This is a genomic window from Actinoplanes sp. NPDC051537, assembly GCF_055586105.1.
The window spans coordinates 1-111,314 of sequence record NZ_JBVJIU010000003.1; the positions used below are offsets into that span (position 1 = coordinate 1).

At 72.2% G+C, this 111,314-nt stretch carries 108 protein-coding genes and 1 riboswitch (1 of these 109 running past the window's edge); of the genes, 61 read left to right on the plus strand and 47 right to left on the minus strand.

Annotation, left to right across the window (positions count from 1 at the left end; translation table 11 throughout):
- Positions 1 to 76: 76 nt before the first annotated feature.
- Entirely contained in the window at positions 77 to 1,321 is a 1,245-nt protein-coding gene (locus ACZ6TB_RS06900; protein ID WP_465551458.1) for a cupin domain-containing protein, read from the plus strand.
- A gap of 6 nt (positions 1,322 to 1,327) precedes the next feature.
- Here ACZ6TB_RS06900 and ACZ6TB_RS06905 read toward each other — a convergent pair whose 3' ends face one another.
- The 7 genes from ACZ6TB_RS06905 to ACZ6TB_RS06935 form a co-directional block, all read right to left on the minus strand.
- Positions 1,328 to 2,026: a hypothetical protein gene (locus ACZ6TB_RS06905; RefSeq protein WP_465551460.1), complete on the minus strand. Its 699-nt coding sequence runs from the start codon at positions 2,024 to 2,026 to the stop codon at positions 1,328 to 1,330.
- A gap of 31 nt (positions 2,027 to 2,057) precedes the next feature.
- Positions 2,058 to 4,748 carry an FtsK/SpoIIIE domain-containing protein gene (locus ACZ6TB_RS06910; RefSeq protein ID WP_465551462.1) on the minus strand — a complete coding sequence of 897 codons (2,691 nt, stop codon included), beginning with the start codon at positions 4,746 to 4,748 and terminating at the stop codon, positions 2,058 to 2,060.
- A 57-nt stretch (positions 4,749 to 4,805) separates the two neighbouring features.
- Positions 4,806 to 5,690 (minus strand): hypothetical protein, encoded by an 885-nt coding sequence (locus tag ACZ6TB_RS06915; protein ID WP_465551464.1) that lies wholly within the window; start codon positions 5,688 to 5,690, stop codon positions 4,806 to 4,808.
- Positions 5,691 to 5,694: 4 nt separating this feature from the next.
- Complete coding sequence (locus ACZ6TB_RS06920; protein WP_465551466.1) at positions 5,695 to 5,955, minus strand: hypothetical protein; 261 nt, start codon at positions 5,953 to 5,955, stop codon at positions 5,695 to 5,697.
- A gap of 244 nt (positions 5,956 to 6,199) precedes the next feature.
- Positions 6,200 to 6,403 (minus strand): hypothetical protein, encoded by a 204-nt coding sequence (locus ACZ6TB_RS06925; RefSeq protein ID WP_465551468.1) that lies wholly within the window; start codon positions 6,401 to 6,403, stop codon positions 6,200 to 6,202.
- A gap of 553 nt (positions 6,404 to 6,956) precedes the next feature.
- A complete protein-coding gene (locus tag ACZ6TB_RS06930; protein WP_465551470.1) occupies positions 6,957 to 8,111 on the minus strand; it encodes an MFS transporter in 1,155 nt (384 codons plus the stop codon).
- 111 nt (positions 8,112 to 8,222) lie between these two features.
- On the minus strand, positions 8,223 to 8,606 hold the full coding sequence (locus ACZ6TB_RS06935) for a hypothetical protein (RefSeq protein WP_465551472.1): 384 nt from the start codon (positions 8,604 to 8,606) through the stop codon (positions 8,223 to 8,225).
- A gap of 134 nt (positions 8,607 to 8,740) precedes the next feature.
- Here ACZ6TB_RS06935 and ACZ6TB_RS06940 point away from each other — a divergent pair, with 134 nt between their 5' ends.
- A complete protein-coding gene (locus tag ACZ6TB_RS06940; RefSeq protein WP_465551474.1) occupies positions 8,741 to 11,254 on the plus strand; it encodes an ATP-dependent Clp protease ATP-binding subunit in 2,514 nt (837 codons plus the stop codon).
- A gap of 22 nt (positions 11,255 to 11,276) precedes the next feature.
- Here the strand turns inward: ACZ6TB_RS06940 and ACZ6TB_RS06945 are convergent, their stop codons facing one another.
- The gene (locus ACZ6TB_RS06945) at positions 11,277 to 12,269 is read right to left on the minus strand and encodes a LysR family transcriptional regulator (RefSeq protein WP_465551476.1); all 993 of its coding nucleotides are present in this window, start codon (positions 12,267 to 12,269) and stop codon (positions 11,277 to 11,279) included.
- Positions 12,270 to 12,369: 100 nt separating this feature from the next.
- Positions 12,370 to 12,969, minus strand: coding sequence for a hemerythrin domain-containing protein (locus ACZ6TB_RS06950; RefSeq protein ID WP_465551478.1), 600 nt, complete (start codon positions 12,967 to 12,969; stop codon positions 12,370 to 12,372).
- Between the two features lie 54 nt (positions 12,970 to 13,023).
- On the opposite strand from ACZ6TB_RS06950, the gene ACZ6TB_RS06955 reads away from it, so the two are divergent.
- On the plus strand, positions 13,024 to 14,331 hold the full coding sequence (locus ACZ6TB_RS06955) for a M20/M25/M40 family metallo-hydrolase (RefSeq protein WP_465551480.1): 1,308 nt from the start codon (positions 13,024 to 13,026) through the stop codon (positions 14,329 to 14,331).
- A 22-nt stretch (positions 14,332 to 14,353) separates the two neighbouring features.
- A complete protein-coding gene (locus ACZ6TB_RS06960; RefSeq protein WP_465551482.1) occupies positions 14,354 to 15,025 on the plus strand; it encodes a hypothetical protein in 672 nt (223 codons plus the stop codon).
- 25 nt (positions 15,026 to 15,050) lie between these two features.
- Here the strand turns inward: ACZ6TB_RS06960 and ACZ6TB_RS06965 are convergent, their stop codons facing one another.
- Genes ACZ6TB_RS06965 through ACZ6TB_RS06975 form a run of 3 tightly spaced genes read right to left on the minus strand, consistent with a single transcriptional unit; the run spans position 15,051 to position 18,964 of the window.
- Positions 15,051 to 15,242: a DUF5703 family protein gene (locus ACZ6TB_RS06965; RefSeq protein ID WP_378966921.1), complete on the minus strand. Its 192-nt coding sequence runs from the start codon at positions 15,240 to 15,242 to the stop codon at positions 15,051 to 15,053.
- A 5-nt stretch (positions 15,243 to 15,247) separates the two neighbouring features.
- Positions 15,248 to 17,920 (minus strand): penicillin acylase family protein, encoded by a 2,673-nt coding sequence (locus ACZ6TB_RS06970; protein ID WP_465551484.1) that lies wholly within the window; start codon positions 17,918 to 17,920, stop codon positions 15,248 to 15,250.
- A gap of 36 nt (positions 17,921 to 17,956) precedes the next feature.
- Positions 17,957 to 18,964, minus strand: coding sequence for an aldo/keto reductase (locus ACZ6TB_RS06975; protein ID WP_465551486.1), 1,008 nt, complete (start codon positions 18,962 to 18,964; stop codon positions 17,957 to 17,959).
- A 123-nt stretch (positions 18,965 to 19,087) separates the two neighbouring features.
- Here ACZ6TB_RS06975 and ACZ6TB_RS06980 point away from each other — a divergent pair, with 123 nt between their 5' ends.
- The 5 genes from ACZ6TB_RS06980 (at position 19,088) to ACZ6TB_RS07000 (ending at position 25,028) form a co-directional block, all read left to right on the plus strand.
- Positions 19,088 to 20,140: an LLM class F420-dependent oxidoreductase gene (locus tag ACZ6TB_RS06980; protein WP_465551488.1), complete on the plus strand. Its 1,053-nt coding sequence runs from the start codon at positions 19,088 to 19,090 to the stop codon at positions 20,138 to 20,140.
- Entirely contained in the window at positions 20,140 to 20,820 is a 681-nt protein-coding gene (locus ACZ6TB_RS06985; protein WP_465551490.1) for a histidine phosphatase family protein, read from the plus strand. The genes ACZ6TB_RS06980 and ACZ6TB_RS06985 overlap by 1 nt, the downstream gene beginning before the upstream one ends.
- A gap of 106 nt (positions 20,821 to 20,926) precedes the next feature.
- The gene (locus tag ACZ6TB_RS06990) at positions 20,927 to 21,523 is read left to right on the plus strand and encodes a DUF3090 domain-containing protein (RefSeq protein WP_465551492.1); all 597 of its coding nucleotides are present in this window, start codon (positions 20,927 to 20,929) and stop codon (positions 21,521 to 21,523) included.
- Positions 21,520 to 22,335 (plus strand): SCO1664 family protein, encoded by an 816-nt coding sequence (locus ACZ6TB_RS06995; protein WP_465551493.1) that lies wholly within the window; start codon positions 21,520 to 21,522, stop codon positions 22,333 to 22,335. The genes ACZ6TB_RS06990 and ACZ6TB_RS06995 overlap by 4 nt, the downstream gene beginning before the upstream one ends.
- Before the next feature lie 29 nt (positions 22,336 to 22,364).
- Positions 22,365 to 25,028: a helix-turn-helix transcriptional regulator gene (locus ACZ6TB_RS07000; protein WP_465551495.1), complete on the plus strand. Its 2,664-nt coding sequence runs from the start codon at positions 22,365 to 22,367 to the stop codon at positions 25,026 to 25,028.
- 9 nt (positions 25,029 to 25,037) lie between these two features.
- Here the strand turns inward: ACZ6TB_RS07000 and mshC are convergent, their stop codons facing one another.
- Entirely contained in the window at positions 25,038 to 26,276 is a 1,239-nt protein-coding gene (mshC, locus tag ACZ6TB_RS07005) for a cysteine--1-D-myo-inosityl 2-amino-2-deoxy-alpha-D-glucopyranoside ligase (protein WP_465551497.1), read from the minus strand.
- A 217-nt stretch (positions 26,277 to 26,493) separates the two neighbouring features.
- Here mshC and ACZ6TB_RS07010 point away from each other — a divergent pair, with 217 nt between their 5' ends.
- Positions 26,494 to 26,736, plus strand: a complete 243-nt coding sequence (locus tag ACZ6TB_RS07010; RefSeq protein WP_465551499.1) for a hypothetical protein — start codon at positions 26,494 to 26,496, stop codon at positions 26,734 to 26,736.
- A 97-nt stretch (positions 26,737 to 26,833) separates the two neighbouring features.
- Here the strand turns inward: ACZ6TB_RS07010 and ACZ6TB_RS07015 are convergent, their stop codons facing one another.
- The 3 genes from ACZ6TB_RS07015 to ACZ6TB_RS07025 form a co-directional block, all read right to left on the minus strand.
- Positions 26,834 to 27,625 carry a GntR family transcriptional regulator gene (locus tag ACZ6TB_RS07015; protein WP_465551501.1) on the minus strand — a complete coding sequence of 264 codons (792 nt, stop codon included), beginning with the start codon at positions 27,623 to 27,625 and terminating at the stop codon, positions 26,834 to 26,836.
- Positions 27,626 to 27,758: 133 nt separating this feature from the next.
- On the minus strand, positions 27,759 to 28,628 hold the full coding sequence (locus ACZ6TB_RS07020; RefSeq protein ID WP_465551503.1) for a PAC2 family protein: 870 nt from the start codon (positions 28,626 to 28,628) through the stop codon (positions 27,759 to 27,761).
- A gap of 118 nt (positions 28,629 to 28,746) precedes the next feature.
- Positions 28,747 to 29,661: a CDP-alcohol phosphatidyltransferase family protein gene (locus ACZ6TB_RS07025; RefSeq protein ID WP_465551505.1), complete on the minus strand. Its 915-nt coding sequence runs from the start codon at positions 29,659 to 29,661 to the stop codon at positions 28,747 to 28,749.
- A gap of 189 nt (positions 29,662 to 29,850) precedes the next feature.
- Between ACZ6TB_RS07025 and ACZ6TB_RS07030 the strand changes: the two genes are divergently transcribed.
- Positions 29,851 to 30,408 carry a phosphoribosyltransferase gene (locus tag ACZ6TB_RS07030; protein ID WP_465551507.1) on the plus strand — a complete coding sequence of 186 codons (558 nt, stop codon included), beginning with the start codon at positions 29,851 to 29,853 and terminating at the stop codon, positions 30,406 to 30,408.
- Positions 30,409 to 30,424: 16 nt separating this feature from the next.
- Here ACZ6TB_RS07030 and ACZ6TB_RS07035 read toward each other — a convergent pair whose 3' ends face one another.
- Positions 30,425 to 30,883, minus strand: a complete 459-nt coding sequence (locus ACZ6TB_RS07035; RefSeq protein ID WP_465551509.1) for a GNAT family N-acetyltransferase — start codon at positions 30,881 to 30,883, stop codon at positions 30,425 to 30,427.
- A gap of 57 nt (positions 30,884 to 30,940) precedes the next feature.
- Between ACZ6TB_RS07035 and ACZ6TB_RS07040 the strand changes: the two genes are divergently transcribed.
- The 3 genes from ACZ6TB_RS07040 (at position 30,941) to ACZ6TB_RS07050 (ending at position 33,204) form a co-directional block, all read left to right on the plus strand.
- Entirely contained in the window at positions 30,941 to 31,492 is a 552-nt protein-coding gene (locus tag ACZ6TB_RS07040) for a hypothetical protein (protein ID WP_465551511.1), read from the plus strand.
- Positions 31,493 to 31,696: 204 nt separating this feature from the next.
- Complete coding sequence (locus ACZ6TB_RS07045; protein ID WP_465551512.1) at positions 31,697 to 32,506, plus strand: helix-turn-helix transcriptional regulator; 810 nt, start codon at positions 31,697 to 31,699, stop codon at positions 32,504 to 32,506.
- Positions 32,503 to 33,204 (plus strand): SDR family NAD(P)-dependent oxidoreductase, encoded by a 702-nt coding sequence (locus ACZ6TB_RS07050; RefSeq protein WP_465551514.1) that lies wholly within the window; start codon positions 32,503 to 32,505, stop codon positions 33,202 to 33,204. The genes ACZ6TB_RS07045 and ACZ6TB_RS07050 overlap by 4 nt, the downstream gene beginning before the upstream one ends.
- Here the strand turns inward: ACZ6TB_RS07050 and ACZ6TB_RS07055 are convergent.
- Genes ACZ6TB_RS07055 through ACZ6TB_RS07070 form a run of 4 tightly spaced genes read right to left on the minus strand, consistent with a single transcriptional unit; the run spans position 33,201 to position 36,320 of the window.
- Entirely contained in the window at positions 33,201 to 33,782 is a 582-nt protein-coding gene (locus tag ACZ6TB_RS07055) for a DUF4190 domain-containing protein (protein ID WP_465551516.1), read from the minus strand. The two genes, ACZ6TB_RS07050 and ACZ6TB_RS07055, sit on opposite strands and share 4 nt — an antisense overlap.
- A gap of 4 nt (positions 33,783 to 33,786) precedes the next feature.
- Positions 33,787 to 34,524 (minus strand): YqjF family protein, encoded by a 738-nt coding sequence (locus ACZ6TB_RS07060; RefSeq protein ID WP_465551518.1) that lies wholly within the window; start codon positions 34,522 to 34,524, stop codon positions 33,787 to 33,789.
- A gap of 10 nt (positions 34,525 to 34,534) precedes the next feature.
- On the minus strand, positions 34,535 to 35,512 hold the full coding sequence (locus ACZ6TB_RS07065) for an aldo/keto reductase (protein WP_465551520.1): 978 nt from the start codon (positions 35,510 to 35,512) through the stop codon (positions 34,535 to 34,537).
- A gap of 7 nt (positions 35,513 to 35,519) precedes the next feature.
- On the minus strand, positions 35,520 to 36,320 hold the full coding sequence (locus ACZ6TB_RS07070; RefSeq protein WP_465551522.1) for a phosphotransferase: 801 nt from the start codon (positions 36,318 to 36,320) through the stop codon (positions 35,520 to 35,522).
- A gap of 52 nt (positions 36,321 to 36,372) precedes the next feature.
- Here ACZ6TB_RS07070 and ACZ6TB_RS07075 point away from each other — a divergent pair, with 52 nt between their 5' ends.
- Positions 36,373 to 37,059, plus strand: coding sequence for an HAD family hydrolase (locus ACZ6TB_RS07075; RefSeq protein ID WP_465551524.1), 687 nt, complete (start codon positions 36,373 to 36,375; stop codon positions 37,057 to 37,059).
- A gap of 3 nt (positions 37,060 to 37,062) precedes the next feature.
- On the opposite strand, the gene ACZ6TB_RS07080 is transcribed toward ACZ6TB_RS07075, so the two are convergent.
- A complete protein-coding gene (locus ACZ6TB_RS07080; protein ID WP_465551526.1) occupies positions 37,063 to 39,597 on the minus strand; it encodes an ABC transporter permease in 2,535 nt (844 codons plus the stop codon).
- Complete coding sequence (locus ACZ6TB_RS07085; RefSeq protein ID WP_465551528.1) at positions 39,597 to 40,352, minus strand: ABC transporter ATP-binding protein; 756 nt, start codon at positions 40,350 to 40,352, stop codon at positions 39,597 to 39,599. Before ACZ6TB_RS07085 ends, ACZ6TB_RS07080 begins: the two co-directional genes overlap by 1 nt.
- A 271-nt stretch (positions 40,353 to 40,623) precedes the next feature.
- Between ACZ6TB_RS07085 and ACZ6TB_RS07090 the strand changes: the two genes are divergently transcribed.
- Together ACZ6TB_RS07090 and ACZ6TB_RS07095 are read left to right on the plus strand one after the other, a co-directional pair.
- Positions 40,624 to 41,121, plus strand: a complete 498-nt coding sequence (locus ACZ6TB_RS07090) for a hypothetical protein (RefSeq protein ID WP_465551530.1) — start codon at positions 40,624 to 40,626, stop codon at positions 41,119 to 41,121.
- 20 nt (positions 41,122 to 41,141) lie between these two features.
- Positions 41,142 to 41,957, plus strand: a complete 816-nt coding sequence (locus ACZ6TB_RS07095; protein WP_465551532.1) for a DUF4097 family beta strand repeat-containing protein — start codon at positions 41,142 to 41,144, stop codon at positions 41,955 to 41,957.
- Between the two features lie 496 nt (positions 41,958 to 42,453).
- Here ACZ6TB_RS07095 and ACZ6TB_RS07100 read toward each other — a convergent pair whose 3' ends face one another.
- Positions 42,454 to 42,936 carry a hypothetical protein gene (locus ACZ6TB_RS07100; RefSeq protein WP_465551534.1) on the minus strand — a complete coding sequence of 161 codons (483 nt, stop codon included), beginning with the start codon at positions 42,934 to 42,936 and terminating at the stop codon, positions 42,454 to 42,456.
- 503 nt (positions 42,937 to 43,439) lie between these two features.
- Here ACZ6TB_RS07100 and ACZ6TB_RS07105 point away from each other — a divergent pair.
- A complete protein-coding gene (locus ACZ6TB_RS07105; RefSeq protein WP_465551536.1) occupies positions 43,440 to 43,631 on the plus strand; it encodes a hypothetical protein in 192 nt (63 codons plus the stop codon).
- Here the strand turns inward: ACZ6TB_RS07105 and ACZ6TB_RS07110 are convergent.
- Entirely contained in the window at positions 43,615 to 44,313 is a 699-nt protein-coding gene (locus ACZ6TB_RS07110) for a LuxR C-terminal-related transcriptional regulator (protein ID WP_465551538.1), read from the minus strand. The genes ACZ6TB_RS07105 and ACZ6TB_RS07110 overlap by 17 nt on opposite strands.
- 99 nt (positions 44,314 to 44,412) lie before the next feature.
- A complete protein-coding gene (locus ACZ6TB_RS07115; protein WP_465551540.1) occupies positions 44,413 to 45,387 on the minus strand; it encodes a RecB family exonuclease in 975 nt (324 codons plus the stop codon).
- 75 nt (positions 45,388 to 45,462) lie between these two features.
- Here ACZ6TB_RS07115 and ACZ6TB_RS07120 point away from each other — a divergent pair, with 75 nt between their 5' ends.
- The 3 genes from ACZ6TB_RS07120 to ACZ6TB_RS07130 all read left to right on the plus strand — a co-directional run bounded on the left by ACZ6TB_RS07120 (position 45,463) and on the right by ACZ6TB_RS07130 (position 48,305).
- Positions 45,463 to 46,626 carry a site-2 protease family protein gene (locus ACZ6TB_RS07120; protein WP_465551542.1) on the plus strand — a complete coding sequence of 388 codons (1,164 nt, stop codon included), beginning with the start codon at positions 45,463 to 45,465 and terminating at the stop codon, positions 46,624 to 46,626.
- Between the two features lie 33 nt (positions 46,627 to 46,659).
- Complete coding sequence (locus ACZ6TB_RS07125) at positions 46,660 to 47,598, plus strand: tRNA (adenine-N1)-methyltransferase (protein WP_465552517.1); 939 nt, start codon at positions 46,660 to 46,662, stop codon at positions 47,596 to 47,598.
- 116 nt (positions 47,599 to 47,714) lie between these two features.
- Positions 47,715 to 48,305 carry a hypothetical protein gene (locus tag ACZ6TB_RS07130; protein WP_465551544.1) on the plus strand — a complete coding sequence of 197 codons (591 nt, stop codon included), beginning with the start codon at positions 47,715 to 47,717 and terminating at the stop codon, positions 48,303 to 48,305.
- Between the two features lie 102 nt (positions 48,306 to 48,407).
- Here ACZ6TB_RS07130 and ACZ6TB_RS07135 read toward each other — a convergent pair whose 3' ends face one another.
- Positions 48,408 to 48,701: a ferredoxin gene (locus ACZ6TB_RS07135; RefSeq protein WP_465551546.1), complete on the minus strand. Its 294-nt coding sequence runs from the start codon at positions 48,699 to 48,701 to the stop codon at positions 48,408 to 48,410.
- A 174-nt stretch (positions 48,702 to 48,875) separates the two neighbouring features.
- On the opposite strand from ACZ6TB_RS07135, the gene arc reads away from it, so the two are divergent.
- The 7 genes from arc to ACZ6TB_RS07170 all read left to right on the plus strand — a co-directional run bounded on the left by arc (position 48,876) and on the right by ACZ6TB_RS07170 (position 57,079).
- Positions 48,876 to 50,657: a proteasome ATPase gene (arc, locus tag ACZ6TB_RS07140; RefSeq protein ID WP_465551548.1), complete on the plus strand. Its 1,782-nt coding sequence runs from the start codon at positions 48,876 to 48,878 to the stop codon at positions 50,655 to 50,657.
- Positions 50,658 to 50,717: 60 nt separating this feature from the next.
- Positions 50,718 to 52,004: an acyltransferase family protein gene (locus tag ACZ6TB_RS07145; protein ID WP_465551550.1), complete on the plus strand. Its 1,287-nt coding sequence runs from the start codon at positions 50,718 to 50,720 to the stop codon at positions 52,002 to 52,004.
- Positions 52,005 to 52,048: 44 nt separating this feature from the next.
- On the plus strand, positions 52,049 to 53,566 hold the full coding sequence (gene dop, locus ACZ6TB_RS07150; RefSeq protein WP_465551552.1) for a depupylase/deamidase Dop: 1,518 nt from the start codon (positions 52,049 to 52,051) through the stop codon (positions 53,564 to 53,566).
- Between the two features lie 155 nt (positions 53,567 to 53,721).
- Positions 53,722 to 53,937 carry a ubiquitin-like protein Pup gene (locus ACZ6TB_RS07155; RefSeq protein ID WP_465551554.1) on the plus strand — a complete coding sequence of 72 codons (216 nt, stop codon included), beginning with the start codon at positions 53,722 to 53,724 and terminating at the stop codon, positions 53,935 to 53,937.
- Between the two features lie 301 nt (positions 53,938 to 54,238).
- Complete coding sequence (gene prcB / locus ACZ6TB_RS07160) at positions 54,239 to 55,078, plus strand: proteasome subunit beta (protein ID WP_465551556.1); 840 nt, start codon at positions 54,239 to 54,241, stop codon at positions 55,076 to 55,078.
- Between the two features lie 50 nt (positions 55,079 to 55,128).
- On the plus strand, positions 55,129 to 55,989 hold the full coding sequence (gene prcA / locus ACZ6TB_RS07165) for a proteasome subunit alpha (RefSeq protein WP_465551558.1): 861 nt from the start codon (positions 55,129 to 55,131) through the stop codon (positions 55,987 to 55,989).
- Positions 55,990 to 56,311: 322 nt separating this feature from the next.
- Positions 56,312 to 57,079, plus strand: a complete 768-nt coding sequence (locus ACZ6TB_RS07170; protein ID WP_465551560.1) for an MOSC domain-containing protein — start codon at positions 56,312 to 56,314, stop codon at positions 57,077 to 57,079.
- Here the strand turns inward: ACZ6TB_RS07170 and ACZ6TB_RS07175 are convergent.
- On the minus strand, positions 57,068 to 58,009 hold the full coding sequence (locus ACZ6TB_RS07175) for a dTDP-glucose 4,6-dehydratase (protein WP_465551562.1): 942 nt from the start codon (positions 58,007 to 58,009) through the stop codon (positions 57,068 to 57,070). The two genes, ACZ6TB_RS07170 and ACZ6TB_RS07175, sit on opposite strands and share 12 nt — an antisense overlap.
- 127 nt (positions 58,010 to 58,136) lie before the next feature.
- Here ACZ6TB_RS07175 and pafA point away from each other — a divergent pair, with 127 nt between their 5' ends.
- The 3 genes from pafA to ACZ6TB_RS07190 are packed head-to-tail and all read left to right on the plus strand — an operon-like array spanning position 58,137 to position 61,171.
- Positions 58,137 to 59,495: a Pup--protein ligase gene (pafA, locus tag ACZ6TB_RS07180; RefSeq protein ID WP_020518589.1), complete on the plus strand. Its 1,359-nt coding sequence runs from the start codon at positions 58,137 to 58,139 to the stop codon at positions 59,493 to 59,495.
- A 23-nt stretch (positions 59,496 to 59,518) separates the two neighbouring features.
- Complete coding sequence (locus tag ACZ6TB_RS07185) at positions 59,519 to 59,710, plus strand: hypothetical protein (protein WP_465551565.1); 192 nt, start codon at positions 59,519 to 59,521, stop codon at positions 59,708 to 59,710.
- Positions 59,711 to 59,749: 39 nt separating this feature from the next.
- Positions 59,750 to 61,171 carry a GGDEF domain-containing protein gene (locus tag ACZ6TB_RS07190; RefSeq protein ID WP_465551567.1) on the plus strand — a complete coding sequence of 474 codons (1,422 nt, stop codon included), beginning with the start codon at positions 59,750 to 59,752 and terminating at the stop codon, positions 61,169 to 61,171.
- A 3-nt stretch (positions 61,172 to 61,174) separates the two neighbouring features.
- Here the strand turns inward: ACZ6TB_RS07190 and ACZ6TB_RS07195 are convergent, their stop codons facing one another.
- Both ACZ6TB_RS07195 and ACZ6TB_RS07200 read right to left on the minus strand, forming a co-directional pair.
- Positions 61,175 to 62,263: a DUF3866 family protein gene (locus ACZ6TB_RS07195; protein WP_465551569.1), complete on the minus strand. Its 1,089-nt coding sequence runs from the start codon at positions 62,261 to 62,263 to the stop codon at positions 61,175 to 61,177.
- Positions 62,264 to 62,274: 11 nt separating this feature from the next.
- Positions 62,275 to 63,321: a cation diffusion facilitator family transporter gene (locus ACZ6TB_RS07200; protein WP_465551571.1), complete on the minus strand. Its 1,047-nt coding sequence runs from the start codon at positions 63,319 to 63,321 to the stop codon at positions 62,275 to 62,277.
- Between the two features lie 61 nt (positions 63,322 to 63,382).
- On the opposite strand from ACZ6TB_RS07200, the gene ACZ6TB_RS07205 reads away from it, so the two are divergent.
- From ACZ6TB_RS07205 to ACZ6TB_RS07235, 7 genes are all read left to right on the plus strand, one after another.
- On the plus strand, positions 63,383 to 64,357 hold the full coding sequence (locus tag ACZ6TB_RS07205; RefSeq protein WP_465551572.1) for a helix-turn-helix transcriptional regulator: 975 nt from the start codon (positions 63,383 to 63,385) through the stop codon (positions 64,355 to 64,357).
- A complete protein-coding gene (locus ACZ6TB_RS07210; RefSeq protein ID WP_465551574.1) occupies positions 64,354 to 65,322 on the plus strand; it encodes a helix-turn-helix transcriptional regulator in 969 nt (322 codons plus the stop codon). Before ACZ6TB_RS07205 ends, ACZ6TB_RS07210 begins: the two co-directional genes overlap by 4 nt.
- Before the next feature lie 10 nt (positions 65,323 to 65,332).
- A complete protein-coding gene (locus ACZ6TB_RS07215) occupies positions 65,333 to 65,545 on the plus strand; it encodes a hypothetical protein (RefSeq protein ID WP_465551576.1) in 213 nt (70 codons plus the stop codon).
- Positions 65,546 to 65,710: 165 nt separating this feature from the next.
- Positions 65,711 to 66,034: a Sec-independent protein translocase subunit TatA gene (gene tatA, locus ACZ6TB_RS07220; RefSeq protein WP_465551578.1), complete on the plus strand. Its 324-nt coding sequence runs from the start codon at positions 65,711 to 65,713 to the stop codon at positions 66,032 to 66,034.
- A 9-nt stretch (positions 66,035 to 66,043) separates the two neighbouring features.
- On the plus strand, positions 66,044 to 67,009 hold the full coding sequence (gene tatC / locus ACZ6TB_RS07225) for a twin-arginine translocase subunit TatC (RefSeq protein ID WP_465551580.1): 966 nt from the start codon (positions 66,044 to 66,046) through the stop codon (positions 67,007 to 67,009).
- Between the two features lie 14 nt (positions 67,010 to 67,023).
- Positions 67,024 to 67,923: a diacylglycerol kinase family protein gene (locus ACZ6TB_RS07230; RefSeq protein WP_465551582.1), complete on the plus strand. Its 900-nt coding sequence runs from the start codon at positions 67,024 to 67,026 to the stop codon at positions 67,921 to 67,923.
- 102 nt (positions 67,924 to 68,025) lie between these two features.
- On the plus strand, positions 68,026 to 68,304 hold the full coding sequence (locus ACZ6TB_RS07235; RefSeq protein ID WP_465551584.1) for a hypothetical protein: 279 nt from the start codon (positions 68,026 to 68,028) through the stop codon (positions 68,302 to 68,304).
- A gap of 91 nt (positions 68,305 to 68,395) precedes the next feature.
- Here ACZ6TB_RS07235 and ACZ6TB_RS07240 read toward each other — a convergent pair whose 3' ends face one another.
- Complete coding sequence (locus tag ACZ6TB_RS07240; RefSeq protein WP_465551586.1) at positions 68,396 to 69,127, minus strand: HAD family hydrolase; 732 nt, start codon at positions 69,125 to 69,127, stop codon at positions 68,396 to 68,398.
- An 87-nt stretch (positions 69,128 to 69,214) separates the two neighbouring features.
- Here ACZ6TB_RS07240 and ACZ6TB_RS07245 point away from each other — a divergent pair, with 87 nt between their 5' ends.
- A complete protein-coding gene (locus ACZ6TB_RS07245) occupies positions 69,215 to 71,962 on the plus strand; it encodes a DEAD/DEAH box helicase (protein ID WP_465551588.1) in 2,748 nt (915 codons plus the stop codon).
- The gene (locus ACZ6TB_RS07250; RefSeq protein ID WP_465551590.1) at positions 71,959 to 72,651 is read left to right on the plus strand and encodes a Pr6Pr family membrane protein; all 693 of its coding nucleotides are present in this window, start codon (positions 71,959 to 71,961) and stop codon (positions 72,649 to 72,651) included. The genes ACZ6TB_RS07245 and ACZ6TB_RS07250 overlap by 4 nt, the downstream gene beginning before the upstream one ends.
- A gap of 81 nt (positions 72,652 to 72,732) precedes the next feature.
- Here the strand turns inward: ACZ6TB_RS07250 and ACZ6TB_RS07255 are convergent, their stop codons facing one another.
- Both ACZ6TB_RS07255 and ACZ6TB_RS07260 read right to left on the minus strand, forming a co-directional pair.
- The gene (locus ACZ6TB_RS07255; protein ID WP_465551591.1) at positions 72,733 to 73,239 is read right to left on the minus strand and encodes a C40 family peptidase; all 507 of its coding nucleotides are present in this window, start codon (positions 73,237 to 73,239) and stop codon (positions 72,733 to 72,735) included.
- 6 nt (positions 73,240 to 73,245) lie between these two features.
- A riboswitch (cyclic di-AMP (ydaO/yuaA leader) is annotated at positions 73,246 to 73,393 on the minus strand.
- Positions 73,394 to 73,538: 145 nt separating this feature from the next.
- Positions 73,539 to 74,609 (minus strand): XdhC family protein, encoded by a 1,071-nt coding sequence (locus tag ACZ6TB_RS07260; RefSeq protein WP_465551593.1) that lies wholly within the window; start codon positions 74,607 to 74,609, stop codon positions 73,539 to 73,541.
- A 121-nt stretch (positions 74,610 to 74,730) separates the two neighbouring features.
- Here ACZ6TB_RS07260 and ACZ6TB_RS07265 point away from each other — a divergent pair, with 121 nt between their 5' ends.
- Genes ACZ6TB_RS07265 through ACZ6TB_RS07300 form a run of 8 tightly spaced genes read left to right on the plus strand, consistent with a single transcriptional unit; the run spans position 74,731 to position 82,837 of the window.
- The gene (locus tag ACZ6TB_RS07265) at positions 74,731 to 75,606 is read left to right on the plus strand and encodes an FAD binding domain-containing protein (RefSeq protein WP_465551595.1); all 876 of its coding nucleotides are present in this window, start codon (positions 74,731 to 74,733) and stop codon (positions 75,604 to 75,606) included.
- A 4-nt stretch (positions 75,607 to 75,610) separates the two neighbouring features.
- Complete coding sequence (locus tag ACZ6TB_RS07270) at positions 75,611 to 76,084, plus strand: (2Fe-2S)-binding protein (RefSeq protein ID WP_465551597.1); 474 nt, start codon at positions 75,611 to 75,613, stop codon at positions 76,082 to 76,084.
- Positions 76,081 to 78,474, plus strand: coding sequence for an aerobic carbon-monoxide dehydrogenase large subunit (locus ACZ6TB_RS07275; RefSeq protein ID WP_465551599.1), 2,394 nt, complete (start codon positions 76,081 to 76,083; stop codon positions 78,472 to 78,474). Before ACZ6TB_RS07270 ends, ACZ6TB_RS07275 begins: the two co-directional genes overlap by 4 nt.
- 8 nt (positions 78,475 to 78,482) lie before the next feature.
- Positions 78,483 to 79,358: an XdhC family protein gene (locus tag ACZ6TB_RS07280; protein ID WP_465551602.1), complete on the plus strand. Its 876-nt coding sequence runs from the start codon at positions 78,483 to 78,485 to the stop codon at positions 79,356 to 79,358.
- Complete coding sequence (locus ACZ6TB_RS07285; RefSeq protein ID WP_465551604.1) at positions 79,331 to 80,002, plus strand: nucleotidyltransferase family protein; 672 nt, start codon at positions 79,331 to 79,333, stop codon at positions 80,000 to 80,002. The genes ACZ6TB_RS07280 and ACZ6TB_RS07285 overlap by 28 nt, the downstream gene beginning before the upstream one ends.
- Positions 79,999 to 80,877, plus strand: coding sequence for an AAA family ATPase (locus ACZ6TB_RS07290; RefSeq protein ID WP_465551606.1), 879 nt, complete (start codon positions 79,999 to 80,001; stop codon positions 80,875 to 80,877). The genes ACZ6TB_RS07285 and ACZ6TB_RS07290 overlap by 4 nt, the downstream gene beginning before the upstream one ends.
- Positions 80,874 to 81,635: an SRPBCC family protein gene (locus ACZ6TB_RS07295; protein WP_465551608.1), complete on the plus strand. Its 762-nt coding sequence runs from the start codon at positions 80,874 to 80,876 to the stop codon at positions 81,633 to 81,635. The genes ACZ6TB_RS07290 and ACZ6TB_RS07295 overlap by 4 nt, the downstream gene beginning before the upstream one ends.
- 2 nt (positions 81,636 to 81,637) lie before the next feature.
- Positions 81,638 to 82,837 (plus strand): vWA domain-containing protein, encoded by a 1,200-nt coding sequence (locus ACZ6TB_RS07300; RefSeq protein ID WP_465551610.1) that lies wholly within the window; start codon positions 81,638 to 81,640, stop codon positions 82,835 to 82,837.
- A gap of 74 nt (positions 82,838 to 82,911) precedes the next feature.
- Here the strand turns inward: ACZ6TB_RS07300 and ACZ6TB_RS07305 are convergent, their stop codons facing one another.
- Complete coding sequence (locus ACZ6TB_RS07305) at positions 82,912 to 83,136, minus strand: hypothetical protein (protein WP_465551612.1); 225 nt, start codon at positions 83,134 to 83,136, stop codon at positions 82,912 to 82,914.
- Positions 83,137 to 83,358: 222 nt separating this feature from the next.
- Here ACZ6TB_RS07305 and ACZ6TB_RS07310 point away from each other — a divergent pair, with 222 nt between their 5' ends.
- Together ACZ6TB_RS07310 and ACZ6TB_RS07315 are read left to right on the plus strand one after the other, a co-directional pair.
- On the plus strand, positions 83,359 to 83,943 hold the full coding sequence (locus ACZ6TB_RS07310; RefSeq protein ID WP_465551614.1) for a hypothetical protein: 585 nt from the start codon (positions 83,359 to 83,361) through the stop codon (positions 83,941 to 83,943).
- Positions 83,944 to 84,057: 114 nt separating this feature from the next.
- The gene (locus ACZ6TB_RS07315; protein ID WP_465551616.1) at positions 84,058 to 85,473 is read left to right on the plus strand and encodes an MFS transporter; all 1,416 of its coding nucleotides are present in this window, start codon (positions 84,058 to 84,060) and stop codon (positions 85,471 to 85,473) included.
- Positions 85,474 to 85,518: 45 nt separating this feature from the next.
- Here the strand turns inward: ACZ6TB_RS07315 and ACZ6TB_RS07320 are convergent, their stop codons facing one another.
- Positions 85,519 to 85,818 (minus strand): hypothetical protein, encoded by a 300-nt coding sequence (locus ACZ6TB_RS07320; RefSeq protein ID WP_465551618.1) that lies wholly within the window; start codon positions 85,816 to 85,818, stop codon positions 85,519 to 85,521.
- A gap of 424 nt (positions 85,819 to 86,242) precedes the next feature.
- On the minus strand, positions 86,243 to 87,091 hold the full coding sequence (locus tag ACZ6TB_RS07325; protein ID WP_465551620.1) for an intradiol ring-cleavage dioxygenase: 849 nt from the start codon (positions 87,089 to 87,091) through the stop codon (positions 86,243 to 86,245).
- Positions 87,092 to 87,254: 163 nt separating this feature from the next.
- Here ACZ6TB_RS07325 and ACZ6TB_RS07330 point away from each other — a divergent pair, with 163 nt between their 5' ends.
- Positions 87,255 to 88,067, plus strand: coding sequence for an SAM-dependent methyltransferase (locus tag ACZ6TB_RS07330; protein ID WP_465551622.1), 813 nt, complete (start codon positions 87,255 to 87,257; stop codon positions 88,065 to 88,067).
- 18 nt (positions 88,068 to 88,085) lie between these two features.
- Complete coding sequence (locus ACZ6TB_RS07335) at positions 88,086 to 89,039, plus strand: LysR family transcriptional regulator (protein WP_465551624.1); 954 nt, start codon at positions 88,086 to 88,088, stop codon at positions 89,037 to 89,039.
- Here ACZ6TB_RS07335 and ACZ6TB_RS07340 read toward each other — a convergent pair.
- Positions 89,023 to 89,811 (minus strand): helix-turn-helix domain-containing protein, encoded by a 789-nt coding sequence (locus tag ACZ6TB_RS07340; RefSeq protein WP_465551626.1) that lies wholly within the window; start codon positions 89,809 to 89,811, stop codon positions 89,023 to 89,025. The two genes, ACZ6TB_RS07335 and ACZ6TB_RS07340, sit on opposite strands and share 17 nt — an antisense overlap.
- Positions 89,812 to 89,861: 50 nt before the next feature.
- Here ACZ6TB_RS07340 and ACZ6TB_RS07345 point away from each other — a divergent pair, with 50 nt between their 5' ends.
- A complete protein-coding gene (locus ACZ6TB_RS07345) occupies positions 89,862 to 90,272 on the plus strand; it encodes a DUF2000 family protein (RefSeq protein WP_465551628.1) in 411 nt (136 codons plus the stop codon).
- On the opposite strand, the gene ACZ6TB_RS07350 is transcribed toward ACZ6TB_RS07345, so the two are convergent.
- The gene (locus tag ACZ6TB_RS07350; protein WP_465551630.1) at positions 90,259 to 91,095 is read right to left on the minus strand and encodes an NAD-dependent epimerase/dehydratase family protein; all 837 of its coding nucleotides are present in this window, start codon (positions 91,093 to 91,095) and stop codon (positions 90,259 to 90,261) included. The two genes, ACZ6TB_RS07345 and ACZ6TB_RS07350, sit on opposite strands and share 14 nt — an antisense overlap.
- Before the next feature lie 13 nt (positions 91,096 to 91,108).
- Positions 91,109 to 91,576: a MarR family winged helix-turn-helix transcriptional regulator gene (locus ACZ6TB_RS07355; RefSeq protein ID WP_465551632.1), complete on the minus strand. Its 468-nt coding sequence runs from the start codon at positions 91,574 to 91,576 to the stop codon at positions 91,109 to 91,111.
- Between the two features lie 22 nt (positions 91,577 to 91,598).
- On the opposite strand from ACZ6TB_RS07355, the gene ACZ6TB_RS07360 reads away from it, so the two are divergent.
- Positions 91,599 to 92,363, plus strand: a complete 765-nt coding sequence (locus ACZ6TB_RS07360) for a siderophore-interacting protein (RefSeq protein WP_465551634.1) — start codon at positions 91,599 to 91,601, stop codon at positions 92,361 to 92,363.
- Here ACZ6TB_RS07360 and ACZ6TB_RS07365 read toward each other — a convergent pair.
- Positions 92,360 to 92,851, minus strand: a complete 492-nt coding sequence (locus tag ACZ6TB_RS07365) for a MarR family winged helix-turn-helix transcriptional regulator (protein ID WP_465551636.1) — start codon at positions 92,849 to 92,851, stop codon at positions 92,360 to 92,362. The two genes, ACZ6TB_RS07360 and ACZ6TB_RS07365, sit on opposite strands and share 4 nt — an antisense overlap.
- Before the next feature lie 56 nt (positions 92,852 to 92,907).
- Here ACZ6TB_RS07365 and ACZ6TB_RS07370 point away from each other — a divergent pair, with 56 nt between their 5' ends.
- Positions 92,908 to 94,974 carry an MMPL family transporter gene (locus tag ACZ6TB_RS07370; RefSeq protein ID WP_465551638.1) on the plus strand — a complete coding sequence of 689 codons (2,067 nt, stop codon included), beginning with the start codon at positions 92,908 to 92,910 and terminating at the stop codon, positions 94,972 to 94,974.
- Here the strand turns inward: ACZ6TB_RS07370 and ACZ6TB_RS07375 are convergent.
- A complete protein-coding gene (locus ACZ6TB_RS07375; RefSeq protein WP_465551640.1) occupies positions 94,940 to 95,560 on the minus strand; it encodes an isochorismatase family protein in 621 nt (206 codons plus the stop codon). The two genes, ACZ6TB_RS07370 and ACZ6TB_RS07375, sit on opposite strands and share 35 nt — an antisense overlap.
- A gap of 56 nt (positions 95,561 to 95,616) precedes the next feature.
- Here ACZ6TB_RS07375 and ACZ6TB_RS07380 point away from each other — a divergent pair, with 56 nt between their 5' ends.
- Positions 95,617 to 96,513, plus strand: coding sequence for a hydroxymethylglutaryl-CoA lyase (locus ACZ6TB_RS07380; RefSeq protein WP_465551642.1), 897 nt, complete (start codon positions 95,617 to 95,619; stop codon positions 96,511 to 96,513).
- Positions 96,514 to 96,548: 35 nt separating this feature from the next.
- On the opposite strand, the gene ACZ6TB_RS07385 is transcribed toward ACZ6TB_RS07380, so the two are convergent.
- The 4 genes from ACZ6TB_RS07385 to ACZ6TB_RS07400 form a co-directional block, all read right to left on the minus strand.
- Positions 96,549 to 97,910 carry an alpha/beta hydrolase family protein gene (locus ACZ6TB_RS07385; RefSeq protein WP_465551644.1) on the minus strand — a complete coding sequence of 454 codons (1,362 nt, stop codon included), beginning with the start codon at positions 97,908 to 97,910 and terminating at the stop codon, positions 96,549 to 96,551.
- A 16-nt stretch (positions 97,911 to 97,926) separates the two neighbouring features.
- Positions 97,927 to 99,807 (minus strand): S8 family peptidase, encoded by a 1,881-nt coding sequence (locus ACZ6TB_RS07390; RefSeq protein WP_465551646.1) that lies wholly within the window; start codon positions 99,805 to 99,807, stop codon positions 97,927 to 97,929.
- A 154-nt stretch (positions 99,808 to 99,961) separates the two neighbouring features.
- Entirely contained in the window at positions 99,962 to 101,230 is a 1,269-nt protein-coding gene (locus ACZ6TB_RS07395) for an aldehyde dehydrogenase family protein (protein ID WP_465551651.1), read from the minus strand.
- Positions 101,231 to 101,318: 88 nt separating this feature from the next.
- Positions 101,319 to 102,326, minus strand: coding sequence for an isocitrate lyase/PEP mutase family protein (locus tag ACZ6TB_RS07400; RefSeq protein ID WP_465551653.1), 1,008 nt, complete (start codon positions 102,324 to 102,326; stop codon positions 101,319 to 101,321).
- A gap of 98 nt (positions 102,327 to 102,424) precedes the next feature.
- Here ACZ6TB_RS07400 and ACZ6TB_RS07405 point away from each other — a divergent pair, with 98 nt between their 5' ends.
- Positions 102,425 to 103,387 (plus strand): zinc-dependent alcohol dehydrogenase, encoded by a 963-nt coding sequence (locus ACZ6TB_RS07405; protein ID WP_465551655.1) that lies wholly within the window; start codon positions 102,425 to 102,427, stop codon positions 103,385 to 103,387.
- 126 nt (positions 103,388 to 103,513) lie between these two features.
- On the opposite strand, the gene ACZ6TB_RS07410 is transcribed toward ACZ6TB_RS07405, so the two are convergent.
- On the minus strand, positions 103,514 to 103,681 hold the full coding sequence (locus ACZ6TB_RS07410) for a hypothetical protein (protein ID WP_465551657.1): 168 nt from the start codon (positions 103,679 to 103,681) through the stop codon (positions 103,514 to 103,516).
- A gap of 235 nt (positions 103,682 to 103,916) precedes the next feature.
- Between ACZ6TB_RS07410 and ACZ6TB_RS07415 the strand changes: the two genes are divergently transcribed.
- Positions 103,917 to 107,114, plus strand: coding sequence for a penicillin acylase family protein (locus tag ACZ6TB_RS07415; RefSeq protein WP_465551659.1), 3,198 nt, complete (start codon positions 103,917 to 103,919; stop codon positions 107,112 to 107,114).
- Here ACZ6TB_RS07415 and ACZ6TB_RS07420 read toward each other — a convergent pair.
- Entirely contained in the window at positions 107,111 to 107,944 is an 834-nt protein-coding gene (locus ACZ6TB_RS07420; RefSeq protein WP_465551661.1) for a patatin-like phospholipase family protein, read from the minus strand. The two genes, ACZ6TB_RS07415 and ACZ6TB_RS07420, sit on opposite strands and share 4 nt — an antisense overlap.
- Before the next feature lie 14 nt (positions 107,945 to 107,958).
- On the opposite strand from ACZ6TB_RS07420, the gene ACZ6TB_RS07425 reads away from it, so the two are divergent.
- The 3 genes from ACZ6TB_RS07425 to ACZ6TB_RS07435 all read left to right on the plus strand — a co-directional run.
- Complete coding sequence (locus ACZ6TB_RS07425) at positions 107,959 to 108,729, plus strand: SAM-dependent methyltransferase (RefSeq protein ID WP_465551663.1); 771 nt, start codon at positions 107,959 to 107,961, stop codon at positions 108,727 to 108,729.
- A gap of 374 nt (positions 108,730 to 109,103) precedes the next feature.
- Complete coding sequence (locus ACZ6TB_RS07430) at positions 109,104 to 110,366, plus strand: GH1 family beta-glucosidase (protein WP_465551665.1); 1,263 nt, start codon at positions 109,104 to 109,106, stop codon at positions 110,364 to 110,366.
- On the plus strand, positions 110,363 to 111,314 hold the 5' portion of the coding sequence (locus ACZ6TB_RS07435; RefSeq protein ID WP_465551667.1) for an MFS transporter. Its footprint extends 239 nt past the window's final position; the window shows 952 of its 1,191 coding nt (coding positions 1–952); its start codon is at positions 110,363 to 110,365; its stop codon lies off the right edge, out of view. The genes ACZ6TB_RS07430 and ACZ6TB_RS07435 overlap by 4 nt, the downstream gene beginning before the upstream one ends.

Consider the following 111,314-nt stretch of genomic DNA (forward strand, 5'->3'; position numbering starts at 1 on the left):
GGAGGCAGACAGAGGGGGGAGACCTAAAAGGCTCTCTTGGCGGGGGGGGGGAGGGGGGCCCGGGGGGGGGAAGAGGGTGGGGGGGGGGGGGGCCACGGGGACCACCCCCCCCCCCCCGCTATCCCGCTGCATCGCCCTCGACCCCGGCAAGTTCGCGGCGGCGCACTGGGGCAAGGCCCCGCTGCTGTCCCGGGCCGGCGAGCTGGACGGTCCCTTCACCGACCTGCTCTCCCCGGCCGCCGTCGACGAGCTGCTGAGCCGCCGCGGCCTGCGCACCCCCTTCCTGCGCGTGGCCCAGCAGGGCAAGGTGCTGCCGGCGGGACGGTTCACCGGCTCGGGCGGGGCCGGTGCCGCGGTCGGCGACCAGGTCATCGACGACGACGTGATGCGGTTGTACGCGGAGGGCGCCACCCTTGTCCTCCAGGGCCTGCACCGCATCCACCCGCCGCTGATCGACTTCGCCCGGGAGCTGGGCGCCGAGCTGCGCCGTCCCCTGCAGGTCAACGCCTACCTCACGCCCCCGGGCAGCCAGGGCTTCAGCACCCACTACGACACGCACGACGTGTTCGTGCTGCAGATCGACGGGGTCAAGCGCTGGCGGATCCACGAGCCGGTCCTCGCCGACCCGCTGGAGAAGCAGGCCTGGGGCGGGCACGCCGACGAGGTCGCGGCCACCGCCCAGGGCGCCCCGGCGCTGGACGTCGTGCTGCGCCCGGGCGACGCCCTCTACCTGCCGCGCGGCTGGCTGCACTCGGCCGAGTCGCAGGAGGCCCGCTCGCTGCACGTGACGATCGGGGTGCGGGCGCTGACCCGGTACGCCCTGGTCGAGGAGCTGCTGACGCTGGCCGCCGGGGACGCCCGGCTGCGCGCGACGCTGCCGTTCGGGCTGGACGTGTCCGACCCGGCGGCGATCGAGCCGGAGTTGACCGAGACCGTCGAGGCGCTGCGGGACTGGCTCACGCGTACCGGCCCGGCCGAGGTCGCCGACCGGCTCGCCGCCCGCGACTGGCCGGCCGCCCGCCCGGCCCCGATCGCGCCGCTGGCCCAGCTCGACTACGCCGCCGCGCTCACCGCCGCCGACGCGATCGCCGTCCGGCCCGGCCTGCGCTGGCGGCTGGCCGCCGACGGGCCCGGCCACGTGACGCTGCGGCTGACCGGGCGGACGCTGCGCTTCCCGGCCTACTGCGAGCCGGCGCTGCGGATGGCGCTCGGCGGCGACGGCCCGATCCGGGTCGCCGGCCTGCCGCTCGACACCCCCGAGGACCGGCTCGTGCTGGCCCGTCGCCTCTTGCGGGAGGCGCTCGTCGTACCGGCCGCCTGAAAGGCCTCAGAGGCCGACGGCCGCCACGATCAGACCGCCCACCGCCAGGCCGGACAGCAGCACGGTGACCACGGTCGCGGTGTCCAGGCCGACCTGGCGGTGATCGGCCACCCGCTTGGCCGCCACCACCGCCAGCACCGGGCAGGCCAGCAGCACGACCAGCGCGACCACCGGCAGAGCGTCCTTCCACGTGCCGGTCTGCTGCGTACCACCCATCTTGTGCAAGATCTCGAACGCGGTGCCGCCGACCAGGCCGCTCACCACGCCGAACAGCGCGAACAGCGTCTTCACCCCGACGTTCAGCGGCTTCGGCGGCGCGATGTACTTGACCTTGGCCGCCACCTCCTCGAGGTAGTCAGAGGCGTTCCGCTCGTCGCCGCGCTGCCGGGGGATCGACGGCGGCGGCATCGTCCGGCCGTAGCGCTCCGCCACCGGGCCGACCTTGTGCACGTACTCCGCCCACAGGCCCAGCGCCTTCGCGTCCACCTCCTCGAGGTCGCGCTGCGCCTTGCCCGCGGCCTGGGCCGCCTGGCGCAGGGCGTCGTCGGCCTGCCGCACCGCCTGGTCGGCCGCGGCCACCCGCCCGTCGTGCCAGCGTTCCGCCTCGGCCCGCATGTCGGCCGCCTCTTCGTCGAGGGTCGTCAGCCGCCGCAACACGCTGCGATAGTCGGCGGTGCCGAAATCGGCCGGTTGGACATCGCTCATGCCGTGGCCCCGCTTCGCGGCGCGCTCTCACTCATAGTTGTCCATAGGGGATGATCACCTCGGCGCCTCGATGCACCGAGCGGTCGAAATGCAGCGCCCGCCACGGCCGCGGGTACCAGGCCGGCGCGCCGGCGCCGGGGTAGTACGGCGAGAGCTCGCTGCCGTGCACGTCGAGGGCCACCCACGCGCCGATCGGATCGGTGCGCGACCCCTGCCCGCCGAGCGAGTCGCGCAGCAGACCCGCCCCCCGCCACCAGCCGAGCACGTGGATGCGCCGCTCCGGGCCCTGGCGCAGGATCGTCCGCAACTGGTCGCCCGCGCCCTTGCCGCCGGGCAGCGCGTCCGCCGCGTAGATCAGGATGAAATGCGGCCGGTCGGCCGGCCACGACGCCGACGCCTCGGCCGCGGCGTCCTCGAGCAGCCAGTCCGCGTTGTCCGGCTCGTACCAGCCGCACTCGGGCAGCTCGGCGCAGAGGGCGGCGGCCGCCTGCTTGGCGTCCTGGTCGAGGCAGAGCAGCGAGAACCGGGCGCCGTCCGGCGGGAACTGGGCGGCCAGCGAGCGGCCGGCGGTGGCCAGCACCGCGCACGCCTCCTCGGTGCGGGTGCCGAGCACGGCCAGGTTGCGGCCCGGGGCGCGGCGCAGCACCGTGCGCGCCGACCGGGCCGCCACGTCGATGGTCTCGCCGAGCAGCACCAGGGGAGCTGCGCCGCTACCGGCGCCTGGTCCTCCGGACGGCGCGGAGAACCCGGGCCCGTTGGACGAGCCCTCGGTCGCCGGGGCCAGCCGGCGGAAGTCGATGCTGTCGGACAGCCGGGGGTGCGCGTCACCGTCGAACAGCCGCGGCGGGCCGAGCTCGGCCGGGCGGCGGCGCCACAGGCGGTGCTGGAGGGCGTTCCACCGGTCCCGATCGCCGGCGGCCGGCACCCGTACGATCCGGTTGGCCTCGGTCGCCCCCGAGTCGGCGTTGACCACCGCGTGATAGCGCGGCAACGACTCCGCCGCCGTGTTCGTCTCGGCCAGGATCCGCCGGGCCCGCGGCAGCGCGATGCGCAGCGAGAACTGCGCGACCAGCGCCGGCCGCCCCCACAGCGCCTCGATGCCGGACACGTCCTGGCTGGCCAGAATGAGGTGGATGCCCTGCGAGCGGCCCCGGCGGGCGAGGTCCTCGAGCAGGTCGACCGCCTCGGCCGCCATCGAGTCGCGCCCGGCCAGCAGCACCTGGAACTCGTCGACCACCGCCACGATGCGCGGCCACGCGCCCTCGGGGTCCTCGGCGCGCAGCTCGGCCAGGTTCGTCACCTCGTGCCGCTTCGCCGCGTCCGCCCGGCGGCGCAGCTCCTCGCCCAGGAACCGCAGCAGGGCCAGGCCGAACTCACGGTCCGTGTTGACGTTCACGCCGACCAGGCGCACGTGCGGCAGCCAGCTCGGGTCCCGGCGCCCCGGCGCGAACCGGGCGAACGACACGCCCTCCTTGAAGTCGAGCAGGTAGAAGGCCAGCTCGGTGGGGGAGTAGCGGGCGGCGAGCGCGCCCATCCAGGCGTAGATCAGGTTGGTCTTGCCGGTGCCGGACGGCCCGGCGATGAGCGCATGCGGCGGATAGTCGCTCAGCGTCACGGTCACCGGGACGCCCTGCGGGCTGTCCCCGAGCGGCGCGGTCAGACCGGTGGCCGAGCTCTCCGTCCACTCCTGGGGCGGCAGCAGGCTGTCGAGGGCCACCGGGGCGGGACCGGCGGCGACCGCTTCGGCGATCCGGCGACAGGCCGCGGCCACCACCGCTTGCGGAGGACCACCATCCAGCCGTACGGGCAAAGCTCCCGCGCTGCTCAAACGAGCATGATCACCTTCGGCCGCCGTGATGAACTCGATGCCCGGACCGGCCTGGACCGGCAGCCCCTGGATGATCAGGTGCACGCCCGCCGCCGCCCCGGTGCGCAGCAGCCGCTGGAGCTGGGTCTGCTCGGGACGGCTCAGCTCCCCGGCCCCCAGCAGCACCGCCACCCGCCACGGCTCGGGCCGCCGGTGGGTCGCCGCCGCCAGCTCCCGCAGCGAGGTGAACTCGCCGGCCAGCACCGTCTCGTTGATCCGCCGCACCTGGCCGACCAGGTCGTCGAGCACGCCGGCCAGACCGCCCGGCCCCACGAACGTCAGCACGCCGGCCGGCGCCAGCGTCGCGAACCGGGCCAGCCCGCCGCCCAGGTGCTCAGGGTCGTACCCGGTGATGGTCAGCGACCCCGGCGCGGCCGTGCCCAGCGCCCGCAGCAGCAGCCCCGCCACCACCTCGTCGCCGATCGACCGGTCGCCGCGCACCACGACGTGCCCGTGGTCGAGCAGCGGCACCAGCGCCGGCACCTCCTCCGGGTGCGGCAGCAGCAGCCGGCCCACCCGCAGCTCGGCCGCCCGCTCCAGCGGCGTCGCCTGCCAGTCGTCGTCGAACGGATCGCCGGCGGCGCCCGGGGCGGCCCGGTCGGCGGCCCCGGCGGCGGCCCCGGCGAAGGCGGCCAGGTCCCGCTCGTGCTGCTCGTCGATCTCGCGCAGCCGGGCGTCGCGCGCCTCGGCCACCCGGCCGCGCCGGGCGATCGCCGCCGCCACGACGCGCTCCCGCCGCTCGCGCGCCTGGTCGTGCGCGTCGAGGGCGGCGGTCAGCGCGTTCTCGGCCGCGCCGAGGGCGTGCGAGAGTCCCGCGCGGATGTCCATCACTTGCTGTGCGGTCGACTCAGCCATTGTTCTTGTCGCGCTCGTGGTCCGGCAGCTTCGGCGCCATCGGTGGGCTCAGCGTTCTCATCGGGCGTCGGCGGCCTCGCGACGCAACGGCTCGGGGGAGTCGGGGTCGAGCGTGGCCGCGTCGCGTCCGAGCCGGGCGAGGAGCACGCCGGTGAGCACACCGGCCGTGACCGCGCTGTCGGCCGGGTGCCCCGCGGGCCGGCCCTCCTGTTGCTTGGCCGGAACCCGGCAGATGCGGGCCAGCAGCGTGTCGAGCACCGCCGGGGAGGTGCCCGGCAGCAGCGAGCGCACCCGGCCGGCCGAGGCCGTGCGGAGGCGATCGACGTCTTCGGGGCGCGGCTCGTGCCCGAGCAGATCACCGGCGAGCCGGTGCAGCACCGGCGACGTCACCGCCGACAGCGCCAGCCCCGTGGCCGCGTTCGCCGCGTGCAGGTCGCGGCCCACCCGGGCCTTGTCGCCCGCCCGCACCCCACTCGCGACCCGGCGCAGCAGCTCGGTGGCGTTGCCCTCTTGCTGTGTTTTGTCATCCGGCTGCGGCGCCGGCTCGCCGGTCAGCTGCGTGACCCGCTGCTGCCACCAGGGCCCGAGCTTCTCGGCCGGCGGCGTCTCGGCGTCCCCCGGGTCGGTCTTGACCTCGGGCCGCTCGAGCCCCGCCTTCCAGTCCTTGTCCGGCGGCGCCGCGGCATCCCCGGTCAGCCCCAGCCCCGCGAGATAGGCGTTGATCGCGTCCTGCGCCACCCGCAGCGCCGCGGCCGCCCGCTCGGCGTGCTCGGTCGCGCTGCCCAGCTGCGGCACTCCCACCGGATCCACCGACGTCTCCCGAACCCACATAAGGATCTCGGTGGCGCTGCGCAGCTTCTCCAGCGCCACCGTGACGAGCCCCGTGGGCAGTTCGTCGGAGGTGGCGCGAAGCTGGGCGCCGAGGTCCTGGATCAGCGACATCGCGTCAGAGGATCGCCGTGTACTGCTGCGCCTGCTCGACGGCTTGTGCCGTCGCGCCCATGCATTCCTCGAGCGAGTGGTCGGCCTGCGAGAGCGACGCGTGCGCCTGCTCCACCGCGTCGTGCCCGCTGCCGTCGAGCGCCGACGCCAGGCTCAGCTGAGCCTCGCCCAGCTTCTCCCGGGCCGCCTGAATCGCCGCCTGCCCCTCGCTCACTTGCTGGAGCGCGGCATCCACGGCCGCTTTGACCTCGGCGACACTGGCCACCCGTGCAGCCTCCTGCTGTGCGGAACCCGACTACGGCCCTCAGCCTACTGCCCCCTTCCTGCCCCGCCGTCCGCGCACACCCCATTTGCGAGACGGTACGGACCCTTCACGAAACCATCGCCCCATTACCAGCCCGAACACCCAGTCCAAGATCCGACGCAGGAGTGAACATGATTCACGCGGGAGTGATCGCCGTCCCTCCACCTCGGAGCGTCGGCTCTTTCTGGTTGAGTTCTCGCTCTGCTTACCTATACGCACGTGGTTCCGGGTCGTCCTGCTCGGCTTCGTCCCGTTCGGGTTTGTCCTGCTCGGGGTTCGCGCTGTTGCGGTTCGCGGTGCTCGGGTTCGCGCTGTTGCGGTTCGCGGTGGTCAGGTTCGCGGTGCTCAGGTTCGCGGTGCTCAGGTTCGCGGTGCTCAGGTTCGCGGTGCTCAGGTTCGCGCTGCTCAAGTTCGCGCCGTTTCGGGTTCCCCCTTGCGAGGGTTCGCCGCTCGCGGGTTCGCCCCTGCGCGGGTTCATCCCTGCGCGGGTTCATCCCTGCGCGGGTTCGCCAGGGCTGCGGTCGCCGGCGCTGCGCCGGTCGGGTCTTGACCGGCTCATTCAGCGGATGCGAGGTGCTGGCCTGAGAGTCAAACCCCACCCCGTCAACTGGGTGGGGCCAACGTAGCGGCGGGGTACGACATTCTCGGCCTGGCTGTCCACAGCGGTTGGCCTCATCAGCGGGCGTTGCCGGCTGGTGGTGTAACGAATCCCCACCCCGGTCACTGGGTGGGGCGAACATAGCGGCCGGGTACGACATTCTCAGCCTGGCTGTCCACAGGCGCTCCTATCGGCGGCGAGCGCTTCGCAGACCGGGCCACGGGCGCGGCCCGGCGAAAGGGCGCGCGACGCGGTGGCGACGCGATCTGGGCGTGCCGCCGACGCAGGCGACCGGCCAACCCTCGGCGTCACGGTGGGATGGCGCCACGGCACGGCGGCGGGGGCCGCCACGACGGCCGCGACGCTAGCGACCACGCCGGGCCGAGGCGACCACGGCCATCGCCCCGGCGGCCAGCACTCCCGCCACCGGGGCGAGCGCAAACCCGCCCCGCACCCCGCCGTCAGCGAGCGGCCCGGACAGCGCCGCGCCGGTGGCGCTTCCTACGGTGAACGCGGTGAAGATCCAGGCGAACGCCTCCACCGCCGTGCCGGGTGGGGCCAGGCCGTCGGCGGCCAGGAACGCCGCGGTCAGCAGCGGGGGCAGGGCCACGCCGCTCACGGCCAGCAGGACGGCCATCGCGCCGGGGGCGGGTACCAGCAGGAGCGGGACGTAGCCGGCGGCGAACACCAGGGCCAGCAACGGGAGGCGGCGCGGGCCGCCGGGGCCGGCCCGGGTGTAGAGGAGGCCGCCGATCAAGGCCCCGGCGGCCTGGGCGGCCAGCAGCCAACCGGTCAGGCCGCGGTCGCCGGTGGACTCGGCGTAAGCGGTCAGCACCACGGGGATGCTGCCTACCGCGGCGCCGGCGCAGGCTATGCCCAGGACCAGGACCACCAGGCTGGGGACTCGCAGCGGGCCGGCCCAATGGTGGTGCGTCGCGGTGCCTCGCCAGGCCCGGACCACGGGGGCCCGGGCGAAGGCGGTCACCCCGGCCAGCTGCAGCGTGGCGGCGACGATCAGGCCGGCGGCGGGGCCCGCGGCGGCGACGGCGGCCAGGGTGACCAGGGGGCCGACCACGAAGATCACTTCCTGAAGAGCGATATCCAGGGCGTACGCGGCCACGACGTCACCGGGCGGGACCAGCGCGGGCCAGAGGGCGCGCAGGCAGGCTTCCAGCGGTGGGCAGCCTAGGCCGGCCAGGGCGGCGCCGGTCAGGAGCAGCGCGGGGTGGCCGTGGCTGAGGGCGGCCAGCAGGTAGCCGGCCGCCGACACGGTCGCCGAGCCGAACAGGACGGGTGGCTGGCGCCGGCGGTCGACCGAGCGGGCCAGCAGCGGGGCGCTGACGGCCATGCCGGCGGTGAAGACGGCCACGACGATGCCGGCGACGGCGAGGCTGACCGACTGGCGGGCCTGGAGCAGCAGGGCGAGCGGGGCGGCCGCGAGCGGCAGGCGGCCCACCTGGCTGCCGACGAGGACGAGGGGGACCTGCGGCGCGCGCAGGACGGCGGAGGCCGCGGGCATGACATCGCTCCCGGCGAAAGGGAAAAGGGGAGAGGGCAAGAGGAAGGGCGTGATTCCAGCCACACCGGGCCCCACGGCCGGGAGTGAGGCGAGAGCCTGGACAGGCGCAGCCTAGCGCCGGGGAACGGCCGACGGGCCGCGCACCGAGGCGCCCAGGGCCAGGACGCGGTCGCGCAGGCCACGGTCCGCGGTGATCACCACCACCGGGCGGCCGGCGACCTCGGCGCGTACCAGGTCGACGATCTTGTCATCGCCGGAGCCGGGGGCGCGCTCCACGCGTACGCCATTGCCGGTTTGCGGGATGTCCCGAGCCTGACCCTCGACGACCAGCGCAACCTCCACCGGTCCTGAAATATCGGAAATGCCGGTGGGAATGGTCGCGGCCAGGCGGTCCCGGAGGCGGGCCGCGGCGCCGGGACGGTCGCGCCACCAGCCATCGGGCACGGATCCGACGACGTTCGCACCATCCACGATCACGAGCGGCGGTACGGTCATGAGAGTTGAGCCTACCCGAGTCAAGTTTCCATCGAATCCGGGAATCAATCTATGACAAGGAGCGCTGATAGGGGTCGTGCGCCTCGGGTAACGCCGTCCGCACTGAGGCTAGGTAACAGGAGAGAAGAAGACTTATGAGCATCGGACCGATCGGACCGGGCGGACCCGGCAACTGGGACGACCTGTTCTCGCGCTTCTTCGGTGCGGCCGAGCCGCGCCGGCAGCAGCGCATCGACATCACGAAGTACATGAGCGGCGACGCTCGTGAGGTGCTCTCCGCCGCCGCCCGTCGTGCCGCCGAGCTCGCCGACGCCGACCGGATCGTGGCCGACCTGGACACGGACCACCTGCTCTGGGGTGCTCTCCAGCAGGATGCGATGAAGCAGACGGTACGCCGCGCCGGCGCCGACCCGGAGCAGCTGCTCGCCACCCTGGGACGCCCCGCGGGCGTACGCGAGAACCCGCCGGAGCAGGTCGCGCTGACCCCGCAGGCCAAGCGGGCCCTGCTCGACAGCCTGCAGATCTCCCGGGCACTCGGCTCGTCGTACGTCGGCCCCGAGCACATCCTCATGGCCCTCGGCCTGAACCCGGACTCCGCGGCCGGCCGGCTGCTCGCCGGCAAGCTCGACCCGCAGGCGCTTCAGCACCAGGGTGAGCCGCAGCCCAGCGGTCCCGGCCGGTCGTCCGGCAACCAGGGCGGAGGCAAGACCCCGACCCTCGAGCAGTACGGCGTGGACCTCACCGAGCTCGCCCGGCGCGGCGAGATCGACCCGGTGATCGGCCGTGCGAGCGAGATCGAGCAGGCGGTGGAGATCCTCTCCCGGCGCACCAAGAACAACCCGGTGCTCATCGGCGAGGCCGGCGTCGGCAAGACCGCCGTCGTCGAGGGCCTGGCCCAGCGCATCGTGGACGGTGACGTCCCGCTGACCCTGGAGGGCAAGCGGGTCATCCAGCTCGACCTCGCCGGCCTGGTGGCGGGCACCCGCTACCGCGGCGACTTCGAGGAGCGCCTGCGCAAGGTCATCGACGAGATCCAGAACGAGGGCGACGGCCTGATCGTCTTCCTCGACGAGATCCACACCCTGGTCGGCGCCGGTGGTGGCGGCGGCGAGGGCGGCGGCATGGACGCCAGCAACATGCTCAAGCCGGCGCTGGCCCGCGGGCAGCTGCGGGTGGTCGGCGCGACCACGCTCGACGAGTACCGCAAGCACATCGAGAAGGACGCGGCCCTGGCCCGGCGGTTCCAGCCGGTGCTGATCGGCGAGCCGAGCGTCGAGGACACGGTGGCGATCCTGCGCGGTCTGCGGGACAACTACGAGGCGCACCACCAGGTGCGGATCACCGACGAGGCGCTGGACGCCGCGGCCGAGCTGTCCGACCGCTACATCACCGACCGCTTCCTGCCGGACAAGGCGATCGACCTGATCGACCAGGCCGGCGCGCGGGTGCGGCTGCGGGTCAAGACCCCGTCCGCCGACACCCGGGAGGACGAGCGGCGTCTCGAGCAGCTCAACCGGGACCGCGACCAGGCGGTGGCGGCCGAGAACTACGAGAAGGCGTCGCAGCTGCGCGACGAGATGAACGAGATCCGCGCGCGGCTCGAGCAGGCGACGGTCGGCGAGAACAAGGTCCCGCAGGTCACCGACGCGGACATCGCCGAGGTGGTCTCCCGGTCGACCGGCATCCCGGTGTCTCAGCTCACCGAGGAGGAGAAGGACCGCCTGCTGCGGCTGGAGGGTCACCTGCACGACCGGGTGATCGGTCAGGAGGACGCGGTCGAGGCGGTCGCGGAGGCCGTACGCCGTTCGCGTGCCGGCCTGGGCGACCCGGACCGGCCGGTGGGCAGCTTCCTGTTCCTCGGCCCCACCGGTGTCGGCAAGACCGAGCTGGCGCGGTCGCTGGCCGAGGCGCTGTTCGGCGACTCGGACCGGATGATCCGGCTCGACATGAGCGAGTTCCAGGAGCGGCACACGGTGTCGAGGCTGGTCGGCGCGCCTCCCGGGTACGTCGGCTACGACGAGGCCGGGCAGCTGACCGAGGCGGTGCGGCGCCGCCCGTACAGCGTGGTGCTGCTCGACGAGATCGAGAAGGCCCACCCGGACGTGTTCAACATCCTGCTCCAGGTGCTGGACGACGGGCGGCTGACCGACAGCCAGGGCCGGACGGTGTCGTTCAAGAACACCGTGCTGATCATGACGAGCAACATCGGCTCGGACCTGATCAGCGGCACCCGGCGCAGTGTCGGGTTCGGCGCGGCCGACGCCGGCAAGAGCGCCGACGAGGAGCTGAAGGAGCGCCTCGACCGGCGGCTGCGCGAGCAGTTGCGGCCGGAGTTCATCAACCGGATCGACGAGATCATCGTCTTCCGGCAGCTGGAGACCGATCAGTTGCGGCAGATCACCGAGCTGATGCTGAACGAGACCCGGCGCCGGCTGAGCAACCAGAACATCACGCTGGAGGTCACCACGGAGGCTGTGGACTGGCTCTCGGACAAGGGTTACCAGCCCGAGTTCGGCGCCCGGCCGCTGCGCCGCACGATCCAGCGCGAACTCGACAACCGGCTGTCCAAGCTGCTGCTCGGCGGCGACATCAAGCCCGGTCAGACGGTGACCGTGAGCGTTGCCGACGGCAAGCTCGCGATCGCCTGACGCACCTTGAAACCGGCCCCGCTCAGCGCCCGCTGAGCGGGGCCAGCGCGTCTGCGGACCCGCCCAGGTGCGGGTAGTCGGCCATCCATTCCACGTACGCCGTGTTGCGCGCCACGACCTCGCGGTACGCCGCCTCGGCCATCTCGAGAACCTTGGGCGCGCTGCGGGCGGCCGCCGACTCGGGGTGCCAGCCCAGCATCTGCCGCCAGCGCAGCGGAGCGCCGCGCATGGGCCGGTGGGTGAGCCCGCCCGGGGGCCGGAACGTCGGCTGGCACAGCCCGACGGCGAGCCCCGACTCGACGATGTCGACGCAGCCGCGCACGTCGGTCTCGAGCACCCGGCGCGGGGTGAACCCGGCCCGGGCGCAGGCGGCCGCGAAGCACTCGGCCAGGCAGCCGTCGCCGGTGCTACCGACCCACTCCTCGCTCGCCAGCTCGGCCAGGTCGACGTCGACGCCCTTGGCCGCCGGGTGGTCCTCCGGCAGCAGAACGCAGACTGCATCGACGGCGACCGTCTGCCAGACCAGCCCGAAGTCGGCCGACGGCATCGCATCGCCGCAGACGCCGACCAGCGCGTAGTCGAGCTTGCCGCCCTGGAGCATGGTGGCCAGCTCCTCCACCCAGTACGACGCGTAGGTGGTGATCTGGGCGTCGGGCTGGGCGGTCGCCAGCGTGTGCACGAGGTGGCCGAGGATCGGGCCGCCGATCGCGCCGATCCGGTAGCGGGTCATGGTCTCGGCGCCGGTCGTGCCGGCCAGCCGGGCCGCCTCGTCCTGCAGGCCCTTCATGGCCGGCAGCAGCACCCGGGCCCGGGCGAGCACCAGCTCGCCGAGGGCGGTCGGACGGGCGCCCCGGCGGTCGCGCTCGAAGAGCGGACCGCCTAAAGTGCGCTCGATGCGCTGCAGCTGCGCGGTGAGGGCCGGCTGGGCGAGGCCGAGCTGCGATGCCGCCTTGGTCACGCTGCCGGTCTCCGCGATGGCGCAGACCACCTTGAGATGGCGCAGCTCCAGGTTCATAGCGTGACGTTAGGACCTTTACGACATCGAAGGCTAGCCCTGCAGCCTGGTGAAAGATCCTACAGTTGTGACAAATCGGTAAACGGACCCGCCGGTAACGTCACAAATCGCTGACATACGTCGTACGGCCCGTAACCACATCGCGTAATTTGTCGACTACCGCCACGGCGGGATCGACCATTTTGTTCCACGGCGGCGACGACGGGGTGCCGGGGTGGGGTCGGGTCGGCGCGGCCTCCTCGGCGGTCTCGACCCGGTTGCCCAGGCGGATGAGGTCGTCGATCGGCACCATCTCGGCGAGCACCGGGAGCAGTTCCTCGGTGTCGGCGGCGACGTGCCGGCGTACGCCGGCGGCGATCTCGTCGATGACCGAGATGTCTTTTTCGAGGCGCTTGAGCGAAAGAAGCAGATCGCGGTCCTCGGCCAGCTCCCGCGCGGCCAGGTCCTCGCCGCCCGGCACCACCCGGCGGATCGCGGGGTAGAGGTACTGCTCCTCGGCCGAGAGGTGCCGGGACAGCTCGGCGATCAGGACGTCGGCGACGCGCCGGTCGTCCTCCTCGCCCGGGGTCCGCTTCGCGGCCAGGAGCCGGTCGCACAGGCCGAGAAGATCACGGTGCTGCTCGGCGAGGACGTCGATCACGTTGCGGCCGGTGGTCTCGCCGCCGACGGGGGGAAGCGGGGGCAGGTTCAGTGTCGACACGGCAGCGCCGGTACCCGGGCCGTCGATCTGTCAAACACCTGGTAAGAAGGGCGGATGGAGACCACCGCCGCCGAGGAGGTCACCGGCATCTGCCGTGACCTGCTGCGCATCGACACCACCAACACCGGCGATCAGTCGACCACCGTCGGGGAACGGGTCGCCGCCGAGTACGTGGCGGCGAAGCTCGACGAGGCCGGCATCGCGTACGAGTTGCACGAGTCGGCGCCCCGCCGGGCCAACCTGGTCGCCCGCATTCCCGGCGCCGACCGCTCCCGGGGGGCCCTGCTGATCCACGGCCACCTCGACGTCGTGCCCGCCGACAAGCGCGAATGGTCGGTCGACCCGTTCTCCGGCGAGGAGAAGGACGGCTTCCTCTGGGGCCGGGGCGCGATCGACATGAAGGACTTCGACGCCATGATGCTGGCGATGGCCCGCGACTGGAAGCGCACCGGCTACGTGCCGCCGCGCGACGTCGTGCTGGCGTTCACGGCCGACGAGGAGGCGGGCATGGAGTACGGCTCGATGTTCCTCGTCCGGGAGCATCGTGACCTGCTCGAGGGCTGCACCGAGGCGATCGGCGAGGTCGGCGGGTACTCGTACACGGTGAGTGATGATCTTCGTCTCTATCTCGTGCAGACCGCCGAGAAGGGGCTCGACTGGCTGCGCCTGCACGCCACCGGGCGCCCGGGGCACGGCTCCTTCATCCACGACGACAACGCGGTCACCGCGCTGGCCGAGGCCGTCTCCGCGGTCGGCCGGCACCGCTTCCCGGTCGTGGTCACCCCGACGGTGCGCCGGTTCCTCGAGGAGGTCGGCGACGCCCTGCACATCGACATCGACCCGGCAGACCCGGAGCTGGCCATCGCCAAGCTCGGGCCGATCGCCAACCTGATCGGCGCGACGATCCGCAACACGGCCAACCCGACCCGGCTCGAGGCGGGCTACAAGGACAACGTGATCCCGGGCAAGGCGTCGGCGACCATCGACTGCCGCACGCTGCCCGGTTACGAGCAGGAGTTCCTCGAGCAGCTGCGCGACGTGATCGGCCCGGACATCGAGATCGAGCACAACCACCGGCAGCAGGCGGTCGAGACCTCCTTCGACGGCGACCTGGTCGAGGCGATGGGCGCGGCGCTGCGGGCCGAGGACCCGGGCGCCCGCACCATTCCGTACCTGATGTCCGGCGGCACCGACGCCAAGGCGTTCTCGACGCTGGGCATCCGCTGCTTCGGCTTCGCGCCCCTGCGCCTGCCGCCCGACCTGAACTTCGCGGCCCTGTTCCACGGCATCGACGAGCGGGTCCCGGTCGAGGGGCTAAAGTTCGGCGTGCGCGTGCTCGACCGTCTCCTCCGAAACAGCTGAATCGCGGAAGGACCCCATAGAGATGACCGACCAGAACGCGGAGCTCGATGCCGCTCTCGAAGAGGTCGTGGCCGCTGCCCGGGCCCACCTCGCCGCGGTCAAGGCCGCCGCGGGCCGCATCGACGACGACGACGTCTGGCAGGCGTACGTCGCCTTGAACAACGCTTCCTTCGCGTACGACGAGAAGCTGCTCGACGCTTTCGGCGAGGTGACGCCCTGGGACGTGGAGTCGATCGACCCCGACGAGGCCGACCAGCGCTTCGGCCTGGGCGCCGACGGTTTCGACGCGGCCGAGTCGACGGACCCGTACCAGCAGGTGATCTCGGTGCGGCAGCGTCGCGACTACCGGGTGCCCAGCGTCGGCGCGCTGCTGCGGGTGGCCGAGGCGGCCCGGCGCAACTCGGTGCCGGAGGACGAGGACGCCGGCCCGGTCGAGTCGGTCGGCGAGGCCGTGCTGGAACTTCTGCAGGCCGGTGACGGGTCACTGTCGTCGCTGGACGTGCCCGAACTCGAGCCGCTCGACGGGCTGCTGACCGTCAGCGAGATCGTGGAGCCCCTCGACCTCGAGGCGTTCGAGGACTCCGACGGCGACGGCCCGTTCGCCCCCCGCGAGGGCGACCTTCTGGTGGGCAGGCTCGACGAGCACCCGTTCCTGCCCGACGAGGAAGAGGACCACGCCGGTCACAACCACTGACCGATGAGACGGCGACAGCCGGGGTTCAGTAACTGAGCCCCGGCTGCGGCGTCGACTGGATCCTCCGGCGGAGCATCACCTTGCGGGTGCCGTCCCGGAAGAGCTGCACCCGGGCCAGCTCCCACCCGGAGAACTCCGCCTGGATGGCGAGCTGCGCCGCCGCGGTCAACTTGTCGACATTCGAAGGCAACCGCAGCGGCGCGTATTCGTAGTCCATGCGATCTAATATGCGCCGCCGACCGCTCGGACACCACCCCCGGCCAGCGGGTACGTGTCGTTGGTGAGCCAGCTCCGGACCAGGTTCTGTTCGAGCGGCCCGCCCAGCTCCTCGCCGACCCCGCCGGCCAGGGCGTCGACCGTCTGCCAGCCCCCGGCCGTGCCGGCCGCCACGAACCGGCGGATCGGCACCAGCGGCACCGTGAACCGGTCGGGCGCGTCGGCCCGCAGCGGGTGCGCGGCCACGTCCGGCACGTTGACGCCGCCGTCGACCGGGATGCCGGGAAGCCCCGGCAGCGGCGAGGTGAACCGGTTGCCGTCCGACGGGATCGAGTAGGGCGCGCCGAGCGGCGACGCCAGCGTGATCCGGTGCAGCTTGCCCCAGCGGTACGTGTCCTGGTCCGCGGACCGGCCGAACGCCGGCGCGAAGGAGGAGCTCGCGGCCAGGTCGAGGGCGTCACCGAGGCTCTTCAGCACCAGGTAGTCGCGCCGGTCGGAGGCGGACGCGATACCCGGCACGGCGAAGAAGTCGATGCCGGACAGGCCCACCCCGTCCCGGGCGAGCAGCCGCTTGAGGGCCTGCATGGCGAAGAAGTCGCTCGACGACGGCGCCCCCGCCGGCACGTGCCGGTCGAGCACGTTGACCACGAACCGCCCCCGCCACAGCGCATAGATGCTGGCGGCCACGCTGTTGTCGATCTCCGGGCGGGTCGGCGTGCCGAGCCGCCCGTCGACGTCCGCCGCGTCGTAGCCCTCGGGGATGCCGGTCGGATAGGTGTGGTTCCACCGGCCGAGGCGTCCGGCCGCCTCCCGGATGCGCGGGTCGGCGGCGAGCGCGGCCAGCTGCGGAGTCGAGCTGCGCCGGGCCCGGCCGAGCGCCCCGGTGACGAGCGGCGTGAAGAACTGCGCGTCGATCGCCGTCGTGTCGGCCTGCATGGCGACCACGTCGGCCGGGGAGACCGGGCCGCGGGCGATGGCGGCGCGGACCATGTCGGTGATCCGCCCGGCGCGGTAGCCGTTGTGGAAGAACCCCAGGTAGAACAGGCCGCCGCCGGCCCGGGTCCGGTTCAGCACGTCGTTGTCGAAGGTGTTGCCGCTCGAGTCGTTGTTGGCCGACACCACGAACCCCGAGGGCGGGTTCACCTCCTGCGGGAGTTCGGCGAAGGGCATGATCTCGTACGGGACGGACTGGTGCGGCTGCCGGTGGGTGGCCGGGAGCCACTCGTTGCCCCCGGTGCCGTCGCGCAGCAGGTACGGCGGGTTGCCGCGTACCGACCCCGCCTGCAGGTCCTCCCGCACCGGCACCTCGGCGTTGGTGAAGTAGGCGATGGTCCCGGCCCGGTCGGCGTAGACGAAGTGCTGGCCGCCGACGTCGAAGTACTGGAGCGCGTCGCGGAAGTCGCCGGCGTCGCGGGCCAGCGAGATCCGCCGGAACGCCTCGATCTCGGTGGTCGGCGAGAACCCGGTGTACTGCACCGACAGGCCGATGCCGCCGGCGGTGTCGAGCGAGAGAAGCGGCCCGTTGTTGCGGCGCGGCACGATCAGCGTGCGACTGCCGGGGGCGGCCTCGAGGGCATTGATCCGGCCGGGCGTCCGGAGATTGACCCGGTACGCCTCGTCGATCGCCACCACCGGCTCCGGCCGGCCGCGGTAGACGGTCGACAGGCCGCTCGGCGAGGCGGGGTCGGTGCGGACCTGCTCGACGTACGTGTCGGAGACGTCCATGAAGTGCTGGGTCGCACCCCACGCGATGCGCTCGTTCTGCCCGAGCACGATGAACGGCGTGCCCGGCAGGCTGTCGCCCTGCAGGTCGTAGCCGGCGCCGCGCAGCGAGATCGGGTGGAACAGCGCCGGCGTCTCGAGGCCGAGGTGCGGGTCGCCGGCCAGCATCGGCCGCCCGGTGGTGGTGTGCGACCCGGCGATGGCCCACGAGTTGGAGCCGCGGTCGCCGGAGCGGTTCATGGCGTCGGCGATCATCGGCACCGCCGCGGCGCGACGCTGATAGTCGGCGGCCAGGCGGGCGGCCTTGTCCGAAATGTCCGCGCCGTGAGCCGCGCCCGGCGCGGATGAGTGCGGAACCGGCACCGGCGACTCGGCCCGGAACGGCGCGAACGGGAACAGGTCGCCGAACACCGCGGCCAGTCCGTCGAGTCCGGCCGCGGAGTACGCCCGTACCGCCGTGGTCCGGTCGATGTCGAGGTCGAACGAGAGGCCGAAGGCGAGCGCCTTGTTGACCACGATGCTGTCCACCACCGTCCACGGCGCGACCGTGCCGACCTGGACGGCGGCGTACTGGCCGGGGAGACGGTTCCGGGCGATCCAGGCGTTCACGCCCTCGGCGTACGCGCGCAATGCCTTGATCGTCTCGGGGGAGAGGAGAGGTGGCGTCCGCTCGGCGGCACGGCGCAGGCCGAGGGTGCGCATCTGGACGTCGCTCGCCAGCGCCGAGCTGCCCAGGAGCTCGGCGAGGGTGCCCGAGGCCCGGCGGCGGCTGACGTCCATCTGGAACAGCCGGTCCTGCGCGTGCGTCCAGCCCTGCAGGTAGAACAGGTCGTGTGCGGTGGACGCCCTCAGGTGCGGAACACCGTTGGCGTCGCGGGTGACCTCAGCGCCCGCCCGCCCCGGCGGCGCGACGAGCACGCCGGCCGCCAGAACGGCGGCGAGGAAGAGTTTCTGCATACTTCCCGTTCGCCCGCCCGGCGCCGCGGGACGCTGTCACAACATCGACCCATCCGAATCCCCGGGATAGCCGACGCCCTCCCGTTCCGGGTAGCCGACGTCGATCGCCGAGACGTCGTCGAGGGCCGCCGCGATCTCGGCCGGCAGCGTCAGGTCCTCGGTCTGCAGCGCGCCCTGGAGCTGCGCGGCGGTGCGCGCGCCGAGGATCGGCGCCGCCACCCCGGGCCGGTCGCGCACCCACGCGATCGCCACCTCCAGCGGCGAGACGCCCAGGCCGGCGGCCGCGGTCACCACCGCCTGCACGATGCTCGAGCTGCGCGGCTCGAGATAGGTCTGCACGAACGGCGCCAGGTGCTCGGTCGCGGCCCGCGAGTCGAGCGGGCGGCCGTTGCGGTACTTGCCGGTGAGCACGCCGCGGCCGAGCGGCGACCAGGCCAGCACGCCGAGGCCGAGCGCCGCCGAGGCGGGCAGCAGCTCGCGCTCGATGCCGCGCTCGAGCAGTGAGTACTCCATCTGGGCGGCCACGATCGGCGCCCGGCCGGGATAGGCGGCCTGCCAGGTCGCGGCCCGCGCGGTCTGCCAGGCCGCGAAGTTCGACACCCCGACGTAACGGACCCGGCCGCTGGCCACCGCGTGGTCGAGGGCGGCCAGGGTCTCCTCGATCGGGGTGGCCGGGTCGACGCCGTGCACCTGCCACAGATCGACGTAGTCGGTGCCGAGCCGGCGCAGCGAGGCGTCGAGCGAGCGGAGCAGGTTTCCCCGGGAGCCGTCGCGGCGGCGGTAACCGTGCGGAGTCAGACCGGCCTTGGTGGCGATCACCACCTCGTCGCGCGGCACGAGCGTGTCGAGCAGGGAACCGATCACCAGTTCGGCGTCGCCGTCGCCGTACACGTCGGCGGTGTCGATCGTCGTTCCGCCGGCCTCGAGATAGAACTTGAGCTGGGCGGCCGCGTCGTCGGGATCGGTGTCCCGTCCCCAGGTCATGGTGCCGAGGGCGAGCCGGGAGACCGCCAGCCCGCTGCGGCCGAGCGGTCGCTGTTGCATGAGTGAACCTTATTCAGACTGTGTCGTCTGCGAAATGCTCCGAGCAGGTCGGTTACCGGACCGAGAATCACGCAGCGTGGGTGGATAGGCTGCCAGAGGGATCACCGGCATCTGGGAGGACACGTGCGGCTCGGAATCAGCCTCGGTTATCAGTCGGCGTGGTCGACCCCCGCCGACCACCTGGCGATGGCGCAGGAGGCGGACCGGCTCGGCTTCGCGGTGGCCTGGGCGGCCGAGGCGTACGGGTCGGACACGGTGAGCATGCTCGCCTGGATCGCCGGCCAGACCCAGCAGATCGATCTCGGCGCCGCCGTCATGCAGATCCCGGCGCGCACCCCGGCGATGACCGCGATGACCGCCGCCACCATCGACGCGCTCTCCGGCGGCCGGATGCGGCTCGGCCTCGGCGTCTCCGGCCCGCAGGTCTCCGAGGGCTGGCACGGCGTGCGCTTCGCCAAGCCGCTCAAGCGCACCCGGGAGTACGTCGAGATCGTCAAGAAGGCGATCGCCCGCGAGCCCGTGGCCTACGACGGCGAGTTCTACACGCTGCCCCTGCCCGACGGCCCCGGCAAGGCGCTCAAGCTCGGCTTCCACCCGCCGCGCACCGAGATCCCGATCTACCTGGCCGCCGTCGGCCCCAAGAACCTCGAGCTGGCCGGCGAGATCGCGGACGGCTGGCTGGCCATCTTCTTCGCGCCGGACGCCGCGGGGGAGTACCTCCAGCACATCGAGCGCGGGCGGGCCAAGCGCGGCCTGGGCCTGACCGGCTTCGACGTGGCGCCGACGGTCCCGGTCGTGCTCGGCGACAACACCGCCTGGTGCGCCGACGTCATCCGGCCGTACGCGTCGCTCTACGTGGGCGGCATGGGCAGCCGCGAGCAGAACTTCTACAACCAGCTCGCCGTGCGCATGGGCTACGCCGAGGAGGCCGCGCGCGTCCAGGACCTCTATCTGAGCGGCAAGAAGGCGGAGGCCGCCGAGGCCGTCCCGCAGGAGTTCATCGAGCGCACCTCGATCATCGGCAACAAGATCCAGGTCAAGGAGCGGATCCGGCAGTACGCCGCGGCGGGCGTCGGCACGTTGTCGATCAGCCCCTACGTCGGCGACCTCAAGAGCGGCATCGACACGCTCCGGATCGTCGCCGAGGCGTACGAAGAGTCGGGCGTGGCCTCGTAGTGGCCACCGTTCTGCTGCTGCGGCACGGGCGCACCACCGCCAACGCCACCGGCGAGCTGGCCGGCCGGCGCCCGGTCGACCTCGACGACCTCGGCATCACCCAGGCCTCGAAGGCCGGCGACCGGCTGCGCGCGCTGCCGCTCAAGGCGGTCGTCTCCAGCCCGCTTCCGCGCTGCCGGCGGACGGTCCAGCTCGCCCTGCCCGACGCGCCGATCGTCGAGGACGACGGCCTGATCGAGTGCGGCTATGGCGACTGGGAGGGCCGGCCGCTCAAGGAACTGGCCAAGGAGGACCTCTGGCCGGTCGTGCAGCAGCACCCGAGCGCGGCGGTGTTCCCGAACGGCGAGGCCATGGCCGACATGTCGGCCCGGGCCATCGCGACCGTCCGGCGCTGGGACGTGAGGATCAGCGCCGAGCACGGCCCGGACGCGCTCTGGCTCGCGTGCAGCCACGGCGATGTGATCAAGGCCATCATCGCCGACGCGCTCGGCCTGCACCTCGACCAGTTCCAGCGGATCGCCGTCGACCCGGCCTCGATCAGCGTCGTCCGCTACACCCCGACGCGACCGTTCGTGGTGCGCGTCAACGAGGGCGGCGACCTGGCCTCCCTGGTGCCGCCGAAGGCCGAGACGGCCGACTCGGACGCGGCCGTCGGCGGCGGGGCCGGCGCCGGGGTCTGAACTTTCCGTCACCGCCGGGTCACCAGTGGTGGGGGGCCGTTGCGCCCTAGGCGAACCCGGGTACGCGGGATGGGCGGTCCAAGCGGCGGCTCGATAGGGTTGTTCCATGACCCACCAGGTGCACTCCTTCGAGCCACCCGAGCGGTTCGTGGCCGGGACGGTGGGCGAGCCGGGCGACCGCACCTTCTTCCTCCAGGCCCGCGGTGGCGGGCGAGTGGTCAGCGTCGCGCTGGAGAAGGTGCAGGTGTCGCTCCTCGCCGAAAAGCTCGAGGAGCTCCTCATCGAGGCCAACAAGCGCTTCGGGGTGAACCTGCCCGAGGCGCCGATGCTCAGCGGCAACGACAACGAGCCGCTCGACACCCCGGTCGACGAGGAGTTCCGGGTCGGCACCCTCGGGCTGGCGTTCGACGTCGACAGCGGCACGGTGGTGATCGAGGCGATCGAGGCCGGCGAGGCCGAGGTCGAGATCGAGCTGGGCGAGGACGACACCGCCGGCGACGACGACGAAGAGGACGAGGACGACGCCGAGCCCGACGACGACCTCGACCGCCTGCGGGTGCGGCTGAGCCCCGAGGCCACCCGCGCGTTCATCGACCGCGCCCGCCGCGTCGTGGCCGCCGGCCGCCCGCCCTGCCCGCTGTGCGGCCAGCCGCTCGACCCGGCCGGTCACCTCTGCCCCCGGCACAACGGTTACCACCGGTGACCACCAAGCCCGCGGCCGCTCTGGGGGAGAAGGACGCCCTCGAGCTGTTGTCCCGCGGGCACATCGAGATCGAAGGCCGCCTGGTCGACGCCTCGAACACGACATTGCGGGCCGAGATCACCCTCGACGGGCTGACCCGGCGCTGCGTCTACAAGCCGGTGCGCGGCGAGCGTCCGCTGTGGGACTTCCCGGACGGCACGCTGGCCGGGCGCGAGGTGTCGGCGTTCCTGGTCTCCCAGGCGACGGGGTGGGACCTGGTGCCCCCGACGATCCTGCGCGACGGCCCGCTCGGCCCCGGCGCGCTCCAGCTCTGGATCGACGAGCCCGACGACGCGGAGTCGCTGATCGGCTTCGTCCCCGCCTACGACGTGCCCGCCGGCTGGCTCGCGGTGGCCAACGCCCGCGATGAGGACGGCGACGCGTACGCGCTGGCGCACGCCGACGACCAGCGGCTGGCCCGGCTGGCCGTGTTCGACGCGGTGATCAACAACGCCGACCGCAAGGGCGGGCACGTGCTCTACCCGGCGACCGGCTCGGTCCACGGTGTCGACCACGGCGTCAGCTTCCATGTGGAGAACAAGCTGCGCACGGTGCTGTGGGGCTGGACCGGCAAGTCGCTGATCGCCGAGGCCACCGAGGTGCTGACCGGCCTGTCGGCCGGGCTCGACGGCTCGCTCGGGGCGACGCTCGAGGAGCACCTGACGATCTCCGAGGTGCAGCACATCCGCCTGCGCGTCCGCCGCCTGCTGCGCGCCGGCCGGTTCCCGAAGCCGCCGCAGGACTGGCCGGCGATTCCGTGGCCGCCGGTCTGACGGTGTTCGGACGGCGCAGGGAACGCGAGATGCTCGACCGGCTCGCGCAGGACGTCAGGTCCGGCACCAGCCGGGCCCTGGTGCTGCGCGGCGAGGCCGGCGTGGGCAAGACCGCCCTCCTCGACCACCTGGCCGCCCGGGCGACGTTCGGCCGGGTGCTGCGGGCGGCCGGCGTCGAGCTCGAGTCGGAGATCCCGTTCTCGGCCCTCCAGCAGCTGTGCTCGCCGCTGCTCGGCTACCTCGATCGGCTGCCCGAGCCGCAGCGCGTGGCCCTCTCCACCGCCGTCGGCCTGAGCGCCGGCAAGGCCCCGGAGGCGCTGCTCGTGGGGCTCGCCGTCCTCGGCCTGTTCGCCGAGAGCGCGGCCGAGCAGCCGCTGATCTGCATCGTCGACGACGTGCAGTGGCTCGACCGGATGTCCGAGCTGATCCTGACGTTCGTGGCCCGCCGGCTCGACGCGGAGTCGGTGGCGCTGGTCTTCGGCGTCCGCGGGGCCGACGACGAGGGCGCGCTGTCCGGGCTGCCCGAGCTGCCGATCGAGGGCCTGCCCGGCACCGAGGCCCGGCTGCTGCTCGACTCGGTGCTGCCCGGCCCGGTCGACGCCCGCATCCGGGACCGCATCGTCGCCGAGACCCGGGGCAACCCGCTGGCCCTGCTCGAGCTGCCGCGCGGCATGTCGGCGGCCGAGCTGGCGTTCGGCTTCGGCGCCCTGAGCCCGGCGCCCCTCGCGGGCCGGGTGGAGGACAGCTTCCAGCGGCGGATCGCGGCGCTGCCGGCCGCCACGCGTACGGTGCTGCTCGCGGCCGCGGTCGAGCCGGTGGGCGACGTGCCGCTGCTGTGGCGGGCGCTGGAGCGCCTCGGCGTCGGTCCCGGCGCGGCCGCCCCCGCCGAGAGCGAGCAGCTGATCGACCTCGGCCGGCGGGCCCAGTTCCCGCACCCGCTCGTGCGGTCGGCGGCCTGGCGGTCGGGCAGCGCGGCCGAGCTGCGCGAGGTGCACGGCGCGCTGGCCGCGGTCACCGACCCGGCCACCGATCCGGACCGGCGGGCCTGGCACCGGGCGCACGCGGTGGCCGGTCCCGACGAGACGGTCGCCGACGAGCTGGAGCGCTCGGCCGACCGGGCCCGCGGCCGGGGCGGCTGGTCGGCGGCGGCCGCGTTCCTCGAGCGGGCGGCCGAGCTCACGGTCGACCAGTCCCGGCGCGCCGACCTGCTCGTCTCCGCGGCCCAGGCGCATGCCGACGCCGGCTCGTACGGGCGGGTGCCGGAGCTGCTCGCGGTGGCCGAGATGGGCGTCCTCGAGCCGTTGCAGCAGGCCCGCGTCGAGCGGCTGCGCGCGCACGTGGCGTTCGTGCTGAACCCCGGCCGCGCGGCCGGCCCGCCCCTGCTGGCGGCGGCCGGGCGGCTGGCGTCGCTCGACCCGGCGGCGGCCCGCGAGACGTACCTGACCGCGCTCGGGGCGGCCGTGCACACCGGCCGGTTCGACGACGAGTTCCTGCGCTCGGCCGCTCGCGCGGCGGCCGCGGCGCCGCCCGGCGAGGACGTCGCGGGCCTGCTGCTCACCGGGCTGACGACGTGGGTGCTCGACGGTTACGCGGCCGCCGTCCCGGCCCTGAACCGCGCGCTCGACGCGATGGCCAGCGACGAGGACCTGCGGCTGCTCTGGATCGCGGCGCCGGCCGCCCACGAGGTGTTCCGGATCGACGTGCTGAACTCGCTGACCGAGCGCGCGGTGCGGGTCGCCCGCGACACCGGCGCCCTGTCGCTGCTGCCGAACGCGCTGGCGGTGCGGGCCGGGGTCCTGCACTACCTGGGCCGGCTCGAGGAGTCGGCCGGCCTGATCGACGAGGCCGAGGCGCTGATGCGGGCCACCGGCAGCGCGTTGCAGGCGTCCGGGGCGGTGCCGCTGGCCGCCTACCGCGGCCGCGAGCCCGAGGCGTCGTCGCTGGTGGACGCCATGGTGCGGGAGGCCGAGTCGCGGGCCGAGGGCTGGTCGCTCGGCATCGCCGGCTTCTGCAAGGCGGCGCTGGCGAACGGGCTCGGCGACTACCCGGCGGCGTTCGAGGCCGCCCGCGAGGCGGCGTCCTATCCCGACCTGGCCATCTACGCCTGGACGCTGGCCGAGCTGGTCGAGGCGGCTTCGCGGGTGGGGAACTCCGCGGTGGCGCTCGACGCTCGCGATCGGCTCGCGGAGCGAACCACGGTGGCCGGCACGGATTGGGCGCGGGGCGCCGAAGCGCTGGCCGACGCTCTGGTCGGCACCGCGGCCGAGCCCCGCTTCCGGGAGAGCGTCGCGCGCTTCGACGCGGCCGGTCTGCCGATCCAGTCCGCGCGCGCCCACCTGCTGTTCGGCGAGTGGCTGCGGCGCGAGAACCGCCGCGCCGAGGCGCGCCAGGAGCTGCGGCTCGCCCACGAGGCGTTCACGTCGATCGGCGCCGAGGCCTTCGCCGACCGCGCGGCCCGCGAGCTGCTGGCCGCCGGCGAGACCGTCCGCCGCCGGGTGGCGGCCGCCGCTCCCGACCGGCTGACGTCGCAGGAGGCGCAGATCGCCCGGCTCGCCGTGGCGGGCCGGACGAACCCGGAGATCGGGGCGTCGCTCTACCTCAGCCCGCGCACGGTCGAGTGGCACCTGCGGAAGATCTTCGGCAAGCTCGGGATCGCCTCCCGGCGCGAGCTCGCGGTGGCGCTGCAGAGCTAGCCAGGCTTTTTAGAGGCGGACCCCGAGGAGCGCGTCGACCGTGCGGGCCATCAGGGCGGGGGCGGACTCGTCGTCGCCGGTGGCGGTCAGGGCCGCCTCGGACCAGGCGTCGACGATGGCCAGGGCGGCCGGGGCGTCGAGGTCGTCGGCGAGCGCCTCGCGGACGGCGGCGACCAGGCCCTCGCCGGACGGGCCGACCGGGGCGGCGGCCGCCGCGCGCCAGCGGGCCAGGCGCTCCTCGCCGGTCTTGAGCACGTCGTCGGTCCACTCGCGATCGGCGCGGTAGTGGCCGGAGAGCAGGCCCAGCCGCACGGCCATCGGGTCGACGCCGTCGCCGCGCAGGCGGGAGACGAACACCAGGTTGCCGCGGGACTTCGACATCTTCTCGCCGTCCAGGCCGATCATGCCGGCGTGCAGATAGTGCCGGGCGAACGGGGCGGCGCCGGTCAGCGTCTCGGCGTGCGCGGCCGAGCACTCGTGGTGCGGGTAGAGCAGGTCGTTGCCGCCGCCCTGCACGTCGATCGTGTCGCCGAGCAGGCCCAGCGCGATCGTGGCGCACTCGATGTGCCAGCCGGGGCGGCCGGGGCCGAGGTCGCCGCCGTCCCAGGCGGGCTCGCCGTCGCGGGCGCCGCGCCACAGCAGCGGGTCGAGCGGGTCGCGCTTGCCGGGCCGCTCGGGGTCGCCGCCGCGCTCGGCCGACAGGACCGTCATCTCGTCGCGCGACAGGTTGGACTCGTAGCCGAACCGCGGCGCCGCCGAGATCGCGAAGTAGACGTCGCCCGTACCGTCGTCGAGGGTGTAGGCCGCACCGGCCGCGATCAGCTCGCGCACGTGCCCGGCGATGGCCGGGATCGACTCGACCGCGCCCACGTAGTGCGCCGGCGGGATGATGCGCAGCGCCTCCATGTCCTCGCGGAACAGGGCCGTCTCGCGCATGGCGAGCACCACCCAGTCCTCGCCGTCGCGGGCGGCGCGCTCGAGCAGCGGGTCGTCGATGTCCGTCACGTTCTGCACGTAGCGGACGTCGAGCCCGGCGTCGCGCCAGGCGCGGTTGACGAGGTCGAACGTGATCATCGTGGCCGCGTGGCCGAGGTGGGTGGCGTCGTAGGGCGTGATGCCGCAGACGTACATCGTCGCCACGCCGCCGGGCGTGGACGGCTCCACCGACCGGCGGGCCGAGTCGAACAGCCGCGGCACCACCGCGTCACCAGGCAGGGTCGGCACGTCGTGCCCGGTCCAAGCGTCCATGGTCACAAAGCCTATCGAGCGCCTAGGACAGAAACGTCGGGCTGAGGCTTACTTCACGTCGGAACGCGGGCCGCGGGACCGTACCCCTTTGCCGCGATCAAAGGGCGGTTTCGCGGAAAAAGAACCCACATGTCGGACTTTGTGGGAAACCAGCCACATTTTGCTGCCAGGAAGGCCAGACTTTCGGAGGTCCTAATTTCAGCCGAAAGGAATTAACATGCGTCGTCCGGTTATGTACCTCGCTGGCCTCCTCCTGGCCACCGGCGCGAGCCTCGCTCTCGCGGGACCCGCCTCCGCCGCCTCCTCGCACGACGTCAAGTGCCACCACAACCACCACCACAACTGGTACTGGGACGACGAGGATGACTCGTACTACAACAACTTCGGCGACATCCAGAGCAACAACCGCGGCGTCTTCCTGCTGAGCAACAACAACGGCGGGCTCTTCGGGCTCCTCTGATCCGAAGAACAAAGACCCGGAGGCGCCCGTACGGGCCTCCGGGTCTTTTCTTTTGCTGGCGCCATCCTTCGGATGCGGCCTCCTGGCAAGGTGCCGCCTACGCCAGCGCCAGCCCCGGGCCCGGATCGGGAGCGGGCGTAGGCGCCGGGATCTTGTACTCCTCGGTCAGCGTGGTCATCGGGCCCGGCCACGTCGCCTGGGCCACCTCGATCGGCTTGCGGGACTCGTCGAAGGCCACGTGCAGCAGGTGCAGCACCGGGGTGTCGGGCCGGATCTGAAGGACGTCGGCCTCGTCCCGGCTCGGCTGCCGGGCGCTGATCGTGTCGGTCGCCGACGCGTACCGCTTGCCCAGGGCCTCCTCGGCCTCCTGGTAGAGCGGCCGGCCGAACGCCTCGGCGCGCTCCAGCGACGTCCCGGACGTCTCGGCCACCCGGAACCAGGAGGCGCCGATCTCGACGGCCGCGTCGTCGGTGCGCACGAGGTGCCGCCGCACCAGCATCTCGGTGCCGTCGCGCACGCCGAACGCGTCGGCCACCTCGGCGGGCGCCGGCTCGCGTCCCACGCTGACGAGCTGCTGCCGGTATCGCGCGGCCAGGTCGGCGTGGTAGCCGCGGTGCGCGCCGTACCGGCCCCGGGAGAGACGGTTGAGGCGGCGGCGCGTTCCCCGGACGTACGTGCCGGACCCGGGTTTGGTGATCAGCACACCCTCGACCCGCAGCTGATCGACGGTGCGTTGCACCGTCTGCTTGGCCACGCCGAACATCTCGGCCATCGCGGGGATCGACGGCAGCCGCTCGCCGGGCTGCCAGTCGCCGCGCCGGATGCGCTCCTTGAGCTGCGAGGCGATCTGCCGATGCGGGAACTCCGCATTGCCGGGGTTGACGGTCATGCCGCACCTCCTGGGACCTAGGTTCCTAGGATGCCAGAGGGTGGTACGCCTCCCGGACCGCGACACGCTCCAGAAACGCGGGCGGCGCCCCCCACCAGGGGCGGCGCCGCATCGGGCAGGGGCGACCAGGTGGCTACCAGGAACCGGCGGTCGGGCCGGCCGAGCCACCCCGGCGGCGCAGGTACTTCTCGAACTCGCTCGCGATCTCGTCCCCGGTCAGCGGCTGGATGCCCTCGTCGCCGACGCGTTCCTCGAGCTCGCGGACGTACTCGCCGAGCTCCGCGTCCTGCTCGGCGGCGACCCGCACGCGCTTCTCCCACTCGTCGGCCTCCTCGGCCAGGTCGGTCATCGGGACCGGCAGGTCGAGCACGTCCTCGAGGCGGCTGAGCAGGGCCAGCGTCGCCTTGGGGCAGGGCGGGTTGTTCGCGTAGTGCGGCACGTGCACCCAGAACGACAACGCCTCGAGATCGGCCCGGCCGGCCGCCTCGTGCAGCACCCCGACGATGCCGGTCGGGCCGTCGTAGCGGGTCGGCACCACCTTGTACTTGTCGGCGATGTCGGGGCCGCTGGCCGAGCCGCTGATCGGCAGCGGGCGGGTGTAGGGCACGTCGGCGAGCAGCGCGCCGAGCAGCACGATCCGGGTGACCTCGAGGCTGTGGCAGACCTCGAGCACCTGCTCGGAGAACGTGCGCCAGCGCATGCTCGGCTCGATGCCGCGGATCAGCACCACGTCGCGGTCGGCGCCGGGCGGCGAGGCCACGGCGAAGCGCGTCGTCGGCCACTCGATCTTGCGGGTCTCGCCCTCGGCCATCGTGATGGTCGGCCGGCTCACCTGGAAGTCGTAGAAGTCCTCGGGATCGATGGAACTGACCTCCCGGGCCTGCCAGACCTGCTCGAGGTGTTCCACGGCCGCGGTGGAAGCATCCGCAGCATCGTTCCAGCCCTCGAAGGCGGCGATGGCCACAGGGGAGCGAAGCAGCGGGAGGCCGTCGAACTCAGTCATAGGTGACAGCCTACGTGCGGTGCGTGTGTGGCACTCAGTGACCGCGCCGCGCACGCGCCCCTCGTCACACGCGAACGGCCGGGCCGCGAGGGCGACCCGGCCGTGCAAAAAGGGCAAATCAGGAGATGGCGACTTCGCTGCGATCGGCGCCGGCCGCGGTCATCTGGGCCGGGATCTTCGTGGCGGCGGCCATCTTGCGGTTGTACGTCTTGGTGGCCGACCACAGCTTGTAGATCAGCAGCAGTTCGAAGCCCGCGAGCAGGCCGGCCGAGATCAGGGTGGTGCCGATGATCCAGTGGACGACCGGGCCGACGATGAAGACGAACATCATGAACTCGATGCCGCTGATCACGTGCACCCGGATCCGCTGGCGGATGAGCGCGTTGCGGATCGTGACGAACAGCCCGAACCGGTTCTTGAAGTCGGTGTAGACGTCGTCCGGGTCGACCGGCTCCGCGATCAGGTCGTCGCCCTCGGCGTCGTCGGCGAAGGCGACCGTCACCGGCTCCGCGACGGGACCGCGGGCGGCGGCGAGATTGGCCTTCATCTCGGCCTTGACCTTGCCCATCTGGAGGGCGTTCAGGTACCGGAACATGTCCAGGAAAATGACCAGACCGGCCAGCCAGACATAGGTGAAATTACCGGTTTGGTGATATTGACCGCCGAACAGGCCGACGGCGCACGCGGCCACCCGCAACCGGTCGAAAACGTAGTCGAGCCAGGCCCCGAACACCGAGCCGTTCTTGTTCAGCCGCGCGATCTTGCCGTCCATGCAGTCGAGCACGAAGCTCAGGTGGAACAGCAGCGCGCCGACCAGCAGCCAGCCGTACGTCCCCTGCCAGAAACACGCCGCCGACCCGGCGCCGATCAGGAATGCCAGGGTGGTGAGCGTGTTGGGGGTGGCCCATCGCCACGGCGCCACGAGCCAGACGAGTCTTGAGGCCAGCGGATCGACCAGCCAGACCGTCCACCACGCATCCCGGCGCTTGTACGTCCGGGACCGGATCTCCTCAAGAGTGACCCGTCGAGCCATGTAGCAACTCCACAAAGGTGCCGTAGAAATGAACAATTGACCGCGCGGACATTACCTGAGTGACCTCACCCGGGGAATGGCGCGTGAGAAATGCCCGAAAAATGGGTTTCTGAAGTAGTAGGGGCGTCACTCAGCGTTTACCCAGCGGTGGCACGATCATGAAGGCGGGACCGGCGGAGGGGGCACGACGTGGACGCCAGCCACGTGGCGGACGATCTCGAGGCGGTGATCCTCACCGAGGAGCAGATCCTGGCCCGGGTGGCCGCCCTCGCGGCCGATCTGCACCGGGAGCGGGCCGGCGGCGTACCTGTCCTGGTCGGTGTCCTCGGCGGCGCCGCCACCTTCACGGTCGACCTCGCCCGCGCCTATCCCGGCCAGGTGGAGATCGGCTGGATGGCGATCAAGTCGTACGCCACCCGCAACCGCGCCTCGGGATCGGTGCGCCTGCTCAAGGACCTCGACGTCGACATCGCCGGGCGGGACATCGTCATCGTCGACGGGGTGATCGACACCGGGCTCACCATGAGCTGGCTGATCAGCAACCTGGCCCAGCGCGAGCCCGCCTCGATCTCGGTCTGCGCCCTGCTGCGCAAGCCCGACCCGGCCCGGTTCGCGGACACGCCCACGCACGTCGGCTTCGACGTCGGCGCCGGCCTGATCGTCGGCTACGGGCTGGACTACCGTGGCCGCTACCGCAACCTGCGATGCGCCGCCGTGCTCGCGCCGCACGTGATCTCGCTGGGCTGACGCCCCTGGCCGACGCTCACAGCAGGCGGTCCATCACCGCGACGTCGGTCAGCACCTCGAACTCGTTCCGCGCATAGAGCTCGATCGCGCGCACGTTGGCCGTCTCCGTCTGCAGCGAGAGCCGGTGGGCGCCCGCCTGCCGCGCCTCCTCGGCGACGTGCCGCAGGAGCGCGCCGCCGACCCCCTGCCGGCGCAGGCCCGGCGCGACATAAAGATCACGAACCAGCCATACCGTACGGAGGGTGAGCGCCGCCGGAACGACGGAGACCGAGCAGAAGCCCAGCGCCTGGGCGTCACGCCCGGCCACATAGATCCGCGCCCGGGACGTGAGCACCTGCTCCTGCATCCAGGTGGCGACCGCCTCCGGCGCCGGGTTCGCGCCGTAGTGCTGCCGGTACTCGTCGACCAGCAGCGCCGCCCCCGCGAAGAGCGGATCCGTGGTCGCTCGCAGCCGCACCATCCGCTCGCCGGTCATAGCGCCATAATCTCGGACACGACGCCAGAGAGCCGCCTAAACCCGCATAATGCAACGGTGGCGCACATCGACCAAGTCCTCGGACCGGCCGACGACACCGTGACGTTCTTCCAGCCCCGGGCCATGGTCTACGTGACCATGCTGTGGGTGATCGCGGCCGTGTGGGTGGTCGCCCTCGGCCTGCACGTCCTGATCCGCCTGGCGGTCGGCGACACCATCCCGGCCGGCGCCATCGTCACGTACGCGGAAATCGCTTTGATCGTCCCCGTCGTGCTCGCCGCCGTGATCCTGCTCGCCGCCTGGCGCCGCTTCGGCTGGCTGCGCAGCTCCATGCACGGCCTGGACTTCGCCGCCACCGGCCGCAAGCCGGTCCACATCCCCTGGGCCGGCATCGCCGCCGTGTCGCTGCGTCATCGGGGCCCGTTCACCGAGCTGGTCGTGACCCCGGTGGCCGAGGACTTCGCCACCGTCGGCGACGCGCCCGGCCGCCGTCCCCGTTTGCGGCGCCGCGGGGGTGAGGTCTCGTATCTGGTCGACGTGGGGCTGATGTCCCCGGGGCCGGCGGTGCTCCTGGCCGAGCTGCATCGGCGGCTCCCGACCAAGGTCTGAGGCGCTCTCCGTCAAGGTCTGTGGCGCTCTCCGTCAAGGTCTGTGGCGCTCTCCGTCAAGGTCTGTGGCGCTCTCCGTCAAGGTCTGTGACGCTCTCCGTCAAGGTCTGAGGCGCTCTCCGTCAAGGTCTGGCACGCCGAAGTTGTCGTGGGCAGGCCGTAGGGTGAGACCCACCCTCTCAGGGCGGGGGAGGCGGTGGGTCCTATGCCGGTTCACTCCGTGCCGGCCGCCGGCGAGCCGATCGGGTGCTTCACGATCGGGCGGGCGGCCCGTCCCGACCTGCGTGACCGCGTCGTGGGCTACGGCGGCTTCCGGTCCGCCACCGGGCACGGCATCCGGCATCGCCTGCTCGCCGTCAGCGCCACCACGCTGATCGTCGACTTCGCGTCGGCCACGACCCTGGTCAGCGGGCCGCGCTCGCGGGCGGCCGTGGAGCACCGCCGCTGGGGGCGGGGCATCTCGGTCGGGCTGACGCCGGCGGGTGTCTCGGCGCTGCTCGGGATGCCGATGGCGGAGCTGGCCGGCCGGGTCCTGCCGTTGCCCGGCCTGCTCGGGGCGCGCGCCGGTGAGTTGGGCGAGCGGCTGACGGCAGCGTCGGGCTGGGCGGACCGCTTCGGCCTGCTCGACACCCTGCTCGGCCACTGGATGACCGGCGGCGCGGCGACCGATGCCGTCGTCCAGGAGGGGTGGCGGCGACTTCAATACGCCGGCGGCCGCCTCCGGATCGGCGACCTGGCCGACGATCTCGGCACGCCACGTCGGCGGCTCGAGCGCGGCTTCCGGCAGCGGCTCGGCCAATCGCCGGGCGAGGTCGGCCGGATCGCGCGGTTCCAGCGGGCGCTGGGGCTGATCGAGCGCGGCGCGCCCCTCGCGCGGGTGGCGGCCGAGGGTGGGTACGCCGACCAGCCGCACCTGACCCGCGAGGCGCGCGCCCTGGCCGGCGCCACCCCGGCCGAGCTGCGCGCAATTGTTCAAGACCGGCCCGCGGTCCGCGGCCTAGCGTCCGGCTCATGACGTTCGAGGGAAAGACGGCCGTGGTCACGGGGGGATCGCGCGGCATCGGCCGGGCGATCGTGCAACGGCTCGGGGCGGCGGGAGCGACCGTCGTCTACACCTACGCCCACCAGCCCGGGGCGCCGATCGACGGGGTCCGGGCGGTGCGGGCCGACCAGCGGGACCCGGCGAACCTGGAAGCGGTCTTCGACGCGGTGGACGGCGGGCTCGACATCCTCGTCAACAACGCCGCCGTGGCCGACCGGACGACGATCGAGAAGCTCACCCCGGACGACATCGAGCGGGTCATGACGATCAACTTCGTCTCGCCGCTCCTGGCGATCCGGCGGGCGATCCCGCTGCTGCGCGACGACGGCCGGATCGTCAACATCTCGACCCTCAACACCGTGCTGGCCGGGCCGGGGCTGACCCTCTACTGCGCGTCGAAGGGCGCGCTCGAGCAGGTCACCGCCGTCGCCGCGCGCGAGCTCGGCCCGCGCGGCATCACGGTCAACACGGTTTCGCCCGGTCCCACCGACACGGACATGTTCCGCGAGGCCAACGGCCCGGGCGGGCGCGACGCGGCGGCCGGATACACGGCGCTGAAGCGGATCGGGACCCCGGAAGACGTCGCCGACGTGGTGCTGTTCCTCGCCTCGGAAGCGGGCCGCTGGGTCACCGGCCAGAACATCCGCGCCACCGGCGGGACGATCGTCTAGTCGGTCTCGATGTCGGAGACGGTCAGCACCGGCAGGCCGTGCTCGACGGCGCCGGTCACGGTGACCGTGGCCCGGAACTGGTCGTCCTCGTAGACGTCGGCGAGCAGCGCGCCGCGCAGCACCACGCGGGCGACCGGCTCGGCGTGCTCGTCGTCGCGGTGCACCCGGGCGACCGCCTCGGCGTCGCCGGCCTGCTGGATCGAGCCGGACACGGCGAACGTCGCGCCCTTCTCCGACTGCGGCCTCGACACCAGGGCGGTCAGCTGGGCGGCCGTGACGTCCGGCGCTTGCGGCTCGGCGTCGACGACCAGGGGGTTCACCGTCACGGTCGTGCCGGTCGGCTGTGCCCGGAGCGACTCGTCGTCGGGGGCGTCGCCGGCGGTCAGGGCGCCGAGCAGCACGACCACGCCGATGAAGATCCAGAGGGTGGACAGCGCGATGCCGGCGACCGCGAAGCCGCGGCGGGCGGGGGAGCGGCGATAGCCGACGATCGAGACGGCCAGCCCGACGGGACCGCTCACGAGACTCAGCACGAACCCGGCGACGGCCCAGGGATTTCTGTCGTCCTCCGAGGTCATGCGGTCATGGTGACAGCCGGGCGCCACCGCCGAAGGTGACCGCGACGCCCGGCGAGTAGAGGACGCTCGCCGGCGGTCCGGCCGGCTGGGGCAGGCCGGCGGCGGCGACCAGCTCGTCGTCGAGGCTCAGCAGCGTCGCCCGGTGCAGCGGCCACTGCGGGTGCTCGTTCGGCAGGTGGACCGTGCGGCCCCAGGCCCGGGTGTGCAGGCCCCAGCGGGCGGTCAGGAAATGCTCGAGCGGGGTGGGCTCGTCGATCGGGTCGCCGATGCGCACGGACATCCTCGACGCGGCGCCTCTCGGCGATGGCCAGCGCCGCTGTGACGCGTACGTGATGAGGTCCTTGTCTTTAGAAATGCGCATTTTCGACCACATGTACGGGAGGTGCAGCCACGCCCTCGCGGTCAGTACCGGGATCAGGCGCTCGGCGTCGAGCGAGCGGAAGACGACCGCCCGCCGCCCGTGGCCGTCCACGCTGTAGAGGCGCACGTTGGTCTCGCAGAACGTGCCGAGGTGGGGGACGCCCGGGCCGCTGAGGAAGCCGAAGCCCTCCATCCGGAAGGCGATCAGGCCGACGTACGTGACGCCGCCGATCAGGTCCGGGCGGGTGCCCGCCGGCAGCAGCGGGGCGACCAGCGCCGGATCGACCGGCCAGTGCAGGAACGTGAGATCCGTCCAGCGCTGCACCAGCAGCGAGCGCCGCACCGGGCGGGTCGTCAGCGGGGTGACTTCCTCGACGTGCACGTGTGTCCCTTCAGCGACGGTCGATAGCGGACATGTCGGCGTAGCGGTCGCCGGCCGGCGGGCGGATCGCGGTCAGGCGCTCGAGCTGAGCGGCCGTGAGCTCCACCGCGTCGGCGCCGGCGTTCTCCTCGAGCCGGTTGACCCGCTTGGTGCCGGGGATCGGCGCGATGTCGCCACCCTGCGCGAGCACCCAGGCCAGCGCGACCTGCGCGGGCGTGACACCGGCCTCCCGCGCGACGGCCTCGACCACGTCGACGATCCGCAGGTTCTCCCGGAAGTTCTGGCCGGCGAACCGCGGCGTGCTGAGCCGGAAGTCGTCGGCGTCCAGCGTGGTGGTGTCGCGGATGGCGCCGGTGAGAAAACCACGACCGAGCGGCGAGTACGGGACGAAGCCGATGCCGAGCTCGCGCAGGACGGGCAGCACCTCGCCCTCGGGATCGCGCGTCCACAGCGAGTACTCGGACTGGACCGCGGTCACCGGGTGCACCGCGTGCGCCCGGCGGATCGTCCCGGCCGACGCCTCGGACAGCCCGATGTGCCGGATCTTGCCCTGCCCGACCAGGTCGGCCAGCGCCCCCACGGTGTCCTCGATCGGCACCTTCGGGTCGACGCGGTGCTGGTAGTACAGGTCGATGTGGTCGGTGCCGAGCCGGCGCAGCGAGCCCTCGACCGCGGCCCGCACGTTGTCGGGGTGGCTGTCCAGGTTGCGGCCGCCGTCCCCGCCGCGGTGCGACAGCAGCCCGAACTTGGTGGCGATGACGACGTCGTCCCCGCGGCCGCGCAGGGCCCGGCCGACGAGCTCCTCGTTCGTGTACGGCCCGTAGATCTCGGCCGTGTCGAAGAACGTGACGCCCAGCTCGAGGGCGCGGTGGATGGTGCGGACCGAGCCGTCGTCGTCGTCGTCGCGGCCGGTGTAGAACGCCGACATGCCCATGCAGCCGAGCCCGAGGCGGGACACCTCGAGGCCGGCCAGCGATATCCGCCTCATACCGGCATCATCCCCCGAAGTCCCACAGCAGCCGGTAGTACGCGATGCGCTCCGGGTCGGGCTCGATGCCGTAGGTGGCGAAGAAGTGCTCGTCCCAGCCGTCGCCGTAGTTCCAGCTCAGGCTCCACGAGGCGACGGCGAGGTCGGCCCAGCGGTCGGCGACGCCGAGGGAGGCCATGTCGACGTGGCCGGCGAACCGGCCGTCGTCGCCGATCAGGGTGTTGGGGGAGCAGGGGTCGCCGTGGCAGACGACCAGCTTCTCGATCGGGGGCGGGTCGCTCACCCGGCGCCGGGCCTCGTCGAGGGGCAGATCGCGGTGGATCGGGTGGGCGCCGTCGAGGCCGGCGTCCTTGGCCGCCAGGCGGCGCTCGACGCTCCAGTCGAAGGGGCATTCGCCGACGGGCAGCGTGTCGTGCAGGTGGCGCAGGCCCGTCGCGATCGCTTCCACGGCCGTCCGCGGGTGCGCGCGCCATTTCTCGGTCACCGCCGAGATCCCGTTCATGGCCCTCGTCTGGAGCCACACACCCGTCTCGTCCGCGCCCTCGCTCATGACCAGCGGGACCGGCGTGTACTTCCCGGCCCACCTCAGCCGCTCGGCCTCCGCGGCGAGCGGCAGCCCGCTACCATGGTGCGCGTATTTCACGAAAAAGCGGTCATCAGGGGCGATTATCTCGTACGTGAGACCTCCGAGGATATTTCGCCAGATCGGGCGGATCTCATGACCGCCGGCGAGCCTCTCCACGACGGCGGGCGTGGTCACGGCTTCGAAGACGCTCTCCGGAGGCAGCACGATCGTCAACTCTGCCACTTGTGTCACACCCGGCCACAATGGCCCGCTTGACCGGGGAGAATTGCGGGTGATGAACGTACATGGACCCGCCGCGGTGCTCTTCGACATGGACGGCACGCTGGTGGACAGCGAGAAGGTGTGGGAGATCGCGCTGCACGAGCTCGCGGCCTGGGCGGGCGGCACGCTCTCCCCGCGGGCCCGGGCGGCCATGGTCGGCGGCAGCATGGCGAGCAGCATGAAGGTCTTCCGCGAGGACCTCGGTCAGCCGGACCGTCCCGAGGAGCCGGACGTGAAGTGGCTGACCTCCCGCGTCTTCAACCTCTTCCGCGAGGGCCTGGTCTGGCGCCCCGGCGCGGCCGAGCTGCTGCGCGCGGTCAAGCGGGCCGGGCTGCCGACGGCCCTGGTCACCTCGACCGGCCGCCTGCTGGTGGAGGCCGCGCTCGACACCCTGGGTCGCGAGAACTTCGACGTGGTCGTCTGCGGCGACGAGGTCACCATGCCCAAACCCGACCCCGAGCCCTACCGTACGGCCGCCGCCCTGCTCGGCGTCCCGATCGAGCGCTGCGTGGCGATCGAGGACTCGCCCACCGGCGTGGCCAGCGCCGTGGCCTCGGGCGCCGTGGTGCTGGCCGTCCCCGCCGAGCTCGAGCTCCCCGCGACCGACGGGGTCCACCTCCGGCGATCGCTCGTCGGCGTGGACCCCGCCTACCTGGCCAACCTCCTCGTCAGCCAGCACCTCCTGCCGTCCGACCGCTGACGGTCAGTCGACCGCGATGGCCGTCAGCACGTTGAGCCGGGCGGCCTTGATCGACGGCAGCACCGCCGCCAGCACGCCGACCAGGGCGGCCAGCACCAGGTAGGTGGCCATCCCGCCCCACGGCAGCACCAGCTTGGTGACGCCGTCGTCGTGCAGGGCGCGGACCACGGCCGCGCCCAGGCCCGAGCCGACCACGACGCCGAGCAGGGCGCCGAAGACCGAGATGACCACGGCCTCGACCGTCACCATCCGCATCGTCTGGGCCCGGCTCAGCCCGACCGCCCGCAGCAGGCCTAGCTCGCGGGTCCGCTCCAGCACCGACAGCGCCAGCGTGTTCACCACGCCGAGCACCGCGATCAGGATGGCCAGCGCCAGCAGCACCTGCACCATCGTGATGATCGTGTCGAACGTGGCCAGCTGGTCCTGCACGAACGTGGTGCGGTCGGTGGCCGAGACCTCGGGGCTGTCCGCCACCAGGGCCTTCATCTCCGGCAGCACCTGGGCCACGGTCGCGCCCTCGGTCAGCCGCACGAAGCCGATGACCGGCTGCGGGATGCCGAAGTCCTTGGTCGCGGCCGCCGGCAGCAGGTAGGTCGCCGGCAACGCTTGCTCGTCATAGGTGGCGACCAGCGTGTACCGGTGCGGGTCGCCGCGGGACAGCTGCACGGTGTGCGTGCTGCCGACCGCCCAGCCCTTGTCCTTCGCCTCCTGGGTGCTCATGACGAGCTGGTCGTCCTTGAGCGTGGCCAGCTGCGGGCCGCCGTACGCGTCGGTCAGCTTGGCCAGGTCGTCGGTCGCCGAGACGTAGTCCAGCTTCCCGTCGATCTGGGCCTGGTCCTGCCAGAGGCCGGCCGCCGAGCGGACGCCGGTGGTCTTGCGGGCCTCGTCGAGAACGGCCTCGTCGAAGGTCGGCGGACGCGGGCCGTTCTGGTCGGCGCCGATCACGATCTCGGCCTTGACCGTGTCCTCGGCCTGCGCGGCGAGGCTGGTCTTGGCCGAGTTCATCACCACGGTGACGCCGGTGACCAGCGCGATGCCGACCATCAGGGCGGCCGCGGTGATCGCCGTACGGCGCGGGTTGCGACCGGAGTTGAGCCGGCCCAGCCGCCCCGGCACCGACCACGAGAACAGCCGGCCCAGCAGCGACACCACCGGCCGTGAGATCAGCGGGGTCAGCAGCGCCACGCCGACGAAGCTGACCAGCACGCCGCCCAGGATCAGCCAGAGCGAGCTGGAGGTCGACCCGTACAGGCCGATCGCCAGCACCGTCGCGCCGGCCGCGCCGACCACGGCGCCGGTGACGCTCACCTTGGTGAGCGGCCGGTCGGGCGTGGCCACGTCCTGCATGGCCGCGATCGGCGCGATCCGCGAGGCCCGCAGCGCGGGCAGCACGGCCGCGACCACGGTGACCACGACGCCGACGATCAGCGAGCTGAGCACGGCGGCGAGCGGCACCCCGACCGACGCCAGTTCCAGCCCGTCGGCGAACGTCGTGAACAGGTAACCGAGCCCCGCACCGACGCCGATGCCGGCCGCGAGACCGATGCCGGCCGCGAGCAGGCCGATCACCACGGCCTCGAGCAGCACCGAGCCGATCACCTGACGCCGGCTCGCGCCCAGCGCCCGCATCATCGCGAGCTCCCGGGTGCGCTGGGCCACGATGATCGAGAACGTGTTGAGGATCAGGAAGACGCCGACGAACAGGGCCACGCCGGCGAAGCCCAGCAAGATCTTGTTGAAGAACGCGAGGGCCTGCTTGAGGCTGTCCGAGCTGTCGGCGGCCAGCTGGTCGCCGGTCTTGACCACGTAGCCGTCGCCGAGGCCGGCCGCGATCCGGTCGCGTACGGCCTCATCGGTGTCGCCGTTCGCGGTCTTCACGTTGATCATCGAGTACTCGCCGGTCTTGCCGAGCATCAGCTTCTGCGCCACCGGCGTGGTGAACGCGACCTCCTGGGCGCCGCCGATGCTGTCCTTGTTGCCCGGGTAGCCCCAGATGCCGACCAGCGTGAACGTCTTCTTCGGCGCGAGGGTGAGCACGCCCACCTTGTCGCCGATGTGGATGCCGGCCGCCTTGGCGACGGCGGCGTTCACCGCGATCTCGTCGTCGGCGGCCGGTCCGCGCCCTTCCCGGAGCTTGACCTGGTCGTCCTCGCCGAGCCAGTTGTTGCCGAGCCGCGGCGGGCCGTAGCTCTTCACCACCTTGCCGTCCGAGCCGATCACCCGCGCGCCGTCGGCGCTGACCATGCCGACCGCGTCGCGTACACCGGGAACGCTTTTGACGTGATCGACGACCGACGCGGGGAGCGGGGTGTCGACCTGCTCGCCCTCCATCTCGGAGACCGCGATCTTGGGCTTGGCCGTCACGGCGACGTCCGTCCCCGCGTACGCGCTCGCGAAGACCTGGTCGAACGAGCGGCCGAGGGTGTCGGTCACCACGAACGCGCCGGCCACGAACATCACGCCGAGCACCACGGCCAGGCCGGAGAGCACGAGCCGCAGCTTGCGGCCGAGCAGACTCTTGAGCGTCGCGCGCAGCATCAGACCAGCACTTCCCGCGTGTTGTTCATGGCCTCGAGCACGGTCTCCGGCGTCGGGCGGTCGAGCTCCTGCACGATCGCGCCGTCGGCCAGGAAGACCACCCGGTCGGTGTAGCTGGCCGCCACCGGGTCGTGCGTGACCATGACGATGGTCTGCCCGTGCTCGCGCACGCTGTTGCGCAGGAACGACAGCACCTCGGCCCCCGACTTGGAGTCGAGGTTGCCGGTCGGCTCGTCGGCGAAGACGACGTCGGGGCGGCCGACGAGCGCCCGCGCGCACGCCACCCGCTGCTGCTGGCCGCCGGAGAGCTGGCTCGGCCGGTGGCTCAGCCGGTCCTGGAGGCCGACCGTCGAGATCACCGTGTCCCACCACTGCGGGTCGGGCTTCTTGCCGGCGATGTCGAGCGGGAGCCGGATGTTCTCCGCCGCGGTCAGCGTGGGCAGCAGGTTGAACTGCTGGAAGATGAAGCCGACCCGGTCGCGCCGCAGCCGGGTCAGCGCCTTGTCGCCGAGCCCCGAGACCTCGGTGCCGCCGATGTGCACCGTGCCGCGGGTGACCGTGTCGAGACCCGCCAGGCAGTGCATGAGCGTGGACTTGCCGCTGCCGGACGGGCCCATGATGGCCGTGAACCGGGCCTTGCCGAAGCTCGCGCTCACCCCGCGAAGCGCGACCACGCGGTTTTCCCCGTTGCCGTAGACCTTCCATACCTCTTCGGCGCGTGCCGCCACCGGCTCGACCGCCTTGGTCCCGATCATCGTGCCCCCTCGATTCTTCTCGTGCGGCGCCGCCCCCGTCTTGGCCGGGCCGTCCGAGGCTCTGGTCCGGCCGGGAGCGGTGATCGCTCCCGGGCCGGCAGGGACCAGTGTTTCGGCGATCGGCGTCCGGGGCGTCCGCCCACGGTCGGAGCGTGACGCGGAGATTTGTGTACGGGGAGCACCCGAGGCGGCCTCAGGGACGACCCTGAGATGTCAAAGTGACGGCGTCATGACACTTGACTGACGTCATAAGTGACGTCATAGTGGTGACATGGACCTGACGCCGTACCTCGAGACCCTCCGGGCCGACCTAGCCGCGGCCGCCGCGCCGGGCGGGCCGGAGACCACCCGCGCCGCCGAGCTTCTCGGCTATTCCCTCGAGTCATCGGCCCGGCTGGCGCTGCTCGAGGCGCTCTCCGACGCCGCCGCCGAGATCACCACCCGGTTGTCCGACGCGAGCGTCGAGGTGCGGCTGCGTGGCCGCGAGGCCGACCTCGTGGTCAACCAGGTGGTGGCCGAAGGGCCGGTTTCGCCGGCGCCCGAGGACCAGCCCGCGCCGCCGATCGACGGAGGCGACCTCACACGGCTGACCCTTCGGATGCCCGAGGCCCTGAAGACCCACGTCGAGCAGGTGGCCGCCGCCGAGGGCATCTCGGTCAACGCGTGGCTGGTGCGCGCGGTGACCGCGGCGGTCCGCTTTCCCTCCGGGCCGCCCGTGGCCCGCCCCGGCAAGTCCGGCAAGTCGCTCAAGGGCTATTTCCAGGCCTGACCTCTGAAAAGGAGACCCTCATGTACGAGTTCGACCGCTCCACTCCCGTCACTCTTGTCCTGCGCGCCCACTCCGGCGTCGTCGACGTGATCGCCGAGGACCGCGTCTCGATCCAGGTCGACGTGCAGCCGATGAGCGGCGGCGACTCCGGCGTCGAGGCCGCGAAGAACACCCGCGTGGTGCTCGAGGACGACACGCTGCTCGTCCAGGTGCCCGGCAGCGAGTACTGGAGCTGGCGGCGGACCCCGAAACTGCGGATCACCGCCCGGGTGCCGGCCGGCAGCTCGCTGGCGGGAAAGACGGCCTCGGCGGACGTACGCGCGGCCGGCGTCTTCGACACGGTGACGCTCGACGTGGCCTCGGCCGACGTCGACCTCGGCGAGACGACCGGCGACGTCACCGTGGAGTCGGCCAGCGGCGACCTGACCGCGCGCCGGATCGGCGGCTCGCTGCGCGCCAAGACCGCGTCCGGCGACATGCGCATCGGTGACGTCACCGGTGACGTCAGCACGGACACCGCGTCCGGCGACATCCGCACCGGCGCCATCGGCGGCTCGCTCCGGGCCGGCACCGCGTCGGGCGACATCGAGATCGGCTCGCTGCACCAGGGGCAGGCCGACATCCACTCCGCCTCCGGCGACATCACCGTCGGCGTCACGGCCGGTTCCGCGGTCTGGATGGACCTGAACACGGCCTCCGGCAAGTCCGTCACCGACCTCGCCTCCCAGGGCGACGTCCCGCCCTCCGACAACCCCGTCACCCTCGAGCTGAAGATCCGCACCGCGAGCGGCGACATCCGCGTCCGCCGCGCCGCCACCCGAAAGGCAGCAGCCTGATGCTTCCCGACAACCGCCTGGGCCTCGAGTCCGCCGCACACGGCATCCGCAATCGCCTGTTCGCCCGCGCCACCAAGGCCCGGGGTGGCCGGTTCGCCCCGGTCGAGTGGCCCCGGAGCCGGGGCCCGTCCCCCAACCCCCAACGCCACTGATCCGACGGCCCGGGTTCGCCCGGGCCGTCGGCGTGCGCCGCTATCCACAACGGCCGGCTGTCCACAGGCTGCCGGGCGCTCCCACACACGGGGGCGATTTTCCCGCGATAATGGCCTGCGGGGGCTTCCCCCAGTGGCGGGTGGGCTGACGGCGGGTGGGCTGACGCCGGGCGGGCTCATGGCGGGCGGGCTCACGCCGGGCGGGCTCACGCCGGGCGGGCTCATGGCGGGCGGGCTCACGCCGGGCGGGCTCACGCCGGGCGGGCCAACGGCAGGTGGCCTGACGGCCCCATCACGCCGGGGCGTGGTGAATTCGGCCGAACGAGTCGACCGGCGGCGACCATTCACCTGAATTTGGCATGATCGAATACTGATGTGGCCAAGTAATTCTGCGGGACAATAATGGCATGCGACAGATGCAGTTGTTCCCGGCGGCAGAATTGGCTGCAATGCGTGACCGAAATGCATCTCGTCGCCGTTCTCCGCAGGCCGACGATTTCCGGCGTGAGCACGAGCGGCACCGTGCTTGGGGATTGGTTCGGAGGCATGCCGAGCGACTGGCTCGTGCGCGAGGTCGGGCCGCGCGGTGCTCGGTTGAGCAGCGCCCGGCCGAGCGGCGGGAGGTTGCGTGCCCGGTTGAACAGCGTCGGGCCGAGCGGCGGGAGGCGGAGCAGCCGGTCGAGCAGCGGCGGGCCGAGCGGCGGGTGGTCGGGTGTCAGGCCGTTCCGCAGGTGGGGCATCAGCTCGATCAGCGCCGAGCCGGGCAACAGGAGGTGGAGCGTCAGGTCGAGCAGCTGCGGGCCGAGCAGCAGGGGGCGGAGCGTCAAGCCGAGTGGCACCAGGCCCGGGAGTGGGTGGCGGAGCGTCAGGCCGAGCAGCGGGGGGCGGAGCGTCAGGCCGGGCGGCGTCGAGCCGGGCGGCGGCCGCTAGAGCGCCATGCCGAGCAGCGCCGAATTGGGCAAGGTCAGGTGGCGGCCCGCTCGACGGTCATCAAAGACGCTGTGGCCGATCGAAGCTCATCCGGGGCTCCCGCGGGCGCGGACAAAGTCGGCGATACGCGGTGCGTGCCGGCGAGAAAGCGCGTCCGCAATTGTTGGGTCGGCGGAAATGGGCAATGGCCGGAATTGGGCGGGTGGTCGCTTGAAATGGTGGGCTGGTGCTCATTGCCGAATTTCGGATTGGTACGTCGGCACGTGCGCGCTCGGCAGCGAGTCGATCAAGCGCGCCGTCCGCGTACAAGTCACCGGCCGCGCCCAGATCCCGCCCAGCGCCGCCCCGCTGCCGGGCGGGCTCACGTGCCGGGCGGGCTCACGGCGCCAGGCGGGCTCACGTGCCGGGCGGGCTCACGGCGCCGGGCCGGCTCACGGCGCCGGGCTGGCTCACCGCGCTGGGCGGGCTCACCGCGCTGGGCGGGCTCACCGCGCTGGGCGGGCTCACCGCGCTGGGCGGGCTCACCGCGCTGGGCGGGCTCACCGCGCCGGGCCGGATCACGGCGCCGGGTGGGCTCACGCGCCGGGCTTGACCAGGCCCGTCTCGTAGGCGAGGACGACGGCCTGGGTGCGGTCGCGCAGCCGCAGCTTGGTCAGGACGTGGCCCACGTGCGTCTTGATGGTCGTCTCGCTGACCTGCAGGGCCTCGGCGATCTCGGCGTTCGAGTGGCCGCGCGCCACGTGGACGAGGACCTCGCGCTCGCGGTCGGTCAGGGCGTCCAGCTTGGACGTTGTTGTCGTCTCCGGTGCGGGCAGCGCCTCGGCCACCCGGGTCAGGATGCGGGCCAGCACCGCCGGGGTGATGACCGCGCCGCCGGTCGCCACCGCGTGGATCGCGGCGATCACGTCGAGCGGCGGGGCGTCCTTGCGCAGGAAGCCGGCCGCCCCGGCGGCGATCGCGCCCAGCACCTGCTCATCGCCGTCGTCGTCGGTCAGGATCAGCACGCGCACCGGCAGCCCGGCCCCGGTCACGGCCCGGGCCACCGCGAGGCCGTCGAGCCGGGGCAGCGGAATCTCGGCGATCAGCACATCGGGCAGCAGCCGCCGGGCGAGCTCGACCGCCTCGGCGCCGTCCCCGGTCTCGGCGGCGACGACGATCTCGGGCCCGCCGTCGAGGTCCGTGGCGGTGAGCACCATGCGCAGGCCGGATCGGTGCATCGGCGCGGGGTCGGCCAGCAGGACGCGCAGAGGCCGCCCGGTCGTTGTCCCCGCCACCCGCACCCCCACGGTCGCCCCCGAATCCTGGGGGTCACCCTAGGCGATCGCCGCCGCCGGCGGGTTCGCCAGCTCGGGCGGCCGTCGGCGACGGGTTCGTCAGCCCAGGCGGTCGTCGTCGGCGGGGGAGAGGTCGATGCGCACGACCTCGCCGGTCGGGAACGGGGGCGGGGTGCCGCCGAACTCGGGGCACAGCGCCTGATGGCTGCACCACCCGCACAACCGGCTCGGTTTCGGGCGGAAATCCTGCTCGCGCTTGGCCCGCTCGATCGCCTCGGACAGCGCGACCAGGGTGCGCTCGAAACGCTCCAGCTCATCGGGATCGGGGCTGTAGTCGCAGACCTCGGCGTCCTTCAGATAGAGCAGGCGCAGCACGCGCGGCACCACGCCGCGGGTGCGCCACAGGACCAGCGCGTAGAACTTGAGCTGGAACAGGGCGCGGCCCTCGAACGCCTCGCGCGGCGCGCCGCCGGTCTTGTAGTCGACGACGCGCAGGTCGCCGGCCGGTGACACGTCGAGGCGGTCGATGTAGCCGCGGATCAGCAGCGTGTCGTCGACCAGGGTGGAGATCAGGGTCTCGCGCTCGGCCGGCTCGAGGCGCTGCGGGTCCTCCACCGCGAAATAGCCGTCGAGCAGGGCCGTGGCGCTGGACAGGAAGGCGGCCAGCCGCGCGGCCTCGTCGGCGGCCGGCACGTCGATCAGCGCGCCCTGGCCGGCGGCGTCGGCCTCGGCGGCGACGGCGGCAGGGTCGGACGAGCGGGAGGCGGCGACGACGGCGAAGATCTCCGACAAGGACGGTTCAGCGGAGAGCAGCGCCTCCCACGCGGGGGCCACGAGCGCGGCCGCGGCGGCCGGGGTGCGCTCGGCGGCCGGCAGGTCGAACAGGCGCTCCAGCACGGCGTGCACGAGCGTGCCGCGGGCCTGGTCGGCGGAGGGCTGCTCGGGCAGCTTGTCGATGGTGCGGAAGCGGAACAGCAACGGGCAGGTCTTGAAGTCGGCCGCACGCGACGGCGACAACGAGGGACCGGCGTGGGGATCGCCGGCGGGGAGCGGGGAGACCGTCTGTGCCGTCATGTCAGAAAGGCTAGGGCAGGGGTACGACGAAATCGCGTGACGACCCCGCGGCGGCGACTCCGTAGCATCGTGCGGGTGGAGCAGAGCACACCGCAGCCTCGTCGCGCCGGCCGCCCGGGTCGGGTGGTGGGCCGCGTGCTGGGCATCCCCGTCTTCGTGAACGGGTCGATGCTGATCCTGGCGGCGCTCGTCATCCTCGTGTACCGCAACTACGTCCGCTCCGAGCTTGGCCTCGTCGACCCGCTCGGCTACCTGGTCGGCCTCGGTTTCGTGGCGTGCCTGCTGGGCTCGGTGCTGCTGCACGAGCTCGGCCACGCGCTGACCGCCCGCCGCTTCGGCATCGGCGTGCGCGGCATCACCCTCGAACTGCTCGGCGGCTGGACCGAGATGGACCGGGACGCGCCGAGCCCGCGGATCGACGCGCTGGTCAGCCTGGCCGGGCCGGCCGTCTCGCTGGTGCTCGGCGGCATCGCCACCGCCGCGGCGGTGGCGATCCCCGACCGTACGGCCGCCGGCCAGATCGCCTTCCAGCTGGCCGCCAGCAACGTGCTCGTCGCGATCTTCAACGTGCTGCCGGGGCTGCCGCTCGACGGCGGCCGGGCGCTGCGGGCCGGCCTGTGGGCGCTGATCAAGGACCGCAACCGGGCCACCGAGGCCGCCGCCTGGTCCGGCCGCATCCTCGCCTTCGTCTGCATGCTGATCGCCCTCTGGCTCTACCGGCTGGAGACGCTCACCCTGTTCGGCCTGCTCTTCGTGCTGCTCGTGGTCTTCACCCTGTGGCAGGGCGCCGGCCAGTCGATCCGCCTCGCCCGGATGACCCGCCGCTTCCCGCTCGTCGACCTGGCCCGGCTGGCCCGCCCGCTGCTCACCGTCCCGGCCGGCACCCCGCTCGGCGAGGCCCAGCGGCGCCGCTCCGAGGACCCGAGGCCGAACGTGGTGCTCGCCGTCACCGACTCGGCCGGTAATCTCACCGCACTGGTCGACCCGGTCGCCGCCGAGCGCGTCCCGGTCGACCGTCGCCCGTGGGTGGCCGTCGACACCGTGTCCCGGTCGCGCGCCGCGGTGCCCGCGCTGGCGCTCGGGCTCACCGGGGAGCAGGTGGTCCGCGCGCTGCAGGCCCACCCGGCCGCTCAGTACGTGGTCACCGCGGGCGAAGGCGAGGACGTGGTGGGCGTCCTGCGCGTCGGCGACGTCGCCGAGGTGCTGGAGCCCCGCCGCGCCCGGGCAAGACGACCGTGAAACGCAACCAGAGAGAAACACGTGACAACTCCGATGGCCACCGGACCGTTCCGCGAGGGTGATCGCGTCCAGCTCACCGATCCCAAGGGCCGGATGCACACCATCGTGCTGGAACCGGGCAAGTCGTACCACACCCACCGCGGCGCCCTCGAGCACGACGACCTGATCGGCCTGCCCGAGGGCAGCGTGGTCACCTCCGCCGGCGGGACGGCGTACCTGGCGCTGCGCCCGCTGCTGTCGGACTACGTGCTGTCCATGCCCCGCGGCGCCCAGGTGATCTACCCGAAGGACGCGGCGCAGATCGTGGCCATGGGCGACATCTTCCCCGGCGCCAAGGTCCTCGAGGCCGGCGTCGGCTCGGGCGCGCTGACCTGCTCGCTGCTGCGCGCGGTGGGTGAGCACGGCGAGCTGCACTCGTACGAGCTGCGGGAGGACTTCGCGGCGATCGCCCGTAAGAACGTCGAGGCGTTCCTCGGCGGCCCGCAGAAGGCCTGGAACCTGCGCATCGGGGACGTGGCGAGCAACACCGAGACCGGTTTCGACCGGATCGTCCTCGACATGCTGACCCCGTGGGAGGCCCTCGACATGGTCGAGCGGTCGATCGTGCCCGGCGGCGTCTTCGTCGGGTACGTGGCCACCACGCCCCAGCTATCCGAGCTGGTCGAGGCCCTGCGCGAGCGGGGTGGCTGGACCGAGCCGCGGGCCTGGGAGTCGCTGGTCCGCGACTGGCACGCCGAGGGCCTCGCCGTCCGCCCCGACCACCGGATGATCGCGCACACCGCGTTCCTGGTCTCCGCCCGCAAGCTCGCGCCCGGCGTCAACGCGCCGCCGCGCCGGCGCAAACCGAGCAAGGGCGCCGAGGCGTACGCGTTGAAGCGCGCGGCCCAGGCGGCGCTGGCGGCCGCGGGCGGTCACTCGGCGGAGCCGAACCCGGCCGAAAAAACGACGGAAAAAGCCGAAACGGACGACTAGAAACGGACGAAACGGATCGACAAACGTTACCCGGCCGAGCGATGTGACTACGGCCGGTCCGGTCGGGTAGCTTCCTGTGGGGCGACGCAAGCGGACGGGAGGATCGGGTGGGCGCGATGAGTTCTCCGCCGTTCGGTGGCAGCAACGAGATGCCGGCGGTCTTCCCGGACTGGTCGCCGTACCAGGATCTCGACTCCGCCGCCCGTGCCTACCTGCGTGACCCCGAGGTGGCGCTGGAGGCGCTCTTCGGGGTCCTGCGCGGCGCGTCGGTGCTGAGCTTCACCCTCGAGCGCTTCGTCAACGAGGTGAACGGCGTGTGGCAGGAGGTCGTCATCTGCGACGGCAGCCGCCTCGTGCTCTGGCACGGCGAGGACGTCGCGCCCGGCGACGGCCCGGTCGGCTCGATGACCAGCTCGCTGCGCGTGGTGCCGCTTTCGACGGTGACCGAGGTGGGCTGCCGGCGGCGGCTCACCCGCACGTCCAACGGGCAGGCCCGGGTCGACAGCATCGACGTCTACCTGCTGCTCAGCTCGATCGACGACGCCGTTCCGCCGCCCGGCATGGACGAGGCCGAGGGCCGCACGGCGCTGCGGCACGACGCGCTGCGCTTCGGCAAGACCCTCGACGACGGCGGCCCCGGGCAGATCGCCCGGCTCGAGGACTTCTCCCGGGTTGTGGCCTCGCTGGTGGGACGACCCACTCTTTAAACCTTTGTGTGCCTCTGTTTCCGGGGTGTGACATTTTCCGCGGGCGCGGTGGCGCCCGGCACCGGGTGGTGCGCGGAAAACGCGTACCGGAAGAGGGGTTTGTCAGTCCGCGTCCGGACCGGCGACCTCGACCTCGTCCGAGGAGCGCACGACGTGGATGCAGTCGCCCGGGCACTCCTTGGCGGCGTCGATCACCTCGAGCCGCAGATGGGCCGGCACCCCGGTGCGCACGCCGGGGGATTGCAGCAGCTCACCCTGGTGATCCTTGACATACGCGAGCCCGTCGATGTCGAACTCGAAGACCTCCGGCGCGTACTGCACGCACAGCCCGTCACCCGTGCAGAGGTCCTGATCCACCCAGACCTGCAGCTCGTCCGTACCGGTCTGCGTCGACACCTCGTACCTCCCACGTATAGCCCCACCCGACGGTACCGGATGGCTCCGACAACTAACTTGCGGCCACTGGCTGAATGGATCAAGACTCGGTGACGAGGGTGTTGCATGGGTCGAAATCCGGGCCGCAGCAGCTAGTGTTATCGCAAGACGTTCGAGCCCCCGGGGAGGTGGGACGTGGCACGTAGCGACGAAGCGGATTCACGCGCCGCACGTTGGGAGAAAGAGGCCAACGATCTCTCCAGCCAGGTTGCGTTCCTGCAAGAGGAACTCGCGCTGGTTCGGCGAAAGTTGACCGAAAGCCCACGACACGTCCGGCAGCTCGAGGAACGGCTCGCGGCAACGCAGGCGCAGCTGGCCCGAGTGACCGAGAACAACGACCGGCTCGTGGCGACCCTCAAGGAAGCCCGGGCCCAGATCGTCACTCTCAAGGAAGAGATTGACCGGCTCGCCCAGCCGCCCAGCGGCTACGGCGTATTCCTGTCCGCACACGAGGACGGCACCGTCGATGTCTTCACCGGCGGCCGCAAGCTCCGGGTGGCGGTCTCACCGTCGCTCGAGGTCGAGGAGCTGCAACGGGGTCAGGAAGTCCTGCTCAACGACGCCCTCAACGTCGTCGACGCGTTCGGGTTCGAGCGCTCCGGCGAGGTGGTCACCCTCAAGGAGGTGCTCGCCGGACCGACCGGCGAGCCGGGTGACCGGGCACTGGTCGTCTCGCACGCCGACGAGGAGCGCATCGTCTTCCTCGCCGACTCGCTCGACACGACGAAGCTGCGCGCGGGCGACTCGCTGATGATCGAGCCGCGCTCGGCGTACGCGTACGAGCGCATCCCGAAGAGCGAGGTGGAGGAGCTCGTCCTGGAGGAGGTCCCCGACGTCGACTACACCGACATCGGCGGCCTGCACAGCCAGATCGAGCAGATCCGCGACGCGGTCGAGCTGCCGTTCCTGCACGCCGACCTGTTCCGGGAGCACCAGCTGCGCCCGCCGAAGGGCATCCTGCTTTACGGCCCGCCCGGCTGCGGCAAGACCCTGATCGCGAAGGCGGTGGCCAACTCCCTGGCCAAGAAGATCGCCGAGCGGCGTGGTGAGGAGAAGCACACCAGCTACTTCCTCAACATCAAGGGCCCGGAGCTGCTCAACAAGTACGTGGGCGAGACCGAGCGGCACATCCGCCTGGTCTTCCAGCGGGCGCGGGAGAAGGCCGGCGAGGGCACTCCGGTGATCGTGTTCTTCGACGAGATGGACTCGATCTTCCGGACTCGTGGCTCGGGCGTCTCCAGCGACGTGGAGAACACGATCGTTCCCCAGCTCCTCAGCGAGATCGACGGCGTCGAGGGCCTGGAGAACGTCATCGTCATCGGCGCATCGAACCGGGAAGACATGATCGACCCGGCGATCCTGCGCCCCGGCCGGCTCGACGTGAAGATCAAGATCGAGCGGCCGGACGCCGAGGCGGCCAAGGACATCTTCGGCAAGTACATCCTGGCCGGCCTGCCGCTGTCCGCCGACGACCTGATCGAGCACGGCAACGACCGGGACGTCACGGTGGCCGCGATGATCGAGGCGGTCGTCCTCCGGATGTACACGGAGAGCGAGGAGAACCGCTTCCTGGAGGTCACCTACGCCAACGGTGACAAGGAGGTCCTGTACTTCAAGGACTTCAACTCCGGCGCGATGATCCAGAACATCGTGGACCGCGGCAAGAAGATGGCGATCAAGGAGTTCCTCACCTCCGGCAAGAAGGGGCTGCGCCTGCAGCACCTGCTGGACTCGTGCGTCGACGAGTTCCGGGAGAACGAGGACCTGCCCAACACCACCAACCCCGACGACTGGGCCCGCATCTCCGGCAAGAAGGGCGAGCGGATCGTCTACATCCGCACGCTCGTCTCCGGCGGCAAGGGCGCCGAGGCCGGCCGGTCCATCGAGACCGCGAGCAACACCGGTCAGTACCTGTAAACAGATCGATCGGACGCGGGCGGAGGGTCACCCTCCGCCCGCGTTCTCGTTCTACAAGGCGTGACAAGCCCAGCACCCGTACGCCTGGCGTGGCTGGACGCGCTGCGCGGGTACGCCGCCCTGGTCGTCGTCTGCTTCCACCTGAGCCCGCGGGTGATCGGCGCCGACCGGCATCTCGCGATCTTCCGCCACCTCGACTTCGGCAAGTACGGCGTGCTGCTGTTCTTCCTGGTGTCCGGCTACGTCATCCCGATGTCCCTGGAGCGCCACGGCAGCCTGCGCAAGTTCTGGATCGGCCGGATATTCCGCATCTATCCGGCGTACCTGTTCGCCATCGCGGTCGTGGTGGTGGTCAGCGCGGCGGGCTGGCTCGCCTGGCAGCCGTCCCTGCGGCACGAGACGGTCACCAGCGTCCTGGCGCACGCGACGATGATGCCCGACCTGGTCGGCCACCGCGGAGCCGTCCGCGTCTTCTGGACCCTCTCCTACGAGATGACGTTCTATCTGATCGTCTCGGGCCTGTTCGTCTGGCGGCTGCACCGGCTCAGCGCGTGGTGGGCGCCGGCGCTCGGGCTGGCCGCCCTCGTCCTCGGCCGGGCGCTGCCGAACGACCTGCTGGGCGCCACGTTCGGGGAGCGGCGGCTCACGGCCGCCCTGCTCGCGGTGATCATCGGGCTGAGCATTCTCGCGTACGTCCGGGACCGTCTCGTGGCCGTCGCGGGCGCCGCCGGGGTGGCCTTCGTCCTGCTGCCCGCGGTCAACGGGCACGCCACCTCCGACAGCACCGTCATCTCGTCCTGGCAGGGCGTGCTGCTGCTGGCGGTCATGTTCGCCGGCACGGTGGTCTACCGGTGGCAGCACGGCCAGATCGGCGGACGGGCGGCGGCCCTCTCGCTGACGGTGGTGGCGCTGAGCGTAATCGGTGCGCATTGGACACACCTCGGCGGTACGGGCGCCGCGCTGCGCCTGTGGGCGGCCAACACCGGCGCCGTGGCCGTCACCTTCGGGTTTGCCTACGCCATGCGAAATCGGACTGTGCCGGCGCCGCTCTCCTGGCTGGGCCGGATCAGCTACTCGCTCTACCTGCTGCACGTGGTGGTGCTCTACGTGATCGCCCGCGCGTTCCCGGATTTCGGGACGGGTCCCCTTCCGGTACGCGTGGCGACCGGGCTGGGGTACCTGATCGTCGCTCTGCTGGTGGCCTGGATCGCGTACCGGATGGTGGAAATGCCGGGCCAGGCACTCGGCCGCAAGCTGACCGCGCGCCTCGTGCCGCCGCCGCTTTTGACCACGCAGCGTGCCAAGCCGGGCGCGGGGCGGGGCGAGAACGCGAGGCAGAGCGTCTAGGCTCGATACATGAGCAGCAGCGTGGTCGGCGGGATGGTGGTCGCATGAGCGTTCGACGGATCATGGGTACCGAGGTCGAGTACGGCATTTCGGTGCCCGGGCAGCCCGGCGCCAACCCGATGGTGACCTCCTCGCAGGTGGTCAACGCCTATGGAGCCCGCCCCGAGCTCAACCGCGGTGGCCGGGCCCGCTGGGACTACGAGGAGGAGTCGCCGCTGCGCGACGCCCGGGGGTTCACCTACTCCGGCGCCGCCTACGATCCGGCCGACGCTCTCGCCGACGAGGACCTGGGCCTCGCCAACGTGATACTGACCAACGGCGCCCGGCTCTACGTCGACCACGCGCACCCGGAGTACAGCACTCCCGAGTGCACCAACCCGCTCGACGTCGTCAAGTGGGACAAGGCCGGCGAGCGGGTGATGGCGGAGGCCTCGCGCCGCGCCGCCACCATCCCCGGCACCCACCGCATCCAGCTCTACAAGAACAACACCGACAACAAGGGCGCGTCGTACGGGTCGCACGAGAACTACCTGATGCGGCGGCAGACCCCGTTCGCCGACATCGTCGCGCACCTGACGCCGTTCTTCGTGACCCGGCAGGTGTTCACCGGCGTCGGCCGGGTCGGCATCGGCCAGGACGGCTCCGGCTCCGGCTTCCAGATCTCGTCGCGCGCCGACTTCTTCGAGGTCGAGGTCGGGCTCGAGACGACGCTGAAGCGGCCGATCATCAACACCCGCGACGAGCCGCACGCCGACGCCGACAAATACCGGCGCCTGCACGTCATCATCGGCGACGCCAACCTCTCCGAGATCGCGTCCTACCTCAAGATGGGCACGACCTCGCTCGTCCTCGCGATGATCGAGGAGAAGGTGTTCACCGGCGAGCTGGGCATCGCCGACCCGGTCAGCGAGCTCAAGTCGGTCAGCCACGACCCCGCGCTCAAGCACCTGATCCGGCTGCGCGACGGCCGCCGGCTCACCGCGCTCGACCTCCAGTGGGCCTACTACGAGCGGGCCCGCGCGTTCGTCGAGGAGCGCGCCGGCGACGACGCCGACGACCAGACGCTCGACGTGCTCGACCGCTGGGAGGACATGCTCGACAAGCTCGGGCGCGACCCGATGCTCTGCTCGGACTCGCTCGACTGGGTCGCCAAGCTGCGGCTGCTCGAGGGCTACCGCGAGCGGGAGAACCTCGGCTGGTCGTCGCCGAAGCTCCAGCTGGTCGACCTCCAGTACGCGGACGTGCGCCCCGAGAAGGGCCTCTACCACCGCCTGGTGGCCCGCGGCTCGATGAAGACCCTGCTCGAGGAGGAGGAGACCCAGCGGGCGATGTACGAGCCGCCGGACGACACCCGGGCCTACTTCCGCGGCCGCTGCCTGGCCCAGTACGCGTCCGAAGTGGTCGCGGCGAGCTGGGACTCGGTCATCTTCGACGTGGGCCGGGAGTCGCTCGTCCGGGTGCCGATGATGGAGCCGGAGCGCGGGACCAAGAAGCACGTGGGCGCTCTGTTCGACAAGTGCGAGAGCGCGAAGGACCTGCTCGAGGTGATAACGAGCCGCTGAGAAAACGCCCCGCCCGGCTGTGCCTGCAGCCGACGCCTGGTCCTCCGGACGGCGCGGAGAACCCGGGAGTGGGGGGAGCGTTTTGTCACAGGACCGAGGTAGGTTTTCAGTACCCGATGTCGTGCGAACTTCGGGTGGCGAGAAGGGGGACATCCATGGCAACCCGTGACAGTGGCGGACAGTCGCAGTCGAGCAAGAGCCGCGCGGACCAGGAGGTCGAGGACGCCACCGTAGAGGCCAACCCGGAGGTAGCCGAGCGCCACGCCGAGATCACCGAGGACGTCGACGACCTGCTGGACGAGATCGACTCCGTCCTGGAGGAGAACGCCGAGGAGTTCGTTCGTGGTTATGTGCAGAAGGGCGGCCAGTAGGGCTTTTGACCGTTTCTAGGAACGGTTTCGCCCTCAGCCGAATTCGAGAAGCTTGACGGCGTCGCCCGGATCGCCCTGAGGCGGGCAATTCGGGCAATGCCCACCGAACCTCGGGCCTACGCGCGCCGAATCGGGCAGGCTGGTCCTGCCCGTGCCCGGCGTGCGGAGGCCCGTGTTTCTTCGGCCGGAACACGTCGATCACGATCATCGCACCGGTCCGGCACGGCGGGATATTGTGCTTCAACTGCGACGGTGTCCGGGGGTTGGGCGCCGGTGCGATCACGTATCTGAAAGGAACCACGTGGCCAAGGACTTTGATCCATCCGGGCGGCTGCCCGATGTCTTCACCAACTCGGGGACGTCCTCCTTCACGCAGTTCCTGAGCCACGCGTACCCCGAGTTGCTGCCGGGGCGGCGGCCGCTGCCGCCGGGGCTGTCGGCCGACATCGCGCCGCACGGCACCACGATCGTGGCGATCGCCACCGCCGAGGGCGTGGTCATGGCGGGCGACCGCCGGGCCACGATGGGCAACCTCATCGCGAGCCGGGACATCGAGAAGGTGCACCCCGCCGACGCGTACTCGCTGATCGGCATCGCCGGCACGGCCGGCATCGGCATCGAGCTGATGCGGCTGTTCCAGGTCGAGCTCGAGCACTACGAGAAGATCGAGGGCATCATGCTGTCCCTCGACGGCAAGGCCAACCGGCTCGCCGCCATGGTGCGCGGCAACCTCGGCGCGGCCATGCAGGGCCTCGCGGTCGTGCCGCTGTTCGCCGGCTTCGACCACGCCCCGTCCGACCCGGCCCGGGCCGGGCGCATCTTCAGCTTCGACGTGGCCGGCGGCCTCTACGAGGAGACCGGGTACGACTCGATCGGCTCCGGCTCGCTGTTCGCCAAGTCCGCGCTCAAGAAGAAGTACCGGCCGGGCGTGAGCACCGACGAGGCGGTCCGGTTGGCCGTCGAGGCGCTGTACGACGCGGCCGACGACGACACCGCGACCGGCGGTCCCGACGTGACCCGCAAGATCTACCCGGTGGTCATGTCGGCCACCGCGCAGGGCAACCACCGGCTCTCCGAGGAGGAGATCTCGGCGGTGGCCGAGTCGGTCGTCGCCGGGCGCATGGAGAACCCGGGCGGCTGAGTCCCGCTCCACCACGCTTGCTCATCAGGGGAGAGAGGGAGTAGCCACCCGTGGCCATGCAGTTCTACGCATCACCCGAGCAGGTCCAGCGCGACCGTTCGGAGTACGCCCGCAAGGGCATCGCCCGCGGCCGCTCCGCCGTGGTGCTCACCTACGAGGGCGGCATCCTGCTCGTCGCCGAGAACATCACCACCCTTCGCAAGATCAGCGAGATCTACGACAAGATCGGTTTCGCGGCGGTCGGGCGGTACAACGAGTTCGAGAGCCTGCGCCGGGCCGGCGTGCGGATGGCCGACGTCAACGGCTACAGCTACGACCGGCGCGACGTCACCGGGCGCGGGCTGGCCAACGCGTTCACCCAGACGCTCGGCGCGATCTTCTCGGAGACGCAGAAGCCGTACGAGGTGGAGATCTGCATCGCGCAGGTCGGCGCCTCGCCGGAGTCCGACGAGCTGTACCGCATCACCTACGACGGCTCGGTCATGGACGAGCCCGGCTTCATGGCCATGGGCGGCCAGGCCGAGGCGATCTCCAACGTGCTGCGCGAGCGGCACGACACCACGGCCGACCTGCCGACCGCCCTGGCCCTGGCGTCCGAGGCGCTGGGCAGCGTGGGCGGCGAGAACGGCCAGACCCGCACGCTCGACGCCAAGCAGCTCGAGGTGGCGGTGCTCGACCGGCGGCGCAAGGGCCGGGCGTTCCGCCGCATCACCGGCCAGCCGCTGATCGACCTGCTGGCCGGCAGCAAGACCGTGGCCGAGAAGGACCTGGGCGACGTCGACGCGGCCCCGCCGAGCCCCGCCGAGGACAAGCCGACGGTCTCCGCGGCCCCGGTCGCCGAGCCGGTCGAGCCCGCGGCCCCGGACGACCCGGCCGAGCCCGCCGACGACGTGAACGGCGACGGTTCCTGACCGCGTGACGGCGTGATCGTCAGACGGGCGTGGCCGCGTGGCCGCGCCCGTCTTGTCGTGCCGGGCCCGCCGCCGTCTGGCGGCCGGGTGCGGTGCCCGGGGCGCGCCGTCTTCTCGCGCCGGGCGTCGTGGCTTGGCGCGCGTCGTCTTCCGGCGGGCGCGATGCTCGGGCCGCGCGGGTGCAAGGCTCGGGCCGCGCGGGCGCGGGCTTGGGGCGCGCGGGCGCGGGCTTGGGGCGCGCGGGCGCAGGCTTGAGGCGCGCGGGCGCAAGGCTTGAGGCGCGCGGGCGCAAGGCTCGGGGCCGGGTGCGGGAGGGAATCGGATGCCGGCGATCGTGCGCCTCTGGCGCTATCCGCTGAAGAGCGCCCGCGGCGAGGCGCTGACCTCGGCCCGGGTCGGTGTGACCGGGCTGGATGGGGACCGGGAGTGGGCGTGCTTCGATCCGGAGGACGGGACGCTGGGCAGCGCCAAGCATCCGCGCCGGTGGGGGCGGCTGCTGTCGGTGCGGGCCCGGCTCGGTGACGGTGGCGGCCTGGTGGTCGAGGCCGGTGGCGAGCGGTTCGCGGGCGACGCCGTCGAGAGCGCGCTGGCCCGGCATCTCGGGCGGCCGGTCCGGCTCAGCCGTGAGGTGCCGGCGAAGGCGCGCCTGCACCGGATGCTGCCACCGGTCGAGGGCATGGTGCCGGACTGGATGGCCGGCCTGCGCCCGGGCGACGACACCATATCCGATGTTTCGGGCGTCGGGCGATTTGTCGATTCCGCCCCGGTTCATGTCGTGACAACCGGCGAGCTCGCCCGCTTCGGAGACGTCGCGCCCGAGCGGTTCCGTCCCAACCTCGTCATCGAGCGGGACGAGGCGTGGGAGCCGGGGGAGGAGCTGCGCCTCGGGGACGTCGTGCTGCGGGCGATGTTTCCGACGCCGCGCTGCGTGATTCCGGGGCTCGACCACGGGCCCGGCATCGCGGCCGACACGGGCGTGCTGCGGACGCTGGCCAGGCGCTACCGGGTGGCGGTGCCGGACTTCGGGAGGGCCGCCTGCTTCGGCACGTACGCCGCGGTGGTCACGCCGGGCGAGCTCTCACTCGGCTAGCAGCGCGCGCCACCAGGTCGGGTTCTCGCGGTACCAGCGGACCGTGGCGGCCAGGCCGGCGGTGAACTCCACGCGCGGGCGCCAGCCCAGCTCGCGGCGGATCTTGTCGTCGTCGAGGGCGTGGCGGTGGTCGTCGGGCTTGCCGGTGCCGGCGAGCGGCTCGACGCGGTCCGGGCCGGCGCCGCACTCGGCCAGGATCAGCTCGAGCAGGTCGCGGTCGGCCAGCTCGACGCTGCCGCCGATGTGGTAGACCTCGCCGGGCCGGCCCTCGAGCAGGGCGAGCGCGAGGCCGCGGCAATGGTCGCCCACGTGCAGCCAGTCGCGCTCCCGGGTGCCGTCGCCGCGCAACCGGGCCGTCCGGCCGTCCAGGAGGCTCGTCACGAGCCCGGGAACGGTCTCCCCAGGGTGCTGATAGGGCCCGTAGTTGTCACCGGCACGGGTCACCACGACGGGCAGGCCGTGGGTGCGGTGGTAGGCCAGCGCCATCAGGTCGGCGCCGGCCTTGGCGGCCGCGGCGGGGGTGGTGGGGGACAGCGGCGAGCGCTCGGTCCAGGCGCCGGTGTCGATCGACCCGTACACGTCGCCGGTCGAGACGTGCAGGAAGCGCGAGATGCCGGCGTCGAGGCAGGCGGTCAGCAGGACCTCGATGCCGGTCACGTCCGAGCCGCCGCGGGAGGCCGCGAAGTGCGCCACCGCGTCGTGGCCGCGCAGGGAGGCGGCGACCACGGGCGCGTCGCCGACGTCGGCCGGCACGAAATCGAGGCGGCTGCTCTCGGCCACCGGCCCCAGGTTGGCGAAGGTCCCGGCGTACGCGATCTTGTCGAGAACCGTGACCGACACGCCCTCGAGCCCCGGCAGCCGGTCCGCCAGGACCGCCCGCACGAAGTGTGAACCGATGAAGCCGGCGCCGCCGGTGACCAAGAGGTTCATGGCCCGGCGAGTTTATCCGCCGCCCCCGCGCGGGCACCCGATCCGGTGAACCGGGCGCGACGCGTTGTGCCCGGGAATGCGCGAGTGGTGACTGCCAATGGATGCTCGATGAGGCTAGTGTTTCGTCATGGAACGGCGAATTTTCGGCCTCGAGACCGAGTACGGCGTCACGTGTACTTATCGGGGGCAGCGGCGGCTGTCACCGGACGAGGTGGCCCGCTACCTGTTCCGCCGAGTGGTGTCCTGGGGGCGCAGCAGCAACGTCTTTCTCCGCAACGGTGCCCGTCTCTACCTCGATGTCGGTTCCCATCCTGAGTACGCGACCCCCGAATGCGACTCCGTCACCGATCTGGTCGCCCACGACCGGGCCGGCGAGCGGATTCTGGAGGGTCTCCTGGTCGACGCCGAGAAGCGGCTGCACGACGAGGGGATCGCGGGGGAGATCTACCTGTTCAAGAACAACACGGACTCGGCCGGAAACTCGTACGGCTGCCATGAGAACTACCTGGTGAGCCGGCACGGTGAGTTCGGCCGGCTGGCCGACGTGCTCATCCCGTTCCTGGTCACCCGGCAGCTGATCTGCGGCGCCGGCAAGGTGCTGCAGACGCCGCGGGGCGCGGTGTTCTGCCTCTCGCAGCGCGCCGAGCACATCTGGGAGGGCGTCTCGAGCGCCACCACCCGTTCCCGGCCGATCATCAACACCCGCGACGAGCCGCACGCCGACGCCGAGCGCTACCGCCGCCTGCACGTGATCGTCGGCGACTCCAACATGAACGAGGTCACCACCCTGCTCAAGGTGGGCAGCGCCGACATCGTGCTGCGGATGATCGAGGCCGGCGTGGTGATGCGCGACCTGTCGCTGGAGAACCCGATTCGGGCCATCCGCGAGGTCAGCCACGACGTCACCGGCCGCCGCAAGATCCGCCTGGCCAACAACAAGGAGGTCAGCGCCCTCGAGATCCAGCAGGAGTACCTGGCGAAGGCGACCGAGTTCGTCGAGCGGCGCGGCGGCGACCAGACCGCCAAGCGGGTCGTCGAGCTGTGGGGCCGGGTGCTCAACGCGATCGAGAGCGGCGACCTCGACCCGGTGTCCCGCGAGATCGACTGGGTGTCGAAGTACAAGCTGATCGAGCGCTACCAGGCCAAGCACGAGATCCCGATGTCGCACCCGCGCATCGCCCAGCTCGACCTGGCCTACCACGACGTGCGCCGGGGCCGCGGCCTCTACGCGCTGATGGAGAAGCGCAAGCAGGTCGACCGGATCGCGAACGACCTGGAGATCTTCGAGGCCAAGGAGACGCCGCCGCAGACCACCCGGGCGCGGCTGCGCGGCGAGTTCATCAAGCACGCGCAGGAGAAGCGGCGCGACTTCACGGTCGACTGGGTGCACCTCAAGCTCAACGACCAGGCCCAGCGCACCGTGCTCTGCAAGGACCCCTTCCGGGCGTACGACGAGAGGGTCGAGCGCCTGATCGCCAGCATGTGAGACCGGGCTACGCTGGTCGGGCCATGACCGAGCCCGACCAGCGTGAACGCACCGCGGAAGACGTCCTCTGGGGACGGGTCCAGCGGAAGCGCGACCGCATCCGCGCGGAGATCCGGCGAAACCGCCAAGGCGGGCACAAAATCCCCACCTGGGTGCTGGCCGTAATACTCGGACTTTTCGTAATCGGCTGGGCCGTTCTGCTTCTCACCTCGTAGCAACCGTTTCTGCAACCTTCGCTGCGTCGAATAAGACGCGTGAAGCGATACGCCCTGATCGCCGCGCTGGCCATCGCCGCGTATCAGCTGATCCCGGCGGACGGCTGGTGGGAGAGCGGCTGGCAACTGGCCGTCGGCTACCTGGGCGTCGCCGGCATCCTGACCGGCGCGCGCCGCCTGCCCCGCCGCGACCGCCTGCCGTGGTGGTGCTTCGCGTTCGGCGTGGGCGCCAACGTCACCGGCATCCCGGTGTCGATCTGGGCCCAGGAGGTGCTCGGCTGGCACGGCCTGCCGACCCCGGCCGACCCGCTGTTCCTGCTGCTCTACCCGGCCTGCGCGGCCGGGCTCGGCCTGCTGATCCGCCGCCGGGAGCCGCGCCGCAACTGGACCGCGGCCGTGGACGCCGCGATCATCACGACCGGGCTGGGCCTGCTGGCCTGGGTCTACGTGATCAAGCCGGCGACGCTCGGGCAGGACATCGACATGCTCGGGCGCGCGGTGCAGGCCGCGTACCCGATCGGTGATCTTCTGCTGCTGGCCATGATGACCCGGCTCCTGCGCGGCGACGGCACCCGCGGCGCCCCGTTCTGGTGGATCACCGGCTCGCTCGGCGCGTTCCTGCTCGGCGACACCGCCTGGGTGGTGGTCGGCAGCCTGCCCGAGGTCGGCGCCGAGGTCGAGGTCATCCAGTGGGTGCACCGGTCGATCGACATGGTCTTCCTGACCGCGTTCGTGCTGTTCGGGCTGGGTGCGCTGCACAACGACGCCCAGCAGATCGGCGCGGCCGCCGCCCCCCATCCCGTCCGGCTCGGCAAGATGCAGCTGGCGCTGCTCGCCGCCGCCTCGCTGATCGCCCCCGGCCTGCTCGCGGTCCAGCTGCACCAGGGCCGGGTCACCGACGGCCCGGCCATCGTGGTCGGCTGCTCGACGCTGTTCCTGCTGGTCGTGGTGCGGATGGCGCAGCTCGTGCGGGAGGTCGAGCGGCAGGCCGCCCAGGTGCGCGACCTGGCCCGCCGCGACGAGCTGACCGGCCTGCCCAACCGCCGGGTCTGGAACGAGGACCTGCCGCGGGCGCTCGAGTTCGCCCGGCGCGACGGCCGGCCGATGAGCGTGGCGCTGATCGACCTCGACCACTTCAAGCTGTTCAACGACACGTACGGCCATCCGGCCGGCGACCGCCTGCTCAAGGAGGCGTCGGCGGCCTGGCACGGCGCGCTGCGGGCGGTCGACCTGCTGGCCCGCTACGGCGGCGAGGAGTTCGTCGTGATGCTGCCGGACGCCGAGGAGCCGGAGGCGCGGCGGATCCTCGAGCGGGCGCTGGCCCTGACGCCGCAGGAGCAGACGTTCTCGGCCGGCATCGCGGTCTGGGACCGGGCGGAGAGCGCGGACGAGCTGGTGGCGCGGGCCGATGCCGCGCTCTACGCGGCGAAGGCGGCCGGCCGCAACCGCGTCACGGTGTGAGCATCAGTCTTTCTCGAGGAGCGAGGCGGCGTGCCGGCCGGCGGCCGCCGCGGTGACGAAGTAGGCGTGGTCCTGGTCGAGCCCGCGTCCCATGGTGGAGAGGCCGACGGGACTCGCGCGGAGCGCCTCGTCCAGGCCCGCGGTGGGCACGCGGATGATGCGGTGCCGCGCGGCGAGCGGCGCGATCGCCGCGTCGACCTGCGCGGCCAGGGTGGGTTCCAGGCCGTCCGGCACCGGCAGGTCGGCGGTGATCAGAGCGACCTTCCCGTACGCGGTGAGCGTGTGATGGGAGATGCCCCGATGCCGTGGCCGCCCGTCGCCGTCCGAGACGCGCAGCGATCCGACCGGCCGGCCGCCGAGCGTGCCGATCGCGTTGACCGCCTCGCCCAGGGCCACCCCGGAGAAGCCCCAGGTCGTGCCCGTCCCGAGGTTGCCCGGCCCCTGGGCGACGATCGTGACGTCGGCGCCGAGCACGTGCCGGGCGGCGAGCAGGCCGGTGTGCACGGTGCTCGCCTCGAGGTCGCCGCCGAACGCCTGGCCGGTCGTGATCGTGCCGGCCAGGTGGTCGCGCAGCCCGTCCAGGGTGCGGGAGAACCACGCCGGGAGCGCGCCGCCGTCGGTCATCACGTACGCCACCCGGGCCGTCCCGTTGTCGGCCCGGATGCCGGCCAGGATCGCCGGGAGCGCCGAGTGCAGGTCGGCGGTCACCACCGGCATGCCGTCCAGCGACGTCGCGGCGGCCATCACCGCCCGGTGCGGCGACGCCTCCTCGTCCACGCCGAGCCGGATCGCCTGCAGCGGCGTGTAGCGGGCCTTGACCAGGTGGCCGGCGTCGCGGGTGCCGCCGTCCTCGGCGGGGTCGGCCGGCAGCCGGTCGGGAAGGGCCACCACCAGCGCGTAGCCGCCGGTGCCCAGGCCCATGACGAGCGCGCCGACGTTCAGCAGCACGCGGTCGCCCGGTCGCGGTTCGCCGACCAGCCCGGGGTAGGCCAGGGCGCGCAGCACGCCGTCGGCGGTCTCGACGTCCAGCTCCATCGCGCCGTGCCAGCGGCGGCGAACCGTGAGAACCGTCCCGGACCGCCAGCGCACCATGACCGGCGAGGCTACTCGATCCCGCCGTCGACGTGGTGGCGACCGGCCGTGCCCCGGGTCGGGTCCAGGAACACGTACCGGATGCCGGGGTATCGGGCCCGCAGCCGCCGTTCGGCCTCGTCGGAGGCGTCCTCGATCTCCCCGCCGGTGACCTCGTCCTCGAAGTCGACCTTGGCCGCCACCAGGATGTCGCCCGGGCCGAGCTGCATGGTCAGCAGCGTCGGCACGGCCACCACGATCGGGATGCCGGCCAGGTCGGCGGCGATCTGGTTGTGGATGCGGCGCGGCACCGAGCGCCCGACCAGCAGCGACGCGTTGCTGCGGGCGAGGATCGCGGCGACCAGGAAGAGCAGCACGCCGATCGCGATCGAGGCGATCCCGTCCCAGAGCTCGTCGCCGGTCATCTCGGTGAGCGCGAGGCCGAGCGCGGCGAGGACCAGGCCGACGAGGGCGGCCGAGTCCTCGAAGTAGACCGCCTTCACCGTCGTGTCCGGGGTCAGGCGCAGGAACCGGGATCGGCTGATGCCCCAGCGGCGGGACTCGCCGGCCACCTGGCGCTGGGCGCGCAGGAAGGAGGTGCCCTCGGCGACGAACGAGATCGCCAGCACCACGTACGACCAGACGAACTCCCCGCTCTTCTCGTCCGTCACGATCGCCGTGATGCCGTGGTAGATCGAGAAGCCGGCGCCGCCGACGAAGGTGAACAGCGCGGCGATGAAGGCCCAGACGAAGCTCTCCTTGCCGTAGCCGAAGGGGTGCTCCTCGTCGGCCGGTTGCCGGCCGCGTACCAGCGCGACGTAGAGGAAGACCTCGGTGATAGTGTCGGCCAGCGAGTGGGCCGCCTCGGAGAGCATCGCGGACGAGCCCGAGACCAGGCCCGCCGCCAGCTTGGCCACGGCGATCGCGAGGTTGGCCGAGCCGGCCAGGATGACCGTGCCGACGCTCTCGTTGCCCCCTTGTTCGCCTTTCGCGTCGTCCGGCGCGGCAAGCGGCTCGGCGCCGGCCAGCCCGACGGGCGTCTCTTCGGCGGGGTTCTGCTCAGAGGTCACGCTGATCATCCTTCCCCCCGCCGGTTACGAAATAACAGTGCGGGCCCCGCTGCTGCTAGCGTTGCCTCTCGTGTCGCGGACCCGCACCGAGCGCCTGGTCAATCTGGTGATCTGCCTGCTGTCCACGCGACGGTTCCTGACCGCCGCGCAGATCGCCGCGACCGTGCCCGGCTACGAGCACGATCCCTCGGATTGGCGCGACCACGAGGCGTTCCAGCGCAAGTTCGAGCGGGACAAGGCCGAGCTGCGCGAGCTCGGCGTGCCGCTGGAGACCGGCACCGCGAGCATCTTCGACCAGGAGCCCGGCTACCGCATCGCGCACCGCGAGTACGCGCTTCCCGACATCATCCTCGAGCCGGACGAGGCCGCGGCGGTCGGCATCGCGGCCCGCCTCTGGCAGCACGCCGGCCTGGCCGCGGCCGCCTCGTCGGGCCTGGCGAAGCTGCGCGCGGCCGGTGTCGAGGTCGACCCGCAGGCCACCCTCGGCGTCGAGCCGGTGATGACCGTCGACCCCGCCTTCGGTCCGCTCACCAGCGCCGCCCGCGATCGCCGCGCGGTCACCTTCAGCTACCGGGTGCCGGAGGTCGACGACCCCGCCACCCGTCGTCTGGAGCCGTGGGGCGTCGTCTGCTGGCGCGGCCGGTGGTACGTGGTCGGGCACGACCGCGACCGCTCGGCGACCCGGTGTTTCCGGCTCTCGCGCATCGTCGGGAACGTGCGCCAGGTCGGCCGCCCGGGGGCCTTCGTCCCGCCCGCGCAGCTCGACCTGATCTCCCACGTGGCCGGGTTCGACGGGCCGGTCCAGCGCACCGGCCGCGCCTCCGTCGTGGTCAAGCCCGGCAAGGCGGCCGGCCTGCGCCGCTGGGCACTGTCGGCGGACGGCGACCGGCTCACGCTGCCCTTCGCCGACGCCGAGCGGCTCGCCTCCACGCTGGCCGGGTACGGGCCGGACGTCTTCGTCGAGGGCCCGCCCGAGGTCCGCGACGCGGTGATCCAGCAGCTCAAGGAGGTCGTGGCCCGGCACGAGGGCGTGGTGGCGGCATGACCGGCCCGCGCACCTCCGTCGACCGGCTCGGCCGCCTGCTCAACCTCGTGCCCTACCTGCTCGCCCGGCCCGGCATCCTGGTCGCCGAGGCGGCCTCGGACCTGGACGTGAGCGAGCGGCAGCTGCGGGAGGACCTCGAGCTGCTCTGGGTCTGCGGCCTCCCCGGGTACGGGCCGGGCGACCTCATCGACATGGCGCTCGACGGCGACCGGGTGACGATCAGCCACGACGCCGGCATCGACCGGCCGCTGCGGCTCAACCAGGACGAGGCGCTCGCGCTGGTGGTGGCGCTGCGGATGCTCGCCGAGACGCCCGGCACCGGCACCCGCGACGTCATCGAGCGCGCCCTCGCCAAGATCGAGAACGCGGCCGGCGACCTCGCCGACGCGCCGGTCGCGGTCAAGCTGCCGGCCAACGCCGAGAAGCTCGACAAGATCCGGGCCGCCGTCGAGGGCGGGCACGCGCTGCGGATCACCTACTACACGGCCGCGCGGGACGAGACGACCGAGCGGGTGATCGACCCGATGCGGGTGCTCATGGTCGCCGGCCGGGCCTACCTCGAGGCCTGGTGCCGGCGGGCCGAGGCCACCCGGATGTTCCGGGTCGACCGGATCGACGCGTTCACCGAGCTCGACGAGCCGGCCGCGCCGCCGCCCACGGCCGAGCCGCAGGACGTGAGCACCGGCGTCTTCAAACCCACCGCCGACCTGCCGCTGATGACGCTGCGGGTGGGCCGGCACAGCCGGTGGATCACCGAGTACTACCCGGTCGAGGAGGTGCGCCCGTCGTCCTCCTCGTCGGGGGAGTGGCTCGTGACCATGCGGGTGTCCGACCTCGGCTGGGCCCAGCGCCTGCTGCTCGGCCTCGGCCCGGACGTGACCGTGGTCGGCCCGCCCGAGCTGCTGCGGCGCATCCGGGAACAGGCCACGGCGGCGCTCGACCAGTACAGCTCGCCCGCCCGGTAGGGTGGCCCCCGTGCTGTTGTGGATCTGGATCGCCGTGATCGTCGTCGCTGTCGTCATCCTGGCCGTGGCCGGCATCCGGCTGCTCGGCCGGCTCGGCGGGCTGGGCCGGGCGATGGCGAGGTTGCAGTACCGGCGCGAGGAGGCGCTGCAGTTGCAGGAGAAACTGCTGGTCCTGCAGCAGACGGTGGCGCAGGTCGAGGCCCGCGTGCCGCACCGTCAGTAATCTTTACAGAAGCGGTGAGGTGCCGTACCGTGCGGCGTTCCTTCCCCGTTGTCCAAGACTTCGCGGGGCGGAGAGAGAATCCTCCGGGGTCCGGTGGGCTACTTCACCAGAATTGACACGTACGATGGACCCCGCACTAACTGATCCGATCGACTGGAGTTTTCCATGGGTGCCCTCAAGCCATGGCACATCGCCATCTTCGTGGTCGTACTCGTGCTGCTTTTCGGCGCGAAGCGGCTTCCGGACGCTGCCCGGTCGCTCGGCCGTTCGCTGCGCATCATCAAGGCTGAGACCAAGGGCCTCATCGACGAGCACAACGACACCGCGGAGAAGGCGGAGCCGCAGTACTCGCGCCAGCCGATCCAGGGTGACGTGCAGCAGCCGCCGGCCCCGGGCTACCAGCCGCCTCCGGCGCAGCCGCAGCAGCAGTACCAGCAGCCGCCGGCGCAGCCGTACGTCGACCCGGTGCAGCGCACCAACGACCGCTGACCGTCGGTCATGGCGCTGACCCTTCGCCGTCAGGGGCGGCCCAGCAAGTTCGAGCAGGCCGCCGACGGCTCGATGACGCTGATCGACCACATCCGGGAGCTGCGTAACCGGCTCTTCGTGGCCTCGCTCGGCCTGGTCGTCGGCCTCATCGTCGGCTTCATCCTGTCGAACTGGGTCTTCGACCTGCTGAAGGAGCCGTACTGCGCGCTGCCGTCCTCCTGGTCGAGGCGGGCGGACGGCACGCCGTACTGCGACTTCCTGGTTCTGGGTGTCGGCGACGGCCTGATCATCCGGCTCAAGATCGCGCTGTGGGTCGGCATCATCGTCGGCGCGCCCGTCTGGCTCTACCAGCTCTGGGCGTTCATCGCGCCCGGCCTGCACCGGCACGAGCGCAAGTGGGCGTACATCTTCGTCGCGATCGCGGCGCCGCTGTTCGTCACCGGCGCCGTGCTGGCCTACCTGGTGGTCGGCCACAGCCTGGCCTTCATCATGGAGGCCGGCGTCCTGGGCGAACCGACGAAACTCGAGGTCGGGAGCTACTTAGGCTTCGTCTCGAGCATGCTGTTGCTGTTCGGGGCGGCCTTCGAGTTCCCGCTGATCCTGCTCATGCTGAACTTCACCGGTGTGGTCTCGGCCCGCCGGCTGCTCGGCTGGTGGCGGATCGTGATCTTCCTGTCGTTCGCGTTCGCCGCGGTCGCCACCCCCGACCCGGGCCCGTTCGGCATGACGCTGCTCGCCGCCTGCATGGTGCTGCTCTACTTCATCGCGGTCGGCATCGGCTTCATCAACGACCGGCGCAAGGGCCGGGGCCGCGAGATCTACGCCGATCTCGACGACGACACGATCTCCCCGCTCGAGGACGACCGCGTGCCGGTCGGCGCGTCCGACCCGATCGAGGCGCCCAGCCCCGTCGACGGACCGACGCCGGTCAGCAAGCCGCTGCCGCTCGAGGGCCGTTTCGACGACATGACGTAGTAACATCGCCCGCCATGACGAGCGGTGACATCGCGGTGCTGGCCAACCCCACGGCGGGGCGTGGCCGGCACCGCGGTCTGCTTCCCGGGGTCGTGCAGCGCCTCGGCGCCGCCGGCCACCCCGTGCGCCTGCTCGAGGCCTCGTCCGCCGAGGAGGCCGAGAAGGCCTGCCACCGCGCGGTCGCCGACGGCTGCGCCGCCCTGGTGGCGGTCGGCGGCGACGGCACGGTCCACCTGGCCCTCCAGGCGGCCGCCGCGCGCCCCGTCCGCTTCGGCGTGGTGCCCGCCGGCACCGGAAACGACTTCGCCGCCGGCACCGGCGTCGCCGCCGACCCGCTGGTGGCCGCCGCGGACATCGCCGACGCCTTGCGTTCGGGTGACGCCGTCCCGATCGACCTGGCCCGCACCACCGGCACCGACGGCGAGGTCCGCTGGTTCGGCGCCGTCCTGGCCGCCGGCTTCGACGCGATCGTGAACGAGCGGGCCAACCGCATGCGCTGGCCCCGTGGCCCGCGCCGCTACGACCTGGCCATCGCCCTGGAGATGGTCCGCGTCCGTCCGCGCCTCTACGCCCTCGAGATCGACGGCGTCGACCACGGCTTCGAGGGAACGCTGGTGGCGGTCGGCATCTGCCCGTCGTACGGGGGAGGGTTGCGCATCGTTCCCGCGGCCGACCCTACGGACGGTCTGCTGGACGTGGTGACCGCCGCGCCGTTGAGCCGCGCCGCCATGGCCCGCCTGAAGCCGCGCCTGCGCTCGGGCACGCACGTGACCGACCCACGCGTCCGGACATTTCGGGCGAAACAGGTCAGGCTGCACTCGGACGGCATTATCGCGTACGCCGACGGCGAGCGGTTGGGCCCGCTCCCGCTGGAGATAACCTGCATCCCCGGCGCGTTGCAGTTGCTCCGCTGACTCTTGTTGTGGTGGCGCCGCCTTGAGGAGACCACCGGGAGCGGTCGGGTTGCGGGGGACGCCTCACGGTCAGTTCCGCCCCTCGCGGCCGAACGTGTTGGCATGTCGCTCAGCTCTCTTCGCTCCTTCACCGGTGCCGCCTCGCTCGCCAACACCGCCTTCGACACGGCCCGCTCGACGCTGAAGGCCATGGCCGAGGCCGCCGTGCCGCCCGCCGGCGAGGAGGCCACCGCCGCCGGCCAGAGCGACAACGCGGCGCCGAAGCCCGCGACGGAGGGCCTGATGACCGCGTCGGAGACCAAGGCGGCCGCCGCCCCGTCCACGCCGGAGAAGCCGAAGCGTGGCGTCCGCCAGGGCACGGTGCTGGACGCCTACGCCTGATCGGGCGGCTGCAGTTCCCCACCCCGTTCACTGGGTGGGGACACGTTACGGCCCGGGTACGACAATTCGGCGGGGATATCCCCAGGGCGCCTCAGGCGGCGCAGCCCGCCAACGCCAGCGCCGCGGTCAAGCCGTTCGGGTGGCCCGGCTCGGACGCCGGCAGCACCAGCGCCGCGCAGCCCGCCCTTACCGCGCCCGCGTCGGCCGGGGTGTCGCCGACCATCAGCGTGCGCTCCGGGGCGACCCCCAGCATGCCGCAGGCGCGCAGGAAGATTGCCGGGTCGGGCTTGGTGCGGCCGACCTCGTAGCTCAACGCGTACGCGTCGACCAGCGCGTCCATTCCCCAGGCGGCGAAGTGCGGCCGGATGTCGAAACCGATGTTGCTCACGACCGCGACCTTGATCCCGGCCTCGTGCAGCGTCCGCAGGGTCGGCTCGGTGTCCGCGTACGGCAACCAGCCCTCCGGCCCCAGCAGCCGGTCGTAGAGGGCGTCCGCCAGGCCCTCGATGTCGCTGGGCACCGTCGCCGCCAGGCCCGTGAACGCCGCGCGGTGGCTGTGTGCGTAGAGATCGCGGTCGGCCCAGTGCTCGGCCAGCTGGGGCGGCACCCGGCTCGGCAGCGGCCCGCCGGCCCGCCCGGCCATCACCAGACGGTCGGCCAGCATCGTGGCCTTTCCCCGCTCGAGCTCGTGCCCGCAGGCCACCGCGGCCGCCTGCACCCACTGCACGGGGTCTTCCACCTGGGCGAGCGTGCCGTGGAAATCGAACAGCACGCCGTCGACCTGACGGGACGGCCGATGGGGAGGGTGAGCGGTCTCCGGCACGGGTGCACCATACCTACCCGGTCCGACAGCCTGGGACGCAACCGCCGGTGCTGCAAGTTGTCACACCCACGAACTAGCCTTGTGGTCATGACGAGTCCCGCCGAGCGGTATGCCCAATCCAAACGGCGGGCCGAGTTCCCGGCGCTCGAGGATTTCATGGTTGACGTCGGGTTCGACCTCGACGACTTCCAGCGGGCGGCCTGCGAGTCGCTCGAGCGGGGCAGCGGTGTCCTGGTGTGCGCGCCGACCGGGGCCGGCAAGACGGTGGTGGGCGAGTTCGCCGTGCATCTCGCGCTGCGGGCGGGCGAGCGGAAATGCTTCTACACCACGCCGATCAAGGCGCTGTCCAACCAGAAGTATCACGATCTCGTCGAGCGCTACGGGCCCGACAAGGTGGGGCTGCTGACCGGCGACAACGCGATCAACGGCGATGCGCCGGTGGTGGTGATGACCACCGAGGTGCTGCGCAACATGCTCTATGCCGGTTCCAGAAGCCTCAAGGGCCTGGCGTACGTGGTGATGGACGAGGTGCACTACCTGGCCGACCGGTTCCGCGGCGCGGTCTGGGAGGAGGTGATCATCCACCTCCCGGCGTCGGTGACCCTGGTCTCGCTGTCGGCGACGGTCAGTAACTACGAGGAGTTCGCCGACTGGCTGGTCACCGTGCGTGGCGAGACCGAGGTGGTGGTCAGCGAGCACCGGCCGGTCCCGCTCTGGCAGCACATGCTGGTCAGCCGGCGCATGTTCGACCTGTTCCACGACGCCGACGCGGCCCGCAAACACGACGTGCACCCCGAGCTGCTGCGCTACACGCGCGAGATGGAGCGCCGGCTCGAGCTCACCGACCGGTCGTACGGGCCGGGCAGCCGCGGTGGGCGGGGCCGGCGATGGCAGCCGCCGCCGCGGGCCGAGGTGGTCGACCGGCTCGAGCGGGGCGGGCTGCTCCCGGCGATCCTGTTCATCTTCAGCCGGGCCGGCTGCGACGCCGCCGTGCAGCAGTGCCTGGGCGCGGGGCTGCGGCTCACCGACTCCGGCGAGCGCGCCGAGATCCGCCGCATCGCCGACGCCAAGGTCGCCGGCATCCCGCGGGAAGACCTGTCCGTGCTGGGCTACTGGGAGTGGCTGGACGGGCTCGAGCGGGGCGTCGCGGCCCACCACGCCGGCATGCTGCCCGCGTTCAAGGAGGCCGTCGAGGAGTGCTTCGTCCAGGGCCTGGTCAAGGCGGTCTTCGCGACCGAGACCCTGGCGCTGGGCATCAACATGCCGGCCCGCTGCGTGGTGCTCGAGCGGCTGGTCAAGTTCAACGGCGAGGCCCACGTCGACCTCACCCCGGGGGAGTACACGCAGCTCACCGGCCGGGCCGGGCGCCGTGGCATCGACGTCGAGGGCCATGCGGTCGTGCTCTGGAGCCCCGAGGTCGACCCGCGGCACGTCGCGGGGCTCGCGTCCACGCGCACCTACCCGCTCCGGTCGTCGTTCCGCCCGTCGTACAACATGGCGGTCAACCTGGTCGGCTCGGTCGGCGCCGACCAGGCGCACGACCTGCTGGAGTCCTCGTTCGCGCAGTTCCAGGCCGACCGGTCGGTGGTCGGGCTGGCGCGACAGGTGCAGCGCAACGTCGACACCATGGAGACGTACGGGCAGGACGCCGCGTGCCACCACGGCGACTTCGACGAGTACTTCGCCATCCGGGTCGCCATCGCCGACCGGGAGAAGGCGCTCGCCCGGCAGGGGGCCAACCAGCGCCGGGCCGCGGCGGTGTCCTCGCTGGAGCGGCTGCGGGTCGGCGACGTCATCCGGGTGCCGCAGGGCCGCCGGGCCGGGCTGGCCGTCGTGCTGGAGGCGCCGACGGGCGGGTTCGGCGAGCCGCGGCCGCTGGTGCTGACCCAGGATCGGTGGGCCGGCCGGGTCAGCCCCGCCGACTTCCCGGCCGAGGTCGAGGTGCTGGAGCGCATCCGCGTACCGAAGCACTTCAATCACCGCTCGCCCGCCGCCCGCCGCGACCTCGCCGCCCAGGTCTCCGCCACCGGCCTCGATCGTCATGGTGGCGGCCGGCGCGGCCGGCGAGGAGGCGGCAACACCGGCGAGGATGCCGAGATCGCGCTGCTCAAGGTGCGGATGCGGCAGCACCCGTGCCACGCCTGCCCCGAGCGGGAGGAGCACGCGCGGTGGGCCGAGCGGCGCCACCGGCTGCAGCGCGACACCGACGCCCTGCGCGACAAGGTGGCCGGGCGTACGGGTTCGCTGGCCCGCACGTTCGACCAGGTGTGCGCGGTCCTGCGCGGCCGCGGCTACCTCTCGCCGGACGGCGAGGTCACCGAGACCGGCCGCATGCTGGGCCGCATCTGGTCCGAGGCCGACCTGCTGGTCGCCGAGTGCCTGCGCCAGGGCGTCTGGGACGGCCTCCAGCCCGATGAGCTGGCCGCCGCGGTGTCCATGGTGCTCTACGAGTCGCGCCGCGAGGGCGACGACCGGGCCTCGGTGCCGAAGGGCGCGGTCACCTCCGCCGTCGACGCGTGCACCAAGCTGTGGGGTGAGATCGCCACCGACGAGGCCGACCACGGGCTTCAGCTCACCCGCGAGCCCGACCCCGGCTTCGTCTGGCCGATGTACCGCTGGGCGCGCGGCGAGCCGCTGGCCCGGGTGCTGGCGAGCGGGCACAACTACGACGCCGACATGCCGGCCGGTGACTTCGTGCGCTGGGCGCGGCAGGTGCTCGACCTGCTCGGCCAGGTCAAGGAGGCGCCGGCCGCCTCCGAGAGCGTGCGGGCCGCGGCCCGCAAGGCCATCGGCGCGGTCAACCGGGGCGTGCTGGCCTACCAGGGCGAGCTGTGACGGTCTACCGCACGCCGCAGTTCGGGCTGCGTGCGGTCATCGCCGGGTGCGGCGCGGCCGGGCTGCTGCTCGGCGATCACCGGGTCATCCACTACACGGCGCAGAGCAACCTGATCACGCTGGCCTACTTCACCGGCGCGCTCTACTGGATGGTCAAGCGGGCTACGGTCGAGCCGCCGGCGCCGCGGTGGCGCGGCGCGGTCACGCTGTGGATCCTGATCACCGGCCTGGTCTCGCATTTCCTGCTCAACCACGGGGCGAACCCGTTGCCGGGGCTGACCGCGGACGACCCGGCGACCGCGCTGACCAACTGGTCGCTGTTCCTCGTGCACTACGTGGTCCCGGTGCTGGTGCTGGCCGACTGGGTGGCGTTCGGGCCGCGCCGCCGGGTGCACTGGCGCGACATTCCGCTGTGGATCGCCTACCCGCTGGGCTACGGACTGATGATCGAGGTACGCGGCGGCCTGTTCCCGGCGGCGTCGGTGCGCTACCCGTATTTCTTCCTCGATCCCACCGGGCACGGGTACGGCTGGGTGGGTCTCCAGTTCCTGCAGCTGGGCGTGATGTTCGGGGTGCTGGGCGCGCTCGTGGTCGGCCTCGACCGGTCGATGTCCCGGGGTCGCGGCCCGGCGCCGGTGGAATCGGACGAAACCCGGCGCCGGCCCGAGACCGTCGACGCGGAAAGCTAGGCGACGCGGAGAGCTGGGCGACGCGGAAAGCTGGGCGAAGCGGAGAGCTGGGCGAAGCGGAGAACTGGGCGAGGCGGAGAGCTAGCCGACGCGGCCGAAGCGGACCTCGCGCGGGCTCCAGATCTTCGCGAGGCGCACCTTGTCGCCGGGCTTGGGGGCGTGCCAGACCAGGCCCCCGCCGGCGTAGACGGCCACGTGGTAGGCGTGCCGGCCGGTGACCCAGAAGACCAGGTCGCCGGGGCGGGCCGTGGCGCGGCTGACCGGGTGGGCGGCGTGGTACTGGGCGTTCGCGGTGCGGGGGAGCTTGATGTGGACCGCGCGGTAGGCGTAGGTGGTCAGGCCCGAGCAGTCGAACGCTCGCGGGCCGGCGGAGCCGTGGCGGTAGGGCTTGCCGTGCTGGGAGCGGGCCGCGGCCACCACGCGCGCGCCGCGCTCCTGAAGGAGGCGGGCGGCCGCGGCGGACGAATACCGGGCGGAGGCGGCCGGAGAGGCCGGAGCGGCCGCGGCGGGAGTGGCCTCGAAAGCCACGAAAGCGGCGAGAAGGGCGATCAGGGCAGCGACAACCGTGGAACGGACAGCAGAGAGCACGGAGGATCCTGGTCCTTCAACCGCCTGCGAGGTTAGCTGTCGGGTTGGGCCTGAAGGCGGCCCGTCGCGCGATGCGACCTCACCCCAAGCCGGCGCGATGGCCGGCGCAATCGGGTTCCCCGCTCCCGCCCACTGAAGTTTCCGATCGGAGACAGGTCATGGACCGCCGCGCGGTGGGCGGGACTCGGCGTCCCCGCGGCGGGTGGCGGCCACCGGCGAGAACGCGCGGTGGCAGCGCAAGAATCGATCGGGCCGGGAAACGGGATCCGGCAGCAAAACGAGCAGCCGCTACCGGATGGCTACCCGTGAATCGGGGCGTCGAGGCCGGTGAGGGGCAGACCGGACCCGCCCCAGGCGGTCGCGATGATCTCCGCCGCGATCGCGACGGCCGTCTCCTCGGGGGTGCGCGCGCCGAGGTCGAGACCGATCGGAGCGGACAACCGGGCCAACTGGGTCTCGGACACGCCCGCCTCGCGCAGTCGGCGCAGCCGGTCGGAATGGGTGCGGCGGCTGCCCATCACGCCGATGTAGCGCGCGGGCGTGCGCAACGCGACCTCGAGGAGCGGCACGTCGAACTTGGGATCGTGAGTCAGGACACAGAGCACGGTCCGCTCGTCGACCGACGTGGACTCCAGATAGTGGTGTGGCCACTGGACGATCAGCTCGTCCGCGCTCGGGAACCGCTTGCGGGTGGCGAAGACGGGACGGGCGTCGCAGACGGTGACGTGGTAGCCCAGGAAGCCGCCGATCCGGGCGACCGCGCCGGCGAAGTCGATGGCGCCGAAGACGATCATCCGGGGCGGGGGCAGGAACGTCTGCACGAAGACCTCGATGTCCTCGAGGCGCTGCTCGCCGTGCGAACCGAGGTGGACCGTGCCGGTGGCGCCGGCCGAGAGCATGCCGGCGGCCTGCTGCTCGGCGGCGCGGTCGAGGCCGGGGTCGCCGAGCGTGCCGACGACCTTGTCGGGCCAGATCACGAGCTGGTTGTCGGTCATCGAGACGGTGGCGACCGGGCGGCCGGACGCGAGGGCGGCCAGCACGTCGTCGAGGTCGGTGAGCGCGACCGAGGGCTGGACGAGCAGCTCGATGGTGCCGCCGCAGGTGAGACCGACCTCGAAGGCGTCGCCGTCGCTCACCCCGTACGTGTGCTGCTGCGCCTTCTTGGTCTCGATGACCTCCTCGGCGGCCGCGTAGACCGCCCCCTCGACGCAGCCGCCGGAGACGCTGCCGAGGACCTCGCCGTGCTCGTTGACGGCCATCGCCGAGCCGGGCTGCCGCGGGGCCGAGTTCCACGTGCGCACGACCGTGGCCACCGCGAACGCGATGCCCTCGGCCCGCCACGCGATCAGTCCGTCCACGATGTCCCGCACGGCCGTACCTTCCGCGATCGGCGCCGCGATCGTCAACGCCGAGTTAAGAGATCCCTTAGGTCGCTGTTGACATTGATCCGGATGCGAGACAGATTCACGGGCAATTTGAGGGAGGTGCAGCGTGCAGGTTCCGGCTCCGTTCGAGTACGAACGTGCCACCAGTGTGGACCATGCCATCGGGCTGCTGGAACGTCTGGGCAGCTCGGCGCGGCTCGTGGCGGGCGGGCACAGCCTGCTGCCGATGATGAAGCTGCGCCTGGCCAACTTCGAATATCTTATCGACATCAACCCGCTTCACGATCAACTCGGCTATATCCGGGTCGGTGCGGATGACGTACGCATCGGCGCGCTGACCCGCCACCGCGAGCTGCTCGAGTCGGACGAGCTCGCGGCGGCCTTCCCGATCTTCCGGGACGCCGAGCGGGTCATCGCCGATCCGGTCGTGCGCAACCGGGGCACGCTGGGCGGCTCGCTCTGCCAGGCCGACCCGTCGGAGGATCTCTCCGCGGTGTGCACGACGCTCGACGCCGCGTGCGTGATCCGCGGCCCGGGCGGCGTCGAGCGGGTCGTGTCGATGGAGGAGTTCCACGTCGGGCCGTACGAGACGGCGGTCGGCGACGGCGAGATCCTCACCGAGATCCGGATCCCGCGCCGCGCCGGCGGCGGAAGCGCCTACGAGAAGGTGGAGCGCCGCGCCGGGGATTGGGCCGTGGTGTCCGCGGGCGCGGCGGTGTGGCTCGGCGGAGGCGGCGCGATCGACGACGCGCGGGTGGGCCTGGCCGCCGTTGGCCCCAATACCACCGGAATTCGCGAAATCTCGGACATCATGCGCGGCCGGCAGCCGAGCGAGGAGCTTTACGAGCGGGCCGGCGAGATCGCCGCCCGCAGCTGTGACCCGGTCACCGACCAGCGGGGCAGCGAGGAGTACAAGCGCCACCTCGCGGACGAGCTGACCCGGAGGACCCTGCGCAAGGCCGTCGAGCGGGCGAGGAGCTGAACCGATGCAGGTCACGATGACCGTCAACGACGTCGAGGTCACCCGGGAGATCGAGGGGCGGCTGCTGCTCGTGCACTTCCTGCGGGACGTGCTCGCGCTGACCGGCACCCACTGGGGCTGCGACACCAGCAACTGCGGCACGTGTGTGGTGTGGCTGGACGGCGAGCCCGTCAAGTCGTGCACCGTGCTGGCCGCCATGGCCGGGGGCCACGAGGTGCGTACCGTCGAAGGTCTCGCCAAGGGCGGCGAGCTCGACCCGATCCAAGAGGGCTTCATGCAGTGCCACGGCCTCCAGTGCGGCTTCTGCACGCCGGGCATGATGATGACCTGCCGCGCCCTGCTCGACAAGAATCCCGACCCGACCGACGCCGAGATCCGCGAGGCCATCTCCGGCCAGATCTGCCGCTGCACCGGATATGCCACGATTGTCCGATCGGTGCGGTGGGCGGCCGTTCACGAAGCGGCGGTGACGTCATGACCGCGGTCCATGAGCCCAAGATCACGTCGTTCGACGACAACGACCAGAAGCCGGTCGGGTTCGGCCGGATGCTGCGCAAGGAAGACCCGCGCTTCCTCCGCGGCCGCGGCCGCTACACCGACGACATCCAGCTCCCGGGCATGCTGCACCTGGCGATCCTGCGCTCGCCGTTCGCCCACGCCCGCATTCTGAGCGTCGACACGAGCGCCGCCGAGGCGAGCCCCGGCGTGCGGCTGGTCGTGACCGGCGCGATGCTCGCCGAGAAGGGCCTGGCCTGGATGCCGACCCTCTCCAACGACGTGCAGGCCGTGCTCGCCACCGACAAGGTCCGCTTCCAGGGCCAGGAGGTCGCCTTCGTGGTGGCCGACGACCGGTACGCGGCCCGCGACGCCCTCGAGCTCATCGAGGTCGAGTACGACGTGCTCGACCCGGTCATCGACGCCCGCCGCGCGCTCGAGCCGGACGCGCCGCTGATCCGCGACGACCTGCAGGGCAAGGAGAACAACCACGTCTTCGACTGGGAGACCGGCGACGAGGAGGCGACCGCCGCCGTCTTCGCGTCGGCCGACGTGGTCGTCCAGGAGGACATCGTCTATCCGCGGGTGCACCCGGCGCCGATGGAGACCTGCGGCGCGGTGGCCGATTTCGACGCCGTCGAGGGCAAGCTGAAGCTCTGGTCGACGACGCAGGCGCCGCACGCGCACCGCACGCTCTACGCGATCGTGGCCGGCATCCCCGAGCACAAGATCCAGGTGATCTCGCCCGACCTCGGCGGCGGCTTCGGCAACAAGGTGCCGATCTATCCCGGGTACGTGTGCGCGATCGTCGGCTCGATCCTGACCGGCAAGCCGGTGAAATGGATGGAGGACCGTTCCGAGAACCTCATCTCGACCGGGTTCGCGCGCGACTACATCATGCGCGGCGAGATCGCGGCCACCCGCGACGGTCGCATTCTCGCGATCCGCACCAATGTGCTGGCCGACCACGGGGCCTTCAACGGCACCGCGGCGCCGGTCAAATATCCGGCCGGGTTCTTCGGCGTCTTCACCGGCAGCTACGACATCCAGGCCGCGTACTGCAAGATGACGGCCGTCTACACCAACAAGGCGCCGGGCGGTGTCGCGTACGCCTGCTCGTTCCGCATCACCGAGGCGGTCTATCTGGTGGAGCGGATCGTCGACTGCCTCGCCCACGAGCTGGACATGGATCCCGCCGAGCTGCGCCTCAAGAACTTCATTCAACCCGAGCAGTTCCCGTACGAGACGAAGACCGGCTGGGTTTACGACAGCGGCAACTACGAGCCCACCATGCGGCTGGCCATGGACATCGCCGGTTATGCCGACCTGCGAAAGGAGCAGGAGGAGAAGCGGGCCCGGGGCGAGCTCATGGGCATCGGCATCGCGTTCTTCACCGAGGCGGTCGGCGCCGGGCCCCGCAAGCACATGGACATCCTCGGCCTCGGCATGGCCGACGGGTGCGAGCTGCGGATCCACCCGACCGGCAAGGCCGTGGTGCGCCTGTCGGTGCAGACCCAGGGGCAGGGCCACGAGACGACGTTCGCGCAGATCGTCGCCGAGGAGATCGGCATCCCGCCGGCGGACATCGAGGTCGTGCACGGCGACACCGATCAGACGCCGTTCGGGCTCGGCACGTACGGCAGCCGCTCCACCCCGGTCTCCGGCGCCGCGGCCGCCCTGGTCGCCCGGAAGGTCCGCGACAAGGCGCAGCTGATCGCCTCGGCGATGCTCGAGGTGTCGGTCGCCGACCTGGAGTGGGTCAAGGGCGCGTTCCAGGTCAAGGGCGACCCCGGCAAGTCGGTGACCATTCAGGACGTCGCGTTCCGCGCGCACGGCGCCGGCGACCTGCCGGACGGCGTCGAGGGCGGGCTCGAGGCGCAGATCTGCTACAACCCGTCGAACCTGACCTACCCGCACGGCGCGTACATCTGCGTCGTCGACATCGACCCGGGAACGGCGCAGGTCAAGGTGCGCCGCTTCATCGCCGTCGACGACTGCGGCACCCGGATCAACCCGATGATCATCGAGGGTCAGATCCACGGCGGCCTCACCGACGGTGTCGGCATGGCGCTGATGGAGATGATCGCCTTCGACGAGGACGGCAACTGCCTCGGCGCGTCCCTCATGGACTATCTGATCCCGACGTCGCTCGAGGTGCCCGACTGGGAGACCGGCTACACCGTCACCCCGTCGCCGCACCACCCGATCGGCGCCAAGGGCGTGGGGGAGTCGGCCACCGTCGGCTCGCCGCCGGCCATCGTGAACGCGGTGGTCGACGCGCTCAAGCCGTTCGGCGTCCGCCACGCCGACATGCCGCTCACTCCCTCGCGGGTGTGGGACGCCATGCGCGGCCGGGCGACGCCGCCGATCTGAGGCTCACCATGATCAAAATTGCGGATCGCGTGCACGAGCTGACCGGCCAGCGCCGGCCGTTCGTGCACGCCACCGTGGTGCGCGCCCAGGCGCCGACGTCCGCGGTGCCGGGCGACGACGCGGTGATCCTCGCCGACGGGTCGATCGAGGGCTTCGTCGGCGGGGTCTGCGCGGAGACGTCGGTGCGGGCGGCGGCCCTCGACACGCTGCGCGACGGCCGTTCCCTGCTGCTGCGCGTGCTGCCCGACGGCGAATCGTTCCCCGCGGCGCCGGGCGCGCTGGTGGTGGTCAACCCGTGCCTCTCCGGCGGCGCGATCGAGATCTTCCTGCGGCCGGTGCTGCCGCGCCCGCTGATCGGCGTGGCCGGCACGACGACCCCGATCGGGGCGGCGGTGGTCACCCTGGCCGAGTTCCTCGATCTTCAGATCACCGAGCCGATGAGGTACGAGGGGGCCGGCGCCGTGGTGGTGGCCGGTCTCGGCCGCGACGACGAGCAGGCGATCCGCGCGGCCCTGGACGCCGGCGTGCCCCTGATCGCGCTGGTGGCCAGCAAGACCCGCAGCGGCGCGGTGCTGGAGGCGCTCGGCCTCACCGCCGAGGAGCGCGCGCGGATCCGTCCCCACGCCGGGATCGACATCGGCGCTCGCACCCACCAGGAGATCGCCCTGTCGGTGCTGGCCGAAATCGTTCGAGAGCTTCGCGGAGGCGGACTCGAGCCGGTGAAACCCCGAACGATTCCCGTCACCGAGGTTTCGCGGACCGCCGTCGATCCCGTCTGTGGCATGACCGTCGTCATCGCCGACGGCACCCCGCACGCCGTCGTGGACGGGGTCGATCATTGGTTCTGCTGTGCCGGGTGCCGGGATCGGTTCGCGGCGGCGTGATGACGGTCAGTGGGCTGGTGCTCGCCGCGGGCGGGTCGCTGCGGCTCGGGGAGGCCAAGCAGCTGCTGCCCTACCGCGGCCGGACACTGCTCGACGCCACCCTCGACATGGCTCGGGCCTGCGGGTTCGACCAGTTGCTGGTCACGCTGGGCGGCTCGGCCGGCGACGTACGGGAAAAGGTCGATCTCACCGACTGCCTCTTCGTGGAAAATCGGGATTTTTCCGAAGGGTGCGGAGGGTCGATCCGGAACGCGGTTCCGTTTGTCACGGGTGACGCGCTCGTGCTGCTGCTCGGCGACCAGCCGGGGATCGATCCGGACGACGTGCGCCTGCTCATGACCCGGACGAGCCCGATCGCGATCTGCCGCTACGAGGACGGGCTCGGCCACCCGTTCCTGTTCCGGCGCGAGCTGTTCGACGAGCTCGCGACCCTGCACGGCGACAAGGCCGTCTGGAAGCTGCTGCACAGTGGCCGCTACCCGGTGACCGAGGTGGCGGCGGCCGGCCCGGTCCCGATCGACGTCGACACGCGCGACGATTACCGGCGCCTGCTGGCCGGGGATGGCCGGCTCGCGGGAGAGAGCCGGCTCGCGGGACAGACACGGCTCGCGGAGCCGACTCGGCTCGCGGGGGAGAGCCGGTGAACGGGCCCGAGGATGTCACCCGGGGGCTCGACGCGGTGGACTACCTGGTCGACGACGGCCTGGCCATGGCGATCTTCCTGGCCCTGCGCCTGGGCAAGCCGCTGCTGCTCGAGGGCGAGCCCGGCGTCGGGAAGACCGCGGCCGCCAAGTCGCTCGCGCTGGCGCTCGGCACGCCGCTCATCCGGCTTCAGTGCTACGAGGGCCTGACCGCGGGCGAGGCGCTCTACGAGTGGAACTACCAGCGCCAGCTCCTCGCGATCCGGCTGGCCGAGGCGCGGCACGAGCGGCTCGCCGACGACGACCTGTTCACGGCCGAGTTTCTGCAGGAACGAGCGATCCTTCGCGCCGTACGCCATGCCGGCCCCACCCCGCCGGTGCTGCTGATCGACGAGATCGACCGCGCCGACGACGAGTTCGAGGCCCTGTTGTTCGAGTTCCTGGGCGAGGCGTCGGTGACCGTTCCCGAGCTCGGCACCTTCACCGCCGCCCGGCCGCCGGTCGTCGTGCTCACCTCGAACCGCAGCCGCGACCTGCACGACGCCCTGCGCCGGCGCTGCCTCTACCACTGGATCGAGTTCCCGGCGCCGGCCCGGGCCGCCGAGATCGTCCGGCGCGCGGTCCCGGGCGCCACCCATCCCCTGATCGCCGGCGCGACCGAGTTCATCGGACGCGTACGCCTGCTGGACTTGGACAAGGCCCCCGGCCTCGCCGAGACCATCGATTGGGTGTCGGCCCTCGCCGCGCTCGGCGTCACCGAGCTCGTTCCCGACGACATGCTGCGCACGCTCGGCACGATCGCCAAGACACCCGACGACCGGCTCGTCGTCGCCGGCGCCGTTCACGCCGCCGGTCCGGCCTCCCAGGAGACGCCATGAAGATCACGAACGAGTTCACCGTGCACACCCCGATCGACCGCGCCTGGCGGATGCTCACCGACCTCGAGGGCATCGCGCCGTGCATGCCCGGCGCCCAGCTGACCGGCGTGGACGGCGACGTCTACCAGGGCAAGGTCAAGGTCAAGGTGGGCCCGGTGATCTCCGATTTCGCCGGTACGGCCCGATTCACCGAGAAGGACGAGACGGCACACCGCGCGGTGATCGACGCGAAGGGCCGTGACGCCCGCTCGGCCGGCAACGCGACGGCGCTGGTAACGGCAGTGCTGACCCCGGACGGCGACCGTACGGCGGTAAGCGTCGACACCGACCTGAAGATCAGTGGAAAGCTGGCCCAGTTCGGCAGCGGCATGATCAAGGAGGTGTCCGCCAAGCTGCTGGCCCAGTTCGTCGCCAACCTGGAGGAGAAGCTGGCGAAGGAGGAGCCCGCCGTGGCTTCAGAGTCCGTTCCGGCGGGCGACGCCGAGCATGCCGACGACACGCCCGCTCCCGAAGCCGCGACGGCGACCGCGACCCCCGCCGAGGACGAGATGGCGACCGTGGCCGAGGCCGAGCCGACTCCCGCGACTCCTTTGTCGCCCGCCCCCGCCGCCGCCCCCGTCCTGGCGGCGACCGAGGAACCCGAGCCGCTCGACCTCCTCCAGATCGCCGGCGGCTCCTTCTACAAGCGGGCCCTCCCGGTGGTGGCCGGCGTGATCGTGGTCGGCGCCGTCATCGCCTGGCTCGTCGCCCGCCGCTGACCGTGCCCGCCGCCGAGCCCGTTCCGGTCCTGCTGCGCGGCGCCGACCGGGCGGCCTTCGCCACGGCGTTCGTCTCCCGGCTGCGCGGCGCCGGCGTGCCCGCGGGCCTGACCGAGACCGGCGACCTGGTGCGGGCCCTGGCGGTGAGCCCGCCCGGCTCGCGGGACGGTCTCTACTGGACGACGCGGGTCGCGGTGCTGCGCCGCCATCAGGACCTGGCGGCCTTCGACCGGGTGTTCGCGGCCGTCTTCGCCGACGCACCGCCGCTGCCACTGAACCGCACGGCCGGGTCGCCCCGCCGCGACGACGTCAATGTGCCGGTCCCGCGGGCCGCCGACGCCGAGCCGGTCGCCGGGGGCGGACTGCCCTGGGCGACCCTTCCGCCCGCGATCGGCGCGGACGACGGCGAACCCGGCGGCCCGGCGATCCCCGAGCTGCGGCCGAGCGCTCTCCGGCATCTCGCCGACCGGTCGTTCGACGAGCTCGACGCGGCGCAGACCGAGGCGCTCGGCGCGGCACTGAGGGACGCGCTGACCCGCTGGCCGACCCGGCGCACGCGGCGGCACGAGGCACACCCGTCCGGCCGGAAGGTGGCCCTGCGCCCGACGATCGCCCGCGCCCGCCGCACGGCGTGGGAGCCGGTCACGATCGTGCGCGAGCGCCCGATCCGCCGGCCGCGACGGATCGTGATGCTGGCCGACGTGAGCGAGTCGATGCGTGCGCAGGCCACCGCGTACCTGCACCTCATGCGGGCGTTCGCCACCGTCTGCGACGCCGAGGTGTTCGCGTTCGCCACCACGTTGACCCGGCTGACCCCGGCGCTGCGGCAGTCCTCGGCCCGGGAGGCGATCGCCCAGGCCACCGCCGCCGTGACCGACCGCTTCGGCGGCACCCGGATCGGCGCCAACCTGACCGCGCTGCTCGACTCGCACCACGGCAACAGCCTCCGCGGCGCCGTCGTGATCATTGCCTCGGACGGCTGGGACAGCGACACCCCCGCCCGGCTCGCGGCCGCGATGACCAGGCTGCGCCGCCGCGCGTACGGGATCATGTGGTTGAATCCCCGCGCCGGCGCGCCCGGCTTCCGCCCGACGGCGGGGGCGATGGCCGCCGCCCTGCCGTTCTGCGATCGCCTGATGCCCGCCGCGACGTTCGCCGATCTCGCCGCGGTGGCGCGCGAGCTGCCGCTCAAGCGCGCCTGACCGAGGTTTCCCCGGCTCCATAAGCGGCCGAGGGCAGGCGCGGTGGTTCGCGCCTGCCCGAATGCGGACCGAACCTACTTGGCGATGCGGCCCAGCTCGGCGATCGCCTGGGCGGCCTTCACGTACTTGTTCCCGGCCAGGTCACCGATCGTCTTGATGTTGAACGCCTGCTTCAGCGCCTCGCCGTCGGCGTCGCTCACGCCCGACAGAGCCGAGACCGGCGCGTCGGCGAGCTGCGTGAGGGGCGTCGATTCGTACGCCTTGTCGAGAAGAGCGTCGAGATTCACAGAGGTCGGCATGCGTACGTTCCCTTCCTGAGGTTCCGTCGGACGAAAGGTGACCTTGCCCGTCGTCGGAAGGCCGAAACGTCCGGTGAGGATTTGTTCCATCTCGGCGGCAACGGTCGACAGCGACGGCGCAGTCACCCTCGGTCGACCGGCTGATTGCCGAAACCGATCACACGATGACTGACGGCGCGTTCGTCGGCATTCAATGTTTGGCATCCACCACCGAGGAGCGTCATGACCATTCCATATCCTCCCGACCCCACCTCGGCGAATGCGCCGGAGCCATCGGCTTTCCCCGCGCCGCCAGTCAAGCAGCACAGAAACCTGACGTGGCTCGTTCCCGGCGGCATCCTTGCCGTCATGGTCGTGTTCGGTGCCGGATGGCTGGCAGGCAGCGCCTATACGGACGGGCACAAGCAAAGTACAGCCGCCGCCCCGTTGAACGCGGCCGAGCAGATTGTGGCTCCGCCGACGGTCGGCGACGAAGACGTCACCACCCAGCCGACGCCGACGAGTGGCCCGAGCTTGGACGCGTCGAGCATCAAATTGACTCCGAAGATCACGGAGAAGCAGTGCTTCGGAGATGTCGGCTGCAACGTCGCCCTCAAGGTGGAGATGAGCTACAACGGGCCCTTGCTGTCCGAGGACGACACATTCGAAGTCACCTATCAACTGACCGGTGACGAGAGCGGACCGATCATCGGCTCGTTCGAGGTGACGGGGTCTGAGTACACCGTCCAGGAGGAGACGTTGTCGACCAAGAGCAGCAAGACGAAAATCACGATCAAGGTCACGGGGGTCGACAAACTCGGAGAGTAATGACGGGCGGATCCGGGAGTCGGCTGGCATCTAAGGGTCGGACCTTTAGGTGAGAGGTCACAATCAACCGAGTCGAAGCCAACCGCGGGGCACCTGGATGATCTGGTAGTAGTCGTGCCCGGCTCCCCACGGCGATTTGCCGCTCTGCGCAACCCCGACTGCCGTCCCTACCTGTTCGGGGCCGCCCTGGCGATGATGGCCGACAACATCGAGCACGTCATCACGTACTGGGTGCTCTGGCAGAAGTTCCACTCGCCGGCCCTCGCCGGATTCCAGGTGATCAGCCACTGGGTGCCGTTCCTGGTGTTCTCGGTGTATTTCGGCGGGCTGGCCGACCGGTTCGACTGCCGCCGCGTCATCCAGGCCGCTCAGGTGCTGTTCATGCTGGTCTCGGTGATGTGGGGAGTGCTGTTCCTGACCGGCTCGCTGCGCATCTGGGAGGCCTGCCTCCTGCTGGTCTTCCACGGCATGGCCGGCTCGTTGTGGGGACCGGGCGAGCAGCTCATGCTCCACGACTTCGTCGGCGACGACGAGCTGGCCAGCGCCGTACGGCTGAATGCGACGTTCCGGAGCCTCGGGGTGCTCTTCGGCCCGGTCGTCGGCTCGGCACTGCTGCTCGGGCTGGGCGCGACCGCCGGCATCTTCGTGAACGTCCTGTTCTACCTGCCGCTGACGATCTTCCTGTTCCGCACCCGGTTCACCGGCCACACCCGCGACGGCGGCGTCCCCGTCACCCACGAGCGGGTCGGCGTGCTGGCGTCGCTGCGGGTCCTGCGGGACATCCGCACCAACCACACGCTGGTCAGCATGATCATTCTGGGCGGCCTGGGCTCGTTCTTCGTGGGCGCGTCGCTCCAGTCGGCGATGCCGATCTTCGCGTCGGATCTGGGCGCCGGGAGTGCCGGCACGGCGTACGGCATCCTGCTTTTCGCCAATGGCGCCGGCGGCGTCCTGGGAGGCCTGGTGCTGGAGGCGACGGGCTGGATCCCACCCACGGTGGGCGCGGCGATCATCAGCACTTTCGTGTACGGGGTGAGCACCCTGCTCTTCGCGCTCGCAGGAAACTATGTGCTGGCCGTGATTCTGCTCGTGATCGGCGGAGTCGCCAATTTGGCGTCGATGTCGGTGGGGCAGACGGTCGTGCAGTTGCTGGCCCCACCCGGCGATCGGGGCAAGGTGATCGGGGTCTATGGCGTGTCGGCGAACGGGCTGCGGTTCGGGAGTGGGGTCACGGTCGGGTTGTTCGGGGATGCATTGGTCGCTCGGGCTGAGCGCGGCGGCGTTGTGTGTGGGGACGGTGTTGGCCGCGGTTCCTGGGCGGCGGCGCATGCTTTCGCGGCCGTGAAGGTGGGGCCTTGGTCGCTCAAGGTGGTTGTCGTTCGGGCCGAGGTCGCGGGGTGGTGGGGGTTGGCGTGCTGTGTGCGGGGTTTCGCCGGTTCGATGTGGTTATCGCTGTGGTGGCTTGAGGTTTGTGGATTGCTTTGTCTCGGCGTGGTTGAGGCTGTGGACGGGCGGCCGAAAATGTCGTAGGTCCGCTGTAGTCTCGCCCCACCCAGTGAACGGGGTGGGGTTTGGTCAGGCGGCGACAGCGACAGCGGCGACAGCGACAGCGGCGACAGCGACGGCGACGGCGACGGCGACGGCGACGAGCGTGGCGACGGCGACGGCGACGGCGACGGCGACGGCGACGAGCGTGGCGACGGCGACGAGCGTGGCGACGGCGACGAGCGTGGCGACGGCGACGAGCGTGGCGACGGCGACGAGCGTGGCGACGGCGGCGTAGGCGGCGGCGACGGCGTGGACGTGGACTCGGACGTTCCTGTGGATAGCTCGGCCGAAAATGTCGCACCCCGGCCCTAGTCTCGCCCCACCCACTGAACGGGGTGGGTGAGGTCAAGAACGGGTGCGGCGGCCGTCGGGACTGGCGTGCGGCGGCCGTCGGGACTGGCGTGCGGCGGCCGTCGGGACTGGGGTGAGGCGGGCGTCGGGACTGGGGTGCGGCGGGCGTCAGGAGCAGGCGGGCGGCGGGCTCCGGGATCGGGTGCGGGCCAACGTCGGGACCGGGTGCGGCGGGCGTCGATACCAGGTGCGGCCGACGTCGGGAACAAGCCGCGGCGGTCGTCGCGAACGGGCTGCGGCGAGCGCGTAAGCAACGGGCCGCGGCGCTAATCGGGGAGCTGCCCGCTCTGCAGGAACGGCCGTTCAAACCCCAACGGTGCGACCTCCCGCGCAGGCGGCCCAAGACCACCCCCGTGGCTCGCCCGGAATGTCCGGCACCACCCCGGGCGAGAGAAGCCAGCTAAGCGGACCCGCGAGGCCGCCCACCGCCGGTGGAGGTAGCCGACGGATTCACCGACACCGACAACGTCGCCACGTAGCCGGTGGAAACGCTGCCGGTCACCGCGGCCATCTCCCGCGCCGCCAGGTCATCGCCGAAGACCATGTCGGACGACAGGGTTATGCGGTTCATGGTGGTGACGCTCTGCGAATAGCCCGAGGCCGTCGCGTACACCGTCCTGGACACCGACTCGGGCAGGGCGATCTGCGAAGTCTTCCGGATCGGCCCCGCGCCGCTGGTGGCGTCCGCCGGCGACGAATACACCTCGAAGTGGATGTGCGGCCACCGCCCGGAGTAGCACGCCGGATAGATGCTCGTGAAGGTCACCTTTCCCGTCGAGTCGGCGACCTGGATGCCGCGCAGGTAGTTCTCGCTGGTGACGCCCGATGAGTAGAGCGAGTACCGCCCGGCCCGGTCGCAGTGCCAGGCGTACACGGCCACCCCGGGCAGCGGGTTGCAGCTCAGGTCGCTGACCACGAGCGAGAACTGCAGCGGCACGCCGGGCGCGACCGTCGTCGACGTGCCGAACGACGGGCGGATGTCGCTGCGGACGATGCCGCTCAGCTTGCGGACGTCGGGACCGTTCGAGCCGTCGGCCGGGAACGGGCCGGCCGTCTCCGACTCGACCTCGGCGGCGCACGCGGCGGCCGCGGCGCCGGCCGGGCCGCCGAGCAGCGCCGAGCCGCCGGCCACGGCCAGCGCACCGGCGCCGCCCAGGACCAGCATCCGGCGGCGGGACATGGTGCCGAGGTCGAAGGCGAGGCCCTTGTCGTGGACCTCGCGCACATACGCGTCGTTCTGGGGGCTCATGAGAGTTTCCTCCTGTAACCGGATAGGAAAGCAGGGAACGGGCAGGAGGTAGGTAAACATCGAAGTCTATGAATGGCCTGTGGTTGATCTCGGATCCCACATATCGAAACGCCGATAACGTTCGGGGCTACGCGCGCGGGGTGATCCACTTTAGAATCCGGTCATGACGATCCACGGGGACTCGGGAATCGACACGTCGGTGGCGCACCCCGCGCGGCGTTACAACTACTGGCTCGGCGGCAAGGACAACTTCGCGGCCGATCGGGCCTCCGGCGACGAGATCGAGCGCAAGTTCCCGGGCATGCGGGCCGGCGTGCGGGCCAACCGCGACGTGCTCGGCCGCATGGTCGGCTTCCTGGCCGGCGAGGCCGGCGTGCGGCAGTTCCTCGACGTCGGCACGGGCCTGCCCAGCGCCGGCAACACGCACGAGGTCGCCCAGCGGGTCACCCCGGACGCCCGGGTCGTCTACGTCGACAACGACCCGATGGTGATGGTCCACGCGCAGGCGCTGCTCAACAGCGCGCCCTCGGGGCGGACGACCTACATCGAGGCCGATCTGCGGGACCCGGCCGCCATCCTGCGCGACGAGCGGTTGCACCAGACCCTCGACATGGGCGAACCGGTCGCGCTCATGCTGGTGGCGATTCTCCACTTCGTACCTGGTGAGGGCGCGGCGCTTCCGCTCGTACGGGAACTGGTCGATGCTCTTCCGTCCGGAAGTTTCCTCGCCGCCACCCATTTCACCACCGATTACATGCCGGTCGAGGAGAAGGAGCGGTATGGGCAGATGCTCGCCGCCGGGCGCAGCGACATCTGGCCCCGGGACGGCAACGAGTTCGCGGCGCTGTTCGACGGTCTCGAGCTGCAGGAGCCCGGGGTCGCGCTGGCGACCGAGTGGCGCCCGCGGGAGGACGTGGCCGCCACGACCGACCCGAGCCGCATCAGTATGCTGGCGGCGGTCGGCAGAAAGCCCTGAGCGTGGCAGGCTCGAAGCATGACCCCGACGCAGCTGCGCGCCTACTCGGCCGTGGTGCGCCTGGGCTCGGTCAAGTTCGCCGCCGCCGAGCTTTCCGTCTCCGAGTCGGCGATCTCCCTGCACATCGGACAGCTCCGCAAGGAGCTCGGTGACCAGCTCTTCCTCCGCACCGCGGCCGGGCTCGCCTTCACCCCGGGCGGCCTGCGGCTGGCCAGCCGCGCGGCCGAGATGCTCGGCCTCCAGGACATCACGGTCCTCGAGGTCAGCACCGCCGGCAAGGGCCGCCGCCTGCTGCGCGTCGGCGCGTCGAGCCTGTTCGCCGAGCACGCCGCGCCGGGCCTGATCGAGCTGTTCGCGGGCCGCGCCGACGACCTCGACGTGGAGCTGAGCGTCCGCAACCCCGGGTCGTTCGAGCGGATGCTGCTGACCCGCACGATCGACATCGCGATCGGGCCGCGCCCCGCCGCCGATGCCGGCCTGGTCCATCGCCCGGTGATGAACTACCGGGTCGTGGTCGTGGCCGGCCCCAGCCATCCGCTGGCCGGGGTGCGTGCCTCGGCCGCCCAGCTGCGCGACCAGCGCTGGCTGCTCGGGCCGTCCGCGGCCGCCGACGGGGGCGCGATCCCGGCCCTGCTGCGGCGGCTCGCCGTTCCCGAGGAGCGGCAGCAGATCTTCCAGAGCCACGCGGCCGCGCTCGAGGAGGCCAAGCGGGGCAAGGGCGTGTCGCCGGCGCTGTCCTTCACGGTCGCCCCCGACGTGCGCAACGGTCATCTCGTCCAGCTACCGGGGCCGTACGCGAGCCTGGAAGCCCTCTGGTACTCGATGACGCTGGCCGATCAGGGCACGCCGTCGGCTGCCTCCGAGCTCGCCCGCTTCGCCGCCACCCCGCGGGCGATCCAGGCGATGATGCGCGGCGCCGGCGTCAACGTGGGCCATTTCAAGCCGTCCGTGCACGTCACGCTGTGGAGCTGAACCGCCCCGGGTTCACGCCGATGATGCGCTTGAAGTGGCGGTCGAGGTGGGCCTGGTCGTAGAAGCCGCTCTCGACCGCCACCGACCGTAACGGCTCCCCGGCCAGGATCAGCCGCCGTGCCACGTCGACCCGGCGCGATATCAGATATCGGTGCGGGGACATGCCGAACTCACGGCCGAACGCGCGTACGAGGTAGGCGGCGTCGAAGTGCAACAGCCGGGCCGCCTCGGCCAGCGAGATGCCCGGCACGACGTGGTCCTCGAGCAGCTCCCGCAGCCGGTACGCGGGGGTGCCGTCGAGCCGGGGCGGCAGCGTCGGGTGGCCGAGCCGCTCCCGCAGCCGCTCGGTGATGTCGGCGAGATGCCCCTCGGCGCCGAGGTCGTCGCCCGGCCGGCCGATCACCCGGTGCAGCCCGGCAATGGTCCGCCGCAGCGGCGCGTCGGCGAACACGGAATTGTCGACGGTCGGGCCGATCAGCCTCTCCGGCAATTGGCCGAGCGCCAGATAAAGGACGCGCTTGCGCAGACCACCGGGCCCCGGCGAGCCATTGTGCGGAACATGCGGGGGCAAGAGCGTGACCATTTCCCCGTACGCCGAAAGCTCGTGCCGGTCGAGGTCGTAGCGCACGCCGCCCTCGTCGAGAATCAGCAGCGTCCACGTGTCGTGCGCGTGCATCGGATAGGCGTGGCCGGTCAGATGGGCCGTCAGCACCTCGGTCACGCCGCCCAGGCGCGGCCGCCACGACGCGAACTCGGCGCCCGCCACCGACATGTCAAAATCGTACAAGAGCCGGGCGCCGCCGAAAGCGCACGATCGGTCGCATGCGTTTCGACACCAAAATCGCCGTGCTCCTGCGGGACGACCTGCTCGCCTGGCAGCGCCTCAACGTGACGGCCTTCCTCGTCAGCGGCCTCGGCAGCACCGTTCCCGAGGTGGTCGGCGAGCCCTACGAGGACGGCTCCGGCGTCCGGTACCTGCCGATGTTCCGCCAGCCGGTGCTGATTCTCGCGGGCGGCAAGGAACTGCTCACGGCCGCCCATTCCCGCGCGATCGGCCGCAATCTGCCGGTGGCGGTCTTCACCTCGGATCTGTTCGCCACCGGCAACGACGACGACAACCGGGCCGCCGTGCGCGCCGTCCCGACCGGTGCTCTGGACCTGGTCGGCATGGCGGTCTACGGCCCGCGCAACGCCGTCGACAAGGTGACGAAGGGCGCGGTCATGCACCCCTGAGCGTGCGGAAGCCCGTTCGCCAGGAGGGATGGCGCGGCGTCCAGCCGAGGTCCTCGCGGGCGTGCCGGTTGCTCGCGCCGCGCGCCCACGGGACCCGGCCGTCGACCGCGGGCGGCACCGGCGCCCCGACCGCGTCGCAGAAGGCCGGCACCCACGCGTGGGCCGGGGCGGGCTCGTCGTCGCAGACGTTGACGGCGCCGCTCGGCCAGGTCAGGGAGGCGACGGCGGCGGCCGCGGCGTCCTCGACGTGCACGAAGCTCGCGACGTCGCCGTTGTTGATCAGGCTGCCGGGCCGGGCCATCAGGCCGTCGCGGGCGTACCAGGTGCCCGGGCCGTAGAACAGCCCGTACCGCAGCAGCACCCACTCCGGCGCCCGCCGGACCGCCTCCTCCAGGGCCACCACGCCCTCCACGCTGGCCAGCCGGGGCTGGGCGGCGCCGAGGTCGAGACCGGTCGGTTCGGTCGCCGGGGCGTCGCCGGGCTCGTACGCGAAGGCGATGCTCTGCGCGATGACCCGGGACGCGCCCGCGGCGAGGGCGGCGTGCACGAGGTTGGGTGTCACGATCTTGCGGAACTCGCCGTTGGCCGCGGGCGTGCTGCCGGCCGCGAGGTTGGTCAGCTGGTGCATGACGACGTCCGGCCCGGCCGCGCGCACGACGGCGGTCAGCCCGTCCCGGTCGTAGACGTCGGCCACCACGACCGTCGCGCCCGGGATGCGCCGATCGCCGCGGGCGAGAACGGTCACCTCATGCCCGTCATCGACCAGTGCCGGAACCAGGAGCCGGCCGATGGCGCCGGTGCCACCGGCCAGGAGGATGCGCATGCCCTTCACCATGTCATGCCTCGTCCTGGGCCCGGATCTCGTCCAGCAGCCGGCGCAGGGACGGGACGGCCTCGGTCAGCCGGTCCCGGTCGGCCGCGGGGAGGGCGTCCAGGGCCCGGGCCATCACGTCCGAGCGGGTCCGGCGGAACGCGGTCAGCACGGCCTCGGCCCGGGCGGTCGGGACCAGCAGGACCGAGCGGCCGTCGTGCGGGGAGGGGCGGCGCTCGACCAGGCCCTCGGCGGTCATGTCGCGGACCAGGTTGCTGATGGTCGGGCGGGCCAGCTGCAGATCGTCGGCCAGCTGGGCGGGGGTGCGGCCGCCGGCGTGGGACAGCCGGCGCAGGACGGCCACCTGCGACTCGGGCAGCGTGGGCAGGCCGGCGGTGGCGCGGGTGGTCCGGACCAGGGCCCGGCTCAGGCTCTGGACGAGGCCGACGAGCTGGTCGCCGGGGGCGACGGGGAAATTCTTGCGATCGCGCACCCGTACATGACAACATAGTTTTGTGACAAAATCATTTGAGGTACGACGGGAACGGCGCGAACCCCGGCGGCGGGTGCTCGGCGTGACCCGGGTCGAGGAGCTCAGCCCCTCGATGCGGCGGATCTGGCTGGGTGGCGACGATCTCGAGGCCGACTTCGCGTTCACCCGGCTCGGGGCGAGCGACCACGTCAAGCTCGTGCCGCCGGACGAGGAGACCGGGCTCGTGGTGCTGCCGCCGCCGGACGGGCCGCGGCCGGTGATGCGCGACTACACGGTGCGGCGGTTCGACCCGGTCGCCCGGGAGCTCGCGCTCGACTTCGTGCTGCACGACCACGGGCCGGCCGGGCGGTGGGCGATCAAGGCGGCGCCGGGCTCGACGGTGGGGGTGCTCGGGCCGCGCGGGTCGCAGATCTTCCCGGACGCGGTGGCGGAGTACCTGATCGTCGTCGACCCGACCGGGCTGCCGGCGGCCGAGCGGTTCCTGGAGGAGCTGCCGGCCTCGGTCCGCGTGCGGGTCGTGGTGACCGGCGGCGAGGAGCGGGCGCTCGGGTCGCGGGACGCCGAGATCGTCTGGCTGCCCTCGGCCGGCCCGCTGATCGACGTGGTGGCGGGGCTGCCGCTGGGCGGCGACGTCTTCGTCTGGGCGGCCGGGGAGGCCGACGTCATGCGGGAGCTTCGCGCGCATCTGCGCAACGACCGGAAGATCGAGCTCGGGCGGGTGTCGATCCACGGATACTGGCGGGTCGGCGTGGCGGGCGCCCTGCCGCGCGAGGAGGAGCGGGCCTAGCCCGTCGGTTCGGGGGAGCGCGACGCGGCGGTCACGGCGCCGGTCATCCGGCGGACGACCTCGGCGGTGCGGGCCAGCTCCTCGGCGCTGAACTCGGCGGCCGCCTCGTGCATGCGCCCGCCGAGCGGGACGAAGAACGCCGTGGCCACCCGCATGGCGGTGTCGCGCATCGCGACCGTCACCCGGCGGCGGTCCTGCGGATCCCGGGTGCGGCTCACGTGACCCACCGCCTCCAGGCGGTCGACCAGGGCGGTCGCGGCGGCCGGGGACAGCCGCAGGCGGTGGGCCAGCTCGCCGACCGTGATCGGGTCGCCGGCCGAGGTGCCGCGGGCGATCCACATGATCGCGTTGAGGTCGCTCCGCCCCAGGCCGTGGGCCCGGGCGAAGACATCGACGAAGACGTCGCTCTCCACGGTGAACCGGCGGAGCGCGTCGATGAGGTCGTCCATCGCGGCATCGCGTTCGGGTTGCGTTGGCACGGCCGCCATTCTATCGTTTCCACCATCGAAAGATTCTATGGTCGAAACAATAGGAGCTCCCGATCATGAGCAGGCAGGCCGTCAACTGGCTCACCACCCGATTCGGCGTGCTCGTGGTCCTGCTGGCCACGGTCGTCCTCTCCGGGCTGGCGTTCGCCTTCTCGCCCGAGCAGCCCGTGGCGAAACCCGCCGACGGGCTGCCGGACGGCGCGCAGTCGACACGTGTGACCGAGCTCGGCGACCGGTTCCCGAGCGGCCGGTCGGCGAGCGCCGTCATCGTGGTGGAGCGGCGCGACGCGGCGCTGACCGGGGACGACCGGGCCGCGATCGCCGCGGTGAGCGAGCGGATCCAGGGGACCGGCAGCGTGGCGAAACCGGTGTCCTCCGCCGACGGGCGGGCGGAGCTTCTCGTCGTACGGCTGACGGATGGTCTCGACGACGACGCGCAACATGCCGCCGTGGACCAGATCCGCGCCACGCTGCACGCCGCCGCGTTGCCCGCCGGGCTCGAGGCGCAGGTGACCGGCGGCGCCGCGGTGAGCCGGGACATCTCGGCCGCGTTCGAGGGCGCGGACGTCACGCTGCTGATCGCCACGGCACTGGTCGTCGCCGTGTTGCTGCTGGTCACGTACCGGAGCCCGATTCTCTGGATCGTTCCCCTGGCGGTGATCGGGCTCGCCGACCAGGTCGTCGCCAAGCTGCTGCCGTGGATCGCGCGGCTGGTGGGGGAGCGGACCGACGCGTCGGTGGCCGGGATCGTGAGCGTGCTGGTCTTCGGCGCCGGCACCGACTACGCGCTGTTGCTCATCTCGCGTTACCGAGAGGAGTTGCGGCGCACCGAGTCGCGGCGCGAGGCGATGACGCGGGCCTGGCGGGCGGCGGCCCCGGCGATCACGGCGAGCGCCGGGACGGTGGTGCTCGCGCTGCTCACGCTGCTGGTGGCGGTGCTGACCGCCAACCGTACGCTCGGGGTCGCCGCCGCCGTCGGCGTCCTCGTGGCGCTGGTGTTCGGGCTGTTCGTGCTGCCCGCGGCCGTCGTGTCGCTGCCACGCGGCGTGTTCTGGCCGAAGGTGCCGCACGTGGGCAGTGACGACCCGACCGCGACCGGGTGGTGGGCGCGGGTCGCCCGGGGAGTGGGCCGCCGGCCGGCGATCGTGCTGGGGGCCGCGCTCGGCATTCTCGCGGTGTTCGCGGCCGGTCTGCTCAAGATCGACGTGGGGCTGGACCAGTCGCAGCAGTTCCGCACCAAGGTGGAGTCGATCGTCGCGCAGGACGCGCTGGCGCGGCACTTCCCGGCCGGCGCCGCCCAGCCGGTCAACATCATCATAAACGCGGATAAATCGGATGAGGTCGGGCAGCTGGTCCGGCAGACCGAGGGCGTGGCGGCCGTCCTCCCGCCCGAGCAGTCGACCGACGGCACCCTGGCCCAGTTCGCCGTCCAGCTCACCAGCGCGCCCGGAACCCCCGAGGCGGACCGCACGGTGGACCGGCTGCGACAGATCCCGGGCACTCTGGTCGGCGGCGCCCCGGCCGCCGACTACGACAAGCGGCAGGCCAACCTGCGCGACGACCGCGTCATCGTGCCCCTGGTGCTGGCCGTCGTGCTGGTCGTCCTGATCGGGCTGCTCCGGTCGATCACCGCCCCGATCCTGCTGCTGGTCACCGTCGTGGCGAGTTACGCGGCCAGCCTCGGCGCGGCCACGATGCTGCTGCGCGCGGCCGGCATGCCCGCCCTCGACGCGAGCGTGCCGCTGCTGAGCTTCCTGTTCCTGGTCGCGCTCGGCGTCGACTACAACATCTTCCTGGTGACCCGGGCCCGCGACGAGGCCGCCGAACGCGGCAGCACCCGGAAGGGCACGCTGCGGGCCCTGGCCGCGACCGGTGGCGTGATCACCTCGGCCGGCATCCTGCTGGCGGCGGTCTTCGCCGTCCTCGGCGTCCTGCCGGTCATCGTGCTCACCCAGATCGGCGTGGTGGTCGGCGTCGGCGTGCTGATCGACACCCTGCTCGTGCGGACCGTCGTGGTTCCGGCCCTCGCCCTGCTGCTCGGGGAGCGCTTCTGGTGGCCGGCCCGCCCGGTGCCGGTGGTGCACCCGGTCACAGCGACGAGAGTGCCTCATCCAACGCGATGACGTCGGCGTACTTGGCGTCCAGGTCGAAGAGGTTGTTCTCGTGCGGGCCGCCCTCGCGGTCCGCGCAGGCCTCGCGCACGACCATCGGCCGGAAGCCGTGCTGCAACGCGTCCAGCGCCGACGCGCGCACGCAGCCGCTGGTCGAGAAGCCGCCGATGACCAGCGTGTCGATGCCGTGCGAGGCGAGCCAGGCGGCGAGCGAGGTGCCGGCGAACGCGCTCGCGTAGTGCTTGACCACGACCAGCTCGCCGGCCGCGGGGGAGAGCGGCGGCGCGAAACCACCGAGCGGGTTGCCGTCGGCGAAGACCTTCAGCGACGGCACCTTGGCCGCGAACAGGGGCGCCTCCGAGCACGACTCGTCGGCGTACCGCACCCTGGTCCACACCACCGGGATTCCGCGCTCCCGGGCCCCTTGCGCCAGCGCGGACATCGCGCTTGCGGCGGCCTCACCCGATTTCAGGAACAAGGGCGATGGCGCGTACGTGTACGCCAGCGCCGGGTCGACCAGGAGCACGGCCGGGCGGGTCCCCCAGCCGAGACGCCGCGCGAAACCGGCGGACGCGTAGTCGCGATCGAGGTCGGACACCGGGGATCACCGCCTTCCGCGAACTACCCTAGCGATCAGAGAACGCGGAGGTAACCGTGGAGATTGTCGAGGTCGGCCCCCGGGACGGTCTGCAGAATGAGAAGCGCGTCCTGCCCACCGGGACGAAGGTCGAGTACGTCCGCCGCGCCGTCGCGGCCGGGCTGCGCCGCATCGAGGTGGTCGCGTTCGCCCGCCCCGACCGGGTGCCGCAGATGGCCGACGCCGAGGACGTGCTGCGCGCCGTTCCCCGCCCGGCCGGCGTGCGCTACGCCGCGCTCGTGCTCAACGGCCGCGGCCTCGACCGCATCCTCGCGCTCGACCCGGCGCACCGGCCGCACGAGATCAACTACGTGGTGGTGGCCACCGACGAGTTCTCCCGCCGCAACCAGGGCATGACCACGAAGGCGTCGCTGGAGGCGTTCCACGGCCTGGCCGGCCGGGCCCGGGCGGAAGGCCTGGCCGTCACCCTGACCATCGCGGCCGCCTTCGGATGCCCGTTCACCGGCGAGGTCGATCCCGCTGCCGTAGGCGCGATCGCCGCCCAGGCGGGCGAGGTCGACGAGCTGTGCCTGGCCGACACGATCGGCGTCGGCGTGCCCGCCCAGGTCGTCGAGCTGGCCGCCGCGGTCCGGGGCGTGGCGCCGCTGCGCGCCCACTTCCACAACACCCGCAACACCGGCTATGCCAACGCGATCACCGCCGCCGCCCAGGGTTTCGTGGCCCTCGACGCCAGCATCGGCGGCATCGGCGGCTGCCCGTTCGCCCCGGCCGCGACCGGCAACATCGGCACCGAGGACCTCGCGTACCTGCTGAACCGGTCGGGCCTGGCGACGGGCGTGGTGGTGCCGGAAGCCGCCGGCGCCGGCGCCTGGATCGCCGCCGAGCTCGGTCTCGGCGTCGTGCCCGCGCAGCTGGGCCGGGCCGGCGACTTCCCGGGAGATCTCGCCTCCTGACGGCGTTCCCCGGGCCGGCGTTTGCGCGGCGGCCCTCAGGCCCGGCTGGCGGCCAGCACGACCCAGGTCACCTCCGGGTGCACGATGTCGCTGTGCGCCCCGCTCGGCGCCCCGCCCCGGGACACGACGGCGCTGCAGTCCACGTTGAGGATGCGGTCCTTCCCGAAGTGGTACGCCGAGCCGGCCGCCTGGATGGCATCGAGCACCGCGTCGCCGTTCTGCGCGCCGTCGTGCCCGATCGCGCCCCACCGGTAGAGCTTGTCGTGCCCGGCCGACGAGGAGTCCCCGGCGGCCAGCGAGGCGAGCGGATAGAACGTGCCGAGCGCGTGGTCGTGCACCGAGAAGCACGACGTGATCGGCCCGTCGACGCGCTGCTGCCGGCCGGCCAGCGCGCCGCCACGGCCGGCGTCGAAGGGCAGCGGCCGGGCGAAGACGAAGTGCGAGAACGCGCCCTCGACCAGCGTCACCGACTTGACCGGCGACGGCTGCACCGCCGCGGGCAACCCGTCCAGCGCGTACGAGACGAGCCGCGCCCCGAAGCTGTGCCCGATCAGGTGGACCCGCACCCCCGGCGCCCGCGAGGCGAGCCCGCCGAGCAGCGGCCCGAGCCCGTTGCGCCCGACCACCCCGGCCCGGTTCTTCATCTGCCAGTAGGTGGCGCCGCGCAACGCCTCCTTCGCGCCGTTCCAGATGCCGCGGAACGCGTCGCCGATCCCGGCCTCCCCGCCGTCGCCGCCGGGCAGCGGCACGCCGATCGACGCCAGCGCGTCCCGGTAGCGCTCGTACAGCGCCGTCGGGTCGTCGTCCTGGAGCATCCGCGGCTCGGCCGGCGGCGCCGCGCCGTCGTGCTCGCCGTCGTCGTCCGGGGTGCCGGCGCGGGCCGCGAACTCCTTGAGGCAGTCGAAGAACTCGGACCGGGCCTCGTCGGTCGGCGGCCCCTCGAGCAGCGCCTTGGCCCGCTCGAGCACGTCCTTGGCCTCCGGGAACTGGTCGAGCAGTCCGGCCAGGGTCTGGTCGTCGACGGTCGGCGGGACCGGCTCCATCGTCGCCTCGGGGACGGCCGCGGCCGCGCCGACGGCGCCGAGGACGGGCGGGGCCGGGTCGAAGTTGGGAATCGGCTCGTCCGACCAGAGCAGCGACGGCCAGTAGACGCCGGCCAGCCCCGCCTTGCCCTGCGGCGCCGCCAGCAACTGGCCGGCGAGCAGGCCGAGGAACCCGTTGTAGAGCCGCCGGGCGGTGCTCGGCGAGTTGTTCCAGCCGTGCGAGAACACGTACAGGTCGGTGATGCCCTGCGCCGGAAGCTCGGCGAACAGGGCGTCGCGGGCGGCCGGGTCGGGGTCACCGTCGGAGTCGAAGGTGAGGTCCCAGAAGGGCAGGCCGCCGATGGAGTCGGTCATGTCAATGCTCCCGTCGTCAAACGCTTTGCAGGGCCCGCATCAGGTCGAGGAGACCGGCCCCCTGGAACTCGCGGCGCCGGCCCAGATCGGTGGCCGAGTCGCGGAGGATGTGCTTGACCTTCTCCGGCTGCCCGAGGAACTCGCGCCGCACCGAGAGCAGCGCGGCGGCGGCGCCGGAGACGTGCGGCGCGGCCATGCTGGTGCCGGAGTCCTCGACGTAGACGGCGGTGTCGGCCGGCTTCTCGCCGCTGCCGACCACCGCCACGAGGTTGGCGCCGGCCGCGCACGAGGTGATGCGCTCGCCGGGCGCCACCAGGTCGGGCTTCTCCCGGCCGTCGCCGGTCGGGCCCTTCGAGGAGAAGTAGGAGACGCCGTAGATGTGCGGCGCCGAGCGGTGGGTGGAGCCGACGGTGATGGCCAGCTGCGCGTTGCCCGGGTCGTTGACGGTCATCGCGAAGCCGAACCGGTCCGGGGCGTCCATCTTGACGTTGAGCTGCCCGTAGCCGGAGTTGCCGGCCGCCACCACGACGACCACACCGGACCGGACCGTACGGTCGATCTCCTGGCAGAGCGGGCTGCCGCCGCAGGCGAACCACTCCGGGTAGAACTCGTACCCGAGGCTGAGGTTGACGCCGTGGATGCGCATGCCGTCGACGCCGTCGCCGTTGGTCTCGCGTACGTAGGCCAGCGCCTGGATCACCCGGTTGACCCGGTCGTTGAGCGTGCCGCCGCCCCCGAGCGCCTTGAGGCTGACGAGCCGGGCCCGCGGCGCCATCCCGGCCAGGCGCACGTCGTCCGGGAAGTCGCGGGGCATCCGCAGCGGCGTGTCCGGGTTGGCCGCGTTGTACCGGCTCTCGGTCGCGTACAGCTTGCGGCCGGGCTTCTCCTCCAGCCACGGCCCGACGTCGCCGGCGATGATGCCGGCCACGTGCGTGCCGTGCCCGGTGGGGTCGTCGAGCGCGCCGTCCGGCGTGGGGTCGCCGGCCGGCGGGAAGAACCGATGGAGATCTTTGACGGACGGATCATTCAGGGTTCCGTACGTCTGGAAATGTGGATGATCGGCATCGATCCCGGAGTCGATGACCGCCCAGACGATGCCGCGCCCGTCCGCCTCGAACGAGTTCCGCGCGGCGTCCGCCTTGATCGTCACGCAGGACGCGTCGATGTGCGGCCGCACCGGGAAGTCCGGCCAGATGTGGTGGATGCTGCGGGCCGGCCAGTGCACCGGCACGGCGTCGGCGGCCACCAGCCGTTTCATCTCGCTCATGGTGAGCTCGCCGGCCACGTACCGGCCCGCGATGAGATGCGGCGCCGCCGCGTCGGTGGCGCGCCGCCACAGCTCGCCGAGCCGGGAGACGGCGCCCGCGGGGCCGGACGAGTACTGCAGGTTGAGCTCGACCATCACCGGGATCGGCTGGTCCTCGGCGTCGCTGAATCCGAAGCCGCGCCGGGCATCGGGGTCGCGCAGGGGAGCGGAGATGACGCCGGCCACCACCGGGATGGCGTCGGGGTGAGGGGCGGATGCCGGCCTCTTATTGAGCGCGGCTTCGGGCGGGCCGGCTTCGGGCGGGCCGGCTTCGGGCGGGCCGGCTCCGGGCGGGCCGGCTTCGGGCGGGTTGCCGAGCACCGCGGCGAGGGCGTCGTGGCCGGCCGGGGTCAGCGCCAGGTGGTCGGGCTCGATCAGCGCCGCCGCGCGCAGCTCGTCGACCGCGTCGAGCACGAAGCCCTGCCACTGCGGCCGGGTGGCGAGCCCGACGTAGTCACGGTCGGCCGGGTCGAACCGGTCGGCGAACCGCAGGGCGATCTCTTCGGCCAGGGTGTCGGGGCCGGGCCGGTCCGGCAGGCCGCCCAGGGCGGTCAGCACGCGGTCCTGCCAGGTCGTCGCCGAAGTGGCCACGGTGCCACCCCCACTGCCACGGAAGGGTCCCGGGCGGGCCCTCCCACATCGCCACAGGATGGCGCGGCCGGGCCGCGGACGCAGTCGGATCAGGGACGGGCCGGGGACGGTTCCACCGCGCGGATGGCTGAGTCCACCGGAAAGGACGAGCGGCTCAGCGACCGGCGCGGATGACGCCGACCCGGACGTACTCGGCGAGGCCGTCGAACGGCGCCTCGTGGTGCCGGTTCACGAACGCGGCGCCGGCCTCGATACGGCGCGCGAACGCGACCGCCCGCTCCTCGTCGGCGCTCCACACCGACGCCTTGCGCCCGAGGCCGGCGGCCAGCACCGCCTCGTCCTCGTCCTCGTAGCCGAACACGGGCACGACCGGCGCGAGCCCGTCGGCGGTGACCACCGGATCGCGCGGGTCGGGATCGACGACCAGGGCCGGCCGCACGTAGTAGCCGAGCTCGGGGTCGGCGTCGAACCGGCCGAGGTCGCGGTAGTCGCCGGTGCGCAGCCGCTCGGCCGCGGTGCGCGCGGCGGCCGAGATGACCGGGCCCATCGTCACGCCGTCGGCGAGCGGGTCGCCGGTGACCAGCACCCGCTGCGCGGCGGCGAGGTAGGCGTCGGCGAACGTCTTGATCTTCCCGGCCGGCACGTGGAGGCGCCTGCCGCCGGTGGCGAACGTGGCGGTCACGAGCCGATCCATGGCGGCGTCGTCGAACGGCGCGTCGTCGAGGAACACGGCCGGGTCGGCGCCGCGGAGCTCGAGCACGGCCGGGGTGAGCCGCCCGCCGGCCAGCGCCGCCACCGCCCGGGCGCCCGCCGCGCCGCCGGTGAACGCCACCTTGCGCACCAGGTCGTGGCCGGCCAGCGCGGCGCCGGTCCCGGCGCCGCCGTGCACGATCCGCAGCGGGCCGCCGATCAGCCGCACCATCCGGTCGAGGGTGAGCGGGGCGAGCGGCGACGGCTTGACCACCACCGCGTTGCCGGCCGCGAGGGCCGGGGCGATCCTGGTCATCGACCCGACGACCGGCCTGCTCCACGGCGTGAGAGCGGCGATCACCCCGTACGGCCGCCGTTGCCGGATGGTCCTGCTGTTGTTCTTGTCGTCCTCGCCTTCGTCGTCGGCATAGGCCGCGGCCGCGTTCGCCACCACCCAGCGCAGGTAGCGCACGGCGAGGCCGATCTCGCCGCGGCAGTCGCCGAGCACCTGGCCGGTCTCGCGGGCCAGCAGCACCGACAGGTCGGCGAGCGCGTCCTCGATCGCCTCGGCGGCCCGGGTGAGCAGGGCCAGCCGCTCGTCGAGCGCCGTCGCCCGCCACCGGCGGAAGTCGGCGTCGGCGGCCCAGACCACGGCGTCCACCTCGTTCGGGGACGTCTCGGCGACCGACCCGACGATCTCGGTGATCCGGGCCGGGTTCTCCCGCCGGATCACGCGGTCGCCGCCCGTTTCTCGTCTGTCACGCGGTACGAGTACCGGATGTGCGCGGCGATCAAACCCCGGAGCCGGCGGACCGCTCCGGTCACGTGTCGAGCCTCCCGTAGGTGTAGCGGCCGTCGGCGTCGGCCGCCGCGCGACGGCGCGCGCCGTTCGGCCGTCCCGTGGCCGGCCCGTGCGGGTGACCACCGGCCCGGCCCGGCCGGTCGCCCGCGGCGCGCTGCTCGGGCGGCGTGAACGGCTCGCCCGGGATGTAGCTGCCGTCGGTCACGCGCGGCTCTCGCGCCTCCCGCGCCTCCCGGGCCTCCCCCTGGCCGACCAGGTCCGTGAAGGCCGCCCACGGCATCCGGTCGACCGGTTCGGCGCCGCCGCTGTCGGCGATCCGCCGGTAGACCTGGGAGGCGGCGCGCAGGGCGGCCAGCAGCGCGGTCATCGGGTGCAGCACGAGCCGCACGCCGGCGGCGGCCAGGTCGGCGTCGCTCGCGCCCGGCCCGCTCCCTCCGGCGGCCTCCGTCCGGCTGATCACGAGGGGCACCCCCGGGAGCGCCTCGTGCAGCCGCGCGAGGTCGTCGAGGTCGTCCACGCCCTCGGGCAGCACCGCGGCCGCCCCCGCCGCCGCGTAGGCGCGGCAGCGCTCGATCACGTCGCCCAGTCCGTGCGCGGCGTAGGCGCCGGTGCGGGCGATCACGGCGAGCTCCGGCACCTCGCGGGCGAGCGCGGCGAGCGTGGCTGCAGTCTCGCCGGACTCGGCCCGGTCCCCGATGTGCAGCCCCGCGATGCCCGAGCGCGCATAGGCCTGCCCGGTCCAGACGGCGTCGCGCGGATCGCCGTACCCGGTGTCCGCGTCCGCGATCAGCGGCACGCCGCCCAGCGCCGACGCCATCGTGGCGGCCCGGTCGGCGATCTGGGTGGCGTGCACGTATCCCAGGTCGGGACGGCCCAGCATGAGCGCCGAGACTCCGGCCGCGGACAGGTGGACGGCCCGATGACCCGCCGCCACCGCGAGCGCCGCCGTCACCGGGTCGTAGACGCCCGGCGCGTGGGTCACCAGGCCGGCCGCGAGCAGTGCCCGCAGCTCGTCCGCTCCGTTCATGGCGGTGCCTTCCTCTGTGGTCGTGGAGGCGATTGTGCCGAACGGTACGGCGTTTCGCTCTGCGCGCCGCTCGTCCGGGGCGCTGTTATCGTTCACGCATGCGTGCTGCCCGCCTGTACGGCGCCGGGGACGTCCGGGTCTCGGACGAGGACGATCCGGTTCCCGGCGACGGCGAGTCGCTGGTCGAGGTGACCAGCGTCGGCCTCTGCGGTTCCGACCTCCACTGGTTCACCGAGGGCGCCATCGGCGACGCGGTCCTGTCGAGGCCGCTCGTGCTGGGCCACGAGATGGCCGGCGTGATCCGCGGCGGCCCGCGCGACGGCACCCGGGTGGCGATCGATCCCGCGATTCCCTGCGGCCATTGCGAGCCCTGCCTGGCCGGCGACCCGAACCTCTGCCTGAACATCGTCTTCGCCGGCCACGGCGCCTGCGACGGCGGCCTGCGCCAGCTGATGGCCTGGCCGAGCCACCGCGTGCACCCCCTGCCCGACAGCATCTCGGACGACGAGGGCGCCCTGCTCGAGCCCCTGGGCGTCGCGCTGCACGCGTACGACCTGGCCCACCCCCGCCTGGCGTCGACGGTCGCGGTCGTGGGTTGCGGCCCGATCGGCCTGATGCTGATCCAGCTGGCCCGCCTGTCCGGCGCCACGCAGGTGCTGGCCTTCGACCCGTTGCCCCACCGCATGGAGGCGGCCCTGAAGCTGGGCGCCGTCCCGCTGCAGGGCGAGGCCGACCTGGTCTTCGAGGTCTCCGGCAGCGAGGCCGCCGTGGAGGCCGCCCTGACCGCCGCCAAACCAGGCGCCCGAGTGATCCTGGTAGGCATCCCCGACGGCGACCAGACCACCTTCAAGGCGTCGATAGCCCGCCGCAAGGGCTTGACGCTGGTCCTGTCCCGCCGGATGGGCGAGGTCTACCCGCGAGCGATCGACCTTGCCGCCCGCCGCCTGATCGACCTGCCCCCGCTGGTCTCAGCCGCCTACCCCTTGACCGAGATCGGCGCCGCGATGGCCACCGCCGCCGCCCGCGAGGGCCTCAAGGTGGTCGTCCACCCCCAGGCCTGACCGCCGCAGCCCGTTCTCTCGCCGGCCCTTTGCTCTGCTCACCAATACGCGCATCCGCGCCCGCTCAGTCCGCGCCCGCGCCAGGCCTGACCGCTGCAGCCAGTTTTCTCGCTAGCCCTCCTCTGCTCACCAATACGCGCCCGCCGCGCTGACCGCGCCCGCCGCGCTGACCGCGCCCGCCGCGCTGACCGCGCCCGCCGCGCTGACCGCGCCCGCCGCGCTGACCGCGCCCACCGCGCCCGCGCCCACCGAGCCCGCGCCCACCGAGCCCGCGCCCACCGAGCCCGCGCCCACCGAGCCCGCGTCAGCTCACACTGCGTCCGCTCAGCCGCGCGGTGGCAAGCGCTCGAAACCTTCAACCTAGGTTCCTAGGATGCCAAAGCAGTGACGGCCCCGATCACGAGCGCGAAACCCCGCAACGGCACGGTCACGCTACGCAGTGGTAGCAAAGCTCTGGTGCGACAACCCATCGACGTCTTAACATCTATGAATTCTTTTCGCGTTCGCGTGTTCCCGAAGGGAAACGTCCATGCGCCGACGCCATTCGAGCCTCAACGTCCTGGTGGTGGCCTTCCTCGCCACCGCCGCCACGCTCTCTCCGACCACCGCGAGCCCCGCCCAGGCGGCCTACGCCGTCAACGACTATTGCCTGGGGGAGTGCTCCGACATCCTGCCGCCGGGGCAGAACGGGGACGCCGATCTCGTGCAGATCCTCGCCTCACAGGCCTTCGGCACGAAGCCGCCGCACTCCGACGATCAGCTCGCCAAGTACGGGAACCTCACGTACAACTACACCGGCCTGACCGGCGACCAGATCAACACCTTCTTCAACGACAGCTCGTACGGCGTTGCCGCCGCCGACGTGGAGAGCACCAAGTCGCCCCGCAGCGACGTCACCATCGTGCGGGACAAGAAGTTCGGCATCCCGCACGTCACCGGCACGACGCGGGCCGGCGTCATGTACGGCGCCGGGTATGCGGGCGCGCGGGACCGGCTGTTCCTGATGGACCTGATGCGGCACGTCGCGCGGGGCAACCTCACCAGCTTCGCGGGTGGCGCGGCCGGCAACCGTGACCTCGAGCAGAGCGTCTGGCGCAACTCGCCCTACACCGAGGCCGACCTTCAGACCCAGATCAATGCACTGCAAGCCGGGAGTACGCGCGGCGCGCAGCTCTACTCCGACGTCCAGAGCTACATCGCGGGCATCAACAAGTACATCGCCGACTGCATGGCGGCCCGTGACTGCCCGGGCGAGTACGTGCTGACCGGCCACCTCGACGCGATCACCAACGCGGGCGGGCCGGTCGCCTTCACGATGACCGACCTGATCGCGATCGCCGGGGTCATCGGCGGGCTGTTCGGCGGGGGCGGCGGCAACGAGATGCAGTCGGCGCTGGTCCGCATCGCCGCGCGGGCCAAGTACGGCAACGCCGCCGGGGACGCCGTCTGGCAGCAGTTCCGGGAGCAGAACGACCCCGAGACCGTGCTCACTCTGCACAATGGACAATCCTTCCCGTACGGGCAGGGAGATCCGAATGCGGCCGGTGTGGCGATGCCGGACGCCGGGACCGCCACGTCGGAGCCGATCGTCTTCGACAAGACCGGCACCGCGACGTCGGCCGCGCGATCCGGCGAAAGTGCGCTGGCCGACTCGCTCAGCACGCTGACCATCGACAACGCCAAGCGCGGCATGTCGAACGCCGCGATCGTCAGCGCGGCGAACTCGGCCACCGGCCACCCGGTCGCCGTCTTCGGGCCGCAGACCGGCTACTTCGCGCCGCAGCTGCTCATGGCGCAGGAGCTGGAGGGCCCGGGGATCAGCAGCCGGGGCATCGCGTTCTCCGGCCTCAACCTCTACACCCTCATCGGCCGCGGCCCGGACTACGCCTGGAGCGCCACCTCGTCGATCCAGGACATCACCGACACGTACGCGGTGAAGCTCTGCAACGCCGACGGCAGCGCGGCCACCCTGGCCTCCACGAGCTACGTCTACCGCGGCGCCTGCACCCCGATGGAGGCCCTCACCCAGACCAACGCGTGGAAGCCGACCACCGCCGACTCCACCGCCGCCGGGTCCTACCGGCTCACCGTGCAGCGCACCAAGTACGGCCTCGTCACCTGGCGTGGCCTGGTCGGTGGCGCGCCCACCGCGTTCACCAGCCTGCGGTCGACCTACCGGCACGAGGCGGACTCGGCGATCGGCTTCCAGATGTTCAACGAGCCCGACCAGATGGGCACGCCCGCGGCCTTCATGAGCTCGGCGTCGAACATCTCGTTCGCGTTCAACTGGTTCTACGTCAACTCGGCCGACTCGGCGATGTACACCTCGGGCGCCGAGCCGTTGCGCGCGCCGGGCGCCGATCCCAACCTTCCGACCAAGGGCGAGCAGGCGTACGAGTGGCAGGGCTGGAACCCCGTGACCAATCTCGCCTCGTACGTCCCGGCGAGCGGCCACCCGCAGGCCGTCAACCAGAACTACTTCGTCAGCTGGAACAACAAGCAGGCCGGCAACTTCGGGGCGGCCGACGGCAACTTCAGCTTCGGCTCGGTGCACCGCGCCGATCTGCTCGACAAGCCCCTGAAGGCGGGGATCGCGGCCGGCACGAAGTACGACCGGGCGTCCCTGGTGAAGGTCGTCGAGTCGGCGGCCACCACCGACCTGCGCGGCACCGACGTGCTGCCGGTCCTGCTGCGGGTCATCGACACCGCCACGGTCACCGACTCGGCCCAGGCCGCGGCGCTGGCCAAGCTGCGTGCCTGGCTGGCCGCGGGCGCGCACCGGCAGGAGACGTCGGCGGGCAGTAAGACGTACGGGAACGCCGACGCCATTCGCATTTTCGATGCCTGGTGGCCCAAGCTCGTGCAGGCCGCGTTCCAGTCCGGGCTCGGCGATGGGCTGTTCCAGTCGCTCGTCGACGCCCTGCAGATCAACGAGTCGCCGTCGGGCGGGCAGACCGGGCCGGTGAGCTCGCTGCCGACCTCCGCCAACGAGAGCCAGGCGCACAAGGGCTCCTCGTTCCAGTACGGCTGGTGGGGCTACGTGGACAAGGACCTGCGCGCGGTCCTGGGCGACAGCGTGCCCGGCTGGTCCACGAAGTACTGCGGCGGCGGCGTGGTCGGCACGTGCCGCGGCGCCCTGCTGTCCAGCCTGACCGCCGCGCTCGCCGAGCCGGCCGCCACCACCTACCCCGGTGACGACCACTGCTCGGCCGGCGACCAGTGGTGCGCCGACGCGATCCTGCAGTCCCCGCTCGGCGGCATCGAGCACGACCTGATCGCCTGGCAGAACCGCCCCACGTACCAGCAGGTGGTGTCGTTCCCGGCGAAGCGCGGCGACAACATCAGCAACCTGGCCGCGGCCAAGGCGGTGACCGCGTCGAGCAGCCAGCTCTTCTACCCGGCCAAGAACGCGGTGGACGGGAGCTTATCCAGCCGCTGGGCCAGCTCCTGGAACGACAACCAGTGGTTACAGGTCGACCTCGGCGCGGCCCAGCCCGTCGCCCGGGCCGTGGTTCGGTGGGAGGACGCCTACGCCACCGCGTACAAGGTGGAAACCTCGGCCGACGGCAGCACCTGGACCCAGGTCGCCGCCGTGACGGGTGCGAACGGCGGACTCGACACCGTGACGTTTCCCGCGGTGAACGCCCGCTATCTGCGCCTCACCGGGCAGACCCGGGCCACCTCCTACGGCTTCTCCCTCTATGAGCTGGAGGTGTACGGGCACTAGCTGTGCCAGGCGGCGGCCACCTCGGGAGCCAATCGGCGTCCCTGGGCGGTCGCCGCCTCGATGGCGGGCTCCCAGCGGCTCGCGTCGAAGACGTTGGGGCCCAGCGCGGCCAGGGTGGCGTCGTCCGGGGCGACCAGCGCGACCTTGGCCCGCCGGCGCAGCGCCTCGATCTCGGCGGCGGGCGCGCCGTGCATGCGGATCGGGGCCAGCGGCGCCAGCACCACCACGCGCGCGCAGCCGGCGGCCAGGTCGGCGTTCGTGCCCGAGCGGACGCCGCCGTCGACGAACCGCCGGCCGCCGACGGTGACCGGCGGGAAGATGCAGGGGACCGCGCAGCTGGCGGCCACCGCCCGGTCGAGCGGCACGCCGGACGTGCGGTCCCAGACCACCGGGTCGCCGGTCGCCGCGTCGACCGCGTTGATCAGCAGCGGGCGGTCCGGCCAGTCGCGCACCGGCAGCCGGCGGGCCAGCGACGACACGTACGGCTCCTCGTCGATGACGTCCGCCGCGAGCGCGAGCGCGCCCACCTCGGCCCGGATCGACGCCGGGTCGCGGGTCTCGTCGGTGAGGATCGCGAACGCCTGCGAGCCGCGTTCCCAGTCGGGCCGGATCGGCGGGTCGCCGTCGCCCAGGCGGGCCTCGAGCCGTTGCCCGTCGACCGGGTCGATGCCCGCCGCGAGCAGCGTGCCGGTGACCGAGCCGGCCGACGTCCCGACGATCAGATCGGCCGTGGTGAGATCGACGCCCGCTTCGCGGAGTCCGGTGACGAGCCCGAGTTGCCACGCGATTCCGGTGATCCCCCCGGCGCCCAGCACGAGTGCGTTGTCCACCCATCATGGTTAGCATGACGACCGATCTGTTCGACGCCGGTGCCATGTACGACGATGACTACCTGTACTTCTTCGCCGCGCCCGGCTCCGCCCCCACGCACGGCCCGCTGGTGGGCACCGCGTACGCCGGCGGCAACGAGATCGCCGACCTGGTGTGGCGCCTGCTCGCCCTCGAGCCCGGCATGACCGTCCTCGACGTCGGCTGCGGCCACGGCGTCCTGGCGAACGCCCTGGCCGCCCGCGGCTGCGACGTGACCGGCCTCGACTCGTCCGCGGTCTTCCTGGACCGGGCCCGAGCCGGCGCCGCCGAGTTCCTCGCGGGCGACATGCGGCAGCTGCCACCGGAGTGGACGGACCGTTTCGACCGCGTCGTCAACGGGAGCACGGCTTTCGGCTACTTCGACGACGCCACCAACCGCGTGGTGCTCGCGGAGATGGCCCGGGTCCTGCGCCCGGGCGGCCGCCTGGCCATGGATCTGGACAACCTGACCGCGTACCTCCCGGCGCTGCCCCCGTCCCGCATCACGGCCCGCCGCGAGAACGGCGACATGCTCGTCGACCGCCACGACCTCGACCCGCTGACCATGCGCCTGACCGTCGAGCGCACGGTCGTCCGCGACGGCCGCACCCGGACCTTGACGTTCGTGAAGCGGCTCTTCGGCTTCCCCGAGCTGCGCGACTGGTTCTCGGCCGCTGGCTTCGAGGACGTGCACGCCCACGGCGAGAACGGCGAGTCGCTGACCACCGCCCATCACCGCATGATCGCGGTCGCCCGCCGCCCCTGACCGATATCGCCGGGCACGAGCGCCCGCGGATCGCGGGTCTCGCCCAGCTCAGGCATCGACCGCCCCGGTCGCCGGGCCGGCGGTCAGCTCGGGCGGCGGCCGCCTGGCCGACCGACCGATACGCCTGCGCCACCCGCGTCAGGGCATCGCTGATCTTCGGCGCGTCGTCGGTCAGGATCTCGAAGCCGTCGTCCCAGCGGCGGCGGTGGTCCGTCAGCGCGTGACGCAGATCGTCGTCGCCGGGCCGGCGAGCTTGCCGAGAGCCCGCCCGAATGGGTCTTCCGCCGTGTAACGCGGATCACTAACCTGAGCTGCATTCACCTTCGCGGGAGGTTCGTGTGGGCTTGCTGTCCGGGTTTCCTGACGGGTTTCTCGTGGGGGTCTCCACGGCCTCCTATCAGATCGAAGGGGCCGTGCACGAGGGCGGCCGCGGGCCGTCCATCTGGGACACCTTCGCGCACACGCCGGGGAAGGTCGCCGGCGGGGACACCGGGGACGTGGCCTGCGATCACTATCACCGGTTCGGCGAGGACGTCGCGCTCATGGCGGAGCTCGGGGTCGACGCCTATCGGTTCAGCGTCGCCTGGCCGCGCGTTCAGCCGGAGGGGAGCGGCGCGCCCCACGCGGCGGGGCTCGACTTCTACGAGCGGCTGGTCGACGCGCTGCTGGCGCGGGGGATCGCGCCCACGCCGACGCTCTTTCACTGGGATCTGCCGCAAGCGCTCGAGGATCGGGGCGGGTGGCTGAGCCGGGAGACCGCGCTGCGGTTCGGTGAGTACGCGGCCCACGTCGCCGAGCGGCTCGGTGACCGGATCACGCGGTGGATCACGCTGAACGAGCCGATCGTGCACATGGCGCAGGGGTACGCGTTCGGGACGCACGCGCCGGGGCGGGAGCTGATGCTCGGGGCGCTGCCGGTCGCGCACCACCAGTTGCTGGCGCACGGGCTGGCGGTGCGGGCGTTGCCCGGCGATGCCGAGGTCATGATCACCAACAACTGCACGCCGGTCATCCCGGCCTCCGACGACGAGGCCGACCAGATCGCGGCGATGGTCTACGACGGATTCCACAACCGCCTCTTCAACGACCCCCTCTTTATCGGCAAATATCCGGACTTTCTGGCGTCGGGGCTCGACGAGGTCGTCAAGGACGGCGACATGGCGATCATCGCGACTCCCATGCGGGCGCTCGGCATCAACTACTACAACCCGACGAAGGTCGCCGCGGCCGACGGTGACCTGCCGTTCGAGACCGTCCCGATCGAGGGCGTCCCGACCACGGCCTTCGGCTGGCCGGTGGTCCCGGACGGCCTGCACGACCTGCTGGTCGGCCTCAAGGACACCTACCCGGGCCTCCCGCCGATCTACATCACCGAGAACGGCTGCTCGGTCGAGGACCGCCTCGACGACCAGTTCCGCATCGACTACCTCGACGGCCACCTCGGCGCGGTCGGGCGGGCCATCGCCGCCGGCGTCGACGTGCGCGGCTATTTCGTCTGGTCCCTGCTCGACAACTTCGAGTGGGCCGAGGGCTACGGGCAACGCTTCGGCCTGGTGCAAACCAACTTCGACACACTCGCCCGTACGCCCAGAGCTTCCTTCCGATGGCTGCAGGCGGCCCTGCGGGAGCGGGGATGACCACCGAGGCCGTCACCACCCGCGTCGGCGGCCGCTGGATCGCCCTGCTCTCGCTGGCCAACCTGGGCCTCTGGATGGGCTACTTCGGCCCGCTCCAGGTGCTGCTGCCGAATCAGATCGAGGACATCGCCGGCGACGGCAAGGAGACCGCCCTCGGCGTCATCACCGCGATCGGCGCCCTGGTCGCCGTCGTCGTGGGCCCGCTGGCCGGCGCCCTCTCCGACGTGACCACGGCCCGCACCGGCCGCCGGCACACCTGGATCGTGGCCGGCGCCCTGTTCGGCGGCGCCGCCCTGGTCTTCCTGCACGCCCAGCACACCCTGGTCTGGGTCGGCGTCGGCTGGTGCCTGGCCCAGGCCGGCCTCAACACGATGCAGGCCGGCCTCACCGCGGTCGTCCCCGACCAGACCCCGGTCGGGCAGCGCGGCCTGGTCTCCGGCTGGGTCGGCCTCACCCAGTCCGTCGGCGTGGTGGCCGGCGTGCTCCTGGTGACCGCCGCCGGCGGCGGCTACATGGCGATCGCCCTCGTCGTGGTGTTCACCGTGGCGCCGTTCGTGCTGGTCGAGCGCGATCCGCCGATCGCCGTCGCGCCGCGGTTCTCGGCGTGGCGGTTCGAGGCGTTCCGCGACCGGGACTTCGCCTGGGCCTTCGCCACCCGCTTCCTGGTGCAGCTCGGCAACGCCATGGCCACGCTCTACCTGCTCTACTTCCTGCGCGACAAGGTGCACTACGCGAACGCCGACGACGGCCTCGCCCTGCTGATCGTCGTCTACACGGTGGCCACCGTGCTGACCGTCGTGGTCGGCGGCGTCGTCTCCGACCGCACCGGCAAGCGCAAGCCCTCGGTGATCGTCTCCGGCTACGTGATGGCCGTGGCCGCCGTCATTCTCGCCTTCTGGCCGACCTGGACCGGCGCGATCGTCGCCGCCGTCATCCTCGGCCTCGGTT

Excerpts from the sequence above, each read along its gene's own strand:
- ACZ6TB_RS07065 (WP_465551520.1), bottom strand. The coding sequence starts at position 35,512 with ATGAGGCGGATATCGCTGGCCGGCCTCGAGGTGTCCCGCCTCGGGCTC.
- ACZ6TB_RS07350 (WP_465551630.1), bottom strand. The coding sequence starts at position 91,095 with ATGCGCATCCTCCTGGCCGGTGGCACCGGCGCCATCGGCCGGCTCCTG.
- ACZ6TB_RS06930 (WP_465551470.1), bottom strand. The coding sequence starts at position 8,111 with ATGCCCGCGGCCTCCGCCGTCCTGCGCGCGCCGCAGGTCCCCCTCGTC.
- ACZ6TB_RS07025 (WP_465551505.1), bottom strand. The coding sequence starts at position 29,661 with ATGGCTCGACGGGTCACTCTTGAGGAGATCCGGTCCCGGACGTACAAG.
- ACZ6TB_RS07425 (WP_465551663.1), top strand. The coding sequence starts at position 107,959 with ATGACGACCGATCTGTTCGACGCCGGTGCCATGTACGACGATGACTAC.
- ACZ6TB_RS07280 (WP_465551602.1), top strand. The coding sequence starts at position 78,483 with ATGATCAAAATTGCGGATCGCGTGCACGAGCTGACCGGCCAGCGCCGG.
- mshC (WP_465551497.1), bottom strand. The coding sequence starts at position 26,276 with ATGGACGCTTGGACCGGGCACGACGTGCCGACCCTGCCTGGTGACGCG.
- tatA (WP_465551578.1), top strand. The coding sequence starts at position 65,711 with ATGGGTGCCCTCAAGCCATGGCACATCGCCATCTTCGTGGTCGTACTC.
- ACZ6TB_RS06960 (WP_465551482.1), top strand. The coding sequence starts at position 14,354 with ATGACCGACCAGAACGCGGAGCTCGATGCCGCTCTCGAAGAGGTCGTG.
- ACZ6TB_RS06990 (WP_465551492.1), top strand. The coding sequence starts at position 20,927 with ATGACCCACCAGGTGCACTCCTTCGAGCCACCCGAGCGGTTCGTGGCC.
- dop (WP_465551552.1), top strand. The coding sequence starts at position 52,049 with ATGAGCGTTCGACGGATCATGGGTACCGAGGTCGAGTACGGCATTTCG.
- ACZ6TB_RS07195 (WP_465551569.1), bottom strand. The coding sequence starts at position 62,263 with ATGGTGCGCTGGCGGTCCGGGACGGTTCTCACGGTTCGCCGCCGCTGG.
- ACZ6TB_RS06915 (WP_465551464.1), bottom strand. The coding sequence starts at position 5,690 with ATGTCGCTGATCCAGGACCTCGGCGCCCAGCTTCGCGCCACCTCCGAC.
- ACZ6TB_RS07010 (WP_465551499.1), top strand. The coding sequence starts at position 26,494 with ATGCGTCGTCCGGTTATGTACCTCGCTGGCCTCCTCCTGGCCACCGGC.
- ACZ6TB_RS07115 (WP_465551540.1), bottom strand. The coding sequence starts at position 45,387 with ATGACGGCACAGACGGTCTCCCCGCTCCCCGCCGGCGATCCCCACGCC.
- ACZ6TB_RS07345 (WP_465551628.1), top strand. The coding sequence starts at position 89,862 with ATGCGTTTCGACACCAAAATCGCCGTGCTCCTGCGGGACGACCTGCTC.
- ACZ6TB_RS07045 (WP_465551512.1), top strand. The coding sequence starts at position 31,697 with ATGCCGGTTCACTCCGTGCCGGCCGCCGGCGAGCCGATCGGGTGCTTC.
- ACZ6TB_RS07305 (WP_465551612.1), bottom strand. The coding sequence starts at position 83,136 with ATGCCGACCTCTGTGAATCTCGACGCTCTTCTCGACAAGGCGTACGAA.
- ACZ6TB_RS07210 (WP_465551574.1), top strand. The coding sequence starts at position 64,354 with ATGACCGGCCCGCGCACCTCCGTCGACCGGCTCGGCCGCCTGCTCAAC.
- ACZ6TB_RS07130 (WP_465551544.1), top strand. The coding sequence starts at position 47,715 with ATGAGTTCTCCGCCGTTCGGTGGCAGCAACGAGATGCCGGCGGTCTTC.
- ACZ6TB_RS07365 (WP_465551636.1), bottom strand. The coding sequence starts at position 92,851 with ATGGCGGCCGTGCCAACGCAACCCGAACGCGATGCCGCGATGGACGAC.
- ACZ6TB_RS07245 (WP_465551588.1), top strand. The coding sequence starts at position 69,215 with ATGACGAGTCCCGCCGAGCGGTATGCCCAATCCAAACGGCGGGCCGAG.
- ACZ6TB_RS07175 (WP_465551562.1), bottom strand. The coding sequence starts at position 58,009 with ATGAACCTCTTGGTCACCGGCGGCGCCGGCTTCATCGGTTCACACTTC.
- ACZ6TB_RS07325 (WP_465551620.1), bottom strand. The coding sequence starts at position 87,091 with ATGAGCCCCCAGAACGACGCGTATGTGCGCGAGGTCCACGACAAGGGC.
- ACZ6TB_RS07020 (WP_465551503.1), bottom strand. The coding sequence starts at position 28,628 with ATGACTGAGTTCGACGGCCTCCCGCTGCTTCGCTCCCCTGTGGCCATC.
- ACZ6TB_RS06905 (WP_465551460.1), bottom strand. The coding sequence starts at position 2,026 with ATGAGCGATGTCCAACCGGCCGATTTCGGCACCGCCGACTATCGCAGC.
- ACZ6TB_RS06935 (WP_465551472.1), bottom strand. The coding sequence starts at position 8,606 with ATGACCGTACCGCCGCTCGTGATCGTGGATGGTGCGAACGTCGTCGGA.
- ACZ6TB_RS06965 (WP_378966921.1), bottom strand. The coding sequence starts at position 15,242 with ATGGACTACGAATACGCGCCGCTGCGGTTGCCTTCGAATGTCGACAAG.
- ACZ6TB_RS06910 (WP_465551462.1), bottom strand. The coding sequence starts at position 4,748 with ATGGCTGAGTCGACCGCACAGCAAGTGATGGACATCCGCGCGGGACTC.
- ACZ6TB_RS07235 (WP_465551584.1), top strand. The coding sequence starts at position 68,026 with ATGTCGCTCAGCTCTCTTCGCTCCTTCACCGGTGCCGCCTCGCTCGCC.
- ACZ6TB_RS07275 (WP_465551599.1), top strand. The coding sequence starts at position 76,081 with ATGACCGCGGTCCATGAGCCCAAGATCACGTCGTTCGACGACAACGAC.
- ACZ6TB_RS07340 (WP_465551626.1), bottom strand. The coding sequence starts at position 89,811 with ATGTCGGTGGCGGGCGCCGAGTTCGCGTCGTGGCGGCCGCGCCTGGGC.
- ACZ6TB_RS07090 (WP_465551530.1), top strand. The coding sequence starts at position 40,624 with ATGGACCTGACGCCGTACCTCGAGACCCTCCGGGCCGACCTAGCCGCG.
- ACZ6TB_RS06975 (WP_465551486.1), bottom strand. The coding sequence starts at position 18,964 with ATGCAACAGCGACCGCTCGGCCGCAGCGGGCTGGCGGTCTCCCGGCTC.
- ACZ6TB_RS07405 (WP_465551655.1), top strand. The coding sequence starts at position 102,425 with ATGCGTGCTGCCCGCCTGTACGGCGCCGGGGACGTCCGGGTCTCGGAC.
- ACZ6TB_RS07170 (WP_465551560.1), top strand. The coding sequence starts at position 56,312 with ATGCCGGCGATCGTGCGCCTCTGGCGCTATCCGCTGAAGAGCGCCCGC.
- ACZ6TB_RS07085 (WP_465551528.1), bottom strand. The coding sequence starts at position 40,352 with ATGATCGGGACCAAGGCGGTCGAGCCGGTGGCGGCACGCGCCGAAGAG.
- ACZ6TB_RS07000 (WP_465551495.1), top strand. The coding sequence starts at position 22,365 with ATGCTCGACCGGCTCGCGCAGGACGTCAGGTCCGGCACCAGCCGGGCC.
- ACZ6TB_RS06945 (WP_465551476.1), bottom strand. The coding sequence starts at position 12,269 with ATGAACCTGGAGCTGCGCCATCTCAAGGTGGTCTGCGCCATCGCGGAG.
- ACZ6TB_RS07335 (WP_465551624.1), top strand. The coding sequence starts at position 88,086 with ATGACCCCGACGCAGCTGCGCGCCTACTCGGCCGTGGTGCGCCTGGGC.
- tatC (WP_465551580.1), top strand. The coding sequence starts at position 66,044 with ATGGCGCTGACCCTTCGCCGTCAGGGGCGGCCCAGCAAGTTCGAGCAG.
- ACZ6TB_RS07200 (WP_465551571.1), bottom strand. The coding sequence starts at position 63,321 with ATGATCAGCGTGACCTCTGAGCAGAACCCCGCCGAAGAGACGCCCGTC.
- ACZ6TB_RS07035 (WP_465551509.1), bottom strand. The coding sequence starts at position 30,883 with ATGACCGGCGAGCGGATGGTGCGGCTGCGAGCGACCACGGATCCGCTC.
- ACZ6TB_RS07400 (WP_465551653.1), bottom strand. The coding sequence starts at position 102,326 with ATGAACGGAGCGGACGAGCTGCGGGCACTGCTCGCGGCCGGCCTGGTG.
- ACZ6TB_RS06955 (WP_465551480.1), top strand. The coding sequence starts at position 13,024 with ATGGAGACCACCGCCGCCGAGGAGGTCACCGGCATCTGCCGTGACCTG.
- ACZ6TB_RS06940 (WP_465551474.1), top strand. The coding sequence starts at position 8,741 with ATGAGCATCGGACCGATCGGACCGGGCGGACCCGGCAACTGGGACGAC.
- ACZ6TB_RS07415 (WP_465551659.1), top strand. The coding sequence starts at position 103,917 with ATGCGCCGACGCCATTCGAGCCTCAACGTCCTGGTGGTGGCCTTCCTC.
- ACZ6TB_RS07185 (WP_465551565.1), top strand. The coding sequence starts at position 59,519 with ATGACCGAGCCCGACCAGCGTGAACGCACCGCGGAAGACGTCCTCTGG.
- ACZ6TB_RS07125 (WP_465552517.1), top strand. The coding sequence starts at position 46,660 with ATGGCCACCGGACCGTTCCGCGAGGGTGATCGCGTCCAGCTCACCGAT.
- ACZ6TB_RS07075 (WP_465551524.1), top strand. The coding sequence starts at position 36,373 with ATGAACGTACATGGACCCGCCGCGGTGCTCTTCGACATGGACGGCACG.
- ACZ6TB_RS07230 (WP_465551582.1), top strand. The coding sequence starts at position 67,024 with ATGACGAGCGGTGACATCGCGGTGCTGGCCAACCCCACGGCGGGGCGT.
- ACZ6TB_RS07310 (WP_465551614.1), top strand. The coding sequence starts at position 83,359 with ATGACCATTCCATATCCTCCCGACCCCACCTCGGCGAATGCGCCGGAG.
- ACZ6TB_RS07370 (WP_465551638.1), top strand. The coding sequence starts at position 92,908 with ATGAGCAGGCAGGCCGTCAACTGGCTCACCACCCGATTCGGCGTGCTC.
- ACZ6TB_RS07095 (WP_465551532.1), top strand. The coding sequence starts at position 41,142 with ATGTACGAGTTCGACCGCTCCACTCCCGTCACTCTTGTCCTGCGCGCC.
- ACZ6TB_RS07155 (WP_465551554.1), top strand. The coding sequence starts at position 53,722 with ATGGCAACCCGTGACAGTGGCGGACAGTCGCAGTCGAGCAAGAGCCGC.
- ACZ6TB_RS07050 (WP_465551514.1), top strand. The coding sequence starts at position 32,503 with ATGACGTTCGAGGGAAAGACGGCCGTGGTCACGGGGGGATCGCGCGGC.
- pafA (WP_020518589.1), top strand. The coding sequence starts at position 58,137 with ATGGAACGGCGAATTTTCGGCCTCGAGACCGAGTACGGCGTCACGTGT.
- ACZ6TB_RS07055 (WP_465551516.1), bottom strand. The coding sequence starts at position 33,782 with ATGACCTCGGAGGACGACAGAAATCCCTGGGCCGTCGCCGGGTTCGTG.
- ACZ6TB_RS07330 (WP_465551622.1), top strand. The coding sequence starts at position 87,255 with ATGACGATCCACGGGGACTCGGGAATCGACACGTCGGTGGCGCACCCC.
- ACZ6TB_RS07080 (WP_465551526.1), bottom strand. The coding sequence starts at position 39,597 with ATGCTGCGCGCGACGCTCAAGAGTCTGCTCGGCCGCAAGCTGCGGCTC.
- ACZ6TB_RS07015 (WP_465551501.1), bottom strand. The coding sequence starts at position 27,625 with ATGACCGTCAACCCCGGCAATGCGGAGTTCCCGCATCGGCAGATCGCC.
- ACZ6TB_RS07270 (WP_465551597.1), top strand. The coding sequence starts at position 75,611 with ATGCAGGTCACGATGACCGTCAACGACGTCGAGGTCACCCGGGAGATC.
- ACZ6TB_RS06970 (WP_465551484.1), bottom strand. The coding sequence starts at position 17,920 with ATGCAGAAACTCTTCCTCGCCGCCGTTCTGGCGGCCGGCGTGCTCGTC.
- ACZ6TB_RS07295 (WP_465551608.1), top strand. The coding sequence starts at position 80,874 with ATGAAGATCACGAACGAGTTCACCGTGCACACCCCGATCGACCGCGCC.
- ACZ6TB_RS07385 (WP_465551644.1), bottom strand. The coding sequence starts at position 97,910 with ATGACCGACTCCATCGGCGGCCTGCCCTTCTGGGACCTCACCTTCGAC.